This window comes from Streptomyces sp. NPDC005494 (assembly GCF_042872025.1).
In the GTDB taxonomy this organism is placed as follows: Bacteria; Actinomycetota; Actinomycetes; order Streptomycetales; family Streptomycetaceae; genus Streptomyces.
The window spans coordinates 283414-398756 of the sequence record NZ_JBIAJR010000003.1; the positions used below are offsets into that span (position 1 = coordinate 283414).

General features: G+C 70.7%; 99 protein-coding genes (2 of these 99 only partly in view). 58 read left to right on the forward strand and 41 right to left on the reverse strand.

Going from position 1 to position 115343, the window contains the following annotated elements:
- The 6 genes from ACFYQ6_RS11245 to ACFYQ6_RS11270 form a co-directional block, all read left to right on the forward strand.
- Positions 1-747 carry the 3' portion of a sensor histidine kinase gene (locus tag ACFYQ6_RS11245; protein WP_388762546.1) on the forward strand. 603 nt of this gene lie to the left of the window's left edge, so the window shows 747 of its 1350 coding nt (coding positions 604-1350); its start codon lies beyond the left edge, outside the window; its stop codon occupies positions 745-747.
- A gap of 236 nt (positions 748-983) precedes the next feature.
- Positions 984-2018: a response regulator transcription factor gene (locus ACFYQ6_RS11250; RefSeq protein WP_361579931.1), complete on the forward strand. Its 1035-nt coding sequence runs from the start codon at positions 984-986 to the stop codon at positions 2016-2018.
- A 339-nt stretch (positions 2019-2357) separates the two neighbouring features.
- Positions 2358-2588 (forward strand): hypothetical protein, encoded by a 231-nt coding sequence (locus ACFYQ6_RS11255; RefSeq protein ID WP_362666448.1) that lies wholly within the window; start codon positions 2358-2360, stop codon positions 2586-2588.
- The gene (locus ACFYQ6_RS11260) at positions 2588-3253 is read left to right on the forward strand and encodes a pilus assembly protein TadG-related protein (RefSeq protein ID WP_388762549.1); all 666 of its coding nucleotides are present in this window, start codon (positions 2588-2590) and stop codon (positions 3251-3253) included. The genes ACFYQ6_RS11255 and ACFYQ6_RS11260 overlap by 1 nt, the downstream gene beginning before the upstream one ends.
- A 31-nt stretch (positions 3254-3284) precedes the next feature.
- Complete coding sequence (locus tag ACFYQ6_RS11265; protein ID WP_388762552.1) at positions 3285-3887, forward strand: hypothetical protein; 603 nt, start codon at positions 3285-3287, stop codon at positions 3885-3887.
- Between the two features lie 71 nt (positions 3888-3958).
- Positions 3959-4543 (forward strand): OmpA family protein, encoded by a 585-nt coding sequence (locus tag ACFYQ6_RS11270; protein ID WP_388763016.1) that lies wholly within the window; start codon positions 3959-3961, stop codon positions 4541-4543.
- A 153-nt stretch (positions 4544-4696) separates the two neighbouring features.
- On the opposite strand, the gene ACFYQ6_RS11275 is transcribed toward ACFYQ6_RS11270, so the two are convergent.
- Positions 4697-5617, reverse strand: a complete 921-nt coding sequence (locus tag ACFYQ6_RS11275; protein ID WP_388762556.1) for an endonuclease domain-containing protein — start codon at positions 5615-5617, stop codon at positions 4697-4699.
- A gap of 352 nt (positions 5618-5969) precedes the next feature.
- Between ACFYQ6_RS11275 and ACFYQ6_RS11280 the strand changes: the two genes are divergently transcribed.
- The 3 genes from ACFYQ6_RS11280 (at position 5970) to ACFYQ6_RS11290 (ending at position 9727) form a co-directional block, all read left to right on the forward strand.
- Positions 5970-8339, forward strand: a complete 2370-nt coding sequence (locus tag ACFYQ6_RS11280) for a Tox-REase-5 domain-containing protein (protein ID WP_388762559.1) — start codon at positions 5970-5972, stop codon at positions 8337-8339.
- A 165-nt stretch (positions 8340-8504) separates the two neighbouring features.
- The gene (locus ACFYQ6_RS11285) at positions 8505-9224 is read left to right on the forward strand and encodes a hypothetical protein (RefSeq protein WP_388762561.1); all 720 of its coding nucleotides are present in this window, start codon (positions 8505-8507) and stop codon (positions 9222-9224) included.
- Complete coding sequence (locus ACFYQ6_RS11290; RefSeq protein ID WP_388762564.1) at positions 9221-9727, forward strand: hypothetical protein; 507 nt, start codon at positions 9221-9223, stop codon at positions 9725-9727. Before ACFYQ6_RS11285 ends, ACFYQ6_RS11290 begins: the two co-directional genes overlap by 4 nt.
- A gap of 84 nt (positions 9728-9811) precedes the next feature.
- On the opposite strand, the gene ACFYQ6_RS11295 is transcribed toward ACFYQ6_RS11290, so the two are convergent.
- The 3 genes from ACFYQ6_RS11295 to ACFYQ6_RS11305 are packed head-to-tail and all read right to left on the reverse strand — an operon-like array spanning position 9812 to position 12875.
- A complete protein-coding gene (locus ACFYQ6_RS11295) occupies positions 9812-10261 on the reverse strand; it encodes a DUF3592 domain-containing protein (protein WP_361579949.1) in 450 nt (149 codons plus the stop codon).
- A 20-nt stretch (positions 10262-10281) separates the two neighbouring features.
- Positions 10282-10863 (reverse strand): hypothetical protein, encoded by a 582-nt coding sequence (locus ACFYQ6_RS11300; protein ID WP_361580158.1) that lies wholly within the window; start codon positions 10861-10863, stop codon positions 10282-10284.
- A 20-nt stretch (positions 10864-10883) separates the two neighbouring features.
- Positions 10884-12875, reverse strand: a complete 1992-nt coding sequence (locus ACFYQ6_RS11305) for a hypothetical protein (RefSeq protein WP_361579951.1) — start codon at positions 12873-12875, stop codon at positions 10884-10886.
- Positions 12876-13244: 369 nt separating this feature from the next.
- On the opposite strand from ACFYQ6_RS11305, the gene ACFYQ6_RS11310 reads away from it, so the two are divergent.
- The 3 genes from ACFYQ6_RS11310 to ACFYQ6_RS11320 are packed head-to-tail and all read left to right on the forward strand — an operon-like array spanning position 13245 to position 16121.
- Positions 13245-14852 (forward strand): polymorphic toxin-type HINT domain-containing protein, encoded by a 1608-nt coding sequence (locus tag ACFYQ6_RS11310; protein ID WP_388762568.1) that lies wholly within the window; start codon positions 13245-13247, stop codon positions 14850-14852.
- A complete protein-coding gene (locus tag ACFYQ6_RS11315; RefSeq protein WP_388762570.1) occupies positions 14849-15733 on the forward strand; it encodes a hypothetical protein in 885 nt (294 codons plus the stop codon). The genes ACFYQ6_RS11310 and ACFYQ6_RS11315 overlap by 4 nt, the downstream gene beginning before the upstream one ends.
- Before the next feature lie 28 nt (positions 15734-15761).
- The gene (locus ACFYQ6_RS11320; RefSeq protein ID WP_361579956.1) at positions 15762-16121 is read left to right on the forward strand and encodes a hypothetical protein; all 360 of its coding nucleotides are present in this window, start codon (positions 15762-15764) and stop codon (positions 16119-16121) included.
- A 14-nt stretch (positions 16122-16135) separates the two neighbouring features.
- Here ACFYQ6_RS11320 and ACFYQ6_RS11325 read toward each other — a convergent pair whose 3' ends face one another.
- On the reverse strand, positions 16136-17419 hold the full coding sequence (locus ACFYQ6_RS11325; protein WP_361579958.1) for a benzoate/H(+) symporter BenE family transporter: 1284 nt from the start codon (positions 17417-17419) through the stop codon (positions 16136-16138).
- A gap of 310 nt (positions 17420-17729) precedes the next feature.
- On the opposite strand from ACFYQ6_RS11325, the gene ACFYQ6_RS11330 reads away from it, so the two are divergent.
- The 3 genes from ACFYQ6_RS11330 to ACFYQ6_RS11340 all read left to right on the forward strand — a co-directional run bounded on the left by ACFYQ6_RS11330 (position 17730) and on the right by ACFYQ6_RS11340 (position 20258).
- The gene (locus tag ACFYQ6_RS11330) at positions 17730-18173 is read left to right on the forward strand and encodes a hypothetical protein (RefSeq protein ID WP_361579960.1); all 444 of its coding nucleotides are present in this window, start codon (positions 17730-17732) and stop codon (positions 18171-18173) included.
- A gap of 31 nt (positions 18174-18204) precedes the next feature.
- Entirely contained in the window at positions 18205-19392 is a 1188-nt protein-coding gene (locus ACFYQ6_RS11335) for a hypothetical protein (RefSeq protein WP_361579962.1), read from the forward strand.
- An 89-nt stretch (positions 19393-19481) separates the two neighbouring features.
- Positions 19482-20258, forward strand: a complete 777-nt coding sequence (locus tag ACFYQ6_RS11340) for a hypothetical protein (protein WP_361579964.1) — start codon at positions 19482-19484, stop codon at positions 20256-20258.
- Here the strand turns inward: ACFYQ6_RS11340 and ACFYQ6_RS11345 are convergent.
- A complete protein-coding gene (locus ACFYQ6_RS11345; RefSeq protein ID WP_361579965.1) occupies positions 20230-20619 on the reverse strand; it encodes a DUF192 domain-containing protein in 390 nt (129 codons plus the stop codon). The two genes, ACFYQ6_RS11340 and ACFYQ6_RS11345, sit on opposite strands and share 29 nt — an antisense overlap.
- Before the next feature lie 105 nt (positions 20620-20724).
- Here ACFYQ6_RS11345 and ACFYQ6_RS11350 point away from each other — a divergent pair, with 105 nt between their 5' ends.
- The 3 genes from ACFYQ6_RS11350 (at position 20725) to ACFYQ6_RS11360 (ending at position 23066) form a co-directional block, all read left to right on the forward strand.
- Complete coding sequence (locus ACFYQ6_RS11350; protein WP_361579967.1) at positions 20725-21570, forward strand: A24 family peptidase; 846 nt, start codon at positions 20725-20727, stop codon at positions 21568-21570.
- Positions 21571-21649: 79 nt separating this feature from the next.
- The gene (locus ACFYQ6_RS11355; protein ID WP_388762576.1) at positions 21650-22507 is read left to right on the forward strand and encodes a class I SAM-dependent methyltransferase; all 858 of its coding nucleotides are present in this window, start codon (positions 21650-21652) and stop codon (positions 22505-22507) included.
- Between the two features lie 103 nt (positions 22508-22610).
- Positions 22611-23066, forward strand: coding sequence for a hypothetical protein (locus tag ACFYQ6_RS11360; RefSeq protein ID WP_388762579.1), 456 nt, complete (start codon positions 22611-22613; stop codon positions 23064-23066).
- Positions 23067-23513: 447 nt separating this feature from the next.
- On the opposite strand, the gene mgrA is transcribed toward ACFYQ6_RS11360, so the two are convergent.
- A complete protein-coding gene (mgrA, locus tag ACFYQ6_RS11365; protein WP_388762582.1) occupies positions 23514-24551 on the reverse strand; it encodes an L-glyceraldehyde 3-phosphate reductase in 1038 nt (345 codons plus the stop codon).
- Positions 24552-24758: 207 nt separating this feature from the next.
- On the opposite strand from mgrA, the gene ACFYQ6_RS11370 reads away from it, so the two are divergent.
- From ACFYQ6_RS11370 to ACFYQ6_RS11385, 4 genes are all read left to right on the forward strand, one after another.
- Positions 24759-25520: an isoprenyl transferase gene (locus ACFYQ6_RS11370; protein ID WP_356738758.1), complete on the forward strand. Its 762-nt coding sequence runs from the start codon at positions 24759-24761 to the stop codon at positions 25518-25520.
- Between the two features lie 347 nt (positions 25521-25867).
- Complete coding sequence (locus ACFYQ6_RS11375) at positions 25868-27190, forward strand: PhoH family protein (protein ID WP_361579975.1); 1323 nt, start codon at positions 25868-25870, stop codon at positions 27188-27190.
- A gap of 389 nt (positions 27191-27579) precedes the next feature.
- Positions 27580-28284 (forward strand): transglycosylase SLT domain-containing protein, encoded by a 705-nt coding sequence (locus tag ACFYQ6_RS11380; RefSeq protein ID WP_361579977.1) that lies wholly within the window; start codon positions 27580-27582, stop codon positions 28282-28284.
- 132 nt (positions 28285-28416) lie between these two features.
- A complete protein-coding gene (locus tag ACFYQ6_RS11385) occupies positions 28417-29850 on the forward strand; it encodes an AI-2E family transporter (RefSeq protein ID WP_388762586.1) in 1434 nt (477 codons plus the stop codon).
- A gap of 230 nt (positions 29851-30080) precedes the next feature.
- On the opposite strand, the gene ACFYQ6_RS11390 is transcribed toward ACFYQ6_RS11385, so the two are convergent.
- Together ACFYQ6_RS11390 and ACFYQ6_RS11395 are read right to left on the reverse strand one after the other, a co-directional pair.
- Positions 30081-30617, reverse strand: a complete 537-nt coding sequence (locus ACFYQ6_RS11390; RefSeq protein WP_388762589.1) for an alkyl hydroperoxide reductase — start codon at positions 30615-30617, stop codon at positions 30081-30083.
- 11 nt (positions 30618-30628) lie between these two features.
- Positions 30629-31183 carry a peroxiredoxin gene (locus ACFYQ6_RS11395; RefSeq protein ID WP_018100933.1) on the reverse strand — a complete coding sequence of 185 codons (555 nt, stop codon included), beginning with the start codon at positions 31181-31183 and terminating at the stop codon, positions 30629-30631.
- Between the two features lie 132 nt (positions 31184-31315).
- Here ACFYQ6_RS11395 and ACFYQ6_RS11400 point away from each other — a divergent pair, with 132 nt between their 5' ends.
- Positions 31316-32275 carry a LysR substrate-binding domain-containing protein gene (locus ACFYQ6_RS11400; protein ID WP_388762592.1) on the forward strand — a complete coding sequence of 320 codons (960 nt, stop codon included), beginning with the start codon at positions 31316-31318 and terminating at the stop codon, positions 32273-32275.
- 51 nt (positions 32276-32326) lie between these two features.
- Here ACFYQ6_RS11400 and ACFYQ6_RS11405 read toward each other — a convergent pair whose 3' ends face one another.
- The 5 genes from ACFYQ6_RS11405 to ACFYQ6_RS11425 form a co-directional block, all read right to left on the reverse strand.
- Entirely contained in the window at positions 32327-34663 is a 2337-nt protein-coding gene (locus ACFYQ6_RS11405; protein WP_388762595.1) for an ABC transporter permease, read from the reverse strand.
- Positions 34660-35346, reverse strand: coding sequence for an ABC transporter ATP-binding protein (locus tag ACFYQ6_RS11410; RefSeq protein ID WP_388762598.1), 687 nt, complete (start codon positions 35344-35346; stop codon positions 34660-34662). Before ACFYQ6_RS11410 ends, ACFYQ6_RS11405 begins: the two co-directional genes overlap by 4 nt.
- The gene (locus tag ACFYQ6_RS11415; protein ID WP_388762600.1) at positions 35343-35867 is read right to left on the reverse strand and encodes a PadR family transcriptional regulator; all 525 of its coding nucleotides are present in this window, start codon (positions 35865-35867) and stop codon (positions 35343-35345) included. Before ACFYQ6_RS11415 ends, ACFYQ6_RS11410 begins: the two co-directional genes overlap by 4 nt.
- 96 nt (positions 35868-35963) lie before the next feature.
- Positions 35964-36242, reverse strand: coding sequence for a hypothetical protein (locus ACFYQ6_RS11420; protein WP_388762603.1), 279 nt, complete (start codon positions 36240-36242; stop codon positions 35964-35966).
- A complete protein-coding gene (locus tag ACFYQ6_RS11425) occupies positions 36239-37210 on the reverse strand; it encodes an SPFH domain-containing protein (protein ID WP_361579991.1) in 972 nt (323 codons plus the stop codon). The genes ACFYQ6_RS11420 and ACFYQ6_RS11425 overlap by 4 nt, the downstream gene beginning before the upstream one ends.
- A 222-nt stretch (positions 37211-37432) precedes the next feature.
- Here ACFYQ6_RS11425 and ACFYQ6_RS11430 point away from each other — a divergent pair, with 222 nt between their 5' ends.
- Positions 37433-39640, forward strand: a complete 2208-nt coding sequence (locus ACFYQ6_RS11430) for a transglycosylase domain-containing protein (RefSeq protein ID WP_361579993.1) — start codon at positions 37433-37435, stop codon at positions 39638-39640.
- A 165-nt stretch (positions 39641-39805) separates the two neighbouring features.
- On the opposite strand, the gene ACFYQ6_RS11435 is transcribed toward ACFYQ6_RS11430, so the two are convergent.
- From ACFYQ6_RS11435 to ACFYQ6_RS11450, 4 genes are all read right to left on the reverse strand, one after another.
- Entirely contained in the window at positions 39806-41773 is a 1968-nt protein-coding gene (locus ACFYQ6_RS11435; protein ID WP_388762606.1) for a SpoIIE family protein phosphatase, read from the reverse strand.
- A 380-nt stretch (positions 41774-42153) separates the two neighbouring features.
- Entirely contained in the window at positions 42154-42870 is a 717-nt protein-coding gene (locus ACFYQ6_RS11440; RefSeq protein ID WP_361579997.1) for a DUF402 domain-containing protein, read from the reverse strand.
- 44 nt (positions 42871-42914) lie between these two features.
- A complete protein-coding gene (locus ACFYQ6_RS11445; RefSeq protein ID WP_361579999.1) occupies positions 42915-44318 on the reverse strand; it encodes a class II fumarate hydratase in 1404 nt (467 codons plus the stop codon).
- Positions 44319-44538: 220 nt separating this feature from the next.
- On the reverse strand, positions 44539-46206 hold the full coding sequence (locus ACFYQ6_RS11450) for a fumarate hydratase (protein WP_388762611.1): 1668 nt from the start codon (positions 46204-46206) through the stop codon (positions 44539-44541).
- Between the two features lie 194 nt (positions 46207-46400).
- Here ACFYQ6_RS11450 and ACFYQ6_RS11455 point away from each other — a divergent pair, with 194 nt between their 5' ends.
- Complete coding sequence (locus ACFYQ6_RS11455; RefSeq protein WP_361580003.1) at positions 46401-47072, forward strand: DUF1707 domain-containing protein; 672 nt, start codon at positions 46401-46403, stop codon at positions 47070-47072.
- A gap of 163 nt (positions 47073-47235) precedes the next feature.
- On the forward strand, positions 47236-47607 hold the full coding sequence (locus ACFYQ6_RS11460; RefSeq protein WP_361580005.1) for a WhiB family transcriptional regulator: 372 nt from the start codon (positions 47236-47238) through the stop codon (positions 47605-47607).
- Positions 47608-47810: 203 nt separating this feature from the next.
- Here ACFYQ6_RS11460 and glpX read toward each other — a convergent pair whose 3' ends face one another.
- Complete coding sequence (gene glpX, locus ACFYQ6_RS11465; protein WP_145803600.1) at positions 47811-48842, reverse strand: class II fructose-bisphosphatase; 1032 nt, start codon at positions 48840-48842, stop codon at positions 47811-47813.
- A 144-nt stretch (positions 48843-48986) separates the two neighbouring features.
- Here glpX and ACFYQ6_RS11470 point away from each other — a divergent pair, with 144 nt between their 5' ends.
- A complete protein-coding gene (locus tag ACFYQ6_RS11470; RefSeq protein WP_361580007.1) occupies positions 48987-49508 on the forward strand; it encodes a DUF4245 domain-containing protein in 522 nt (173 codons plus the stop codon).
- Between the two features lie 72 nt (positions 49509-49580).
- On the opposite strand, the gene ACFYQ6_RS11475 is transcribed toward ACFYQ6_RS11470, so the two are convergent.
- From ACFYQ6_RS11475 to ACFYQ6_RS11490, 4 genes are all read right to left on the reverse strand, one after another.
- Positions 49581-50171 (reverse strand): malonic semialdehyde reductase, encoded by a 591-nt coding sequence (locus ACFYQ6_RS11475; RefSeq protein WP_356737838.1) that lies wholly within the window; start codon positions 50169-50171, stop codon positions 49581-49583.
- A 370-nt stretch (positions 50172-50541) separates the two neighbouring features.
- Positions 50542-50799 (reverse strand): exodeoxyribonuclease VII small subunit, encoded by a 258-nt coding sequence (locus tag ACFYQ6_RS11480; RefSeq protein WP_361580010.1) that lies wholly within the window; start codon positions 50797-50799, stop codon positions 50542-50544.
- A 40-nt stretch (positions 50800-50839) separates the two neighbouring features.
- The gene (gene xseA, locus ACFYQ6_RS11485; protein WP_361580012.1) at positions 50840-52051 is read right to left on the reverse strand and encodes an exodeoxyribonuclease VII large subunit; all 1212 of its coding nucleotides are present in this window, start codon (positions 52049-52051) and stop codon (positions 50840-50842) included.
- 234 nt (positions 52052-52285) lie between these two features.
- Positions 52286-53629, reverse strand: a complete 1344-nt coding sequence (locus ACFYQ6_RS11490; protein ID WP_361580014.1) for an APC family permease — start codon at positions 53627-53629, stop codon at positions 52286-52288.
- Positions 53630-53707: 78 nt separating this feature from the next.
- On the opposite strand from ACFYQ6_RS11490, the gene ACFYQ6_RS11495 reads away from it, so the two are divergent.
- Both ACFYQ6_RS11495 and ppgK read left to right on the forward strand, forming a co-directional pair.
- Positions 53708-54748 carry a 4-hydroxy-3-methylbut-2-enyl diphosphate reductase gene (locus ACFYQ6_RS11495; RefSeq protein WP_388762617.1) on the forward strand — a complete coding sequence of 347 codons (1041 nt, stop codon included), beginning with the start codon at positions 53708-53710 and terminating at the stop codon, positions 54746-54748.
- A 131-nt stretch (positions 54749-54879) separates the two neighbouring features.
- Complete coding sequence (gene ppgK, locus ACFYQ6_RS11500; protein WP_361580016.1) at positions 54880-55617, forward strand: polyphosphate--glucose phosphotransferase; 738 nt, start codon at positions 54880-54882, stop codon at positions 55615-55617.
- 26 nt (positions 55618-55643) lie between these two features.
- Here ppgK and ACFYQ6_RS11505 read toward each other — a convergent pair whose 3' ends face one another.
- Positions 55644-56264, reverse strand: coding sequence for a DUF6542 domain-containing protein (locus tag ACFYQ6_RS11505; protein ID WP_361580018.1), 621 nt, complete (start codon positions 56262-56264; stop codon positions 55644-55646).
- 231 nt (positions 56265-56495) lie between these two features.
- Between ACFYQ6_RS11505 and ychF the strand changes: the two genes are divergently transcribed.
- Positions 56496-57584 (forward strand): redox-regulated ATPase YchF, encoded by a 1089-nt coding sequence (gene ychF / locus ACFYQ6_RS11510; RefSeq protein ID WP_145803583.1) that lies wholly within the window; start codon positions 56496-56498, stop codon positions 57582-57584.
- A 132-nt stretch (positions 57585-57716) separates the two neighbouring features.
- Here the strand turns inward: ychF and ACFYQ6_RS11515 are convergent, their stop codons facing one another.
- Both ACFYQ6_RS11515 and ACFYQ6_RS11520 read right to left on the reverse strand, forming a co-directional pair.
- The gene (locus ACFYQ6_RS11515; protein ID WP_388762622.1) at positions 57717-58109 is read right to left on the reverse strand and encodes a DNA-binding protein; all 393 of its coding nucleotides are present in this window, start codon (positions 58107-58109) and stop codon (positions 57717-57719) included.
- The gene (locus ACFYQ6_RS11520; protein ID WP_388762625.1) at positions 58109-58360 is read right to left on the reverse strand and encodes a hypothetical protein; all 252 of its coding nucleotides are present in this window, start codon (positions 58358-58360) and stop codon (positions 58109-58111) included. Before ACFYQ6_RS11520 ends, ACFYQ6_RS11515 begins: the two co-directional genes overlap by 1 nt.
- Before the next feature lie 447 nt (positions 58361-58807).
- Here ACFYQ6_RS11520 and ACFYQ6_RS11525 point away from each other — a divergent pair, with 447 nt between their 5' ends.
- Both ACFYQ6_RS11525 and ACFYQ6_RS11530 read left to right on the forward strand, forming a co-directional pair.
- A complete protein-coding gene (locus ACFYQ6_RS11525; RefSeq protein ID WP_361580022.1) occupies positions 58808-59092 on the forward strand; it encodes a hypothetical protein in 285 nt (94 codons plus the stop codon).
- Positions 59074-59487 carry a DNA-binding protein gene (locus tag ACFYQ6_RS11530; protein WP_361580024.1) on the forward strand — a complete coding sequence of 138 codons (414 nt, stop codon included), beginning with the start codon at positions 59074-59076 and terminating at the stop codon, positions 59485-59487. Before ACFYQ6_RS11525 ends, ACFYQ6_RS11530 begins: the two co-directional genes overlap by 19 nt.
- 930 nt (positions 59488-60417) lie before the next feature.
- Here the strand turns inward: ACFYQ6_RS11530 and ACFYQ6_RS11535 are convergent.
- The 4 genes from ACFYQ6_RS11535 to ACFYQ6_RS11550 all read right to left on the reverse strand — a co-directional run bounded on the left by ACFYQ6_RS11535 (position 60418) and on the right by ACFYQ6_RS11550 (position 64144).
- The gene (locus ACFYQ6_RS11535; protein ID WP_388762628.1) at positions 60418-61602 is read right to left on the reverse strand and encodes a 4-hydroxybenzoate 3-monooxygenase; all 1185 of its coding nucleotides are present in this window, start codon (positions 61600-61602) and stop codon (positions 60418-60420) included.
- Between the two features lie 213 nt (positions 61603-61815).
- Positions 61816-62571 (reverse strand): IclR family transcriptional regulator, encoded by a 756-nt coding sequence (locus ACFYQ6_RS11540; protein ID WP_361580028.1) that lies wholly within the window; start codon positions 62569-62571, stop codon positions 61816-61818.
- Between the two features lie 139 nt (positions 62572-62710).
- Positions 62711-63769 carry a sigma-70 family RNA polymerase sigma factor gene (locus ACFYQ6_RS11545; protein ID WP_388762631.1) on the reverse strand — a complete coding sequence of 353 codons (1059 nt, stop codon included), beginning with the start codon at positions 63767-63769 and terminating at the stop codon, positions 62711-62713.
- 180 nt (positions 63770-63949) lie between these two features.
- Positions 63950-64144, reverse strand: a complete 195-nt coding sequence (locus ACFYQ6_RS11550; RefSeq protein WP_361580032.1) for a hypothetical protein — start codon at positions 64142-64144, stop codon at positions 63950-63952.
- A gap of 606 nt (positions 64145-64750) precedes the next feature.
- Here ACFYQ6_RS11550 and ACFYQ6_RS11555 point away from each other — a divergent pair.
- Complete coding sequence (locus ACFYQ6_RS11555; protein ID WP_388762634.1) at positions 64751-66886, forward strand: tetratricopeptide repeat protein; 2136 nt, start codon at positions 64751-64753, stop codon at positions 66884-66886.
- A 20-nt stretch (positions 66887-66906) separates the two neighbouring features.
- Here the strand turns inward: ACFYQ6_RS11555 and ACFYQ6_RS11560 are convergent, their stop codons facing one another.
- Positions 66907-69528, reverse strand: a complete 2622-nt coding sequence (locus tag ACFYQ6_RS11560) for a glycosyl hydrolase family 65 protein (protein WP_388762637.1) — start codon at positions 69526-69528, stop codon at positions 66907-66909.
- A gap of 88 nt (positions 69529-69616) precedes the next feature.
- On the opposite strand from ACFYQ6_RS11560, the gene ACFYQ6_RS11565 reads away from it, so the two are divergent.
- Entirely contained in the window at positions 69617-70099 is a 483-nt protein-coding gene (locus tag ACFYQ6_RS11565) for a cupin domain-containing protein (RefSeq protein ID WP_388762641.1), read from the forward strand.
- Positions 70100-70135: 36 nt separating this feature from the next.
- Here the strand turns inward: ACFYQ6_RS11565 and ACFYQ6_RS11570 are convergent, their stop codons facing one another.
- Positions 70136-71251, reverse strand: coding sequence for a threonine synthase (locus ACFYQ6_RS11570; protein ID WP_388762644.1), 1116 nt, complete (start codon positions 71249-71251; stop codon positions 70136-70138).
- Between the two features lie 248 nt (positions 71252-71499).
- On the opposite strand from ACFYQ6_RS11570, the gene ACFYQ6_RS11575 reads away from it, so the two are divergent.
- The gene (locus tag ACFYQ6_RS11575) at positions 71500-73086 is read left to right on the forward strand and encodes a S8 family serine peptidase (protein ID WP_361580041.1); all 1587 of its coding nucleotides are present in this window, start codon (positions 71500-71502) and stop codon (positions 73084-73086) included.
- A 111-nt stretch (positions 73087-73197) separates the two neighbouring features.
- On the opposite strand, the gene ACFYQ6_RS11580 is transcribed toward ACFYQ6_RS11575, so the two are convergent.
- The gene (locus ACFYQ6_RS11580; protein ID WP_361580043.1) at positions 73198-74541 is read right to left on the reverse strand and encodes a glycoside hydrolase family 18 protein; all 1344 of its coding nucleotides are present in this window, start codon (positions 74539-74541) and stop codon (positions 73198-73200) included.
- Positions 74542-74818: 277 nt separating this feature from the next.
- On the opposite strand from ACFYQ6_RS11580, the gene ACFYQ6_RS11585 reads away from it, so the two are divergent.
- The 6 genes from ACFYQ6_RS11585 to ACFYQ6_RS11610 all read left to right on the forward strand — a co-directional run bounded on the left by ACFYQ6_RS11585 (position 74819) and on the right by ACFYQ6_RS11610 (position 82192).
- Positions 74819-75571: a GntR family transcriptional regulator gene (locus ACFYQ6_RS11585; protein ID WP_361580045.1), complete on the forward strand. Its 753-nt coding sequence runs from the start codon at positions 74819-74821 to the stop codon at positions 75569-75571.
- 213 nt (positions 75572-75784) lie between these two features.
- A complete protein-coding gene (locus ACFYQ6_RS11590; protein ID WP_361580047.1) occupies positions 75785-77524 on the forward strand; it encodes a hypothetical protein in 1740 nt (579 codons plus the stop codon).
- A 181-nt stretch (positions 77525-77705) separates the two neighbouring features.
- Complete coding sequence (locus ACFYQ6_RS11595; RefSeq protein WP_361580049.1) at positions 77706-77906, forward strand: SPOR domain-containing protein; 201 nt, start codon at positions 77706-77708, stop codon at positions 77904-77906.
- 30 nt (positions 77907-77936) lie between these two features.
- Positions 77937-78341, forward strand: coding sequence for a (deoxy)nucleoside triphosphate pyrophosphohydrolase (locus tag ACFYQ6_RS11600; protein ID WP_361580051.1), 405 nt, complete (start codon positions 77937-77939; stop codon positions 78339-78341).
- Between the two features lie 640 nt (positions 78342-78981).
- Positions 78982-79419 carry an ATP-binding protein gene (locus ACFYQ6_RS11605; protein ID WP_361580053.1) on the forward strand — a complete coding sequence of 146 codons (438 nt, stop codon included), beginning with the start codon at positions 78982-78984 and terminating at the stop codon, positions 79417-79419.
- A gap of 193 nt (positions 79420-79612) precedes the next feature.
- Positions 79613-82192, forward strand: coding sequence for a SpoIIE family protein phosphatase (locus ACFYQ6_RS11610; RefSeq protein WP_388763019.1), 2580 nt, complete (start codon positions 79613-79615; stop codon positions 82190-82192).
- Between the two features lie 25 nt (positions 82193-82217).
- Here the strand turns inward: ACFYQ6_RS11610 and ACFYQ6_RS11615 are convergent, their stop codons facing one another.
- The 6 genes from ACFYQ6_RS11615 to ACFYQ6_RS11640 all read right to left on the reverse strand — a co-directional run bounded on the left by ACFYQ6_RS11615 (position 82218) and on the right by ACFYQ6_RS11640 (position 89808).
- Positions 82218-82931: a PspA/IM30 family protein gene (locus ACFYQ6_RS11615; protein WP_356737908.1), complete on the reverse strand. Its 714-nt coding sequence runs from the start codon at positions 82929-82931 to the stop codon at positions 82218-82220.
- Positions 82932-83069: 138 nt separating this feature from the next.
- Positions 83070-85199, reverse strand: coding sequence for a TPM domain-containing protein (locus tag ACFYQ6_RS11620; protein ID WP_388762650.1), 2130 nt, complete (start codon positions 85197-85199; stop codon positions 83070-83072).
- 227 nt (positions 85200-85426) lie between these two features.
- Positions 85427-86629, reverse strand: a complete 1203-nt coding sequence (locus ACFYQ6_RS11625) for a glycoside hydrolase family 1 protein (RefSeq protein ID WP_388762653.1) — start codon at positions 86627-86629, stop codon at positions 85427-85429.
- Positions 86630-86708: 79 nt separating this feature from the next.
- Positions 86709-87584, reverse strand: coding sequence for a carbohydrate ABC transporter permease (locus ACFYQ6_RS11630; RefSeq protein ID WP_388762656.1), 876 nt, complete (start codon positions 87582-87584; stop codon positions 86709-86711).
- Entirely contained in the window at positions 87581-88558 is a 978-nt protein-coding gene (locus ACFYQ6_RS11635; RefSeq protein WP_388762659.1) for a carbohydrate ABC transporter permease, read from the reverse strand. The genes ACFYQ6_RS11630 and ACFYQ6_RS11635 overlap by 4 nt, the downstream gene beginning before the upstream one ends.
- Positions 88559-88563: 5 nt before the next feature.
- Entirely contained in the window at positions 88564-89808 is a 1245-nt protein-coding gene (locus ACFYQ6_RS11640) for a sugar ABC transporter substrate-binding protein (RefSeq protein WP_388762662.1), read from the reverse strand.
- Positions 89809-90050: 242 nt separating this feature from the next.
- Here ACFYQ6_RS11640 and ACFYQ6_RS11645 point away from each other — a divergent pair, with 242 nt between their 5' ends.
- Positions 90051-91025, forward strand: coding sequence for an acetylxylan esterase (locus tag ACFYQ6_RS11645; RefSeq protein ID WP_388762665.1), 975 nt, complete (start codon positions 90051-90053; stop codon positions 91023-91025).
- A gap of 207 nt (positions 91026-91232) precedes the next feature.
- Here the strand turns inward: ACFYQ6_RS11645 and ACFYQ6_RS11650 are convergent, their stop codons facing one another.
- Positions 91233-92288: a LacI family DNA-binding transcriptional regulator gene (locus ACFYQ6_RS11650; RefSeq protein ID WP_388762668.1), complete on the reverse strand. Its 1056-nt coding sequence runs from the start codon at positions 92286-92288 to the stop codon at positions 91233-91235.
- 219 nt (positions 92289-92507) lie between these two features.
- On the opposite strand from ACFYQ6_RS11650, the gene ACFYQ6_RS11655 reads away from it, so the two are divergent.
- The 16 genes from ACFYQ6_RS11655 to ACFYQ6_RS11730 all read left to right on the forward strand — a co-directional run bounded on the left by ACFYQ6_RS11655 (position 92508) and on the right by ACFYQ6_RS11730 (position 113503).
- On the forward strand, positions 92508-92987 hold the full coding sequence (locus ACFYQ6_RS11655) for a MarR family winged helix-turn-helix transcriptional regulator (protein WP_388762671.1): 480 nt from the start codon (positions 92508-92510) through the stop codon (positions 92985-92987).
- Positions 92984-94405 (forward strand): MFS transporter, encoded by a 1422-nt coding sequence (locus tag ACFYQ6_RS11660; RefSeq protein WP_388762674.1) that lies wholly within the window; start codon positions 92984-92986, stop codon positions 94403-94405. The genes ACFYQ6_RS11655 and ACFYQ6_RS11660 overlap by 4 nt, the downstream gene beginning before the upstream one ends.
- Before the next feature lie 106 nt (positions 94406-94511).
- Positions 94512-95063 carry an isochorismatase family protein gene (locus ACFYQ6_RS11665; RefSeq protein WP_361580061.1) on the forward strand — a complete coding sequence of 184 codons (552 nt, stop codon included), beginning with the start codon at positions 94512-94514 and terminating at the stop codon, positions 95061-95063.
- A gap of 246 nt (positions 95064-95309) precedes the next feature.
- Positions 95310-97586, forward strand: a complete 2277-nt coding sequence (locus tag ACFYQ6_RS11670; protein WP_388762677.1) for an ABC transporter substrate-binding protein — start codon at positions 95310-95312, stop codon at positions 97584-97586.
- A gap of 334 nt (positions 97587-97920) precedes the next feature.
- Positions 97921-99795, forward strand: a complete 1875-nt coding sequence (gene typA / locus ACFYQ6_RS11675) for a translational GTPase TypA (RefSeq protein ID WP_388762680.1) — start codon at positions 97921-97923, stop codon at positions 99793-99795.
- 435 nt (positions 99796-100230) lie between these two features.
- Positions 100231-101859: an ABC transporter substrate-binding protein gene (locus ACFYQ6_RS11680; protein WP_361580065.1), complete on the forward strand. Its 1629-nt coding sequence runs from the start codon at positions 100231-100233 to the stop codon at positions 101857-101859.
- 121 nt (positions 101860-101980) lie between these two features.
- Complete coding sequence (locus ACFYQ6_RS11685) at positions 101981-102910, forward strand: ABC transporter permease (RefSeq protein WP_361580067.1); 930 nt, start codon at positions 101981-101983, stop codon at positions 102908-102910.
- Positions 102903-103844, forward strand: coding sequence for an ABC transporter permease (locus tag ACFYQ6_RS11690; RefSeq protein WP_361580069.1), 942 nt, complete (start codon positions 102903-102905; stop codon positions 103842-103844). Before ACFYQ6_RS11685 ends, ACFYQ6_RS11690 begins: the two co-directional genes overlap by 8 nt.
- 11 nt (positions 103845-103855) lie before the next feature.
- The gene (locus tag ACFYQ6_RS11695; RefSeq protein ID WP_361580071.1) at positions 103856-104914 is read left to right on the forward strand and encodes an ABC transporter ATP-binding protein; all 1059 of its coding nucleotides are present in this window, start codon (positions 103856-103858) and stop codon (positions 104912-104914) included.
- A complete protein-coding gene (locus tag ACFYQ6_RS11700; protein ID WP_361580073.1) occupies positions 104907-106049 on the forward strand; it encodes a dipeptide ABC transporter ATP-binding protein in 1143 nt (380 codons plus the stop codon). The genes ACFYQ6_RS11695 and ACFYQ6_RS11700 overlap by 8 nt, the downstream gene beginning before the upstream one ends.
- A gap of 162 nt (positions 106050-106211) precedes the next feature.
- Positions 106212-107840, forward strand: coding sequence for an ABC transporter substrate-binding protein (locus ACFYQ6_RS11705; protein ID WP_361580075.1), 1629 nt, complete (start codon positions 106212-106214; stop codon positions 107838-107840).
- Positions 107841-107990: 150 nt separating this feature from the next.
- The gene (locus tag ACFYQ6_RS11710; RefSeq protein WP_361580077.1) at positions 107991-108914 is read left to right on the forward strand and encodes an ABC transporter permease; all 924 of its coding nucleotides are present in this window, start codon (positions 107991-107993) and stop codon (positions 108912-108914) included.
- Entirely contained in the window at positions 108907-109899 is a 993-nt protein-coding gene (locus ACFYQ6_RS11715; RefSeq protein ID WP_361580079.1) for an ABC transporter permease, read from the forward strand. The genes ACFYQ6_RS11710 and ACFYQ6_RS11715 overlap by 8 nt, the downstream gene beginning before the upstream one ends.
- A 13-nt stretch (positions 109900-109912) precedes the next feature.
- Positions 109913-110890, forward strand: coding sequence for an ABC transporter ATP-binding protein (locus ACFYQ6_RS11720; protein WP_388762687.1), 978 nt, complete (start codon positions 109913-109915; stop codon positions 110888-110890).
- On the forward strand, positions 110880-112145 hold the full coding sequence (locus ACFYQ6_RS11725) for a dipeptide ABC transporter ATP-binding protein (protein WP_361580083.1): 1266 nt from the start codon (positions 110880-110882) through the stop codon (positions 112143-112145). The genes ACFYQ6_RS11720 and ACFYQ6_RS11725 overlap by 11 nt, the downstream gene beginning before the upstream one ends.
- A gap of 206 nt (positions 112146-112351) precedes the next feature.
- Positions 112352-113503: a hypothetical protein gene (locus ACFYQ6_RS11730; RefSeq protein ID WP_388762691.1), complete on the forward strand. Its 1152-nt coding sequence runs from the start codon at positions 112352-112354 to the stop codon at positions 113501-113503.
- A gap of 9 nt (positions 113504-113512) precedes the next feature.
- Here the strand turns inward: ACFYQ6_RS11730 and ACFYQ6_RS11735 are convergent, their stop codons facing one another.
- Positions 113513-115343: the 3' portion of a prolyl oligopeptidase family serine peptidase gene (locus ACFYQ6_RS11735; protein ID WP_361580087.1), read on the reverse strand. It continues 296 nt past the right edge of the window; the window shows 1831 of its 2127 coding nt (coding positions 297-2127); its start codon lies off the right edge, out of view — the gene reads right to left on this strand; the stop codon is at positions 113513-113515.

Here is a 115343-nt window from a genome sequence, read left to right on the forward strand (position 1 = left end):
CTCACCGACACCCGGGCGCGGCTCGCCGTCAACGAGGCCGTGGAGAGCGAGCGCACCCGGCTCGCCCGGGAGATGCACGATTCGGTCGCGAAGACCCTGCACGGCCTGGCCCTGGCGGCCGACGGGCTGGCCGCCTCCTCGGACCGGATGGATCCGCTCACCGTCAAGCACCAGGCGGAGCTCGTCGCACGGTCCGCGCGCCGGGCCGCGGCGGAGTCACGCGAACTCCTCTCCGACCTGCGCCGGGACTCCGGGCTCGACGAAGGCATCGACGTGATCGCCGAACTCATGGCGAGGGCGGACGACTTCTCCCGCCGCCACGCCCTGACCGCCACGTTCCGCCGACTCAGCGACGCCCCCGTGCCGCCGGTGCCGGCCCCGGTCGCCCGGCAGCTCCTCACCGTGGCGTCCGAAGCGATGGAGAACGCGAACCGTCACGCAGAGCCCACCTACCTCGTCGTCCTCGCCGGGGTGAAGGGCGATGTCCTGCGCGTCACGGTCTACGACGACGGGAAGGGCCTGCCCGACGGGACCACGCTCGACGACCTGAAACGGGCCGGCCACTTCGGGCTCGTCGGGATGGTCGAGCGGGCGGCGTCGATCGGTGCCCGTATCCGCATCGGCAAAGGCAAGGCGGCGAAGGGAACCGAGGTACGCATGGAACTCCCCCTCGCGGCCCTCGGCGCCGCGGCCCAGCCACCCGCACTCCCCGACTCCTACGGCCTCCCCACGGCGGCCTCCCACTGAACGGCCACGGAACGCCCGCGGCACCGCCGTCCCCGTAGAACACGACAGATACAGATCCGGCTCCAGGTCCAGGTCCGTCCCCAGCTCCAGGTCCGTCCCCAGTTCCAGGTCCAGCCCTATCCGCCCATCCGCCCAGCCGCAGATCCAGCCCAGCCCCAGATCCAGCCCAGCCCCAGATCCATCCGCCTATCCGCAGATCCAGCTCCAGCCCCAGACACCTGAGAGGAGGTCGCAGAATGCCGGACGACGTCTCCCGCACGTCGGGCCAGAACTGGGCTTCGCAGAACCATGCCTCCCAGCACACGTCCGCACACGCGAACCCGCTTCCCTCCGAGCTCAGCTCCCCCGGGTTCCCGGCGCCCCAGAGGCCCGCGACATCCGAGCTGATGCCTCCCTTCCCCGCCACCCGCGACGTCCCCGCTCCGGGCCCGCTCCGGGTCGTCGTCGCCGACGACAACCCGGTGGTACGCGCCGGCCTGGGCGTCCTGCTGTCCGGCCGCGAGGACATCGAGGTCGTGGCCGAGGCGGCGGACGGCCGCCAGGCGTACGAGATGGCCGTGCAGCACCGCCCGGACGTCGTCCTGCTCGACGTCCGCATGCCGGGCGTGGACGGCATCTCCGCGCTGCCGCACCTCGTGCGGGTGGCGCCGGTGATGATGCTGACGTACAGCCGCGAGAGCGAGATCGTGCACGAGGCGCTGCGGCTGGGGGCCGGCGGCTATCTGGTGCACGGCGAGTTCACCGCGGACCAGCTCGTGCAGGCGGTACGCGACACGAAGGGCGGCCGGGCCCACTTCACCGCCACGGCCGCCAACGCGCTCCTCGCCCACATGCGCCAGGGCCCCGTCCCGCAGGGCGGCCCGCTCCCGGACGGCCTCGGGGCAGCCCTGGCCTCCGGTTCACCGCACGGTGCGCCTGCACACGGCCCCGTCCCGCAATCGCTCCCACCTGCGACGCGACCGAACCCTCCGGCGCAGGGTCTTTCGCAACTGCAACCGGTTGTGGCACAGTCTTCCAAGGCGAATGACCCCCCGGGGGCATCCAACTCGCCGCATCACGGCCTGAGTTCCAGGGAGGTGGAGGTCATGGAGCTGATCGCGTCCGGCATGAGCAATCAGCAGATCGCCGCCACCTGCTTCATCAGCGAGAAGACGGTCAAGAACCACATCAACCGCATCTTCACGAAGCTGCACAGCGGAAGCCGCAGCGAGGCCATCGCCCGATGGCTGGGCACGGCACCGGGCGGCCGGCCCGGCCTGGGGGGCAGGTAGCCATGACACAGCGGGGGAAGCGCCACACCACGTCCGGGGCCGTCTGCGAAGCCATCCACGGGGCCGTCTGCGAGGCCCTGTCCGGGGCCTGCGAGGCGGTTCGCGAGGCGCCGTCCGGGGCCTGCGAGACCGCCCGGGCCCAGAAGCAAGGCCGCAGGGCCCAACTCACGCATTGGGCCCGGCTTTGGGCCCTGGGGCCCTCTCTCGGGAAGGGTGTTCCGCCGTACGTTTCTCATGTCGCAAACGGCACCGGCCAGGAGGAAGCCGGTAACGGAGGCGACAACAGAGAAACGTATGAGTCGGCCGGCTGTCGGTCGGCCGGACCTGGAGGGGAACACCATGTCGAACATCACCCTGAAGACCGCCGTCCGCGTCAACGGCTGGGCGAACACCGCGGTCAGCGCGATCCAGAAGCGCTACGAGGCCAAGGACCGGGGCCAGACGGCGTTCGAGTACCTGGGCATCATCCTGGTGGTCGTGGCGATCATCGGCGGCATGGTGGCCTCGGGCATCGGCTCGGCGATCACGACCCGCATCACGGGTCTGGTGAGCTCCATCACCGCTGGCTAATGCGGCGGAGTCAACGCAGCGACGCAGGGCAGGCCTTCCCCATCTACATCGTGATGGTGGCGGGCCTGCTCTTCCTCGCGTTCGCATTCTTTGCGGTCGGCAAGGCTTCGGCCACGCGTAATGGTGCTCAGGGTGCTGCGGACGCAGCCGCCCTCGCCGCGGCCCAGCAAGCCCGTGACGAGATAGGGCCGGCGTTCCTGGGGGCGCTCCTGCTTCCCGGGGGCCTGAACGACTTCTTCGGCGACCACTACATCAGCGGAGCACCGTGCAATCAGGCTCAGCGCTTCGCAGCGGACAACCGCGCGGACGTGGTGGGCGGGTGTGAGTGGCGTTCCGGTTATCAGCGTGACGAGGTCACCGTCAGGGTCAAGACCCGCAACACGGTGGGCGACACGGTGATTCCCGGTACCGAGTCGAAACACGCCACAGCCGAGGCGACGGCCGTGATCGAGTTCCGGTGCAGCTGGAAGCCTGCGGAGAAGCCTGACGAGGGCACGAGCCCGCAGCCGGACGAGGAGAAGGACGAGGACGACAAGGAAGAGACTCCGGGTCCGGTCACCTTCGACTGTGACGGCCGGAATCGCTTCGAGATCGATCCTCTCCATCCCGATCCGTGGGCCGAGCTGGGCAAGGCGCTCTTTGCCGTGCACCTGATCAACGACTGACAGCGAACGACGAGTAAAGGAATCAGAACCCATGAGCATTCGGCGCACCACAAGGTCCCGGAGGGTAGCTGCGGCTGTCTCGATGACAGCGGTGTTGACCCTCGCAGTCACCGCCTGCGGTGGTGACAGTGGCGGTGAGACGAAGGACTCCGGTTCCTCGTCGTCTTCGAAGCCCGCTGAGGAGGACAAGGGGGCTGGGGAGGACACGTCCGCCGGGGACGACGTGGACCCGAATGTGAAGCTTGCCGAGGTGCAGGGACAGGGCGGCCTCAAGCTGGTCGTCAATCAGGTCAAGCGCGACTCGGGCGGCTTCCTCACCGTCCAGGGAGAGATCAAGAACGAGAGCGACCAGTCCCGGAACTCGGCCGGCTGGGCGGGGTCGGAGCTCTCCCTCGTCTCCAAGAACCCGAACTCGGTGGCCGGGGCCGCGCTCGTGGACAAGGTCGGCAAGAAGCGCTACTACATCCTCCGGGACACGGAGGGACGGTGCTTGTGCACGACCGGCATCCTGCCGCTGCAACCCGGCAAGTCCACGCCTGTCTTCATGCAGTTCCCCGCGCCGCCCGAGGGGACATCGGAGGTCGACTTCATTCTTCCGACCTTCGGCACTGCATCGCTGAAGATTTCTGGGTGATGGCAGAAATGATCAACACAATCACGCACCGCAAAGTGGTCCGCGGCACGGGGCACGCGATCGCGGTCACGATGTTCATGGCGAGCGTCACGATGCTCGGCGCGACCGGGGCTGTGGCGGACGACGGCCCCAGCGTCCCACCGGGTACCGAGGCCACTTCGGAGCCGCCCGTCAAGATCGATGGCAACGACCCCGACCTGAAGATGCCGGACGGCGGCACGCTCGCTCCCGGCAAGGTCCTCGACATCATCCAGGTGGTCGAGGACGAGGGCGGCGAGGAGCGTCGCGAGGACAGCAACGCGGACATCAAGTTCGCGCTCCAGGCCGAGGTGCTCTTCGGCAAGGACAGCGCCAAGCTGAGCTCCGAGGCGAACTCCCGCATCGTCGCCATCGCGGCCGAGATCGAGAAGCAGAACGCGACGAAGGTCCGCGTCTTCGGCTTCACCGACAACCTCGGCTCCTCGGCGCACGGTGACGTGCTGTCCAAGCAGCGTGCCGAGGCGGTGAACAGCGTGCTGTCCAAGGAGCTCGATCCGTCGATCACCTTCGAGATCCGTGGCTACGGCGAGCAGTACCCCATCGCCGACAACACCACGGAGGAAGGCCGCAAGAAGAACCGCCGCGTGGAGGTCTCCTTCCCGCGCACGACGGACTGACGTCCAGCAGAACGGGCCGGCCACACGGTGTGGCCGGCCCTTTCGCGCTCGACGGATCAGCGGGAGGCGTCGTTGGGAGATGGGGGACAGATAAGCGCCTGGGATGTCCGATCCTGGCGTCCGGGACTTCCCAACGACCAGCAGTCGACGGACTCACGCCCGCACCGAAGTCGCCAGTGCCGCGCGGATCTCGGCGAGCATGCGGTCGGGTGACCGGAAGACCGTCGCGGCGGGGAAGCGGAGGATCAGCCGCACTCCGGGGCAGGCGCTCAGCGCGTTGAAGCGGTCCAGGTCGCGCCGGTGGGCATCACGGCTGCCGTGGTACGCGTAACCCTCGATCTCGACCACCACGCCCTCCCGGACGAAGAGGAAGTCAGCCCGTATCCGGCGGCCGGCGGGGGCCACCAGGTCTGCCTGGCTGACCGGGTGCAGGCCGGCATCGTGCATGCGCAGGCGGGCCACCGTCTCGGCGGGTGAGCCGCTCTGGGGATCGGCCAGCGCGAGCCAACCGGCCGCCCTCGGCACGCGGTGGCGACGGGTGGGGTGTGTCGCGCAGGCGAGGGCCAGCAGGTCGGTGGTGACCAGGCGCGTCCGGCGCACTCCTCTCACCACACGCGTACCCAGAGCGGAGTCCACAGCGACCAGCGCCTCGTCCCTCGGGCCGCCCAGGAGCAGGTCGCGCAGGGTACGCAGCGGAGTGGTGGCCCGCAGTCCGTGGCGCACGCACACTTCGCCCGGGGCGAGGGGCACACGGTGCACCTGGAATCCGTGACGCCGGCCGGTGGGGCTGTCGGGGGCGGTGAACTCCACGGCCTCGCGCAGCAATTCGATTCTGTGGAGCGTAGCGGCGCCGCGGTGGCTGAGAGTGAGCTCCGGGTGCAGTATCTGGACTGCGCGCGCTTTCAGCCACGGCGTCAGCTCGGTGCCCGGCGCCGCCCAGGCACCGGTTACGACGCGCTGCCAGCCCTGCGCGTTCAAGGACCGGTGCAGCTGCCGTGGTCCCACACCGGTCGCGACGACCTCCCGGGTGAGCAGAATGCCCCGCAGGGCGAGGCGCTGCAGATTCGTCGTCATGCCGAGAGGATGCCGCGCGGACCGGAACGCCGTGCAGGCCTGTGGACAACGGGGCGCGGTGTGTGGCCTGGGCGATGTCCGGCGGCTGCTCGGCCGCTACCGGCGCCGTGGCGTCAGCAGATCAACCGGGTCGGGCCTTCGGAGCCCGGGGAGAGGGGGTGTCCGAAGGTCCGGATTTGGGCCCGTGGGCCCAGGCGCCCACACCGGGCGACGTCGTACGGTAATCGAACAATTGGGTTCGTGACGCGGCGAGTTGAGGTCGGACATGTCCACGGTGGGGTCCACTCCCGATTTCGGTGGTTCCTGGCGACCGCCCGTTGCCGAGCGCCAGGACATGCCTCAGTTGCTGAGGGTGTCCCGACTCCTCGTCCACATCCTCTTCGCCATCACGGTCTTCGGCGGTGTGGGTCTGCTCCTGACAGCGGCGAGCGTCGACGCCCTGGACGGCGCGGTACTGGCGCTGACGCTGTACGGAGCCGCGCCCGGCGTCGCCGGATGGGTGCTGGCGCGTAAGGCGTGGACCGGTGGGGTGTGGGTCTGGCGCGGACTGCTCGCCGTACAGATATGGCTGATCCTCGGCGGCATATCGAGCCTGCGGGACGGTTCCCTGCGCGGGCTGACCCAGATGTTCCTGCCGCTGATCATTCTCGTCTTCCTGAGCCGGGCGGAGAGCCGTCAGTGGTTCCGTCTGGACGGAGGGCACCGGGAGATCCACGAGGAACCCCGCTTCTCGCTGTCACGGATGATCACGTGGCGCAGGGACCGGGGCCAGTCGGCGATGGAGTACCTGGGGCTGGTCACGGTCGTCGCCGCGATCATCCTCGCTCTCGCGCTGGGTGGTGTGGGAGGGCAGATAACCAATGGTCTGCAGGCCGCCATCTGCTCACTGACGGGCAGCTCCTGCCCCGCTCCGGGGACCGGCTCGGAAACGGTGGAGGCCGGTGACGGGCCTGCCGACGGCGGCGTGGACACCGGCGGGGCGGACACCGGTGGGACGAGCGGCACCGGGGGCGCGGACACCGGTGGGACGAGCGGCACCGGCGGCGCGGACACCGGTGGGACGAGCGGCGGCACGGGCGGGGCCTCGGGCGGCACCGACGGGGCCTCGGGCGGTACGGACAGCACCGGGGGCTCAACGGGTGGAGACTCCGGCACCACGGGCGGCACTACCGGTGGAGACTCCGGTACCGCGAGGGGCGCCACCGGCGGCACAGGCGGTTCAACCGGCGGCGCAGGCGGTTCAACCGGCGGTGACTCAGGCGCCACCGGCGGCACAGGCGGTACGGAGACCCAGCCCGTCGGCGACGTCGAGGTCGAGACCGACGAGGACAAGACCGACGCTGCCGAGGACGAGCCCGGCTGGGAGGACGACGAGGACTCCTCGGGCGAGGGCGACAACGAGGACGACGAGGGCTGCTTCTCCGGGTTCGGCGCGTTCTTCTCCTGCGCCGGGGACAAGGTCAAACAGGTCGGCCAGGGCCTCTTCGTCGACGGCATCTGGGGCGACCTCACGGGGATCTGGGACACGGTCACGGACCTCCCCGGCACCTGGGAAGGGCTGAAGGACTACGGCAGCTCGCTCGGCGACGCGTGGTCCGAGGGCACCAAGGACGCCGGTGACAAGTGGCGCAAGGGTGACTACTGGGATGCCCTGACCGACTGGGGCGGCTCCTCGGTCGACACCGGCCTGACCGTGCTCGACGACATGTTCATCGGCGACGAGGTCAAGGACCAGTGGAACAACGGCCAGAAGACCCGGGCCGGAACCACCGTCGTATGGAACATCGGCTCGCTCTTCATTCCCGGATACGGCGAAGCCAAGATCGTCCAGAAGCTGGGCAAGATTGGCAAACTCGGGAAGCTGGGCAAGCTCGGCGAGGCGGCCCAGAAGGCGGGCAAGGCTGCCGAGCGGGCACGCAAGGCCGCGGGCAAGGGCGATGTCGACGAGGCGAAGAAGGCCGCCGACGAAGCCCAGGAGCACGCTGACGACGCTGCCGACGAACTGGCGGAGAAGGGCTGCCTGATCAGCTCGGGGCCGCTGGGCGGCGGTCGGCCGCAGCCCGCGTTGGCCGGCGGCGTGAACGCGGCTGCGCACACCCAGGTCGCTTACCGCGTCAACGGCGTCCCGGTCCTCCTCCTCACGGAGAAGGAGTGCGACGGGGTCAGCCAGGAGGAGATCGACGCCGCCGAGCAGGCGCAGAAGGACGCCGACGCGGCCAAGGAGGCGGCGAAGGAGGCCAGCCGCAAGCAGGTCGCCAAGTGGGCGAAGCCCTCTTGGTACGGCGACCTGAAGAACCCCCGCAAGGGGTCGAAGGACCTGGGCAACGGACAGTGGAAGGCCAAGAAGTCCGTGGCCTACTGGCCAGGCATGGAGCGCTGGATGCGCTACCAGGAGCAGGTCTCCGGGGTGAAGCGCGGCAAGGAGTACGCGGTCAAGGACCCGCAGACCGGCCGGGACGTCGACTTCGACGGCTGGGACTCCGCCTCCCAGACCTACAAGGAGGCGAAGTTCGGGTACGGCAAGAAGGTGCGGCCTGACGGGACCCTCGAACCGGCCCAGGCGGCCAAGTTCGTGGAACAGGCACAGCGTCAGCTGCGTGCGGCCGGGGGCAAACCGGTTGAATGGAACTTCTCCAACAAGAAGGTGGCCGACGCGGCGCAGAAGGCGTTCGACGACGCCGACGTGGACGTGGTCGTGAAGCACACTGAGGTGAAGAACTGACGTCGGTGCGAACCGATCCCGAGGGGGAGAGCAGGAGAGCACCAGCACGGGTGCGAACCGGTCCCGAGGGAACGCACCGGCACGGGTACGAGCCCGCCGCCGAGGGAACGCACCGTACGAGCACGAGCACGAGCACGAGCACGGGTACGAGCACGAGGGATTGCGATGTCGAGCGAAGTCGTGGTGAAGGTGTCCTGGGGTCCGCGGCCCGAGACCCCCGGGGAACTGGCGGTGCGCTGGCTGGAGGTGCTCGGCCGGCTGACGGAGCTGTCGGGCCCCGCGCCGGTGGAATGGCGCTGGGACGTGGAGGACGGGAAGGGTGCTCCCGTCCCTGCCGCCGTCGAGGACGTGGCCGAGGCGATCGAGGCCGGGGGGCCCGAGGAGGACGCCGACATCGTCGGCCGGCAGGCCGCGGTCGTCGGTACCTGGCCGGACGGCGGATACGCCTATCTGCGGGCCAAGGGGGGAGGCAGCGACGCGTACACGCCGTTCACCGCGACGCTCCAGCTCTTCCCGGCGGCCGGAGCAGGGGCCGGCTCGCGACCGCCGCTCACCGACCGGCTCCCCGAGGTGCTCGCCGCCCTCGCCGAGGCCTGGGAGGCCGACACCGGCCTGGCGTACGACCGCGAGCTGTTCAACGCGGTCAAGTCGGCCTTCGCCCTGCGTAACTCCCGGCCGCGCTGCGGCTGGGTCACGTACCTCTCCGCCAACCGCGCCGCCCTCGTGCCCGGCGACCTGCCCGGACAGCGTCGTGACACGGCGGGCGGAGGGCTGGTCCTGGACTCCGGACGCGACACCGAAGCCGTCATGGCCGCCCAGCGGGCGATCGCAGATGCGGGCGCCCTGGAGCCCCTGCCCATCTCGGAGCCCCGGCCGCTCTGGTGAGCGAGGCGCTGGAGCTCCGGGCCAGGGTGCGCGACGACATCGCCGCGATCGAGGCGCTACGGACAGGCCCGTACGCGCCTCCCTGGGCGGGCTGCGCCAACCCCGGCCGCTCGGCGTCCGGCGAGGACTTCGCGGTCGTCGCGCTCCGGGTCAGCGAGGACTTCTACGGCGCGGACGACGACGGCGAGCGGATGGCCGCGGCGCACGAGGCGTTCGAGACCGAGCGCTGGGGCGTGGTCCTCGCCCTCGACGAGCGCTGGGGGCGGCACGGCGAGCTCTCCACCGCGGCGTACGAGGAGCGCGAGGCGGAAGGGCGGGACGTACCGCCGTTCTTCGCCGCGCTCAGCGAACTCGGCCTCTCCGGCGAGCTGCAGACCTGGGACACGGACGGGCGCACGGACGGGCGCACGGACGGGCGCACGGTCGGGATCGGCGTCGGGCAGATGGACCGCGAGGAGCCCGTCGTGCTCTTCGCGGTGGCCCTGGCGACGTTGACCGGGTGACGCCCGCCCGGCGACGCCGACCGAGTGACGCCCCCCAAGACCGACGCCATGTCCCCGAACCCAGCCCTCCCGGACCCAGCCCTCTCAGACCCAGCCCCGCATCGCCGCGAAGGCGAACAGCAGGCCCAGCGAGAAGAGTCCGAGCACCACGGCGAAGACCGTCGGCATCAGGACCGGCCCCCACGCCCCCGGGCCGGCGACGGTGGCCCGCCGCTCGGGGGCCGCAGGGTCGAAGGAGATCCGCACGGGAGCCCCGACCTCGAATCCGAAGGGGCCTGGGGCATGGTCCGTGAACTCCACCTCGCGGCCGTCCGGGGTGCGGAAGGCGAAGACGTACTCCGTGCGGTAACGGTTCTCCGCCCCGGACCCCCGGTCCACCACGCGCCGATCCGAGCACCGGCCCTCGACGCGCTCGCCGTGCCGGACCAGCCGCAGCACACGGAAGAGGCGGAGACCGGAGCGGACCGCGAACGCGCCGAGGAACGCGCCGAACAGCAGGAGGAAGGTGGCCGTACCACCCGGCAGTACGTCCATGAACGAGGCTCCGGAGCGGTTTACTTGACGGTGATGGAGTCGACGAACGTGTCGAGGTCCTCCGGGCTCAGCGCACCCTTCACCGCGTTGACCCGGATGGCGAACGGTACGTCCTGCGAGTCGACCCCGGCCACCACGACCCCCGTCATCCGGGTCCCCTTCGCCGGTGTCGACTCCTCGCCCGTCGAGGTGAACTCGTAGTCGATGCGGCGTGCTTCGCGGGCGCTCTCCTCGCCGGCGAGCCGCACGTCCTCGGTCGCCTTGCGGGTCGCTCCGAGCCCGATCCCCGCGCCCGCCGCCGCGGCGGCCTCCCCGGCGTCGCTGACACCGGTGGCGAAGTCCAGCTGGACCGAGACCATGCCGGTGCGCAGCCCCTTCTCCTCCTTCAGCGCGACCGCCGCGTTGGCCTCGCTGCGCTCCGAGGCGGGCTGCGGGGCGTACCCCTGGCTCTTCGGGTAGCCGACGGACACGCTCTTCGTGTCGAGCGTGCCCCAGCCGTCGGGGACGGTTCCGGTGTCCGTGCCGCCGCAGCCACCGATCAGGGTCAGCCCGAGGACGGCGACAGCCGCCGCGCCGAACGCCTTCGACTTCTTCAACGTCATCGCCTCTTCGTCGCGTGTGTTCACTGGGCGCAGTAGCTGTACGGGAGGTACGAGCGCTTGTCGCCCTGCGGAGCTCCGAGGAACCGCGCGTCCGTCAGTGTCTCCTTCTTGTGCTCGTCGGAGATCGAGAATCCGAGACTCATGCCCAGGGAGACCTCGAAGCCGAACTCCTGGGCGTCCGTCTCACCGTGGTACTGCATGGTGCTGGACAGGCCGTCCTGGAACATCAGCTGCTCGAAGGGGTCCGTACCCTCCGGCTTCTTGTCCAGAGCGTGATCCCCGAACATGTACTCGAACGGCGCTGTGTTGTTGCCGGATCCGTCGAGCCAGTTCTCGGCGATGGACCGCTTGGCCTCGGTGGCCTCGTCGGTCTCCTTGCCGAAGATGATCGAATTCGTCTGCACCTCGATGCCCGTGTCGCCGGAGGAGTCGGTGACGCTCCCCTTGCCGCCCCGCTTGTCGCCGTCCTTCTTGCCGTTGTCGCCGCCGGCCTCGCCCTTGTCGGACGTCGAGGTCTTCTCCACCGTCTTCGTCATGTCGATCCGGACGATCTTGCCCGTCTTCTGGTCGCGGGTGACCGTGATCGCCCCGGTGTTCGTGTCCTTGGCGCCCGCGGTGCCCCCGAGCGGACCGGCGCTGCCGCTGACCTTGCCCTCGAGTTCGAGCTTGGCGGTGTAGGTGTACGACTCGTTGCCGTTGACGTCGTCCTTGGTGATCGTCACGTCGGGCGAGAACTTGGCCTTGCCGCCGAGCTTGGCGCCGAGCTTGTCCTCGTCACCCGCCTTGATGGAGAGGCCTCCGTCGGCGTACACGTTGAGGCCGATGGTCGAGTAGGAGATCTTCTTGTCGCCGATCTTCTTCTCGATGTCCTCCTTCTTCTCCGCCCACTTCATGCCGGAGTACCAGCCGCCGCCGTAGCCGCCGCTGTGCTTCATCGAGGTCTCCCACATCTTCATCTCCTCGATGTCGTCACGCATCTTCTGCGCGTCGGCCTCGCTCTTGAAGACCCAGGTGTCACCGTTGGTGATCTTGACGCCGCCGCCGATGTCGATGTCCGCCTTCCCCAGGCTGCCGAGCTTGACCCCCGGTGTACTGGCGTTGGCTCCCGCCGACGCGGCGTCGGTGAAGGTCATGTAGACGAGCTTGTCGTTCTCGTCGACCTTCCCGTCCTCGTTCACATCGGTCTTGGCCTGCGCGACCTTCTGCTGGAAGCCGTACTCCTCGCCCCACTCGAACCAGCCGATCTTGACCTTGCCGCCCGCCGTGTCCGAGATGCTGGAGACCTGGCAGAGCTTCGGCTCGTAGTCCGCGTCGGTCTTCGGCTTCGCCGTGCCGTCCCCGCCGGTCGCGCAGCCGCCGCCGTCCCCGGTGAGGGAGGTGATGGCGCAGCGGATACGGTCACCGATCCGGCCCCCGATCCCGGCCATGGCGAGCGCCGCGACGAGCGCGACGACCAGCACGACGACACCGAGGTACTCGGTGGCCGTGGCTCCGCCGTCACGCCAGTTGTACGAGCGTGTGTGTGCCGACGAGGGCCCGGGGCGATCGTCCCTGTCCTCCAGGAGCCGGTCGGCCGCCAGCCCCACGGCCGAGCCCGTGACCATCGCGACCGCGGGCATCACCACGCCCTCGGTGCCCACCACGTCCCAGGCCACGGCATAGCCGTAGACGAGTCCGGCGACGGGGACGGCGAGGGCGCCCAGCAGACGCAGGAAGCCGGATTCCCGCTGCCGGTCGGGAAGGGCGCGGGCGGCGGCGAGGACCGTCAGCACGGTGACGAGGACGCCGGGCAGGTGCAGCAGGACCAGGCGCCAGCCGAAGGTCTCCAGCCGTTCGTCGGTCGCGAGCGTCTCGACGAGCGCCCGCGTCATGAGGAAGCCGGCGACGACGTACACGAGCGCGCCGGCCGCCCAACTGCGGCTCAGCGGGAAGAACCAGCCATCCCCGCCACCGGCGGAACCCGGCGGCACATGGCCCGGGATGCCGCGTCCCCAGTCTCTGCCACCGCTCACGGTTTCACCCTTTCGACGACGCCGGCCCTGTTGCCTCTGGAGGGTGAATGTACGGTCGAGAAACGCCCGTGACCCGGGCCCTCGGCCCCAAACGCGGGCCCAACTCCGCCGTGCGGGAGCCCGGTTCGCCGAGCGTGGCCCTGACGCACCCGGCAGGCGGACGGCACACCGTCGTGGGCCCCCGGACCCAGAGCGGACCTCACGCCACCGCCGAGGGGCGTCCGCCCCGCTCGTCCCTCCAGGTCCGAAGCCGCTGCGGCAGTTGGGCCCAGAGGCCCAAGACACCGGGCAGGCGCGGTCGTTAGCGTGCTGTACATGTCTGGTCCGGGGGTTGTGCGTCGTCGGTTGCGTCGTCGGTTGCGGGGGAGAGTGCCGCGGACGGGGGTGCGGCTGGTCGGGCTGCGCCGGTCGCGTGGGGGTGAGCGCGGCCAGGGTGCGGTCGAGTATCTGGGTCTGGTGCTGGTGGTCGCGGCGATCGTCGGTGCCCTGGTGGCGACGGGGATCGGTGCGGAGCTCACCGAGAAGATCAGCGCCCAGGTGTGCCGGATCGGTGGCGGCGGCGAGTGCGGCGGTAGCGGCGGCGGGGACACGGACGTCCAGGCGGGCGATCCGGCCGGTGAAGGCGACCCGGCTTCGGACGACGGCGCGCCCAAGTCGCAGACCCAGATCGACTACGACGCCGCGTTGAAGGAACTCCAGGACGCGCAGAAGGCCGAGAAGGACAGCTCGGACAAGGCCGTCGAGGCGGCGAAGGAGCTCGCGAAGATCCTGGCCGAGGAGCTGGGGATCACCGACGCCCTGGACTGCATCACCAAGGGCGACATGGGCGCCTGCACCGAGACGCTGATCAACGTGCTGCTGAGCCTGGTCGGGGGTGCGGTCGGGAAGCTCGCGGCGAAGTACGGGGCGCCGTGGAAGTGGAAGAAGGCCGCCGAGCTGATCAAGAAGCTCAAGAAGCACGGTGGTGACCTGTACGACGGTCTGAAGAACCTGATCAAGAACCGTAAGAAGGTCAAGGACGCCGAGAAGAAGCTCGACGACGCCAAGGCGAAGCTCGACGCGGAGAAGAAGGACCCGCCCAAGAAGGACGACAAGCCGCAGACGTGCCCGGTCAGTCACAGCTTCCCGCCCGGTACCCCGGTGCTCGTCGCGGACGGCAGGAGGGTTCCCATCGAGTCCCTGCGGGCCGGGGACACGGTGATCGCCACCGATCCGGAGCGGGGAGTCTCCGCGGTGCGCCGGGTGACGGAGACGTTCACCACCTACGACGACAAGCACTTCACCCGGCTGACCACACCGGCCGGCGGGATCACGGCCACCGACACGCACCCCTTCTGGCTCAACAGCCGGCAGGACTGGGTGGACGCCGGTGACATCGTGACGGGCGAGCGGCTCCGGCTGCCCGACGGCAGGTCGCTCGTGGTGACCGGGGTCTCCCGGTACACGGAGCGGCAGACCACGCACGACCTCTCGGTCAACGGCATCCACGCGTACTACGTCGGCATCGGCTCCGCCGACGCGCTGGTGCACAACAACGACTGCGAGTTCGAGACCGACCCGGACGTCAAGGGACCCGCGGCGGGCAAGAAGCTCAAGCCGCCGCACCCCAGGCACACCGTGGCCGGCGCGAGGAACGGCATGGTCAAGGAGAAGAACACCGTCATCCTCAAGGGCAATGAGGCCGACATCACGAACGACATCAAGGGCATCGCGGAAGGCAAGGGCAAGCTCGTCGACAACGGCAGCGCCTACGAGATCAACGGGCGCAAGTACGGCGTGGAGGAGAACGGCCGGACCTTCCCGATCTCCGGCAAGGGGCTCGTCGAACTCGACAGGAACGAGTACGCGGCGCTCAAGGAGATCGCCAAGGCGGGCGGCAAGACGGATTCACCCGCTTTGACAAGGAACCCGCGCTTTGCCGACCATCCTGAGGTGGTGGAGAAGGCCAAGAAGGTTTACGACGGGACCTATTCATGACCGCGAGCTACACATTCCTGACCGTGCACCGGCCCGCGCCGCACCTCATGGCGCCGGCGCTGGCCGGAGCACTCGGCGTGAAGGCCGCCGACGTGGACGTCGCGGACGAGGACACCGGTCAGGCGGACGACAGGAACTGGGACGCCCCGGTCCTCTGCACGCACCACGCTGTCGCCGGCGACCTGGCGCTCGCCTGGGACGTCTCCGCGTCGCAGGCGGTGGCGGCGCCGCCGGCCGAGGAGGAGGCGGCCCTGCGGCTCGCGGACGCACTCGGTACGACGGTCCTGTACCCCGCGCGGGAGAAGGCCCCTTCGGCCTACTGGGCGGTGGGTCCGGACGGGACGGTCACCCGGGCGCGTCTGCTGGAGGGGGGCGGGGACGAGGAACCTCCGGCGCTCCTGGTGGACGCGGTCGAAGCTCTGATGGACCAGCTTCCGGCGGCCCGGGTCGAGGTGCTGGCCGAGATCCTGCGCGAACAGCGCGTGGAGACGCCGGTCACCGACGCCTACACGGCGGCGAGGGACCCGCACGGCCACGCGCCGGCCCCCGGCACCGTGAACCGGGCGCGCGAGGCACTCCTGCTCTGGGAACGCCTGGTGCGCCGGATCGACGCCGGATGGTCACCGGGCGGGCGCTACACCGCCGAGCTGTACATCGAGGACCTGCGCACCCGCGACCGGCTGGCCGACCTGGCCGCCGTCGCCGGCCCGGAACGGGAGCCGGTCGTCCGGGCCGTGGCCGAGCTCGACGAGGTGTTCCGGCGCGGCACCGAGGACGACTCCGGCGCGCTGCTGGGCCGTCTCACCCGCTCGGGCTCCGCCGTCGCCGAGCGGGGCTGGTGGTGGCACCGGCGCCCGGTGAAGCTGCCGTGGGACGACTGAGACGGGCCGCGCGGGTGGACGGGCGCTGATGACCGCGGACGTACAGCTGGTGAAGGACCTGGTGTCCCGGATCCCCGAGTTCGAGGATCTCTACGAGTCGCACGTGTTCGACGAGAACGGCACCGTGCTGCCGCACGTGTTCTTCTGGGACGTCACACAGGAGACCGTGCAGTCCTACCTCGGCGCCGATGCCGACGCACCCGACTGGCGCCGGACGCTCACGTTCCTGGAAGCACAGAGCGCGCGCGGCGTGCCCGGCATCGACGAGGTGATCGACACCTCGTTCCTGGAGTACCTGCCGTTCCCGGGCGAGCCCGGACACGCGATCGTCGAGGAGCTCGGACCGGTGCTGGCGGCGAAGTTCACCCGGGTCCGGCCCTCCGGGTGACCTGAGAAGGCCCGTTACCCCCGCACGGGCGGCACCGGTTCTGAGGGCGCGGGAGCGGTACGGCGGAAGCGGCCGTCGAGCACCAGGTGCGCCCCCACCCCGAACACCAGCCCCCAGAAAGCCGAGCCGATGCCGAACAGGGTGACGCCGGACGCCGTGGCGAGGAACGTGATCAGGGCCGCCTCCCGGTCCTTCTCCTCCCGCACCGCCCCCGTCAGTCCGCCCGACAGCGCGCCGAGGAGCGCGACCCCGGCCAGGGCGGCGACCAGTTCCTTCGGCAGGCCCGCGAAGAACGCCACCAGCGTCGAGCCGAACGCCCCCACCACCAGGTACACGGCACCGCAGGCGACTCCCGCGACGTAGCGGCGCCGGGGGTCGCGGTGCGCCTCGGGTCCCGTGCAGATCGCGGCGGTGATGGCCGCGAGGTTCACCGCGTGCGAGCCGAAGGGGGCGAGCACCGCCGAGACCAGACCGGTGGAGCCGACCAGCAACCTGTCGTCGGGGCGGTAGCCGGACGCCGTCAGCACGCCGATGCCGGGGGCGTTCTGCGAGGCCAGCGTCGCCAGCGTCAGAGGCACGGCGATCCCGACCAGTGAGGCCACCGAGAAGGCGGGCGTCGTGAACACCGGCTGCACCAGGCCGACATGGTCCAGCCGCACATGAAGCCTCGCGCTCGCCGCGCTGCACACCACACCGGCGGCCAGCGCCAGCAGGACGGCGTACCGGGGGAGCCACCGCTTGCCCAGCAGGTAGGCCAGCAGCACGGATCCGGCGATGACCGGGGTGTGCTCCAGCGAGGTGAACACGTCCGCGCCGAACGAGAAGAGGATGCCGGCGAGCATGGCGGAGACCACCGCGCCAGGCACGAGCCGCATCAGCCGTCCGAAGACCCCGGTCACCCCGATCAGGGCGATCACGACACCGGACACGACGAAGGCGCCGATGACCTCGCCGTACGCGTACGAGCCGATGCTGGTGACCAGGAGCGCGGCACCCGGCGTCGACCAGGCGGTGACGACCGGCATGCGGGTCCGCAGGCTGAGGCCGATGCAGGTCAGCCCGCTGCCGATGGAGATCGCCCAGATCCAGGAACCGGTCTGTCCGGCGTCCAGGTGCCCGGCTCGGGCGGCGGAGAGCACGATGACCAGCGGGCCGGAGTAGGAGACGACGACGGCGACGACACCCGCCAGCACGGCCGACAACGAGAGGTCGCGGACCAGCCGTGGCCGTGGGGCGGGCGCACCGGGCACAGCCCGCTCCGCGCTGTCCTCCGCCGTCGGTACCGATGAACCGGCCATCCGCTGTCGTCCTTCCTCCGCCGCTCACGTCGGCCGTACGCCTCGTACGGCCGCCCGAAACCCTCGCACGAGGTGCCGCACCCGCTCCGCGGGGTCCGGCACCCGAGACGGGACGGCGGCGGCCGTGACGCCCGGGCCGGAAACCGGGCCCGAGCCTGCCGCCCAGGCCGGGTACGGGCCCCGAGTTGGGTCCCTGGGCCCACGACGGGCAGCCGTCCGGAACTTAGCGTCTGCGCAGCAAGTGATCGACGCCCGTCCCGGCGCTCCCCCCACGGCGCCGGGCCGGGCCGCCAACGGAAGGTGGAGCCGCGTGCCCACGGCTGAGCAACTGTCGATGACCGACGAGGAGTCCCGGCTGCTCCAGCTGGGACTGATGGAGTGGTGCGGTCCGGCCCGGTGCACGGAGGAGTTCGCCGTGGCCATGGGCTTCGACAGCGCGCAGGACGTCAGCCGCCGTGGCATGTCGATCCGCAGCGCCCTCGCCGACAAGGAGTCCCTGGACCCCATGGACTGGGCGCGGGCCCTGCTGGCCACCGAGCTCGCCTTCGCCAGCGACGTGGTCGGCTCCGGGTACGAGTGGTCCACCACGACCGGCTGGGCCGACGACGTCACGTTACGGGTCCTGCGCTCGGCGCAGCTGAAACTGATCCGCACCGTCGCCCCGCTGGTGGGCCGGGAACTCGGTACCCGGCCGGCCCCGCAGGTGGAGGTACTGCGGGCGGGCGGAGCGCCGCCTCCCCGCCCGGCTTGGTGACCTGCGGCCCCTCGGGCACATAATCGGCCGCATGCCCGATCAGCACACGCGCTCCCGCCCGCAGGCGCCCGAACCCCGCAGCACCCGGCACCGCGCCGCGGCGCAGCTCGCCGCCGCCGGGCCCGCGCTGGGCGCCTACGCGGCGGTCCGGGCCGTCGGGCTCCTCGTCCTCTGGGTGGCCGCGTCAGCCGCGGGCAAGGACGCTGCGCACCTGCTGGGCGGGCGCTGGGACTCCGTCTGGTACCAGCGGATCGCCGCACACGGCTACGGCCACACCGTCACCCTCCCCGACGGCGGTGTCCATCCCGACCTGGCCTTCTTCCCGCTCCTGCCCGCTCTGGAACGCGGTATCGCCGAGCTCACCCCCCTCACCGTGGAGGGCGCGGGGATCGGCGTCGCCTGGCTCGCGGGGCTCCTCGCCGCCTGGGGGATCTTCGCCGTCGGAGCGAGGCTCCACGGGCGGCGCACCGGGGTGCTGCTGGCGGCGCTGTGGGGGGCGTACCCGACGGCGTTCGTGCAGTCGATGGCCTACACCGAGAGCCTCTTCACCGCACTGGCCGCCTGGTCCCTGTACGCGGTACTCCGGGGCCGCTGGATCGCCGCGGGGGCGCTGTGTGTGCTCGCGGGACTCACGCGTCCCTCGGCCGCGGCGCTCATCGCGGCGCTCGCGGTCACCGCCGCCGCCGTCCTCGCCCGCGAGTACCGGAAGGGCGGCGACAAGGGCCTGCTGCGCCGCCACGCGCGCATGCTGCTGGGTGTCTGCCTGGCACCGCTGGGCTGGCTGGCGTACGTGGTGTACGTCGGCGTGCGGCAGGGCAGTCCCCTCGCCTACTTCGAGGTGCAGGCGCAGTGGGGCAACAGCATCGACGGAGGCAGGGCGCTGGCCGCCTTCGTCATCGGTCTGCCCCTGCCGGCCGCGCTGGGACTGGGCGCGGCCCTGGTGCTCCTGGGGTGGCTGGTCGTCCTGTGTGTACGGCAGCGGCAGCCGCTCCCCGTGCTCGTGTACGGCATCGGGATCGTCGTCGTCTCGCTCATCGGCTCCGGTTACTTCGGCTCACGCCCGCGCCTGATGATGCCCGCCTTCCCGCTGCTCCTGCCGCCGGCCGTGGCGCTCGCGGGGCTGCGTACGACGGCGCGCACCGGCACGGTCGTCGCCGTATCGGCCCTGGCCTCCGCCGCGTACGGGGCATGGACACTGCTGGGGCCGGGACCGCCCTGAGCCGGGTTGGGCCCACGGGCCCACGCGCGCGGGGCATCCCGGTTGTTAGCGTGCGGATCCGGTGCACAGCGGGTCAGGAGCGGTGAGCGATGAAGGTACGGAGCACTGTCGTGGCGGCGAGCGCGCTCGTCCTGTGTCTGGCGGCCACCGGCTGCGGCCCGGACGACAGCGGCGACGACGGGAGCGGCAAGGGGGCCGGCACGTCGGCCGCCGCCTCCCGGACTCCGGATTCCGGCGCCCCCGCCACGACCGGCGCCGCCACCCCGGCGCCCACGCCCAGCAGCAGCGGCAAGACCCTCACCGAGGCCGAGCTCGCCGAGGTGGCCCTCACCACCGGCGAGGTGCCCGGCTACGAGATCGCCCCGCTGGAGGGCACCGACGAACGCGGCACCGAGGAGTCCCAGGACAAGGACTGCCGGCCGATCACCGCGATCATCAACGGTTCGCCCGAACCGGCCCCGGCCGCCACCGTCTTCCGTACGGCGATGGACACGACGGAGGAGGGCGAGGACGACCAGACCGTCGTCACCGAGATCCTCACCTCCCACCCGGCGGGCGGCGCCGAGGAACTGCTGCGCTCGGTCCGCGACGCGGTGCGGGACTGCGCCGACGGGTTCCGGACGACGAGTGCGGACGGGCCTTCGACCTACACGGGCGTCAAGACGCTGCCCGCGCCCGGGGCCGGCCAGGAATCCTTCGCCTACCAGGTGACGGGCAGCCTGGCGGGGGCGAAGGTGCCGCTCGTCTTCCACCTCGTGCGGACCGGCTCCACCGTCGTCACCTTCTACGCGGCCAACTTCCTGACGGCGGCCACCCCGGAGGTCCCGGCCGCGCTCGTCACGGCACAGGCGGCGAAACTTCCGTGACGGACGCGGAGACCCGCACCCGGGTCCCCGGCCGCAGACCCCACCGCTCCATCTCCCCGGCCCCGGACTCCACCACATGGCGGGCGCGGAGCCTGGGCAGCCCGAGGCGGCCCGGCTTCATCGTGCGGACCGCCAGCACGTTGAACTTCCGGTCCAGGTACGCCACATCGATGGTGAACCGCATCCGGAAGGTGTGCACGCTCCCGGCCGGCGTGAGCAGGAGCGCCCCCTCGACGCCGTCCACGCCGAGCAGCCCACGCGTCCGCGCCCGGTAGGAGGCGGCGATCCGCAGCGGCACCTCCCGCACGTCCGCATCCGTCCCGACCGTCAGTGTTCCGCTTCCGTCACGCCATTTCCCCATGGGAACCGACCGTAGACCCCCCGGCCCTCCTGTGGGTCCTGAACGGCCCTGAGTGGGCCCCAGGGCCCAAGACCGCGCCCCACGGGCCGGATTAGGGTCGGCGCCGTGGACGCCACCCTCATCGCGGCAGCCGTGCTCTGGGGCGCCGCCGCCGGACTGCTGCTCCCGCGCGCCGCCTACCGCTTCTCCGTGGAGACCGGCGAGCCCTGGAGGGACGCCTGTCCGGCCGGGCACACGTTCACCGGGCCCCTGCGTGGCTGGCTCGGCACGGCCCGGTGCGCGGCCTGCGCCGTGGCCGTCCCCGCGCTGCCGGGCGCCCCGGCACCGGACACCCCGGCGGGCGGCGCCTCGGCACCGGACACCCCGGCGGGCGGCGCCCCGGCGCTCCCGCCGCCTGCCCGGCGGCGCGGCTACGCCCCGGGCATCCTCGTCCCGGTCGTCACCGTGCTCGCCTGCGCGGCCCTCGCCGCCGCCACCGGTAGCCGTCCCGAGGTGGTCGTCTGGCTGCTGCTCGCGCCCGTCGCCGTACTCCTCGCCGTCGTCGACCGCCGGGTGCACCGGCTGCCCGACCCGCTGACGCTGCCCCTGGCGGGTGCGGCCACCGTCCTCCTGGGGTGCGCCGCGCTGCTGCCCGAACACGGCGGGTCCTGGAGCTCGGCGGTGCTCGGCGGGGCGGCGCTCGGAGGCTTCTACTTCCTGCTCTTCCTGATCAACCCCACCGGGATGGGCTTCGGTGACGTGAAGCTCGCCCTCGCGCTCGGCGTGGCACTCGGCTGGTACGGCTGGGCGGTGCTGTGCGCGGGCGGATTCGCGGGCTTCCTCTTCGGCGCGCTGTACGGGGCGGGGCTGATGCTGCTGCGCCGGGCCGGCCGCAAGACCGGTATCCCGTTCGGCCCCTTCATGATCGCCGGTGCGCTCGTCGGTCTGCTGTTCGGAGGCCTCGCCGCCTGAGCCTCACCGGGCGCACGGACGTACGGACGTACGGGATATGCGGTCGCGCGGGGTGACGGAAGGCTGACACCCTTCCCGTATGACTGGACCGTCCGGACCCCGCGTCCCCTCCTCGCAGGATTCCGCACTCGCCGCGCCCGCCGCACCCCGCTCCCAGGGCGACTGCTTCGACGCCCTCGTCGCGGAGGCCGGGGCCGTCTCCGTCGACGGCTGGGACTTCTCGTGGCTCGACGGCCGGGCAACCGAGGAGCGGCCGTCCTGGGGCTACGCACAGGCCATGGCGGGCCGTATGGCGCGGGCCCGCGCCGCCCTCGACATCGACACCGGCGGCGGCGAGGTCCTCGCCTCCGCGCCCGTGCTTCCCGCACTGACCGTGGCCACCGAGTCCTGGCCGCCGAACATCGCCCGCGCCACCGCGCTGCTCCACCCGCGCGGCGCAGCGGTCGTCGCGGTGGGGGAGGAGCCGCCCCTGCCCTTCGGGGACCGCGCCTTCGACCTGGTCGTCAGCCGCCATCCGGTGACGACCTGGTGGGAGGAGATCGCCCGGGTGCTGGCGCCGGGAGGCGTCTACTTCTCCCAGCAGGTCGGCCCTGCCAGCGTGTTCGAGCTCGTCGAGTACTTCCTGGGCCCCCGCACCGCGCAGGAGCGTGGGGCACGGGACCCGCGCCGGGCCCGGGAGGCGGCGGAGGCGGCCGGGCTGGAGGTGACGGATCTGCGCGCCGAGCGACTGCGTATGGAGTTCCGCGACATCGGCGCCGTCGTCTACTTCCTGCGCAAGGTCATCTGGATGGTGCCGGGATTCACGGTCGCCGGCTACCTGCCGCAACTGCGGTCCCTGCACCGCCGGATCGAGACGGAAGGTCCGTTCGTCGCGCACAGCTCGCGGTTCCTGATCGAGGCGCGCAAACCGGAGAAGGCCCCAACGCCCCTACCCTGAAGGCGGATTCACAGGAGCCGGATGCAACGGCATCCCCTGCCCCTCCGTCCTACCCATGAGTAGTGCGACCCTGGTGGTTGAGCGCACAACGAAGGAGCAGGTCATGTCGGTGGGAAGGGAAATGCCGGGCGACGAGATCAGCCCGCCGGTGGGCCGTCCGCGCCACGGGAAGGCCGACTGGCTCACGGGTGCGCGGATCATCGCCGTCCAGGGGCTGTTCTACCGGCCGGAGGGCCGTGCGGGGGAGCCGGAAGCCGTCGAATTCGTGCTGGACGGCGGGCAGTCGGTCCTGCTGACGTGTGCGTCCGACCACACGCTGAGCATCACCTCCGGAGCCTGGCCCGGCCTCCCCGACTGGTGCGTGCCGGCCGGCCAGTGGCAGTTCGAGCAGCTGGACCGCCTGCCCCCGCCGCCGTACGGCGGGGCGTGGACCGTCATCGGCACGCAGGAGCGGCGTGACGAGCACGGCGAGGTGCGCGAGGCGGTGATCCGCTGCGAGAACGGCGACTTCGTCGTCAACGGCGGGGACACCGTGGGGATCCGCTTCCTGCGCGGCTGAGTCGCAGGGGCCGGCACTCCCGCGCCCACCGCCGCCTTCACCACCGCCGTGCCCTCAGTGCCTCGGCCTGCTCCGGCGCCACCGGGGTTCTCGGGGAGCCTGCCCGCCATTCGGGCTCGTGTCCGAGGCGTCTTCGTGTCTTTCGGGCCCGGTCCGTCATGGAACCGGATCCAGGACACCTACAGGACGGAATCTGTCCTCCACGCGGGGTGGGGGTGTGCCCGCAGCGCATTCCGGCGAACTCGGAGAGTAGTTGTTTCGTGGCGTGGCACGCAGCATCACTTACGAAGGGTTATGGTGGAAACCCCCCCTCGGGCCGGTCCGTAACCCCCCCCACGGACCGGCCCGTTTTTTGTGCCCGGGGTGTGCGGCGGTTGTGCGGGCCATGTGCCGCCCGCCCCCGGTGACCCCGCGGCGTGGGGCCCCGGGCGGCCCGGCCCGCCCGCCTCAGCCCCGGTTGGCCCAGATGTTGGTGCTCGCGGTGTCCACGGCGAAGGTGTCGATCTCCTTCAGCTCGGCGGCGGTCAGCGCGGGGGCGGCCAGCGCCGCCACGTTCTCCTCCAGCTGCCGCACGCTCGACGCGCCGATCAGCGCGGACGTCATCCGGCTGTCCCGCAGGACCCAGTTGAGCGCCAGCTGGGCGAGTGACTGGCCCCGCCCCCGGGCGATGTCGTTCAGCCCGCGCAGCCGGCGCACCATCTCGTCGGACAGCAGCCCCGGGTCCAGCGACTTGCCCTGACTGGCGCGGGACCCCTCAGGAATGCCCGCCAGGTACTTGTCCGTGAGCAGGCCCTGGGCGAGGGGCGCGAAGGAGATGCAGCCCATGCCGGCGGACTCCAGCGCGTCGAGCAGCCCGTCGGACTCCACCCAGCGGTTGACCATCGAATAGGACGGCTGGTGGATGAGGGCGGGGACGCCCATCTCCCGGAGGATGCGGGCCGCCTCGGTGGTCTGCGCGGCGTTGTAGGAGGAGACGCCCGCGTAGAGCGCCTTGCCCTGGCTCACGGCGGAGGCGAGCGCCCCCATCGTCTCCTCGAGCGGGGTCGAGGGGTCGAAGCGGTGGGAGTAGAAGATGTCGACGTGGTCGAGGCCCATCCGCCGCAGCGAGGCGTCGAGGGAGGACAGCAGGTACTTGCGGGACCCCCACTCCCCGTACGGGCCGGGGTGCATCCGGTAGCCCGCCTTGGTCGAGACGACGATCTCGTCCCGGTAGGGGGCGAAGTCCTGGCGGAAGAGCTTGCCGAAGTTCAGCTCGGCCGAGCCGGGCGGCGGGCCGTAGTTGTTCGCCAGGTCGAAGTGGGTCACACCCAGGTCGAAGGCGCGACGCAGGATCGCCCGCTGGGAGCCGAGGGCGCGGTCGTCGCCGAAGTTGTGCCAGAGGCCCAGCGAGACGGCCGGCAGCTTGAGCCCGCTGCGGCCGGTGCGGCGGTACTCCATGGACTCGTAGCGCGACGCGTCGGGGAGGTAGGAGAGGGAATCAGTCACGTTTCACTCCTTATCACGGACTTGTGACAGGCCGGGTTGGGCCCCCGTGACCCGTCCGCAGTAATGTGGCCGCTTCGGGACCTGCCGGTCCGCGGCGCGTGAAAGCGGTGCGCGAACCGCGCGGCGGTCCCCCGGGGGGCGGCCCCGGACCCCCGGCGAGGGGGAGGGCGGGCCTTCGGCCCGTACGGAACCGAGAGGGTGAACTCAGTGAACTTGCGCGACCTGGTGTACGGGCTCTACGCACGCCGGGTGGAAGGCCGCCTGGATCACGCTCAGGTGCCCAAGCACATCGGAGTCATCCTCGACGGCAACCGGCGGTGGGCGAAGGCGTCCGGCGGCTCGGCCGTGGAGGGACACCAGGCCGGGGCCGACAAGATCTCCGAGCTGCTCGGCTGGTGCAGCGAGACGGACGTCGAGGTCGTCACCCTGTGGCTGCTGTCCACGGACAACTTCGACCGCCCGGAAGCCGAGCTCATCCCGCTGCTCGGCATCATCGAGAACACGGTGCGCCAGCTGGCCGCCGACGGGCGCTGGCGGGTCCACCACGTGGGCACGCTCGACCTGCTGCCCGCGCGGACCCAGACCGTCCTCAAGGAGGCGGAGGAGGCCACCGCCGGTGTCGACGGGATAATCGTCAACGTCGCCGTCGGCTACGGCGGACGCCAGGAGATCGCGGACGCGGTCCGCTCGCTGCTCCTGGAGCACTCGGCCAAGGGCACGACCTTCGAGGAGCTCGCGGAGGTCGTCTCCACGGACCTGATCTCCGAGCACCTCTACACCCGCGGGCAGCCCGATCCGGACCTGGTGATCCGTACCAGCGGCGAGCAGCGGCTGTCGGGCTTCATGCTCTGGCAGAGCGCCCATTCGGAGTACTACTTCTGCGAGGTCTTCTGGCCGGCCTTCCGTAAGGTCGACTTCCTTCGCGCCCTGCGCGACTACGCGGCGCGGCACCGGCGCTACGGGGCCTGACGGCACCGCCCCGCAGCCGTCCGGAACCGCAGGACGGAGGAGGACCGGGAGACCGGCCCGGCACACCTTGTCGCAGGCCGGGGCATGGCTTCGCGTGTTCGAGGGAATACAGCTCTCAGGTCGACGTCCGGTCAGTAACCAGGCGGACGTCGCAACCAAGTGAGCGGCACCCAGCCCGCTCGCCCGGGAGGCCCTTTGCACACGAAGGACCGCACGACACGCGGCCGACGCGGAGGGCCGGAGTTCGGCCCGCGCTCGGGGTCCGAACCCGGTCCGTCCTCTCCCTTCGGGAAGTTCCGCGACGTCCGTCGGACTCCCCGACCTCGTCCGAGGGGGTACGTCCTTCCGTGGTGACCAGCACCAAGCGCCGCATGCCCGACCGGCGCACCTATGTTCTCGACACCAGCGTCCTGCTGGCCGACCCCAACGCCATGGCCCGCTTCGACGAGCACGAAGTAGTGCTGCCGATCGTCGTGGTCACGGAGCTGGAGGCCAAGCGGCACCACCCGGAACTCGGATACTTCGCCCGTCAGGCCCTGCGCCTGCTGGACGACTTCCGCGTCCGGTACGGCCGGCTGGACGCCCCGATCCCGCTCGGGGACCTGGGCGGTTCGCTCCGTGTCGAGCTCAACCATTCCGACCCCGGCGTACTGCCCGCCGGCTACCGGTTGGGGGACAACGACTCACGGATTCTCGCGGTCGCGCGCAATCTCCAGGCCGAGGGGTACGACGTCACCGTCGTCTCCAAGGACCTGCCGCTCCGGATCAAGGCGTCCTCGGTCGGTCTCCTCGCCGAGGAGTACCGCGCCGAACTCGCCATCACCGACTCCGGCTGGACCGGGATGTCGGAGCTCTCCCTCGCGGCCGAACAGGTGGACCTCCTCTTCAGCGAGGAGACCCTGTACGTCCCCGAGGCCGCCGAGTTCCCCGTGCACACCGGACTGGTCCTCCAGTCCGAGCGCGGCAAGGCGCTCGGCAGGGTCACGGCCGAGGGCAACGTGCGTCTCGTGCGGGGCGACCGGGAGGCCTTCGGCATCCACGGCCGCAGCGCCGAGCAGCGCATCGCGCTCGATCTGCTCCTCGACCCGGATGTCGGGATCGTGTCCATGGGCGGCCGGGCGGGCACCGGGAAGTCGGCCCTCGCACTCTGCGCCGGACTGGAGGCCGTGCTGGAGCGCCGCCAGCACAAGAAGGTGATGGTCTTCCGGCCGTTGTACGCGGTCGGCGGGCAGGAGCTCGGCTATCTCCCCGGCAGCGAGGCCGAGAAGATGAGCCCCTGGGCGCAGGCGGTCTTCGACACGCTGTCGGCGGTCGCCGGACGCGAGGTCATCGAAGAGGTGCTGGGACGCGGGATGCTGGAGGTCCTGCCGCTCACCCACATCCGGGGCCGCTCGCTCCACGACGCGTTCGTGATCGTGGACGAGGCGCAGTCCCTGGAGCGGAACGTCCTGCTGACCGTGTTGTCCCGGATCGGGGCGAATTCGCGCGTCGTGCTCACCCATGACGTGGCGCAGCGGGACAACCTCAGGGTCGGCCGGTACGACGGAGTGGTCGCCGTGGTCGAGAAGCTGAAGGGGCATCCGCTCTTCGCGCACGTCACGCTCACCCGTTCGGAGCGTTCGCAGATCGCCGCACTCGTGACCGAAATGCTGGAGGACGGCCACATCTGACCCCGAACATCCCATAGATGCCGCCCGGCGAGCCAAGGAGCTTAGCCGGGCGGCATTGTGTTGCGCCGTCATTTCCGAAAAAGTTGTGCGCCAAACGGGGTGTGAGCTTTCACACGCAACACAGAATTGCAACAGGCCGTGTCCGTCCGGCAGAGTCTTGCTTCCGTCAGGCCCCGCATACGGCACTTGGGCACCTCCGAAGGCGCCCCGCACCACACAACTCAACAATCGCCGTCCGTATGCCGCCCGCGAGCACCACGCGGCGCTTCCGCAAGGAAGCCGCCCACCGGGCCCGTGCCTCCCGTGACCCATGCAGTAGGGAGGCCAGTGTCAGGGGCACGATTGCGCCCGCGAGGTCACCTAAGCGGGCGATGCTGGAAGGACACCGTGTGAGCCGGATCTCGGTCCGGGGGTTCGCCGTGGCATCAGCCACCGCGGTCACCACCGTAGGCGCCGTCGTAGGCGTTGCGTCGGGCAGCGCTCCCGCTGCCGACGACAACAACTTCGAGGCGGCCGCAGCCGACACCACGCTGCTCGCAGACATCCCCGCGGGCCAGCAGGCCCAGGTGCAGACCGCTTCGCTGACGCAGCAGGCCGATGCCCAGGCATCCGCGGCCGACGCGGCGGCGAAGAAGTCGGCCGAGGAGACGGCCCGCATCCAGGCCGCCAAGGACGCCAAGTCGAAGAAGCAGGCGGCCGAGGACAAGCTGGAGGCGCAGCGCGAGGCCAAGGAAGAGGCCGAGCGCGCGAGCCGGTCCTCCGTCCGCGACGCCTCCTCGTTCTCGGCGCAGAGCTCCTACAGCGTCGCCGAGGTCCAGGCCATGGCCCGTGCCATGATGCCGGCCGACCAGTTCCAGTGCTTCAGCAACATCGTGGAGCGCGAGTCGGGCTGGAACTACAAGGCGACCAACCCGTCCTCCGGTGCCTACGGCATCATGCAGGCGCTGCCCGGCTCCAAGATGGCGTCGGCGGGTGCGGACTGGCAGACCAACCCGGCCACCCAGATCAAGTGGGGCCTCAGCTACATGAACAGCGACCGCTACGGCAGCCCGTGCGCCGCCTGGTCGTTCTGGCAGGCCAACCACTGGTACTAGGACCCCGCGAGGTCCAGCTCTCAACTCCGGCAAGCCCCGCACCGTCTCGTACGGTGCGGGGTTTCCCGCGTGTACGGTCGAACCCGGAGCTCCGGGGGCGTGCGGGGAGCGGATGGGGGAAGGAAAAGATCCATGTCAAAACTTCCGGGGTGGCTCGGTCGGCTGGGCGCCGAACTCACCGAGATCGGGGCGCGCCTGGAAGAACGCCGCGCCGAGGACGAGCGCCGCGCCGACGCCGACGCGGCGAAGGACGCGTCCTCGTCGACGCTGTCCACCGTCGTCGCCGAGCGGGTGCCGGCCCCGCCCTCCTACGCCCCTGCCGTCGCCGCGCGGCCCGAACCGGTGGCCGCGATCCCCTGGGGGATGCGCGTCGCCGCAGAGGCCGGATGGCGGCTGCTGGTCCTGGCGGGCACGCTCTGGGTGCTGATGCGGATCATCAGCGCCGTACAGCTGGTCGTCCTCGCCTTCGCCGCCGCGATGCTGGTGACGGCGATGCTCCAGCCGACGGTCGTACGGCTGAAGCGACTCGGACTGCCGCGCGGTCTGGCGACCGCGGTCACGGCGGTGCTCGGATTCGTCGTCATGGGCCTGGTCGGCTGGTTCGTCGTATGGCAGGTGATGGACAACCTGGACACGCTCTCCGACCGGGTCCGTGACGGCATCGACGAGCTGAAGCGCTGGCTCCTGGACAGCCCGTTCCATGTCACCGAGTCGCAGATCAACGACATCGCGAAGAACCTCAGCGACACCATCGGCACGAACACCGAGGAGATCACCTCCGCCGGGCTCCAGGGCGTCACCGTCATGGTGGAGGTGCTCACCGGCCTGCTGCTGGCGATGTTCTCGACGCTCTTCCTGCTGTACGACGGGAAGCGGATCTGGCAGTGGGTGCTCAAGCTGGTGCCCTCGCAGGCCCGTCCCGGCGTCGCGGGCGCCGGACCGCGCGCCTGGCGGACGCTGACCGCCTATGTGCGGGGCACGGTGATCGTCGCCCTGATCGACGCGATCTTCATCGGGCTGGGGATCTACTTCCTCGACGTGCCGATGGCGGTCCCGCTCGCCGTGTTCATCTTCCTCTTCGCCTTCATCCCGCTGGTCGGCGCCGTGATCTCGGGCGCGCTCGCCGTGGTCGTCGCGCTCGTCACCCAGGGCGTGTTCACCGCGCTGATGGTGCTGATCGTCGTGCTCGCGGTGCAGCAGATCGAGGGCCACATCCTCCAGCCGTTCATCCTCGGCCGCGCGGTGCGCGTCCATCCGCTGGCCGTCGTGCTCTCCGTCGCCGCGGGCGGCATGGTGGCGGGCATCGGGGGCGCGGTGGTCGCCGTACCGCTGGTCGCGGTGACCAACACGGTGGTCGGCTATCTGCGTTCGTACGGGCAGGACCCGGCCGTGCTCGACGGGCCCGGGCCGCACGGGGCCACGGCGCTCTCGGCGATGCCGCCGAAGGAGCCGCCCGCCTCCCGGCCCCACCCCACGGGCGGTTCCGGTTCCGGTCCCGTCGCGGAGGACGAGGGCGGCGCCGACGGCGGTACCGGGGCGGCCTCGCAGGACGACGGGAAGCTGTAGGGCCCGGGGAGCAGGCGGGGCGGCCGGCCGTACCCGCAGCGGGCGGCTGAGCGATACGGCGTGCGATGACACAGCTCGGTGCGGCCCGGACCGTGCCCGCTTCCCGCCCGCGCACGGGCCGGACGCGTCCGGCCCCGCGCCCCGCTTCCCCTCACCGGGCGGACATGAAAGAAGGGCCCCGGGGACGGTCGGTCGTCCTCGGGGCCCTTCTCGTACAAAGGTACTGCGGGTCACTGCTCGGCGACCACGGCCTCTGCTTCGAGGGTCACGCCGACCGCCTGGATCACCGAAGCGATCTTGACGGCTTCCTGGATGGTCTCACGGTCGACGCCGGCCTTGCGCAGCACCTGCTCGTGCGAGTCCAGGCACTGGCCGCAGCCGTTGATCGCGGAGACGGCCAGCGACCACAGCTCGAAGTCGACCTTCTCCACGCCCGGCTTGCCGATGACGTTCATCCGCAGGCCGGCACGGAGGTTCCCGTACTCGGGGTCCGACAGCAGGTGCCGGGTGCGGTAGAAGACGTTGTTCATCGCCATGATCGCCGCGGCCGACTTCGCCGCGGTGTACGCCTCGGCGGAGAGGTTGGCCTTGGCCTCCGGCTCCAGCTCGCGCAGCACCTTCGGCGAGCGCGAGGCGATCGCACAGGCCAGGACGGTGCCCCACAGCTGCTGCTGGGGGAGTTCGCTGTTGCCGATGACCGAGCCGAGGTTCAGCTTCAGGTCCTTGGCGAAGTCCGGTATGGCGGACTTCAGTTCGTCGAGTGCCATGTCGTATCAGCTCACTCGCCGGAGAGGAGGGCGACCGGGTCGAGAGTGTTCTCGCCCTTGGTCCAGTTGCAGGGGCACAGCTCGTCGGTCTGCAGGGCGTCGAGGACCCGCAGGACCTCCTTGGGGTTACGGCCCACGGAACCGGCGGTCACCATCGTGAACTGGATCTCGTTGTTCTGGTCGACGATGAAGACGGCGCGCTGGGCGAAGCCGTCCTCGCCCTCGATGCCGAGGTCACGCATGAGCTCGTGCTTCGAGTCGGCCAGCATCGGGAAGGGCAGGTCGGTCAGGTCCGGGTGGTCCTTGCGCCAGGCGTGGTGCACGAACTCGGAGTCACCGGAGAAGCCGAGGATCTGCGCGTCGCGGTCGGCGAACTCGTCGTTCAGCTTGCCGAAGGCGGCGATCTCGGTGGGGCACACGAAGGTGAAGTCCTTCGGCCACGCGAAGACGATCTTCCACTGACCCTCGTAGGTCTTGTGGTTGATCTGCTCGAACTCCTTGCCGCTCTCCAGCGACACGCAAGCGGTCAGGTCGAACTCGGGGAACTTGTCACCGACAGTGAGCACGCGCACTCCTTGCTGCGTAGGAAATCCCCTTTTGAGGGCGTTCCTGGGGGTTGGACTGCCCCCACCTTGGCACACAGTGCATTGATCACGGAAATAGCTACACTTGGTCCGGATGATCGGAGGTGCCTATCAGTGGCGTATGTAAATCAGGCTATTAGGGTCAAGCAGCCCAGCCTCTCGCAGCTGCGCGCCTTCGCGGCCGTGGCGGAACATCTGCACTTCCGGGACGCGGCGGCGGCAATCGGGATGAGTCAGCCGGCGCTTTCGGGGGCGGTGTCCGCGCTGGAGGTGGCACTGGGTGTCCAGCTCATCGAGCGTACGACGCGCAAGGTGCTGCTCACACCCGCCGGGGAGCGGCTCGCGGTGCGGAGCCGGGCGGTGCTGGAGGCGCTCGGCGAGCTGATGGAGGAGGCCGAGGCGGTGCGCGCGCCGTTCACCGGGGTACTCAGGCTCGGCGTGATCCCGACGGTCGCGCCGTACCTGCTTCCGGCCGTGCTCAGGCTCGTCCACGAGCGCTATCCCGAGCTGGACCTCCAGGTCCACGAGGAGCAGACCTCCTCGCTGCTGGACGGGCTCGCGGCCGGGCGGCTCGATCTGCTGCTGCTCGCCGTGCCGCTCGGCGTGCCCGGGGTCACGGAACTTCCCCTGTTCGACGAGGACTTCGTGCTCGTCATGGAGAAGGAGCACCGCCTCGCCGGAGCCACCGGCCTGCCGCGCGAGACGCTGCGTGATCTGCCGCTGCTGCTGCTCGACGAAGGGCACTGCCTCCGCGACCAGGCGCTGGACATCTGCCGTGAGGCGGGACGCACCCAGGGCGCCCCGGTGACGACGACCGCCGCCGGGCTCTCGACGCTGGTGCAGCTGGTCGCGGGCGGGCTCGGGGTGACGCTCCTGCCGCGTACGGCGGTGACGGTGGAGACCGGGCGCAACGAGGCGCTGTCCACCGGGTACTTCACTGATCCCGCGCCCTCCCGGCGGGTGGCCCTGGCCGTGCGGACGGGCTCGGCGCGGCACGAGGAGTTCGAGGAGCTTGCGGCCGCACTGCGCGGTGCGATGGGGACACTGCCGGTACGGATCCCCGGCGAGGGGTGAATGCGCCCCCGGCGCACTCACCCCTCGGGTGTCACCCGGCCCCTCCGGGGGTCACTCCGTACGCAGACCGTCCGGACGCATCAGACGCCACAGCAGCGGCAGCGAGAGCAGGGTCACGAGCACGATGAGTGCCCCGCCCGCGCCCGCCATCGGCAGGAACAGCCACCACTGGGTCACCGTCTTGTCCAGCATCCAGGTCATGACGGCACCGAGTCCGAGACCGCCCGCGATCGCGACCAGGAGGCCGGCGGTCACCGGTACGGCGGTCTGCCAGAGCACCGACCAGCAGAGGGTGACGCGCCTCGTGCCGAAGGCGACCAGGACCGACAGAAGTCGCTTGCGCTCCCGCAGTTGTTCCAGCTGGGAGATCAGCATCGAGGAGGCGATGAGCAGCAGCGTGGCCACCGCGCCGAACCGCAGGCCCGTCTGCACGCTGGCGTACCGAAGGTCGCGCTCCGTCGAGGCCAAAGTGGTGACCCGCATCCCCGGGTCGATCCGGGCAGCCGTGTTCCGTACGTACTCGGAGACGTCCTCCACGCCCTCGTCGACCTTGATCTGCGCGATCGTCTGGGCGCTCGGCAGGGTGCGGGGGTCGATGGCGCCGACGGTCGCCATGATGCCCCAGTGCTCCTCGCCGATCGGGTCGCGGCTCGCCGTGACCGTCGGCGTGTCTGCCGGCAGGGTCCAGAGCACCGACTTCGCACCTGGCAGCCAGTCGAGGGAGGCGTTGAGTTCGATCTGCTCGCCCTTGCGCGCGGTCTCGTCGACCCAGTCGCTCATCTCCTTGTCGCCGCGGGGGTGGACGACAAAGCTGTCGCCCTCCGCGCAGGAGCGGATCTCGGCGAGCTCCTTCAGGGTGGCGCAGTCGCCGATGGTGAGGGAGGTGGTGGGCGTGACCTCGTCCTCCTTGTACGTCCCCGGCTTGGTCACGTACGTCTCGACCGTGCCGATGACGCGCTCCACTCCCTCGGTCGCCCGGAACTCCTCGATGGTCCGGGCGGCGGCGTCCCCGGTGACCTTCTCCGAGAAGGTGTGGAACTGGGCGCGCGAGGGGTCCTGGCCCGTCATCGACTCGAACTCGTCGCCGACCGCCGCGAACAGCATCTGGAGGGCCACCGCGCCGGCGACGGCGACGGTGATCCCGCTGACGGCCCGGGACGCCGCTCCACTGTTCAACTGGAGCCGGCGCACCGCCAGCTGCCAGGCCGGTGCACCACCGCGCAGTCGGCTGACACCGGCCTCGATCAGCCAGGGCAGCAGCAGTGCGAGCCCGAACAGGACGAGTACGGCGCCGGCCGCGATCGGGTACGGGTCGACAGATGCGTCCTCCTCGACCTTGCCGGTCAGCCCCAGGACGGCCAGGCCCAGGGCCGGTACCAGCAGTCGCCACCAGAGGCGGCGTCGGCGGCGGCCCGTGTGGCGCATGACGCCCAGCGGCTCGACGGCCACCGAGCGCATGGCGACCAGTGTGACGAGCACGGCGGACAGCGGCACCGCCACGGCGATGAGCGCCGCCTGCCAGAGGGCGGGCGTGAGGTCGGAGGGGAACGCGCTGTGGTTCCAGAGCTCGATGTGGCCGATGAACCTGCGGCCCACCAGGAAGAACACCAGCCCGGTCAGCAGGCCGAGCAGCGAGCCGAACAGCGCTTCGCCCGCCGCGATCCGACGGGTCGTCCGGATGTCGGTGCCGACCAGGCGCAGGGCGGCCAGCCGGCGGTCGCGGCGGTCGCCGCCGAACCGCACGGCGGTGGCGATGAAGATCGCGACCGGCGACAGCAGCACGACGCAGATCAGGATGACGAGGACGACCAGGACGGGCGTGAGCGGCTCGGCGGGAGTGTCGTCGCCGTAACCGGCCAGCCGGTGGCCGCCGGTGGCGGGGGTCAGCGAATCGCTGCCCACGTAGAAGTACAGCTCGTGCGGCGAGCGCAGGCCTGGGTCGGCGATCGTCGAGGTGACCCGGTACGGCAGCCGCTCCTTGAGCAGGGCGCCCTCGGGCGAGGCCAACAGCTCGCGGAGGGCGGGGGAGGCCGCCATCTCACCGGGTCCGGGGAAGGCGTCGACCCCGGGCGGGACGACCGGGTGCGCCCCCTCCGCGCGCATCAGGAAGCCTCCGATGCCGACGCCGCGGTACTCCGTCGCCGCGTTGATCCGCAGGACCGTGCTGTCCGTCTTCGGGACGTCGGCGTTGCGTGACGCCGAGACCTCCTCACGTGCCTGGTCACGCGCGGAGCGCTCGGTGAGCAGATGCGGCACGGACGCGGCGGCCAGCAGCAGGGCCACCCCCAGCCCCACCCCGACGGCGGTCAGCGCGGTCCGGGCCCAGCCCTCCCGCCCGCCCCCTGCGGCGAAGCGTATGCCGAGGCCGAGGTCACGCAGCCAGGTCATACGGCGTACTCCAGATCACGGCAGCGGCCGTCACGCACGACGACGTCGCGGTCCGAGTAGGCGGCGACGCGCGCCTCGTGGGTCACCAGGACGACGGCGGTCCCGGCCGTGCGGGCGGACTCGGTGAGCAGTTCCATGACCCGCTCGCCGTTGATGGAGTCCAGCGCTCCCGTCGGCTCGTCGGCGAAGACGACCTTGGGGGTGGCGACCAGGGCGCGGGCCACGGCGACGCGCTGGCCCTGGCCGCCGGACACCTCGCCGGGGCGCTTGGCGGCGACGTCGTCGACCTCCAGACGCGCCATCCACTCCAGGGCGGTGCTTTCGGCCTCCCTCCGCTTGGCGCCGTTGAGGCGGAGCGGCAGGGCGACGTTCTCGACACAGGTCAGCTCGGGCACGAGCTGACCGAACTGGAAGACGAAGCCGAAGTCCGTGCGCCGCAGGGCACTGCGCCCGGCGTCGGACATGGCGGACAGTTCGCGTCCGCCGTAGGTCACGGTGCCCGTGTCGGGGGTGACGATCCCCGCCAGGCAGTGCAGCAGGGTCGACTTGCCCGAACCGGACGGGCCCATGACGGCGACGACCTCGCCGGGGTGGACGGAGAACGAGGCGCCGTCGAGCGCAGGGGTCGAGCCGTAGGCCTTGTGCAGGTCCTGGGCGACGAGGAGGGAGCCGGCGGGAGTCACGGGGCGACCACCTCGGCGAGCTTGTCCAGCCGCGCGGCGGTCAGTTCCAGCCAGCGCAGGTCGGCTTCGAGGTGGAAGAGGGCGTGGTCGCAGATCAGCTGGTCGGCTAGGTCGCCCTTGCGCTTGCGGTCCGTGAGGATGCGCATCAGGCGCAGGTGCTCGGACCGCTGGGCGTCCAGCAGATCGGCGGCGCTGCGGCCGGTGAGCAGGGCCAGGACGACCTTCGTGTACAGGGTCGACTGGAGGTACGGCTCGGGCTTCTCCGGCTGTGCGAGCCAGCTGGAGACATCGGTGATGCCCGCGTCGGTGATGGCGTAGCGCTTGCGCTCCGGCCCGCCGTCGGTCTCGACCCCGTCGACCTCGACGAGCCCGTTCTTGAGCAGACGCGACATGGTCGCGTAGACCTGGCCGTAGTGCAGGGGCCGGTCCTGCCCGAACTTCTCGTCGAAGGCGCGCTTGAGGTCGTAACCGTGGCGGGGACCGGACTCCAGGAGTCCGAGGAGTGTGTGACCGATTGACATGAGGCGCACTGTACACGGTGTGTATACCTGGCATGTATACGAGTGCGTGAGCATGCCGGCCCCCGGGGTTCCCACCCGGGGGCCGGCGGTGCGCAGTCACCCGGTGGGCCCCGGCTGCTCCCCCGGAGGGGACTTCGGCGGCCGGCCCCGGCGGGGGATGGGTGCCGCGCCCCCCGGGAGCCGGCCCGCCTCCGCGAGGGCGCGCCGCAGCAGGAACTCGATCTGCGCGTTCGCGCTGCGCAGCTCGTCCGACGCCCACCGTGCCAGCGCGTCGTGCACCGCCGGATCCAGCCGCAGCAGCATCTGCTTGCGGGCGGGGCCGCGCCGGGCCGGCCGGCCCGCGCCGGCGTCGGGAGGAGTCGCTTCGTCCGTCACTGGTAGAGCGTGCCCGTGTTCAGGACCGGCTGCGCGGCGCGGTCACCGCACAGCACCACCATCAGGTTGCTGACCATCGCCGCCTTGCGCTCGGAGTCGAGCTCGACGATGTCCTGCTCGGCGATCCGGGTCAGCGCCATCTCGACCATGCCCACCGCACCCTCGACGATCTGCTGCCGGGCCGCGACGACCGCGCCCGCCTGCTGCCGCTGGAGCATCGCGGAGGCGATCTCGGGGGCGTACGCGAGGTGGCTGAAGCGGGACTCGATGATCCGTACGCCCGCCGCCTGCACCCGGGCGGTGAGCTCCGCCGCGAGCTTCTCGGTGATCTCCTCGGCATTGCCCCGCAGCGAGAGACCGTCCTCCTCGTGGGCGTCGTACGGGTACTCGATCGCGATGTGCCGGACGGCCGCCTCGGTCTGGGTGGCGACGAACTCCAGGAAGTCGTCGACCTCGAAGAGCGCCTGCGCCGTGTCCTCGACCTTCCAGACGACGATCGCGGCCAGTTCGATCGGGTTGCCGTACGCGTCGTTGACCTTCAGGACGGCCGTCTCGTGGTTGCGGACACGGGTGGAGATCTTGCGGCTGGAGGTCAGCGGGTTGATCCACCGCAGGCCGTCCGCGCGGATCGTGCCGACGTACCGGCCGAAGAGCTGGATGACCCGGGCCTCGCCCGGAGCGACCATCTTCACACCGCTCATGCAGAAGAAGGAGGCGACGGTCAGGAGCAGGCCCAGGACGAAGAGCGGGATGCCGACGCCGTTGTGCCCGTCGGAGCCGAGCACGCCGCCGACGATGGCCAGGGCCACGCCGAGGAACACCCCGAGGACGGTCAGCAGGAGCCCCAGACCGCCGGGGATGGAATGAGCGGTCGTCTCCCTGACCTGCGGGGCAGGCATCTCGGGCGCGTCCGGGGTCAGGTCGGCGCCGGGATCGGTGGTGCTGGGAAGGCCGTGCTGTGCGGACATGGGTCCCCCGTTTCGTGCGGCATAGCGCCGCGCTAGCAATGTGATTACACATTAACGGGTTTCGCAACCTTGCGCATCCCTCGCGAGTCGGTTCCTTCAGGACCGGGTGCTGATTCTCACGTCCGGAAAAGACCGGATCGCTTGTCATTTGTCCAGGCTTTCGGTGTTAGCTGGCAGGTCTGACCGGAGCGGTACGAGCAGAAGAACAGGAGCACCACAGCGATGGGCCGAGCGGATGCGCGACGGGCTGCCAGGAGCGGTGGCAAACGCCGGCTCTTCACGTGGCGGAAGATCCTGGGTACGTTCTTCGGACTCTGCCTGCTCGTCATGGGGGCCTTCGCGGCGCTCTACATGTACGTCGACGTGCCTGAGGCCAACGACCAGGCCCAGAAGCAGAGCAACGTCTACAAGTACAGCGACGGCACGCTGCTGGCCCGGAGCAACTCCGAGGTCAACCGGGAGATAGTCGACCTCGGCGTCGTACCCGAGAGCGTCCAGCACGCCTTCGTCGCCGCCGAGAACAAGTCCTTCTACCGGGACCAGGGCGTCGACCTCAAGGGCACCACGCGCGGTCTGCTCAACACCCTCTCCGGCAAGGGCAAGCAGGGTGGCTCCACGATCACCCAGCAGTACGTGAAGAACTACTACCTCACGCAGGACCAGACGGTCACCCGCAAGCTCAAGGAACTGGTGATCTCGCTCAAGGTCGACCAGCGGATGAAGAAGGACGACATCCTCGCCGGCTACCTCAACACCGTGTACTACGGGCGCGGTGCGAGCGGTATCCAGGCGGCCGCACAGGCCTACTACGGCGTCGACGCCAAGGACCTCGACACCTCCCAGGGCGCCTACCTCGCCGCGCTGCTCCAGGCCCCGAGCCAGTACGACTGGGCGGTCGCCTCCAAGACCGGCAAGAAGCTGGTCAAGGAGCGCTGGGCCTACACGCTGGACAACATGGTCGACGAGGGCTGGCTCGACCAGGCCGAGCGGGACAAGCTGACCTTCCCCGTCCCTGACTCGCCCAAGGCGGCCCCCGGCATGGACGGCCAGACCGGCTACCTCGTCGAGGCCGCGAACGACGAGATGGAGCGCCAGGGCGTCACCGAGGAGATGCTCGACGCCGGCGGCTGGACCATCACCCTCAACATCGACAAGAAGAAGCAGAAGCAGCTGGAGAAGTCGGTCGACGCCCAGCTGGAGGACCAGCTCGACCGCAAGGCCAGCAAGGTCGACGCGACCGTCCAGGCGGGTGCCACCTCCGTCGACCCCAGGACGGGCAAGGTCGTCGCCCTCTACGGCGGAGTCGGTGCCACCGAGCACTGGATATCCAACGCCACCCGGCAGGACTACCAGCCCGCGTCCACCTTCAAGCCGCTGGTGCTCGCCTCCGCGCTGGAGAACGGGTCGAGGACCCAGAACGGCGACCTGATCGGTCTGAACACCGTGTACGACGGCACCAGCAAGCGCCCCGTCGTCGGCAGCGACACCCCGTTCGCCCCGCAGAACGAGGACGACATCAGCTACGACAGCCCCACCGTCCAGACGGCGATGGACAAGTCGATCAACTCCGTCTTCGCGCAGATGGTCGTCGACGTCACCCCGAGCGCGGTGAAAAAGACCGCCCTCGCCCTCGGCGTACCGGACAAGAACTTCCCCGAGCGGCCCGCGATCACGCTCGGCACCATGAACGCCTCGACGTGGGACATGGCCGGGGTCTACGCCACCCTCGACAACCACGGCAAGAAGGTCACCCCGACCATCGTCAAGTCCGCCGAGCACCGTGACCGCACCATGGAGCCCGTCGACGGCACCGGCGGCCAGGTGATCAGCCGGGCGTCCGCCGACACCGTGACGAAGGCGCTGACCGAGGTGGTCGACATCGGCTCCGGCCGTGCGGCGAACACCTCCGCCTACGACGCGGCGGGCAAGACGGGTACGTCGGAGAACAACAAGGCGGCGTGGTTCGCCGGGTACACCCCGGAGCTCACGACGGTCGTCGCCCTGTTCGGCGAGTCCACCAGGGACGGCGGAGGCCAGGTCACGCTGACCGGCACGGCCAACTCGGGCCGCGCCAACGGTGGCGGCTTCCCCGCGAGGATCTGGGCGGACTACACCCTCGGCGCGCTCGGCGGCGGCTCCGACGCGGCCTTCGACCTGGAGGGCGTCGAGCGTGGCGAGACGGCGGTGACCGAGAGCCCCTCGGTGACCCCCTCCGAGTCCGAGGAGCCCTCCGAGACCCCGTCCGAGGAGCCCGAGACGCCCTCACAGACGCCGAGCGAGACCCCGAGCGAGGAGTCGCCGCCGGCGCAGACGCCGAGCGAGACCCCCTCCGGGACGCCCAGCACGACGCCCAGCACGACCAAGGACCCCGGTGACGGGGACCAGCCGCCCGGCGAGCGGCCGGGCGCGGAGAATCTGCTGGGTCAGTAGACACACGAGGGGCGGGTGCCGGCCGGCACCCGCCCCTCGTGTGTGTCCGGCGGCAGCGGCCGTCCACCTTCTTCGCCACAGCCGGTCAGGTCGCTCCGTCCACGCCCCAGGTCAGCTCCGCCGACAGGATGTCGGCAACACGTGGAGCCGGCGTCGGAAGGACGATCAGGGGGTGGCCATCTCGAACCAGACGACCTTGCCCGTCGAGAGCCGGGTCGCGCCCCACCGCCTTGCCAGCCGGTTCACCAGGAACAGCCCGCGCCCGCCCTCGTCGGTCTCCCGCGCGCGCCGCTGCCTGGGCAGCTGCGGCGAGTCGTCGCCGACCTCGCAGCGCAGGATCTCGGTGCGCAGCAGCCGCAGCGTCACCGGCCGCTCCGCGTAGCGCACCGCGTTGGTGACCACCTCGCTGACCAGCAGTTCCACCTCGTCCGACAGATCGTCCAGACCCCACCGGCTCAGCGCCCTGCGGGCCAGCCTGCGTGCCCGGCCCGGCGCCGCGTCCTCCGGCTCCAGGGACCAGTAGGCGACATCGCTGGGCGCGATCCCGTCGAAGCGCGCGGCCAGCAGGGCGATGTCGTCGTCACGGTCTCCCGGGCCGAGCATGTCCAGCACGTCGTCGCAGAGAGCCTCCAGCGGCGGCGAGTGGTCCGGCCCGGTCAGCTGCGCGGTGGCCGCGAGCCGCTCCCGGAGGATCTCGATGCCCGTCCAGACGTCCCGCATACGGGACTCCACCAGGCCGTCCGTGTAGAGCAGCAGCGTGGCCCCGGCCGGCGCGTCCAGCTCGACGGCCTCGAAGTCGACCCCGCCGACCCCGATGGGAGCCCCCGGCGGCACCCGCAGCACCTCGGCCCGGCCGCCCAGGTGCAGCAGCACGGGCGGCGGATGGCCCGCGTTGGCGACCGTGATCCGGTGCGCGACCGGGTCGTACACCGCGTACAGACAGGTCGCCATGCGGTCGCTGCCGAGCCGCTGCGCCTGCTCGTCCAGATGATGCAGGACCTCCTGCGGCGGCAGGTCGAGGCCGGCCAGCGTCTGCGCGGTGGTGCGCAGCTGGCCCATGATCGCCGCGGACGTCATGGAGTGACCCATCACGTCACCCACGACCAGGGCGACCCGGCTGCCGGGAAGCGGGATCGCGTCGTACCAGTCCCCGCCGACCCGGGCCGTCTCGGCGGCCGGGAGATAGCGCGAGGCCAGGCGTACGCCGGTGGGCTGCGGCAGGGAGTCGGGCAGCATCGTGCGCTGCAACTCGTCTGCGATGTAGGCCTCGCGGCCGTACAGCACGGCCTTGTCGATGCCGAGCGCGGTGTGCGTGGCCAGCTGGGCGGCGACCAGCAGGTCGTTGGCCTCGAAGGGCGGACGGTCCGTGCCCCGCAGGAAGACGGCGGCACCGATCACCCGCCGCCGGCCGCGCAGCGGTGCCAGGATCGCGCGGTGCCCGGTGGGTACGGTCCGGCCGGCCCCCAGCAGCTCGGGCAGGGCGACGCGGGCGGCGGCGGAGTCCCCGAAGACGGGCCGTACCCCGCGCAGCACCTCGGCGAGCGCGCCGCCCGCCCGGATCTCGCACAGGTCGGCGGCCGGCAGCAGCCCGGCCTGCGGGTCCGTGACCGGCAGCCGCAGCCGCTCGCCGTCCGAACCGCTCTCGCTCTCCTCGTCGGGCAGCCGCAGCCTGTCCGTACGCCGCAGCCGCAGCACGAACGGACTCACCGGCCGCTCGTCGCCCACCGGGAGCGGGTCGCGCAGATAGACGAGTATGGCGTCGGAGAACGTGGGCACGCTCGCCCTGCACAGGCCGAGCACGATCTCGTCCAGGTCTATGCCCCTGGCGATCCGGCGGGTCGCCGCGCCCACGAACCGCAGCCGGTCGCCCTCGCGGCGGCTGACCGCATGGGTGTCGGCGCCGGGCGCGGCGGAGTCCGCGGCCGCGCCCGGAGCGGGATTCGGGACCGCCGCGGTGTTCGCGGCAGGATTCACCGCGGCCTCGGCCGCGGCGCCGGGCACCCGGGAGGGGCCGGGGATCGCGGCGGTGGCCGCGGCGCTCGGCGGTGCCTCCTGCTGCCGGGGCCGGGCGCGTTCCTGAGGCCGGGCAGCGAGCGGCTGCCGGCCTTCGTGGGAGGTGGGATGCTCCGTCACGCGTGGGGTTCCGTCCGTCCGGGCCGGTTGTATGAGGCAATCACCTTGTGAGGCGCCACTGTGCCCCGGCAGGAGCGCCGAGAACAACGGCTGTCACCGGATGCCCTCGGGAAAGGGGCCGAAACCGTACGGCCGCCGTGCGGTCTCCTACGGCGTCTCCCGGCGGCGGGGCAGCGGAAAGCAAGCACGTCTCCACCCCTCGTAGTGGTTCGTGCGACCGCACGGCCCACCCGGCTTCGTGGCCCGTGTGACTCGTGCGGTGCGTGCGGTGACTGGTGGTCAGGTCCCCGGCCGTTCGGGCCGGTTGCGGTGAAGCGGTCCGGCGAAGCTGTCCATGGAGGCCGATCCTACGTTTGCCCCCCTGGGGTGCATCAAGGGTCTCACGACGGCGTGGGGGCGGGGGCGCGGTCCCAGTCATCCGGCAGCGCGGGCACCTGCCACCGCGGGTCGGGCCTCCAGTGTTCCCAGCCGTCGCTGAACGGCGGGCCCCAGCGCCGGATCACCTCGACGGCCGCCAGGCCCGCCTCACGCACGCGCCCGGCGGTGGCGGCGTCCATCAGCCCGACCCGCTGCGCCTGGGCGAACTCGTCCTCGTCGAGCCACTCCCAGCTGTGGTCGGGACGCACGGAGATGTCGAGGAAGTGGTCCTGCGAGTCAACCCCGCCGGACCAGCGTGACCTCGGCTCCTCCAGGTTGACGTACCAGTTACGGAAGAGCCAGCCGCGGTCCCAGAACAGCCAGACGGACCACGGGTCACCCGGCCGGGCGAGCTTGAGCACACCCGAGCCGAACCAGCGCGAGCGCACCGTCGTGCGCGGGCGGGTGTAGCGGGTGGCGAGCGGTTCGGCGTGGACCTGGGTGCCGTCGGCCAGGACCGGCCGCACACACTCGGTGCCGGACGCCATCCAGACGGCCAGCAGCTCGTCGGTGTCCTGGACGACGGTGACGGGGCGGCAGATGTGCACCGCGGGGCCACCGCCGCCCGGCCTGCCGTTGGCCCGGTAGCGCCAGAGGATCTGGTCCCCCGGTGCCCAGTGGCCGCCGTCACCCGCACCCGCCGGGGTGCCTGCTCCCGTACCCGCTTCCGTCGCTGTCATGAAGAGATCTTAGGGACGTCGCCCCCGGCGCGCCGCCCCGCGCGTCATGGCCGGGTCATACGCAACACGTCGAGGGCCGCGTCGAGCTGTTCCCGCGTCAGGTCACCGCGCTCCACGTAACCCCCGGCCAGCACGGTCTCCCGGATCGTCGTGCCGTCGGCCAGGGACTTCTTGGCGACCTTCGCCGCTTCCTCGTAGCCGATGTACTTGTTCAGCGGGGTCACCACCGAGGGCGAGGACTCCGCGTACTGCCGCGCCCGCTCCGCGTTGGCCGTGATGCCGTCGACCGTGCGGTCGGCGAGCAGCCGGGAGGCGTTGGCGAGCAGCCGCACCGACTCCAGGAGGTTCTTCGCGATCACCGGGAGCATCACGTTGAGCTCGAAGTTGCCCGCGGCCCCGGCGGCGGCGACCGTGGCGTCGTTGCCCGTCACCTGGGCCGCGACCATCAGCACGGCCTCCGGGACGACCGGGTTGACCTTGCCCGGCATGATCGAGGAGCCGGGCTGGAGATCGGGCAGATTGATCTCGGCCAGCCCCGTGCGCGGCCCCGACGCCATCCAGCGCAGGTCGTTGGAGATCTTGGTGAGCGACACGGCGACGGTACGGAGCTGGCCGGAGGTCTCCACGAGTCCGTCCCTGGCCCCCTGCGCCTCGAAGTGGTCGCGGGCCTCCGTGAGCGGGAGCCCCGTGGTGCGGGCGACCTCGGCGATCACGGCGGCCGAGAAGCCGGGCGGCGTGTTGATCCCGGTCCCCACCGCCGTGCCCCCCAGGGGGAGTTCGGCGAGGCGGGGGAGCGAGGAGCGCAGCCGCTCCACGCCGTGGCGGATCTGGGCCGCGTAGCCGCCGAACTCCTGGCCCAGGGTGACGGGAGTGGCGTCCATCAGATGCGTACGGCCCGATTTCACGACGTCCGCGAATTCGGCCGATTTCCGCTCCAGGGAGGCGGCCAGGTGTTCGAGCGCCGGGATCAGATCCGCGGTGACGGCCGCGGTCGCGGCGATGTGGATGGAGGAGGGGAACACGTCGTTGGACGACTGGGAGGCGTTCACGTGGTCGTTGGGGTGCACCTCGCGCCCCAGCCGCTCGGCGGCGAGCGTGGCCACGACCTCGTTGGTGTTCATGTTCGAGGACGTGCCGGAACCGGTCTGGAACACGTCGACGGGGAAGTGCTCGTCCCAGCGCCCCTCCGCCACCTCGGCGGCGGCCGCCTGGACGGCGTCGGCGATCTCGGGGTCCAGCACCTTCAGCTCTGCGTTGACCTTGGCCGCGGCGGCCTTGATCCGGGCCAGGGCCTCGATGTGGGCCCGCTCGAGCCGTTGCCCGGAGATGGGGAAGTTCTCCACCGCGCGCTGTGTCTGCGCCCGCCACTTGGCGTGCGCGGGCACCCTCACCTCGCCCATCGAGTCGTGCTCGACGCGGTACTTCGTTTCCTCGGCCGATCCGTCCATGGTGTGCAAACCTCCTGATGCTGATGAGCGCGTGGTCCGTTCCCCGTATTCCCCGGGTGTCCCGCCGGGCGCCTCCCGGGCGCCGTCCGCCAGAAAATATCCGCACGCGGGCCGCCGGCCGGACATACGCGGCGGGTCGGGCGCCGTCGGAGGGCCCCGGGAACACCCCAGGGGTGCCCCGCCGTGGCGGGGCACCCCTGGGGACACTGCGTCCGGGCGGTCAGCCGAGGCCGGGACCGCGGACCGGGATGCTGGTGAAGGTCGGCGCCGGGGCGGGCTCGGTGAAGAAGTCGTTGCCCTTGTCGTCGACGACGATGAACGCGGGGAAGTCCTCCACCTCGATCCGCCAGACCGCCTCCATGCCGAGCTCCTCGTACTCGACGACCTCGACCTTCTTGATGCAGTCCTGGGCCAGACGCGCGGCGGGGCCGCCGATCGAGCCGAGGTAGAAACCGCCGTGCGCGTCGCAGGCGTCGGTGACCTGCTGGGAGCGGTTGCCCTTCGCGAGCATGACCTTGGACCCGCCCGCGGCCTGGAACTGGGCGACGTAGCTGTCCATGCGGCCGGCCGTCGTCGGGCCGAAGGAGCCGGAGGCGTAGCCCTCGGGGGTCTTCGCCGGGCCCGCGTAGTACACCGGGTGGTCCTTGAGGTACTGCGGCATCCCCTCGCCCGCGTCGAGCCGCTCCTTGATCTTGGCGTGCGCGATGTCGCGCGCCACGACCAGCGGGCCGGTGAGCGAGAGCCGGGTCTTGACCGGGTACTTGGTCAGCTCGGCCAGGATGTCGTCCATCGGCTGGTTCAGGTCGATCTTCACCACGTCACCGGACTCGTCCAGGTGCTCGTCGGTGGTGTCCGGGAGGAAGCGCGCCGGGTCCTTCTCCAGCTGCTCCAGGAACACGCCCTCGGCGGTGATCTTGGCGGTCGCCTGGCGGTCGGCCGAGCAGGACACGGCGATCGCGACGGGAAGCGAGGCGCCGTGCCGGGGGAGGCGGACGACCCGGACGTCGTGGCAGAAGTACTTGCCGCCGAACTGCGCGCCGATGCCGATCTTCTGGGTCAGCTCGAAGACCTTCTGCTCCAGCTCGTGGTCCCGGAAGCCGTGGCCGGTCGGGGAACCCTCGCCGGGCAGCTCGTCGAGGTAGTGGGCGGAGGCGTACTTCGCGGTCTTCAGCGCGAACTCGGCCGACGTGCCGCCGACCACGATCGCCAGGTGGTAGGGCGGGCAGGCCGCCGTACCCAGCGAACGGATCTTCTCCTCCAGGAACTTCATCATGGAGGTCTCGTTCAGGACCGCCTTGGTCTCCTGGTAGAGGAACGACTTGTTCGCCGAGCCGCCGCCCTTCGCCATGAAGAGGAACTTGTACGCGCCGCCGTCGGTCGCGTACAGCTCGATCTGCGCCGGGAGGTTCGAGCCGGTGTTCTTCTCGTCCCACATGGTCAGCGGCGCCATCTGCGAATAGCGCAGGTTCAGCTCGGTGTAGGCGTCGAAGATGCCGTGCGACAGCGCCTCCTCGTCACCGCCCTCGGTGAGGACGTTCTGCCCGCGCTTGCCCATGACGATGGCCGTACCGGTGTCCTGGCACATGGGGAGGACGCCCGCGGCGGCGATGTTCGCGTTCTTCAGCAGGTCCAGCGCGACGAACTTGTCGTTGGACGAGGCCTCGGGGTCGTCCACGATGCGGCGCAGCTGCGCCAGGTGGGCGGGGCGCAGATAGTGCGAGATGTCGTGCATGGCCTCGGCCGCGAGGGTGCGCAGAGCCTCCGGAGCCACCTTGAGGAACGTACGGCCGTCGGCCTCGAAGGTCGAGACGCCCTCGGCGGTCACCAGCCGGTACGGCGTGGTGTCCTCTCCCAGGGGGAGCAGATCGGAGTACGCAAACTCTGGCATTACGGCCATTCCTCACTCGGCGACAGCGGCTGACCACCCTTGGGCAGCGCATCCACCAGGGTAGAACCCCCGGGGCCCGCCGGGTCTGTGAGGTAAGGCTCACCCGGAAGGCCGGCAGTTCCCGGCCGCAATCCGGGCCGGGGGACGCGCGCGGGTACTGGTCGCGATCTATCGCGTTTGAGTAAGCTGGTCCGGTGGACCTCGAGAAGCAGCCCCAGCAGCCCGTCGCTCCGGCCGGTCCCGCGCCTGCCGGAATCCGAGCGTCCGACGCGGACCGGGACCGGATCGCGGACATCCTGCGCGAGGCCATGGCCGAGGGCCGGCTGACCGCCGAGGAGCATGCCGAGCGGGTCGACCTCGTCTACCGGGCCAAGACCGTGGGCGAACTCGAGCCGCTGGTGCGGGACCTGCCGGTACAGCCCGGCCCCGCCCGCCCCTCCGCCCCGGCCTACGGGTACGACGCCGAGGCCCCGACCGGGCCCGCCGAGAATCTGGTGGCGGTGTTCAGCAGCTCCACCCGCAAGGGGCGCTGGCGGGTCAGTGGCCGTACGAACGCCTTCGCGGTCTTCGGCAGCGTCGAGATCGACCTGACCGAGGCGCTGTTCGGCCAGCGGCTCACGGTCATCAACGCCACCTCCGTCTTCGGCAGCGTCGAGATCAAGGTGCCCGAGAACATCTCGCTGCGCGGCAGCGGTACGGGCATTTTCGGCAATTTCGAAGTCGACACACTGGAATCCGCCGACCCGGAAGCACCGGTGGTCATCGTGAACGGCTACTCCGTTCTCGGCAGCGTCGAGGCAAAACCCAAGCGTGGCAAGCTCATTGCCAATCTGCACAAGCAGTTGCGCAAGCACCTCGGCCACTGACGGCGGTCGGCGGGGACGGCGCGATTTTCGGCCAGATTCCGATTCGGCGGCCTTGCGCGAGGCCGAAGGCGGCGCCACTCAGTGCATAGGCGTGCGTACAGCGGGTAGGGACAGCTGCATCGTCTCGCGCTCACGAAGCCCAAGCCGTCGTCAGGAGTGGACCGTGCTGCATTCGCCGCATCAGCCCCTGCAGGTCGCCGCCGTTCCTTCCCAGCGCACTCCCGCGCGGGAGGACCAGGCGGGGCCCTGGCACTCGGAGGCGGTGTGCCGCCGGGACGAAGCCGGGCTGTTCTTCGCTCCGTCGAAGGAGCCTACCGCTGCCCGGCTCTCCCGCGAAGAGGCCGCGAAGCAGGTCTGCGCGAGGTGCCCGGTGATGGTCGAGTGCCGGGAGCACGCCCTCATACAGCCCGAGCCCTACGGGGTCTGGGGCGGACTGACCGCCGCCGAACGCCGGGTGGTGCTCGCCCGGCGCCGCCGGCGGGACATGGAGCTCAAGGCCGCCGCCCCGGCGGAGCGGATAGCCGCGGCCGGCTGAGCCTCGCGCGCGAACGGATGTGGGGGCCGCCCGCGCGGGCGGCCCCCACATCCGTTCGGCCGGGTCTCCTGAGGCGGCGCGGTCACGCGACGCGGACACCCGGCCCCTTGCCCGGCTCTCCTGCCCGGCCGCCGTGCCCGGCCGTCGTGCCCGGCCCTTCGGCTCGGCTGGGTTGCCCGGCCGCTCAGCTGCTCAGTCGGCGGTTACTTGGCGCGGTCGAAGTCGATGGCGCTGTAGGCGCGCAGCTTCGAGAGCCGGTGTGTCGAGTCGATCTTCCGGATCGTGCCGGACTTGGACCGCATCACCAGGGACTCCGTGGTCGCCGTCTCCGCGCGGTACCGCACACCGCGCAGGAGTTCGCCGTCGGTGATCCCGGTGGCGACGAAGAACACGTTGTCCCCGCTGACGAGGTCGTCCGTCGAGAGCACCCGGTCGAGGTCGTGACCGGCGTCCAGCGCACGCTGCCGCTCCGCCTCGTCCTTGGGCCAGAGCTTGCCCTGGATGACACCGCCGAGGCACTTTATGGCGCAGGCCGAGATGATGCCCTCAGGGGTTCCGCCGATCCCCATGAGCAGGTCGACGCCGGTGCCCTCGCGTGCGGCCATGATCGAGCCGGCGACGTCGCCGTCGGAGATGAACTTGATCCGGGCGCCCGTCTCCCGGATCTCCTTGACGATGCCGTCGTGCCGCGGGCGGTCGAGGATGACGACGGTGACGTCCTCGGGGGTGGAGCTCTTGGCCTTGGCGACGCGCCGGATGTTCACGGACACGGGGGCGTTGATGTCGACGAAGTCGGCCGCCTCGGGCCCGGTGACCAGCTTGTCCATGTAGAAGACCGCGGACGGGTCGAACATCGCGCCGCGGTCGGCGGCGGCCAGGACGGCGATCGCGTTGGGCATGCCCTTGGCGTTGAGTGTGGTGCCGTCGATCGGGTCGACGGCGATGTCGACCTCGGCTCCGGTGCCGTCGCCGACCCGCTCGCCGTTGAACAGCATGGGGGCTTCGTCCTTCTCGCCCTCACCGATGACGACGATGCCGTTCATCGACACCGTGGAGACGAGGGTGCGCATGGCTTTCACGGCGGCGCCGTCGGCGCCGATCTTGTCGCCGCGGCCGACCCAGCGTCCGGCGGCCATGGCGGCGGCCTCGGTGACCCGGACCAGTTCCAGGGCCAGGTTGCGGTCTGGGGCCTCCGGGGAGACCTCGAGCTGGGACGGCAGATGATGCTCGGACATCGGAGCGCACCTTTCTGTACGACGACGACCGGAAAAGAGGGTGCTGTGACTCTATCGGTAGGTCGATAAAATGAGCAGAGCGGGTCACGAATGAGCGGATGCCCGCTGGAGGGGCGCCCGGGGGCTCATGCCACCATTGGGTCCGTGGCAAGCATGCGAGGCAAGCAGACCGTCCGGGACATGTTCCTGTCGATGCTCGTGATCACCGCAGTGGCGGGCGTCGTCTACATCTTCATCCCGCACGACGACAAGGCCGACCCGATCAAGGCGGTCGACTACCGGGTCGAGCTCGCGACGGCCCGTCGCGCCGCGCCGTATCCCGTCGCGGCCCCGGCCGGGCTGTCGAAGGACTGGAAGCCGACCTCCGTCTCGTACGAGAGCCAGGCGGGTGCGGGCTGGCACCTGGGTTTCCTCGACCCGGACGGCCGGTACGTCGCGGTGGAGCAGTCCACGACCCCCGCGAAGAAGTACGTCCCCGAGGTCAGTCACGACGCCGAGGACACCGGCCGCACCCAGGAAGTCGCCGGCGAGGAGTGGCAGCGCTGGGAGGGCCCGAAGTACGACGCCCTCGTGCTGCACGCCGAGGGTGTCACCACGGTCGTCACCGGCTCGGCCCCGATGGAGAGCCTGACGGAGATGGCCGCGGCACTGAAGACGGCCTCCTGAGGCCCCACGCGCATACGGAAGGGCCCCCGACGCTCGGCGTCGGGGGCCCTTCCGTATGCGCGGCCTGAGGGATCAGACGGTCGTGACGACCTCGTCGTAGGACAGGCGGGGCAGGCGCGGGAACCAGGCGTCCTCGCCGGGCTTGCCGATGTTGACGGCCATGAGCAGCTTGTGGTCGCCGTCCAGGAACTCCTTCTCGATGCCCGCGGCGTCGAAGCCGGTCATCGGGCCGGCGGCCAGGCCGGCGGCCCGGACGCCGATGATGAAGTAGGCGGCCTGGAGCGCGGCGTTCAGGGCGGCGGACTGCTCGCGGACCGGGCGCTCGGAGAAGAACGCGTCCTTGGCCTGCGGGAAGTGCGGCAGGAGCGCCGGGAGCTCCTCGTGGAACTCGTGGTCCGCGACCAGGAGGGCGACCAGCGGGGCGGCCGTGGTCTTCGGGCGGTTGCCCTCGGCCATGTGCTTGACCAGGCGCTCGCGGCCCTCGGCCGAGCGGACCAGGACGACGCGCAGCGGCGACTGGTTGAAGGCGGTGGGGCCGAACTTGACCAGGTCGTAGATCGCCTGGACCTGCTCGTCGGTCACCGGCTCGTCGGTGAACGTGTTGGCAGTGCGGGCCTCGCGGAAGAGGAGGTCCTGGGCGGCGGGGTCAAGAACGAGGGACATCTGGAGCAGTACCTTCCGAACGAATGCAGGGGGTCGAGCGATGTGATCACCGTAGCCGAGTAATAGATTAAATTTCAACTAAATCGACCCCGGAGTGATCCACCGCACAGCCTTCGCCGCATGAAGGACGCGATGAACGAGAACGCGGTGCCTGACCCACCGTCGGGACCGCTGCCTACGGGCCCGGGCGTACGGGGACGCTGCCTACGGGCCCGGGCGTACCGGGACGCTGCCTACGGGCCCGGGCGTACCGGGACGCTGCCTACGGGCCCGGGCGTACAGGGACGCTGCCTACGGGCCCTGGGCGTACAGGGACCGCTGCCTGCTCGCCCCGTTACGAGACCGCGTCCGGGACCGCCGGGCGCGCCCCTCAGTCCGTGCTGCCGCCGCCGTCCGGCGTGGGCTCCTCCGGGCGGGCCAGCGCCGCGTCCAGGCGGGCGCGCGCTCCCTCCAGCCAGTGCCGGCACACCTTCGCCAGCTCCTCGCCGCGCTCCCACAGGGCCAGCGACTCCTCCAGCGTCGTGCCGCCCGCCTCCAGGCGGCGTACGACCTCGATCAGCTCGTCCCGCGCCTGCTCGTATCCGAGCGTGCCCGTCGCGGCAGCCGTCGTCGTCCCGTCGTCCGTCATGCCGTCCACCCTATGCGCGGGGTCCGACAGACCCGGCCCCTCACTCCGCGACCCGTACGGTGAACTCGCCCTCGGAGACCCGCGCGCGCAGTTCGTCGCCCGGCGCCCCGGCCTCCTCGGGGGAGCGCACCACGTGGCCGTCCGGCCGCTGGAGCACCGCGTACCCGCGCTCCAGCGTGGCCGCGGGCGACAGCGCGACCACCCGGGCCCTGGTGTGCGCGAGCTCCGAATCCGCGCGGTCCAGCAGATGCCCCAGCACCCGGCGGCTGCGCCCCACCAGCGCGTCGACCTCCGCGGCCCGCTCGTCCACCATCCGGTGCGGGTGTTCCATCGAGGACCGGCCCAGCGCGTGCGCCAGCCCTCGCTCCTCCCGGTCGATCAGCCCCCGCACGGTCCGCAGCGCCCGGTCCCGCAGCTGCTGCACGCGGTCGAGCTCCTCGCCCACGTCAGGGACGACCTTCTTCGCCGCGTCCGTAGGCGTCGACGCCCGCACATCGGCCACCAGGTCGAGCAGGGGCGAGTCCGGCTCGTGCCCGATGGCGGAGACCACCGGGGTACGGCAGGCCGCCACCGCGCGGATCAGCTCCTCGTCCGAGAACGGCAGCAGATCCTCCACGCTGCCGCCGCCACGGGCGACGACGATCACGTCCACCTCGGGCAGCGCGTCCAGCTCCTTGACCGCCTGGACCACCTGATTCACCGCGTGCACACCCTGCACGGCCGTGTTGCGCACCTCGAAGCGCACGGCGGGCCAGCGCCGTCGTGCGTTCTCCAGCACATCGCGCTCCGCCGCCGACGCGCGCCCGGACACCAGGCCGATCAGCTGCGGCAGGAACGGCAGCGGCTTCTTGCGGTCCAGGGCGAAGAGGCCCTCGGCCGCCAGCGACTTCTTCAGCTGTTCCAGCCGCACCAGCAGCTCGCCGATGCCCACCGGCCGTATCTCGGTGGCCCGCAGGGACAGCTGCCCCCGGGGGGCGTACCACTCGGGCTTCGCGAGCACGACCACCCGCGCGCCCTCCGTCACCACATCGGCGATCCGGTCGAAGACCTGCCGGAAGCAGGTCACGCTCACCGAGATGTCGTGGGAGGGGTCGCGCAGCGTCAGGAACACCACCCCGGCGCCCGGCCTGCGCGACAGCTGGGTGATCTGCCCCTCCACCCAGACCGCGCCGAGCCGGTCGATCCAGCCGCCGATCAGGCGTGACACGTCGCCGACGGGCAGCGGGGCTTCCGGGGACGTAGTGAGAGCCATACGGGCGAGCGTATCGGCCGCGACCGACAAACAGGGCTCTTCGTCCGGGCCGTGCCGGACGCCCGCAGCGCCGGCCGCGCCGGCCGCCCGCGGTTCCGGGCCGCCCGCGCGATGGACGCCAGCCGCCCGGGCGGCGGACGCCAGGAGGCCCCACCGCACCGCCAGCCGCCCGGGCGGCGGACGCCAGGAGGCCCGGCGGCCCCACCGCACCGCCAGCCGCCCGGGCGGCGGACGCTAGGCGGACCGCCGCCCCCACTGCACCGCCAGCACCACCAGCCCGATCCCCAGCCAGCACAGCCCGACCAGCTGGGCGCTCGTCGTCGCCTCCAGGATCACCGCGATCAGGATGGCCGCACCCACCACCGGCATCAGCACGTGCCGCCACCAGCTCGGCGGGCCCTCCATCCGGCGTACGGCGAACCAGCCGACCACCGACGCGTGCAGCAGCACGAACGCCGTGAGCGCGCCGATGTCCACCACCGACACCAGATGGTCGAGCCCGTCGTCGCGCCGGGCCGCCCAGACCGCCGCCACCAGGGTCACCACCGCGGCCCCCGTGATCGCCACCCGCGGCACCCCGGACCTGGAATCGACCTGGGAGAGGAACGAGGGCAGCCGCCGCTCCCTGGCCATCGCGAACACGAGTCGCCCGGCAGCCGCCTGCCCGGCCAGCGCCGCGAACGCCGCGCCGATCGCCTTGCTCACGGCCACCAGGTCGTGCAGCCAGGTCCCGACCGAGGCGTCCACCGCGTCGTAGAAGGCCGATCCCTGCTTCTCCGGATCCGCCGCCAGCTCCGCCGAGGACACCGGCTCCAGCAGCGCCGCCAGATACGACTGGGCCACGAAGAGCACCCCGGCGAGCACCAGACAGAACAGGACGGCCCGCGCCACCTTCGCCGAGCCGCCCGTCACCTCCTCGGCGAAGGAGGCGATCGCGTCGAAGCCCAGATACGAGAGCACCGCGACGGACACCGCCCCCAGCACCGCGGTCATCGAGAACGCGGAGTCCCCGGTCAGCGGCGTCAGCCAGCCCCGCTGCGCCCCGTCCCTGGCCAGCACCACCACCGCCGACACCACGAACACCAGCAGCACCACGATCTCCATGGCGAGCACCGCGAAGCCGACCCGGGCGGCCGCCCGCACGCCCCAGAGGTTGAGGGCGGTCGTCACGACGACGGCGATCGCCGTCCACACCCACCGCGACACCTCGGGCACCAGCGCGTTCATCGCGATCCCCGAGAAGAGGTAGGCGACCGCGGGGATGAGCAGGTAGTCGAGCATCGCCATCCACCCGGCGATGAACCCGGGTCCTTCCCCCAGCCCTTTGCGGGCGTACGCGAAGACCGACCCGGCGAGCGGGGCGACGTGCACCATCTGCGCGTAACTGAACGCGGTGAAGGCCATCACGACCGTCGCCACGAGATACACCAGCGCCACAGCCCCTCCGGACTTGGCGTCCAGGGTGCCGAACACGCCGACCGGGGCCATCGGTGCGATGAACAGCAACCCGTAGACCACCAGGTCCCTGAACCCGAGTGTGCGGTGCAGCCTTCCCTCGTCCGTGCTGCTGCCGGCCATGAACCCTCCATCGCTTGATCGCGTACGCATCAGTCTCCCGACCATGCCGATCCGGCGCCTGTTCGGTACGGCCTTACGATGGGACGCATGACTGCTACGCCCAGCCCGTCACCCGCCGCCGCCCCGAGTGGAGGCGCTACGCGCCGCAGTAACACCCGCCGTGTCCTGCTCGCCGCGCCCCGTGGCTACTGCGCGGGCGTGGACCGCGCCGTGATCGCCGTCGAGAAGGCCCTGGAGCAGTACGGGGCCCCGATCTACGTCCGCCACGAGATCGTGCACAACAAGTACGTCGTGCAGACGCTCGAGAAGAAGGGCGCGATCTTCGTCGACGTGACCGCGGAGGTGCCCGAGGGCTCCATCGTGATGTTCTCCGCGCACGGAGTCGCCCCGACCGTCCACGCCGAGGCCGCCGAGCGCAAGCTCGCCACCATCGACGCGACCTGCCCGCTGGTCACCAAGGTCCACAAGGAAGCCGTCCGCTACGCCAAGGAGGACTACGACATCCTCCTGATCGGGCACGAGGGCCACGAGGAAGTCATCGGCACGAGCGGCGAGGCGCCCGACCACATCACGCTGGTCGACGGTCCCGAGGACGTCGCGAACGTCGAGGTCCGCGACGAGTCGAAGGTCGTCTGGCTCTCCCAGACCACGCTCTCCGTCGACGAGACGATGGAGACCGTCGGCGCGCTCAAGCAGAAGTTCCCGAACCTCCTCTCCCCGCCGAGCGACGACATCTGCTACGCCACGCAGAACCGTCAGATCGCGGTGAAGAAGCTGGCCGAGGACGCGGAGCTGGTCATCGTCGTGGGCTCCAAGAACTCCTCCAACTCGATCCGCATGGTCGAGGTCGCCCTCGACGCGGGCGCGCCCGCCGCCCACCTGGTCGACTTCGCCGACGAGATCGACGAGGCATGGCTGGAAGGCGTCACCACCGTCGGCCTCACCTCGGGAGCCTCGGTCCCCGACGTCCTGGTCGACGGCGTCCTGGAGTGGCTGGGCGAGCGAGGTTACGCCGACGTGGAGACGGTGAAGACCGCCGACGAGTCGATCACCTTCTCGCTGCCCAAGGAGCTCCGGCGCGACCTGCGTGCCGAGGCCGCCGCGCTCTCCGCCGGGTGACCCGGGCTCTCCGCCGAGCAACCCCGGCTCTCCGCCGGACAACCCAGCCTCCTCGCCGGACAACCCGGGCGCGCTCCCCGGATCGACCCTCCGGGGAGTGATACGCGCCACCTGCCCGTACCGTGGATCACATGGAGATTTTCGGTGTGGACATCGGCGGTTCGGGCATCAAGGGTGCGCCCGTGGACCTGGACCGCGGAGAGCTGGCGCAGGAGCGCCACAAAGTACTGACACCTCACCCGGCCACGCCCGACAGCGTGGCCGCAGGTGTGGCCGAGGTCGTCGGCCACTTCGACTGGCAGGGACCGGTCGGCATCACGTTCCCCGGGGTCGTCACCGGCGGCATCACGAGGACCGCGGCCAACGTGGACAAGGGGTGGATCGACACGGACGCCCGGGCGCTGCTCAGCGACCGCATCGGCCGGCCCGTCACGATCCTCAACGACGCCGACGCGGCGGGCATCGCCGAGATGACCTTCGGTGCGGGCCGCGACCGCAAGGGCACCGTGATCATGCTGACCCTCGGTACGGGCATCGGCAGCGCGGTCTTCACGGACGGGCACCTCGTCCCCAACACCGAGCTCGGCCACCTGGAGCTGCACGGTCACGACGCGGAGAAGCGCGCCTCCACGAAGGCCAAGGAGGACGAGGACCTCAGCTGGCAGCACTGGGCGCACCGGGTGCAGAAGTACCTGGTGCACGTGGAGATGCTGTTCTCGCCCGAACTCTTCATCATCGGCGGCGGCGTCAGCCGCAAGGCGGAGAAGTTCCTGCCGCTGATCGAACACGTACGGGCCGAGATGGTCCCGGCCGTACTCCAGAACAACGCCGGGATCGTCGGCGCGGCCATGGCGGCCGCCGGCAAGTGAGCCCGGCCTGACCCGGAGGGGAAGCCCTACGGGCGGGGGCGGCGTGCGGCGGCCCGGTCGGCCCTGACCAGGTGCCGCTGCCGCTCCCGCATCTGCCGGATCTTCCGTACGGAGGCGATGAGACCCGCCACGAGCGTGCCCCCGTACAGCCAGCCGGCATGGACGGCGAGCGCGGTCACGACGGCCATCGCCTGCCCGCCGAAGCCGCCGGTGCCCCCGGCGACGGGGATCACGCCCACCGCGAAGGCGATGGGCACGATGATCGGGGCGGTCACCAGGTCGGCGGGCCGGACCCAGTAGGCGGTGAGGGCGCTGACGAGCAGGAACAGCACCCCGTACACGGCCTCGGAACCGCCGAGGAGCAGTTGGTCCAGGCAGGCCAGCAGGAACATGGTCAGGGCCGCGAAGAGCCCGGCACCGATGCCGGTCAGCCTGGGGTTGGGAAACCTCCGCAGCGCGAGCACCCAGGGCGCCACGGAGCCCGAGCGGGGCCCTGCCGCCCCCTGGCCCGGCGCCGACGCGGGGGCGACCGCCACCGTCACCGGAAAGGCGGACGCCGCCGTGCCCTCACCGAGGCCACCGGGCGGGGGAGGCGCCACCTGCGAGGGCTGCCTGCGCTGCGGGGTACGTGTCCTGTGCTGCTCCACCCCGACAACCTAGGTCGCGGGACGGTCTCCCGCGGGTGCGGGACACGCCCTTTGGATGACCTTGGCTCTGCGTTCGAGGCCACACGGCCGAAACACAACCGTTCGGCCCCGGGAAGAGCCCGGCGTCCGCACCCGTGACGGGGCGCCCGGCCCCGCCCGTAAACTGGAGAATCGGGTCCACGCGCGGCCCGCCCGCACAGCCCCCTCTCCTCACTTCAGGAAGTCGCCAAAGTGTCGCTCACGATCGGAATCGTCGGCCTGCCGAATGTCGGCAAGTCGACCCTGTTCAACGCCCTGACCAAGAACGACGTGCTGGCGGCCAACTACCCGTTCGCCACCATCGAGCCGAACGTCGGCGTCGTGGGCGTCCCCGACCCGCGCCTGGACAAGCTCGCCGAGATCTTCAACTCGCAGAAGCTGCTCCCCGCGACCGTCGACTTCGTCGACATCGCCGGCATCGTGCGCGGCGCGAGCGAGGGCGAGGGCCTGGGCAACAAGTTCCTCGCGAACATCCGCGAGTCCGACGCCATCTGCCAGGTCATCCGGGCCTTCAAGGACGAGAACGTCGTCCACGTCGACGGCAAGGTCTCGCCCAAGGACGACATCGAGACGATCAACACCGAGCTGATCCTCGCCGACCTCCAGTCCGTCGAGAAGGCCGTCCCGCGCCTGACGAAGGAATCCCGCCTCCAGAAGGAGAAGGTCGCGGTCCTCGCCGCCGTCGAGGAGGCCCAGAAGATCCTCGAAGCGGGCGACACCCTCTTCTCCAAGGGCATCACCGCCGGCACCGAGAAGGGCCGCCTGCTCCACGAGCTGCACCTGCTCACGACGAAGCCGTTCCTCTACGTCTTCAACGTCGACGAGGACGAGCTGGTCGACGAGGACTTCAAGAACGAGCAGCGCGCCCTGGTCGCCCCGGCGGAGGCCATCTTCCTCAACGCCAAGATCGAGTCCGAGCTGATCGAACTCGACGACGACGAGGCCCTCGAACTCCTCCAGTCCATGGGCCAGGAAGAGCCCGGCCTGGCCACCCTCGGCCGCGTCGGCTTCGACACCCTGGGCCTCCAGACCTACCTCACGGCAGGCCCGAAGGAAGCCCGCGCCTGGACGATCAAGAAGGGCGCCACGGCCCCGGAGGCGGCCGGTGTGATCCACACCGACTTCCAGAAGGGCTTCATCAAGGCGGAGATCGTCTCCTTCGAGGACCTCGTCGAGACCGGCTCGGTCGCCGAGGCCCGCGCGAAGGGCAAGGCGCGCATGGAGGGCAAGGACTACGTGATGCAGGACGGCGATGTGGTGGAGTTCCGCTTCAACGTCTGACGGGCAGTCAAGACCTGCGCCCGGCCCGCTTGTTGGTGGGTCGGGCGCAGGTGTACGTCCGCGTGGAGTCCTTGTGCCGCGAAGCGCTGAGCTGTTGGTGACGGGTCTGGTTGGCGCGACTGCGGTCGGCGTTCAGACTTTGACGACATCTACGGCGGGGCCGCACAGGAGCGTCAGGTCCTCGGGATCGGAGGTCAGGGCGGTGACCGGCTGGGGTGCGGTGCGGGCGATGACGGCGAAGGCGGCGTCGATGGCGTACTTGTGGCCGTGGAGGCGGTGGCTGCGCAGGAGGGCTGCGGCCTGATCGGTGATCTCCTTGGTGACGTCGTGAACGTCGACGCGGGAGAGGACCCACTTGAGCCGGGCGGGGTGGATGCGCTCGTAGTCGGCCTCGAGGGTGGTCATGGCGCTTGTGGCCACACGGATGCCTTCCTCCGATGCCGCTTGGATCAGGGCTATGACGGTGCGGTCCTTGCGGTAGAGCTTGGAGAGGCCTTCGCTGTCGAGCAGCAGGGTGCCGGGCATCAGGCTGCGGCCCCGCCGACCTGCCGGTGGTCATGGCGCAGCAGCGCGCGGGCGGCTTCGACCTCCTCGCGGGTGAGCTCGTCATTGTCGGTCGCGAAGTCGGCGACGATCTCCCGGAGCTTGTCCATGGCGACCCGTTGTTCGAGGGCTTCGGCGACGTAGGAGGAGAAACCGCCGGGCCCGACGTGGGCGCGTGCGGCTTCGGCGAGTTCCTCGGGCAGGCTGATCGAGTACTTCTTGCTACTGCTCATGGTGCCCATGCTACCGGTGGTCGTAAGTCTCTGGGTGTAGATGGTCGTGGCCGCGCGGACTGTGTGGACGGGTATCCGTCCGGTCCGCAGAGAGTCCGCAGGACACCCGTAAGCGCCCGTCGCAGGCCAACGCGAGCCAACGGAGAAATGGCTGGTCAGGGCCCTAGGCAGGGCTCCGCCGCAGGTCAGGATCTGGCCGCATACGTTCCGCTTCAACGTGTAGTGGCTGACATGTCACCGCGTCGCTGACGTGGCAAACATGCAGGTCAGAGAGGGCCCGACTCTTCGGAGTCGGGCCCTTGGTTTTCCCGTGCTGGGATGGGGCCCAGATGGGATCGGGATGGGATCGGGATGGCCGTGCTGGGATTTGCGCGAGCGGGGCGATGGCCGAGTGTGAAGGTAGTGCGGGCGTGGCGCCTTTCCTACTCGTTTGACACAATCGGGGCCATGGCTGAGACGACGTACAGCATCGGGGAAGGCCCGGCGACGCGGGTGAGCCTGTCGCTGCCGGAGGGGACCGCGGAGGCGATCCGGGCGCGGGTGGGGAAGAGGGAGTTCTCCGCGTTCATCGCCGAGGCGGTCGAGCGTGAGCTGCGCGGGCAGGTGCTTGACGAGTATCTGGCGGACTACGAGAGCCGCAAGGGGCCGGTTTCCGAGCAGACTCGTCAGCGGGCGCGGCAGGTCTTCGACGAGGTGTTCGCCGAGGAGGGCGAGTGGCCCGCCGCAAGCTGAGTCACGAGGGGACGCTCGTCCTGGACAGCGAAGGGCTCTCGAAGCTGCTCACCGACGACGAGCACGTGGTGGCTCTGATCGCTGAGGCGCGCTCACGCGGCATGGAGGTCGTGAGCAGTGCGCTCACCATCATCGAAGCCGTCCACGCCCGTACGAACACGTCCCGCCTGAACTGGGTGCTTTCCGGGCTGCGGGTCGTCCCGGTCGGTGACGAGGAGGCGAGGGCTGCCTCGACGTTGCTGATGAACGCCGGGTTGCACGGACGCAAGTGCGCGATCGATGCGGCCGTCGCCGAGGCCGCGCTGCGACAGCACCGCCCCGTGGTCATGCTGACTTCCGCTATTGACGACATGGCCAAGCTGTGCGGCGAGCGGGTCCGGCTCGTGGCGGTGTGAATTCCCCTGGTCCGGCTTCTGCCTTTCGACGGTTGATCAGTGAGTGGCGGTGGAGCTACCAGTATTCGGCGGACCACCGGTTTCGGTAACCGGCGATCCGCCGCTATGTTGCAGCGGATTTGGAGGTACGCCTCCGCGAACGCGAGCCACGCCTCGATCTCGGTCCGCTCCTGCCCGGGCGGAAGCGATGTGGCGTGGTCGCGTACTGCTGCGATGTATTCGGTCAGGCGGCTGGCCTGGTACCAGGTGTCTGTCTGTTCCCCGAGGTGTTTGACGCGGTAGGCGTGGGCGTAGGCGGCGTGGGCTCCCTGCATGGCGGCTTCCCAGCGCTTTTGCTTGTACCTCTCTGGCTTTCTGGTCTGCAAGGGGTTTACGCTCCGCGGCTTCGCCACGGAGACCGACCTCCTGCATGATCTCGGCGAGTTGTTCTTCCAGAGGCCGGTCGGGGAGATCCGCCCATTCGCTTGCACGGTGCGGGCTGCCGCCGCGGAGCATGAAACGCAGACGGCTGGAGGGGTGTGGTCGAAGCGGGCGATGCGCATCCATGAGTACTTCTTGGCCTCGGCGAGCTCCTTGTCAGTGGGGACGTGTTCGCTGCGATCTTGTTCTTGAAGGACGAGGAATCCGACGCTTTCGCCTTGGGCGGTGATGGAGAAGTGCGGTGGGGCCTTGCGGCGCCGATGGGGTGGGGGAGCGCCTTGTGTGGTTCCGAGCGCTGCCTTGTGGCCCCTTGTGCTCCGGTGGGGTGATGAGGGTTTGGATGATGCGCAGGGCTCGGCCGTGGAGGGGTTTGGTCAGGCCCATGGGCTGCGGCCGCGGTATCGGTCTTCCCGTACTGCACAGTTCGCTCTGCGCGGCCTGGACTCCGGCCTTCCTCAGCGGCTCGTAGGCGGCCACGATCTCGGTGAGGCCGTCCGTGGCCGGCGGCTGTCAGCGAGGGCCGGTTCCCGGCAGGGGCCGGCCCGTGTACGCCTCCGCGAGATAGGTGCTGCCTGCCCGCGACTCGACGACGCTCCGCAGTTCGCCGATCTGGCGCATGCGGTCGAAGTCGCTTGCGCCAGGCTGCACATGGAGCATGTTCGTCAACCACCAGGAGAAGTGCTGCGCCTTCCAGATGCGCTGCCGGGCGGTTTCGGCGAAGGCGTCGAACAGGGTCTCGTCCCGGTCGAGCAGCAGGCTCCGCAGCGCGTCGGTGAGCAGGACCACGTCGGCTACGGCGAGGTTCATGCCCTTGGCGCCGGTGGGCGGGACGGTATGGGCCGCGTCGCCGACGAGGACGACGCGCCCGCGGCGCATCTCGTGCGCCACGAAACTGCGGAAGCGCAGCACGTCCCGCTGGAAGATCGGGCCCTCGTGGAGGGTGGTGCCGGGTACGCGGGCCTGGAGCATCTCCCACAGCTGTTCCTCGCTGTACGCCTCGGTGTCGGTGTCCGGGTCGCACTGGAAGTACATGCGCTGCACGTCGGGGCTGCGCTGGCTGATGAGCGCGAAGCCGTCCGGCGAGTTGCTGTAGATGAGTTCCTCGGCGCTGGGCGGCGCTTCGCACAGGATGCCGAACCAGGCGAACGGGTACTCCCGGAAGTAGCCGCCGTACGCGCCCGTCACGGCCTTGCGGGCGACGCCGCGCGAGCCGTCCGCACCGACCACGACGTCGGCCTCGATCTCGATCGCGTTGCCCTCGGCGTCCCGGGCGACGACGCGTGGCCGGCTGCTCTCCGCGTCCTCGACGCGCTCGGCGGTCACCCCGAAGCGCAGGTCCTGGTCGGCGGCGAGACGCGCTGCGACGAGATCCTTCAGGACCTCGTGCTGCGGGTACAGCCACACCGCGCGTCCGACGGTGTCGGTGAAGTCGATCCGGTGGCCCTCGCCGCCGAAGCGGAGCTCGATGCCCTCGTGCTTCTGGCCGACCGTCAGGACACGGTCCGACGCGCCCGTCTCGGAGAGGACCTCGACGGTGCCCTGCTCCAGGATCCCTGCCCGGATGGTGGTCTCGATCTGCTCGCGGGTGCGGGAGTCGATCACGACCGACTCGATGCCGCACCGGTCCAGCAGGTGGGAGAGCAGCAGGCCGGCGGGTCCTGCGCCTATGACGGCGACACGGGTGCGTACAGGCATGTCGTTTCCTTCGACGGGCCGACGGGGTTGGCAGGGAGTCTGGCCCAGCGGGACGCCGCCGACGACCAGTGGTCCCATTGAACGGGAATCGGATTTCCGGGCGGTACCCCCGGCGCGGCCCGGTTGCGCGGGTCGTTCCCCGAAGGCCACGCCGGCAGGACGCGCGTGGCCAGGTCCATGCCGGCCGGGTGCCGGGGTGTCCGGCGCGGGCGACTACGGGCGGAGCGTGCCCATGGTCGCCGAGATACGGGCCGCCGCCGCTCGGAGCTCCTCGACCGCGAGCCCGGTCGGCGCGTCCCGGGGCAGGACCACCGACAGGGCCGCGATCACCGGGCCGCGTCCCTCTCGTACGGGCACGGCGACCCCGGTCGAGACGGCCTCGACCGATCCCGGTGCCACCACGACGCCCTCACGGCGGATCCGGGCCAGGTCGCGGCGCAGCCGCGCCGGGTCGGTCTCGGTTCCCGCAGCCACCGCGTCGAGCGGCCCGGCGAGGATGCGTTCCCGCAGTTCCTCCGGGCTGTGGGCGAGCAGGACGAGTCCCGACGACGAGGCGTGCAGCGGCAGACGGCCGGCGATCCGGGTGATGTTCGCGCCGGCATGCGGGTGGGACAGGCGCTCGATGAAGAGCGTCTCGTCGTTCTCCAGCACCGCGAGCTGGGTGTGCTCCCGCAACCGGGCCTGGACGCGTTCCATGAGAGGCAGCGCCGCCTGCCGCAGGCGCAGGGCGTGCGAGCCGCGCAGGGCCAGTTCCCACAGGCGCATGCCCAGGCGTACCCGCTGGTCCTCGTCGCGCTCCAGCAGACCGCACTCCAGGAGGTCGGCCACCATCCGGTGCCCGGTGGAGGAGGGCAGGTGCGCGCGACGGCTGATCTCCGTCGCGGTCTGCACGGTGCGGTCGGCGTCGAACGTCTCGAGGACGCGAACGATCCGTTCGGTGACCGACTCCCCGGAAGGCGAGTTCGCCATCGTCCGCCTCCGCTCCCGCTCCACCCGGAGCATTACCGGCGAGAGTACATGTCCGGATTCACCGGATCGCCGTAGCACCCCTGGGCGTGGAAAGGAGCCCGGATGCGCCGCGAATGGGTCCCGCTCCCCGGCGCCGCCGTCATTCCCCGAGAATGTCCAGGCCGTTGGCCGATGGCGGATCAGAGTGTCCGCCCGATTCTCCGGTGGCGGTCGTGGGCAGCTCGACGGGGGCCTCGACGGAAACGGGGCCGGACGTGTTGACGGGCAGGGACGGAATCGACGTGGGTACGGCCGGCGGCGGGAGTTTCGTGGTCAGCGAGATCGACCCGACGCGAATTCCCAGGGCTGTTGGGTCCGTTGCCTCGTAGGTTGTCTGCGGCTCCCCGGCGACGGGGCGCGCGGTGTCCTGGCCCGTGCGCGGGTCGCTCCCCGGGGCCGGGGAGGTGGAGGGCGAGGGTGCGTGAGCGCGGTGCGGCGTTGTACGGGGAGAGGGCAAGCCCTCGGCCGTCGCGGCCGGCGGGGCACCCGCTCGCGGAGGCCGGGTGTCCGGCAGGCCGGGGGAGGGGGCGGGCAGGAACAGTCCCGCCACGGCGACCGTCGCAGCCGAGGTCGCCACTGCCGACCGGGTGGCGCCCGTGCCGGGGAACCTGCGTACACACATCCAGACGGTCACGGCCACCGCGAGGCTTCCGGCCAGGGCGTCCCGTAGCGACCGCCGGGCCCTGGCGAGCAAGGACTCGGTCGCCCGGTAGCTCAGCCCCAGGGTCCGGGCCACCTGTCCCACGTCGAGATCCCGGGACCTGAGCCGCAGCGCCTCCGCCTGGCGGGCAGGCAGCAGCTCCATGCCGCGGTCGGCCAGCCACTGGGCCTCCGCCCGGTCGCACGCGGCCTCCTCGACCTGGCAGGGCTCGACCGGGGCGGGAAGGCTCCTGGCCAGCTCCGAGTCGCGGGCGATCTGGCGGTGCCGTTCGGCGCACGCGCGTACGGTCGCGAGCCTGAGCCATGGGCCTATCCGGCCGTACTGCACATCCGGGTCCTCCACCGCGCGGAGCATCGCTTCGTGGACGGCGTCCTCGGCCTCTTCGTCGCTCGACGAACGACGGCGCGCGATCTCCAGCAGCTCCTCCCGGTGGCTCCAGACGAGCTCCCACCGGTTGCCGGGGCTGTGCCGGGGGCGAGCGGGGTACCGGTTCCTCACGTGCGAAGCCCTCCGGTCCGCCGTCCAGGCGCGGGTCGGTGCCGGTGTCCAGGTGTGCCGACGCCCTTGTGGTTCAACGCCCTTACGCCCCGATGTCGTCACGCGCCGATGCCCTGACGCGCCAACGCCCCTACGCCCCGCGGCCTGGTCGGCATCGGGGCATACGGGCTCGGCGTCGGATCAGACCGAGAGCGTGGCGGCGGAGCCGAGCCCGGCAACGCCCAGCACGTCCACGCCGACGGCGCCCGAGAAGTCGGCGGAGAGGGGCGACTCGACGGAGACGGCACCGGCCAGGCCGCCGAGGAGGCCGCCGGACACGTTGTCCAGGTCCGCGTCGGAGATTTCCTGGGTCTGGATCTGGGGAGCGGAGCTCATGAAGTGAATTCCCTTCGCATTGCTTTCGAATGGCAAGGGCCCACTCCGTCAGGAAAAAGGGCCCTCGCCGTTTTCGCGGGAGTCGACGCGTTCACATGTCCGAATGCGGTACATGCTTTTGCGGCTTCGCGATGTGAAGGATGAAAGCACGTGGGCGCGCCGTGGGGCCACCTGGAGTGCAGCCCTGCGTATTGCTTTTCGTCGTCGGGAAACCGGTGCGGTCACATCGCTCCATGGACCGGTACAACTTCTCCACGCGACCGCCCGACAGACGCTCCGCCGTCCCGGACTTTAATCCGCCGCGAACAGGACATTCTCTGACATGCCCGCCGTGGATGCGCCTCCGGCGTGGAGAGCCACCGAAGGTGCCACGGCATCTGCGCACGCGATGTGCAGATCCGCCGCAGACGGGCACGGCCGAGGTGCCTGACCCGCTCTCCGGCCGTCGGCCCGGGGCCGGTGGCCTCCCGGCCCCTCGACACCCCTCGACCCCTCGACCTGGCAGGTCCACGGGAACGGCGCCGGGACGGTGGGTCCTGGTGGTTGGGTGGGTAGGGCAGGGAGCGGTGGGCCGCCGGGTACGGGATCCGGCAAGGAGGGGGAGTCATGGAGCCGTTGGCGGCCGGGGATCCGGAGCGAGTGGGCGACTTCGTGCTGCGCGGCCGGCTGGGCGCGGGAGGAATGGGGGAGGTGTTCCTGGGCCGGTCGCCGGGAGGCAAGGCCGTGGCGGTGAAGGTCGTGCATCCGCACCTGGCCAGGCAGGCGGAGTTCCGGCGCCGTTTCCGGCTGGAGGTCACGGCTGCGCGGGCGGTCAGCGGCGCGTTCACCGCGCCGGTGATGGCGGCCGGCCCGGAGGACGACCCGCCGTGGATCGCGACGGCCTACGTCCCAGGGCCTTCCCTGGCCGAGGCCGTGGCCAGGTCCGGGCCCTTGGCGGAGGACTCGGTGTGGCAGCTTGCCGCGGGGTTGGCCGAGGCGTTGGGGGCCATCCACGCGGAGGGCCTGATCCATCGGGATCTCAAGCCGTCGAACGTGTTGCTGGCAGCGGACGGCCCTCGCGTGATCGACTTCGGGATCGCCAGAGCCATGGAGGCCACCGTGCTGACCGGAACCGGCACGACCATCGGCACGCCCGGCTACATGGCCCCGGAACAAGCCGAAGGCCGGCAGGTGGGGCCGCAGGCCGACGTCTTCTCGCTCGGTGCCGTCCTCGCCTTCGCCGCCAACGGCAGGGAGCCGTTCGGTCAGGGCTCGCCACTGGGCATCCTGCACCGCGTGGTCAACGGTGAGCCGCAACTGGACGGGCTGCCGGAACGTGTACGCGCGTTGGTGGCCACGTGCCTGGCCAAGAACCCCGCCGACCGTCCCACCCCCGCCCAGCTGCTCGTAGAGATCGCCGGGCACTGGGATCCGCCCGAGGAGTTCCCGCATGCCCCGCCGTGGTCCGAGGCTGTGACGGCCCTGATCCAGTACCGCGGTCCGTCGACCACCGCGCAGTACACCGCGTACGGAGCGACGCCGCCTTCCCACCACTCCGAGCCCACGCACACCCCACCCCCACGGAGCTCCCCGACGCCCGCGGGCCAGGGGGTCCCGGATACGGAGCCCCCGGCCGGCCCGGTCGGCGAATCCGCACGCGAGGCGGACCCTGAACACCTCCAGGCTCTGAACGCCCGTGCCGAGCGGGCGGGCAGTCTCGGAGAGGCCGGGGATCACATGGAGGCGGCGCGGCTCCATGCGGAGGTCGCGGCCGAGCGGGCGCGGGTCCTGGGGCCTGATCATTACGACACTTTGCTCTCCCGTCATCTTCAGGCGTGGGAGTTGGGTCGGGCTGGGGAGCACGGTGAGGCGGCGCGGTTGTATGGGGAGGTGGCTGTGGATTCGGCGCGGGTTCTGGGGCCTGATCACACCGACACGTTGAATGCCCGTTGTCTGCACGGTACGTATGTGGGTGAGGCGGGTGAGCATGCCGAGGCGGTGCGGTTGCTGGCCGGTGTGGTGGCTGATCGGGCGCGTGTTCTGGGTGCTGATCATCCGGATGCGTTGGCGGTGCGCTCGAAGCGTGCGGGGTTCGTCGGGGCTGCCGGTGATCATGTGGAGGCGGCGCGGTTGCATGCCGAGTTGGCCGCCGATCAGGCGAGGGCGCTCGGGGCTGATCATTACGACACGCTGTTGTCTCGTCATCTTCAGGCGTGGGAGTTGGGTCTGGCTGGGGAGTGTGCGGAGGCGGCGCGGTTGTATGGGGAGGTGGCTGTGGATTCGGCGCGGGTTCTGGGGCCTGATCACACCGACACGTTGAATGCCCGTTGTCTGCACGGTACGTATGTGGGTGAGGCGGGTGAGCATGCCGAGGCGGTGCGGTTGCTGGCCGGTGTGGTGGCTGATCGGGCGCGTGTTCTGGGTGCTGATCATCCGGATGCGTTGGCGGTGCGCTCGAAGCGTGCGGGGTTCGTCGGGGCTGCCGGTGATCATGTGGAGGCGGCGCGGTTGCATGCCGAGTTGGCCCTCGATCAGGCGAGGGCGCTCGGGGCTGATCATTACGACACGCTGTTGTCTCGTCATCTTCAGGCGTGGGAGCTCGGGCAGGCCGGGGAGCACGGTGAGGCCGCGCGTCTGTACGCCGAAGTGGCCACCGACTCGGCCCGCGTCCTGGGGCCCGACCACCCCGACTCCGTGAACGCCCGCTCCGGGCACGCCGTGCAGGCCGCGAAGCAGGCGGAGGCGACACGGTCGCAGGGCTGAGAGGGCACGTCCGGCAGGAGTTATCGGTCCTGCGCGGTCACGGTCAGCTCCGTCACCCCCGTCGGCTTCTCCGCGTCCGCGGAGCGGACCGTCAGGCGGATCCGGCGGGCCGTGTCGCCCGGGTGGAACGGACGCCAGGTGTGGCCGTCCAGGGAGGTCTCCAAGGTGTGCGAGGCCGGGGCCACGTCCGTCCAGCGGGGCGTGAGCGCGGCGATCCGGGTCGCGTTCCGCAGAGTGACCGTCAGGGTGCCGGCCGCGCCCTCGGGTGACCAGGACGTCGACGGGCTGCCGTCCACCGCCGCCTCCGCGTACAGGCCCGGGGCCTCGGAAGTGGCCGTAGCGGGCCGGCAGCGGGCCACGTCCGGCGTCGGGACGAGGTCGGGGCGGCGGGTGGGAATCGTGAGGGTGCCGGAAAGGCGGCGGGGGCCCGTGGGGGTGTGCACCGTGAAGGGGGCGCCGTCCGTCAGCCGGACCGTGGTCGTCCGCGGGCCGACGGCGACGTCGTACGTACGGCCGCGGTAGCGCAGCCCCGTCACCTGCACGCCGTCGCGCAGTTGCGGCGGCAGCAGCGGGTCGAGGCGTACGCCGTCCTCGCGCAGCCTGAGCCCGGTCAGACCGTGCGTGAAGACCTGGAGCAGACCGCCCTTGCCGGTGAGGAAGTCCTCGGCGGGGAAACCGGACAGCGGGTCCTGGGCGCCGGACTTCTCGCCCCTCGCCTCGGAGAAGAGGTTGTACGGGCCCCGGACGAACGGACGTACGGCGCGCCGGAGGTAGGTGTACGTGGCGCAGCCCGGCTCCCCGATCGCGGCGGCGTCGATCGCGTGCACCGAGTCCGTCATCGCGGGGCCGTCCGGATCGGTGCGGGCGGCGTAGTGGTCGAGGGTCGCCGCGGCGGCGCCCTCCTCCATCGGCCACTCCAGCGGGTAGACCAGCAGCACCGTGTCGGCCTGCTTGATGGTCGAGCCGTTGTAGCCGGCGTACTGGAGGAAGATCTTCCGCTCCGCGTCGTACGGGATGCGCAGCCCGTCGGCGACCCGGGCCCAGCCGGTGGGGGCGCGGTGGCCGAGGATTCCGGCGGCGCGGGTGGCGTTGCGCAGGGCGGTGGCGGCGACGGCGTTGGTGAAGACGCCGTCCGTGACCCCGTTGCTGTATTCGTCGGGACCCGCGACGTTCTTCACCGAGTAGCTGCCGTCCGCGTTCGCCGTGGCGCGCGACTGCCAGAAGTCGGCGACGCCCTTCAGCAGTGGCCAGCCCCGGTCAGCCAGCCAGGCCCGGTCGCCGGTGGCCAGGTAGTACTGCCAGACGGCGAGCGAGACGTCGCCCTGGAGGTGGTTCTGGGTGAGGCAGTGCGGCGGATCCCAGCTCTGGCACTCGGAGTCGAGGCGCCCCTCGCTCGCGCTGGTCCAGGGGTAGAACAGCCCGTCGTACCCCAGCTTCTCCGCGTTCGCGCGGGCGGCGGTCCGGGTCCGGTAGCGGTACTCGACGACGGAACGGGCGAGTTCGGGGCGGGTGACGAGCAGTCCCGGATACATCCACGTCTCGGCGTCCCAGAACACCATGCCCGCGTAGTTGTCGCTGGTCAGCCCGGCCGGGGCGATGCTGTCGGAGGAGCCGGGCCGGGTGTTGGCCAGCAGTCCGTACTGTGCGGCCCGCAGCCACGCCTGGAGGTCCGGGCTGCCGGGCACCCCGACGTCCGAGGCCCACGCCGTCCGCCAGGCCGCCGCGTTCCCCGCGAGGACCCCGGCCCAGCCGCGCCGGGCCGCGCGTCCGGCGGCGGCCCGCGCGGAGGCGAGCGGCGTGCGGGAGGTGAGGGTGGTGTCGACGCCGACGTACTTCTCGAAGGTGTACGAGCGGCCCGCGCTGACCCTGGTGGTGCGAGCCCCGTCGGTGCCCCGCTGGACGATCGCGCCCTCGGTGCCCGTGCCCAGCGTGCGGAAGGTGCCGTCCTCGCGGACCGTGACCCGTCGCGCTCCGCGCTCGTCCAGCCGGCCGGTCACCGTGGCCGTGCCGCTCCAGTGCGGGGTCATCCGCAGGCGTACGGCGCCGGTGTGCACGTCGGAGCGGTCGGTGAGCACCTCGTAGGTGAGATCGGTCGCGCGGCCGTCCGCCGTGGTCCACCGCAGGGAGGTGACCACGACGCCGCAGCGCAGATGCAGGGTCTGGCGGTAACGGGAGATCCGGCCGGCCGGGGTGGCGGAGCCGTACGTCTCGGAGCCGACGCGCACGTCGAGGGTGGTCCAGCTCGGCAGCGCGGCGATCACCTCGCGCCCCTCGGCCAGGTCGCCCTCGCGGCCGTACAGCCCGGAGACGAAGGCACCGTCGTACCGTGGGGTGTAGAGAGGCCAGCCGGTCTTCTCGCCCGTGGCGGCGTATCCGGCGCCGGTGGCGGGCACGCGGTGGCCCAGATAGCCGTTGCCGACGTAGGGGTCGTAGCCCCGGGCCTCGCCGAAGGTGGTGGACGCCGGTGCCCATGAGGCGTCGGAGCGGGATTCCGCCCCGCAGACGGGCGAGTGGGTGCGCCCCGTCACGTACGGGAGCGAAGGCGCCGGAGTGTGGCCCGCCGCGTACGAGAGCGGGGGCAGGGGGGCGACCAGGGCGCCCGCGACCAGTGGCGTGAGGAGACAGATGCGCTTGAGGCTCACCGTACGAAGGTAGGGAAGGCGGCGCTGCCCGTGCGGTAGCGGCGCGCGGGAGCAGCGACCCGGTTCTCGGCCGGGGAGGGAGAGTGGCATGTCGTACCCGGAACCCGTCTACCAGGGCGGTGAGGGCGAGATCACCGCGCAGTACCGCTCGGCCGGCACCGCCCCGAACCTGCTGACACGCAGCGGCGGGAACACGCACTACCTGGCCACGACCGAGTCGACCCACGGGGAGTTCGGGCTCTACCGGGTCACCCTGGGCCCGAAGGCCGGTGGCCCGGCCACGCACTTCCACCGGTCGATCTCCGAGTCGTTCTACATCCTCGACGGGACGGTGCGGATCTACGACGGCGAGCGGTGGACGGACACCGTCGCGGGTGACTTCCTCTACGTGCCGCAGGGCGGACTGCACGCCTTCCGCAACGACTCGGAGGAGCCCGCGTCGATGCTGCTGCTCTTCACTCCAGGGGCGCCCCGCGAGGAGTACTTCGAGAAGGTGCACCAGGTCTCCGACTGGCCGGAGAAGGACCGCGCGGAGTTCTTCATCAAGCACGACACCTACTGGACGGACTGACGGCCCACCACATACCCGCCCTGACCTCGTGCGGCCTCAGGGCGCGAGGCCCGTCTTGAGGCCCGCTCCGCAGAGTGGCACGACCACGCTCCGGTCCGTCACGTCTCCGACAGCCGCCCAGCAGACGACCCCCGTCGTCTCCACGAAGAAGCCCCGCGCGGCCAGATCCTTCTGCGCCTCCCGGATCCGGTCCTCCGGCACGGTGAGGAAGGTGCCCCCCGACTTCCGCACGGCCGCGAGGATCTGCCGGGCGCGCGGCGGGCGGGGGATGGCGATCCCCTCGGCAAGCGTCGGTGACGCCTCACCCGGGAGGTCCGGCAGATCCTCCACCCCCGCGTGGAACGCCCTGGCCAGCGGGGACACCGCCTCCGCCTGTACGGCGACCAGGGCCGGGCGGCGGTCGATCAGGCCGTGCGCGAGGAGTTCCTCCGTGGCCAGGGCGGCGCCCAGCAGCAGGGTGCCGTTGCCGACGGGTACGGCGATGGCGTCCGGCAAGGTGCCGCCCCGCTCCTCCCAGATCTCGTAGACGTACGTCTTCGTGCCGTGCAGGAAGTACGGGTTGAAGACGTGCGAGGCGTAGAAGGTGCCGGACGCCCCGGCGGCGCTCCGCGCGGCGGACGCCGTGGCCTCCCGTCCGCCGGGCACGACCTCCAGGCGGGCGCCGTGGGCCCGGATCTGCTCGGTCTTCTTGGGTGACGTCCCCTCCGGGACGTACACCGTGCACGGCAGCCCGGCGCGGGCGCAGTAGGCGGCGACGGCCGTGCCCGCGTTGCCGCTGCTGTCCGCGACGACCCGCTCGGGGGAGAGCCTGCGGGCGAGTTCGGCGAGCATGACGGCGCCACGGTCCTTGAAGGAGAGCGTGGGCATCAGGAAGTCGAGCTTGGCCGAGACATGGGAGGTGAGGGGGACGAGCGGGGTCCGTCCTTCGCCGAGGGAGACGGCCGGGGCCGAGAGGGGGAGCGCCTCTTCGTAACGCCAGAGTGAATTGACGCGTCCGCTCAGCGAGTCGGGACGGACCGCTGACAGGTCACCGGCGTCGAGATCCCAGGGGCCTCCGCAGACCGGACAGCACCAGGTCAGCGCCGTGCCGGCGGCACGAGAGCCGTCACGCGGGCAGACGTAGGAGGCCGTGATGGTCCGTGTGTCGGGCATGTGGCCAATGTATTGCCCGCCCGGTGACACCCTTGTGCGATTCCTATGGATCGGCCAATCTTTCGCTCAGCAGGGCGCGCCGCTCACGTGAAGCCACACGGAGCGCGGCTCCTCCTGTGTCTGGTTTGTCATGCTCATGACCTACCCTGCCGTGTCACCCACCTGACGCACCCCCAGGCGACGCGATGCGGGCCATGCACCCCCATGCATCCCCCACCCAGCGCACCGCAACCGAGGAGGACTCCCCCATGGCAGCGACACGTTCCGCACGCTACGCGCGAAGACTGGCCGCGACCAGCGTCATAACCGGCGCGGCCCTGGCGCTCGCGACCGCCGCCGCCTTCCCGGCCGCGGCGTCCGGCAGCGCGCCCGAAGGCCGGATCGAGAACGCCGGCGTCCCGGGCGCGATCAGCGGCAGCTACATCGTCACGCTCGACGAATCCGCGGCCGAGGCCGGTTCGAAGGCGGGCAAGGCGCTCGCCGCGGAGTACGGCGCCACGATCAAGCGGACCTACCGCGCCGCGGTCAACGGTTACTCGGTCGAACTCTCCGCCGCCCAGGCGAAGAAGTTCGCCGCCGACCCGGCCGTGAAGTCCGTCGTGCAGAACCGGACCTTCACCATCTCGGGCACCCAGCCCTCCCCGCCCTCGTGGGGCCTGGACCGGATCGACCAGACGGCCCTGCCGCTGAACAGCAGCTACACCTACCCCGACAAGGCGGGCGAGGGCGTCACCGCGTACATCATCGACACCGGTGTGCGCATCAGCCACAGTGACTTCGGCGGGCGCGCCTCGAACGGCTACGACGCGATCGACAACGACAACGTGGCGCAGGACGGCAACGGCCACGGCACCCACGTGGCGGGCACCGTCGCGGGGACGTCGTACGGAGTCGCCAAGAAGGCGAAGATCGTCGGCGTACGCGTCCTGGACAACAGCGGCTCCGGCACCACCGAGCAGGTCGTGGCGGGCATCGACTGGGTGACGGCGAACGCGGTCAAGCCGGCCGTCGCCAACATGAGCCTGGGCGGCGGCGCGGACTCCGTGCTCGACGCCGCCGTGCAGAGCGCCATCAACTCCGGCATCACCTTCGCCGTCGCGGCGGGCAACGAGTCGACCAACGCCTCCACCAAGTCCCCGGCGCGCGTGGCCGCCGCGATCACGGTCGGCTCCACGACCAGCACCGACGCCCGCTCCAGCTTCTCGAACTACGGCAGCGTCGTGGACATCTTCGCCCCGGGTTCCTCGATCAAGTCGACGTGGAACACCGGCGACAGCGCCACGAACACCATCTCCGGCACGTCGATGGCGAGCCCCCACGTCGCCGGCGCGGCGGCGCTGTACCTCGCCGACCACCCGGGCCAGACCCCGGCGCAGGTCTCCGCCGGACTGGTCGCCGCCGCGACCAGCGGTGTGGTGACGAGCCCGGGCACGGGCTCCCCGAACAAGCTCCTGAACGTCGGCGCGGGCGGCACCACTCCGCCGCCCACCGGCAGCAGGTTCGAGAGCACGACCGGCTACACCATCACCGACAACGCCACGGTGGAGTCCCCGATCACCGTCTCGGGTGTCAGCGGCAACGCGCCGTCCGCGCTCAGCGTGCCCGTCGACATCACGCACACCTACTCGGGTGACCTCAAGATCGACCTGGTCGCCCCCGACGGTTCGGTCTACAACCTGAAGGCCTACGGGACGGGTGGCAGCGCCGACAACGTGATCACCACGTACACGGTCAACGCCTCCTCCGAGACCGCCAACGGAACCTGGAAGCTCCGGGTCTCCGACAACGCCACGTACGACACCGGGCGGATCAACTCCTGGGCCCTGCAGTTCTGACACGGGCCGCACGATGAACCGGTGAACGCGAGGCGGGGCGACTGCCCCGCCTCGCATCCGTCCCGGACCGTGCCCCTCCCGGGGCGGTGCACGTGCCGGAGCGCCCTGGCGTCAGTGCCGGCGCAGACCCCGGTCGACCGCGGTCATCAGCTCGCCGTCGTCCGTGTCACCGTCCAGCGACCAGAACATCGCGCCGCCCAGACCCCGGTCACGGATGTACGAGGTCTTGGCGCGCAGCACCGACGGGTCGTCGTACGTCCACAGGGTGGAGCCGTCGAACAGCCAGGCGTGGCCGTTGCGGGCGTCCCGGTGCACCTCGAACTTCCCGGAGCCGGCCAGCTTCTTGAGCGCCTTGTAGTCCTCGTAACCGGCGGCGTACGTGGCCGGAGCGGGTGCCGCGGCCGGCTGCCCGAGCCCGTCCCCGCCTCCGGTGACGCCCGTCCACCCCTGGCCGTAGAACGGCATACCCATGACCAGCTTGCGGGCGGGGGCCCCGCGCCTGATCCAGTCACGGACCGTCTGGTCGACGCTGAAGTCGCCCTTGGCGTACAGGGCCGACTGCTGGGCGGTCGTCGCCTCGCCGGAGACGTGGAAGTCGTACCCCTGGAGGTTGACGAAGTCGAAGTCCCGCATGATGCGGGGCACGTCGAATCCCGCGTCGATCTTGGCGGGGGCGGTCGGGACGAAGGCCGAGAGCTCGTAGTGCTTCGGCTTCCCCTTCCGGCTGCTCCTGGCGTGCGCGTCGAGCTGCGTACGGAACTCGTGGACCAGGGCGGTGAAGTTGCGCTTGTCCTCGGGGCGGTGGACCGTGTCGGTGTCACCGGCGGAGCCGGGCCACTCCCAGTCGAGGTCGATGCCGTCGAAGAGCCCGGCGGCCGCCCCCTCGCCCCCACGGGCGCCGTCGACGGGCAGGTTGCCCTTGATGTACAGATCGATGCAGGACTTGACGAGCGCCTTGCGGGAGGCGGCCGTGCGGGCGGCGTCCGAGAAGTGGGTGGACCAGCTCCATCCGCCCAGGGAGATCATCACCTTGAGGCCGGGGTGCTTGGCCTTGAGCTCGCGCAGCTGGTTGAAGTTGCCCGCGAGGGGCTGCGTCCCGGTGTCGGCGACACCGTCGACCGATCCGGCGGCGTCCAGCGGACGGGCGTAGTCCGCCCAGGCGTCGGCCTCCCCGGGCACGTTGCCTGTGAAGCACTCGCCTTCGGGACTGACGTTGCCGAAGGCGTAGTTGATGTGGGTCAGCTTGGCCGCGGTGCCGCTGGTGTCCAGGTCCTTGACCTGGAAGTCGCGCCCGTAGACCCCCCATTGGGTGAAGTAGCCGACGGTTCGGTACGCGCGGTCGTGGTGGCCGGAGGCACGGTCGGTGCCGTCCGCCGTCGCCGCGGGGGCGAGTCCGGCGAGCAGGGTGAGGGCTGCGGCGGCGGTGATCGTTCCGGTGAAGGTTCTTCGGCGCATGGGGCTCGTTCCTGTGCGTGATCCGGGATGAGGGCCGGGTGCGTGTCGGAGAGGTGTTCCGTGGCCTGAAGGGCGACGGGAGCCGTGCTGTGCACAGGAACGTATTGGTCTGGACCAAAAGTGGTCAAGGCTCTGTCGACATCCGTCGGACATGCGCGGCAGATATGCGCTGGTAGCCGGGGAATCATCACTTCGGGTGAAACTCTGGCCCGTGCTTGCGGTCTTCAACCCACGGTTGCGACGCTGTTGCTGTCTGTCAACCTGTTGGGAGTGGCCTGTGGCTTTCGGTGAGCAGCCCGCCTATCTGCGCGTGGCGAGCGATCTCAGGGAGAAGATCGTCAACGGTGCGCTGCCGCCCCATACGCGTCTGCCCTCGCAAGCCCGTATCCGCGAGGAGTACGGGGTCTCGGACACCGTGGCCCTGGAGGCGCGCAAGGTGCTGATGGCGGAGGGGCTCGTGGAGGGGCGTTCCGGTTCGGGCACGTACGTGCGGGAGCGCCCGGTGCCGCGCAGGATCGCCCGCTCCGGCTACCGGCCGGGAGGCGGCTCCACCCCGTTCCGTCAGGAGCAGACGGCGGACGGGGTGCGGGGGACCTGGGAGTCCCGCAGCGAGCAGGAGGGGGCGAGCCCCGAGATCGCCGAGCGCCTGGGGATCGAGCCGGGTGACCGCGTGATGCGCACGAGATACGTCTTCCGGGAGGCCGGCGAGCCGGTGATGCTCTCCACCTCCTGGGAGCCCCTGGCCGTCACGGGGCGTACACCGGTGATGCTGCCCGAGGAGGGGCCGCTGGGCGGCTGCGGCGTCGTCGAGCGGATGGCGGCCATCGACGTCGTCGTGGACAACGTCGCCGAGGAGGTCGGCGCGCGCCCGGGGCTGGCGGAGGAGCTCCTGGCGCTCGGCGGGGTCCCGGGCCACGTGGTGATGGTGATCGGGCGGACGTACTACGCCTCGGGGCGCGCGGTGGAGACGGCCGACGTCGTGGTGCCCGCCGACCGGTACAGGATCGCCTACCATCTGCCGGTCAAATAGCGGGCGGGGCGGTCCTGGTGACGGGTAATGGCGGGCGGGGCGGCCGCGGTGACCGGTGGGAGGGGTCAGGTGTCCGCCCCGCGTGATGCCGAGTTAACGCCTGCGGCCGTTACGTAACCGGCGGGCAACGCCCCGTCGTGACGGCTTGTCATGTCCGCCTCCTAACTTCCCGTTCGTCACCCGCACACCGGACCGACGAACGGGAAGTCACCGATGACGGACATCGCAACGCCCACACCGGGCGAGGCGCCACTCCAGGAACCTCAGGAAGACCCACGGGTGCCGAGGCGGAGCTACGCCCGGCTCGCGGCCGACGAGAGCCGTGAGGACTACTCCCTGCGCTACGCACCGCACTCCTTCCGGCGCTGGTCGCCGTCGACGGTCGCGGGGACGGCGCTCGGCGGCATCGCGTATCTGGCCGACTTCGCGATCGGCGCGTCGATCGTCTTCACGTACGGCTTCACCAGCGGGCTGGCCTCGATCCTGGCCGCGGCGGTGATCATCTTCCTCACCGGCATACCGATCGCCCGGGCCTGTGCGAAGTACGGCCTGGACATGGACCTGGTCACGCGCGGCGCGGGCTTCGGCTACTTCGGGTCGACCCTGACCTCGCTGATCTACGCGTCCTTCACCTTCATCTTCTTCGCGCTCGAAGGCTCGATCATGGCGCAGGCCATGCACCAGGCGATCGGGCTGCCCGTGGAGATCGGCTATCTGGTCACCACGCTGATCGTCATCCCGATCGTGTTCCGGGGCATGGGCGCGCTGGCCAAGGTGCAGGCCTGGACGCAGCCGGTCTGGATCATCGGCATGGTGCTGCCCTTCGCCGTCCTCGCCTTCGAAGCCCCGGACTCCTGGGGCGCGTTCAGTTCCTTCGGCGGTACCGAGGGGGCCGGGTCCGGTTTCTCCTGGATCGCCTTCGGGCTCGGCACGGGTGTCGCGCTCTCGCTCATCGCCCAGATCGGTGAGCAGGCCGACTACCTGCGCTTCATGCCCGCCAGGACGGAGGCCAACAAGCGGCGCTGGAACCTCGCCGTTCTCGCCGCCGGCCCCGGCTGGGTGATCATCGGTGCCGCCAAGCAGCTGGGAGGCGCCTTCCTCGCCTTCGTCGCGCTGGAGGCGGTCGGCAAGACACACGCCCTGGAGCCGATCGCGCCGCAGATCGAAGCCCTCAAACCGTGGCTCGGCTCCTTCGCGCTGCCCGCCGCGGCGCTGTTCGTGATCGTCTCGCAGATCAAGATCAATGTGACCAACGCCTACAGCGGCTCGCTGTCCTGGTCCAACTTCTTCTCCCGGATCACGCACAGGCACCCGGGCCGCGTCTGGTACATCTTCCTCAACCTCGCCATCGCGCTCACGCTGATGGAGATGAACATGTTCGCCGCCCTCAACAAGCTGCTGGGCTTCTACTCCAACGTGGGCATCGCCTGGATCGCGGCGGTCGCGGCGGACCTCGTCATCAACAAGCGGATCGGGCTGAGTCCCCCTTACATCGAGTTCAAGCGCGCCTACCTCCACGCGGTCAATCCGGCCGGCTTCGGGGCGATGGTCATCGCCTCCACCGTCTCGATCCTCGCCTTCTTCGGGCTCTTCGGCAGGTATGCCGAGGCGTTCTCCACCTTCATCGCCGCCGGACTCGCGCTGGCCCTCTGTCCGTTGATCGCCTGGCTGACGAAGGGGAAGTACTACCTGGCCCGGCCGAATCCGGTCAACGGCCCGGGCGTCGAGATCGCCGACATCACGGCCACGCACACCTGCGCGGTGTGCGAGACCGGCTACGAGCTGCCGGACATCGCCGACTGCCCGGTCCAGGCGGGGCCGATCTGCTCGCTCTGCTGCTCCCTGGACGCGGAGTGCGGTGACGTCTGCCGCAAGGCGCCAGGCGCCGGCCCGGTACTGATGCCGATGCCGGTGCTTCCGGCCCGGACAGGGGCCGCCGGCTCCGTCGTCTGACTGCGGGGAACCGAAAGGGGCGCATTCGAGAGAGTGCGCCCCTTTCGATGTGGCCGGATGCGTGCCTCTTTGTGTAAATCCGCATCCGCTGAGTAAAGGTCAGGCGTACGCTCGGGCATATGCGTACTGCGGTTTCCTGGGGATCCTTAGAGACGTGCACGCCGGTGGGGAGAGGGGCGAGATGCTGGGGAGAAATGTCATGACCGACAGCGGCGCCGTGCTCCCGTGGCTGGTGATCAGACAGGACGACAACGGCAACAGGTACCGCGTCGGGCGTTATGCGACGCAGGACGAGGCGCAGAAGATCGCGGACGGCCTGGACCGGAACGGACACAAGCAGCTCTACTGGGTGGAACGTACGACCCGGGGCGCACACCCGTAACGGGAGACGTCACCGGTTACGCTCCGGCGCATGAGTGATTCCGTGGTGGTGGCCGGGGCCGTCTGTGAAGGTGGACGGCTCCTGGCCGCCCGCCGTAGCGCCCCGCCGGAGCTGAAGGGGCGCTGGGAGCTGCCGGGCGGCAAGCAGGAGGCCGGCGAGAGCGGCGAGCAGGCACTCGTGCGCGAGCTCCGGGAGGAGCTCGGCGTGGAGGCGGAGCCGCTGGAGCGCATCGCGGGGGAGTGGCCGCTGAAGCCCGGCCTCGTGCTCCGGGTGTGGACGGTCCGGCTCGTGTCGGGCGAGCCCAGCCCGCTGGAGGACCACGACGAGCTGCGCTGGCTCGCGCCGGATGAGGCGGACTCCGTCGACTGGCTGGACCAGGACCGGCCCGCCGTGGCGGAGGCCGTGCGCCGCCTGCGCGAGGGGCCGCGCGTCTGACACGGGCAGGGCGCATGTCCGAGGGGCCGCGCGTCTGACGCGGGCAGGGCGCGCGTCCGACGTGCCGCGTGAGGGGGGCGGGCGCGCGCAGACCGTGCGCCCGTCCGATGTCCGCAGGCCGTGCGCCCGTCCGGAGGGGCACCGGGCTCGGATGCCGACGCGGGTCACGTGCCCGTCCCAGGTGCCGCGCCGAAGGCCGGGTGTGCGCCGGAGTCGAGCGGCGCGACGACTCCGCCGTCCGCGCCCCGGCCGCCCGCCCGTCGGCGCCAGTGCGTCGCCCGGCGCCGTTCCCCGGTCCGTGGCCCTCCCCGTCCGCCCCGGTCGGGGCGCCCCCGCCCGTCTGCCGTGGTGCCCGCCCGTCTGCCGTGTCCGCCCGCTTGCCCGCGTTCCGCCCGCCAGCCGCCATCCCCCGGTCCGCGGCCCTCCCCGGCCGCCCCGGTTCGCGCCCCCGCCCTTCTGCCGTGGCCGCCCGCCCGCCCATGTCCCGCCGCCCGACGGGCCGTCCGGCGTACGGTCCGGAGGCCTCGGCGCATACACCCGTACGACCCATCCCTCCCCATCAGCGATAAGTTGTTCCGGATATCGGGTATGTGCCGATTATCCCCTTGATGAGGGATACGCCTGCTGCCGACCCTGGGAAGTGATCGGCGTGACCGATACCGAAGGCGATTGCGCCGAATGGAGCTTTCCGGCGGTGCCGGGCTCCGTGCGCAGCGCCAGGCATGCGGTCCGGGACGCCTTGCACTACTGGGGATTCGACGCGGCGGTGGGGGATCTCGCCGTGCTCCTCGTCAGCGAGCTGGTGACCAATTCCCTGCGCTACGCGTCCGGCCCCATCGGGGTCCGGCTGGTGCGTCCGCACCCGGACGGAGAGCGGCCGGGCGAGGGGGGTCACGAGCCGGGTCTGCTCGTGGAAGTTTCCGATCCGGTTCCGGATCCGCCCACCGAACGCAGTGCCGGACCCGAGGACGAGGGGGGCCGCGGACTGCAGCTGGTGGCTTGTTCCGCGCGCCGCTGGGGGACCCGGCGCGGAAAGACCGGCAAGACCGTGTGGTTCGAGCTCCCTCTCCCTGGTTAGGAGTGCAAGGGGACGCACAGCGATCACCGGAGGTCGGGCAGAACCTGGCTGAAAGGGACTGAGACCGTGCTGTGATCGTGAACGCCGTGCCGGTGAGGCCCGTAGTGCTGAATACTGCGGGCAGGACCGGTCCGGTGTGTGAGCTGGAGGGGACGGTCGCGTGAGCGAGATACCTGGGACAGCGGGCGACGTCATGTGGCAGAGCAGCCCGCCTGGCTCGATCTATGACTACATCAGGGTCGCGTCGTTCTCGATCGGGCCCGACGGGCTGATCGAGCAGTGGAGCCGGAGGGCCGCCGGTCTGTTCGGCATGGCCTCCGACGAGGTGGTGGGCAAGGACCCCGTCGAGGCGTTCATGCCCGCCGAGCTGCGCCCGGATGCCCACAGACGAGTCGGCGAGATCCTCGACGGCAAGGAGTGGACGGGTCTCGTCCCGTTCCGGATCCCGGGCGAGAACTCCGTACGCGGACTCGCCGAGGTCTACGTCATGCCGAGCGAGACGGGGACGGGTGAACGCGCCGCGCTCTGTATCGTCGTCGATGTGAGGGCGCTGCGGCGCATCGAGACGGACCTCGCGGCCTCACAGGCTATTTTCGGCCAATCTCCCTTCGGGTTCGTCCTCTTCGGTACCGACTTCGCCGTCGTACGGGCCAACCAGCGGTTCGCCACCGTCTTCGGGGGCGAGGCCGACGACCACCGTGGCCGCACCGTGGAGGACTACCTGCCGCGCCCGGAGGCCGATCGCCTCTCCGCCACGCTCCGGCGTGTCCTGGAGACGGGTGAGGCGGTCACCGACCTCCAGCTCGTGGGGACCCCGCCCGGCGCCCCAGGACGGCGCCACTGGTCCATGAACCTCTACCGCGTGCACAGCGGTTCGGGCCGCCCCGTCGGCATCGCCGGTCTGGCCACCGATGTCACGCAGCGGCACATCGCCGCCCGCGAGGCGGCCAGCGCCCGCCGTAACCTCGCGCTGCTCAACGAGGCCAGTGCGCGCATCGGCAACTCCCTCGACCTGGAGACCACCGCCAGGGAACTGCTGGACGTCGCGGTGCCCGGATTCTGCGACCTGGCCTCCGTCGACCTGTACCAAGGCCTGCTCACCGGCGAGGAGGCGTCCCCCGCCAGCTGGGGCCGTCATCACCAGGAGTCGGGCACCGGCTCGGCCGAGCTGCGCAGGGTGGCCCACGCCAGCGCCGTGTCCGACGCGCTCCCCGGGGTCATCCCTGGCGCCCGTGCCGGCGAGGGGGCACCCCACGGGAACACAGGACCGCCCGCGCTCGGCTCGGTCCACCGCTACCCGTTCCACTCGCCCTGCGCCGTCGCCCTGCGCAGTGGACGCGTCGCGGACGTCCCCGGGGACGAGCGCGGCTTCGTCCACTCCACCCTCGCTGTGCCGATGGTCGCCCACGACGTCGTCGTCGGCCTCGTCCAGTTCTCCCGTACGAAGGGCAGCGAACCCTTCGGCGAGCGGGACAGGGCCCTGGCCACCGAGCTCGCCGCCCGCGCCGCGGTCTGTATCGACAACGCCCGCCTCTACCGGCGCGAGCACGAGCGCGCGCTGATACTCCAGCGCAGCCTGCTCCCACCGGGCGACCCGGAGGCGGCGGGGCTCGACATCGCCTGCCGCTACCTTCCGGGCAACACGGCCACCGAGGTCGGCGGCGACTGGTTCGACGTGATCGAACTCCCCGGCCACCGCACCGCGCTGGTGGTCGGAGACGTGATGGGCCGGGGGCTGCGGGCAGCCGTCGCCATGGGCGAGCTGCGCACCGCCGTACGCACCCTGGCGCTCCTGGACCTGGAGCCCGCCGAGGTGCTCTCCGCCCTGGACGAGGTCGCCCGGGGGCTCGGCACCCCGGGCGGTGGCGAGCGGAGCGACGGCTTCGGCGCGGGCGGCGGGGCCCAGTGGCCCTCCCGGGCTGCACAGAAGTCACGCGAGGCCGACCTCTCCGAGGTCTATCTGGCGACCTGCGTGTACGCGGTCTACGACCCGGTCACCCGGCGGTGCACCTTCGCCAACGCTGGCCATCTCCCCCCGGTGGTGGCCGAGCCCGGTGAGCCCGCGATGCTGCTCGACGTACCGCCGGGCATGCCGCTCGGTGTGGGGGGCGAGCCCTTCGAGGAGGTCGAGGTCGAGCTGAAGGAGGGCTCGCTGCTCGCCCTCTACACCGACGGGCTCGTCGAGTCCCGCGACCATCCGCTCGACGAGGGACTGGACGCGTTCAGGTCGGCCCTGGCCGAGCCCTCGCAGCCACTCGAGGACGTCTGCGACCACGTGCTGTCCTCGCTGGACACCCGGCACGGCGAGGACGACATCGCCCTGCTGATGGCCCGCATCCAAGGGCTCGCCCCGGACGCGGTCGGTGACTGGCGGCTGCCGCGGGAGCTCCGCTCGGTGGCCCGCGCCCGGGAACTGGCCCGCGGACAGCTCACCGCCTGGGGCCTGGACGACCTGGTGGACACCACCGAACTGCTCGTCAGCGAACTGGTCACCAACGCGCTGCGCTACGGCGAGGGCGAGATCAGGCTGAGGCTGCTCCGCGACCGCACGCTCGTCTGCGAGGTCTGGGACGCGGGCCTCGTCCAGCCGCGGCGCCGGCGCGCCCGCGACACCGACGAGGGCGGGCGCGGGCTGCAACTGGTCGGGCTCCTCAGCGCCGCCTGGGGATCACGGCGCACCCCACGCGGCAAGACGGTCTGGTTCGAGCTGGCGCTGCCCGACGGAGAGCCCGCCGCGGAACTCTCCGTGGAGCAGTTGCTCAGCATGTACTGACCGCGCGCGGGGAAGGGGCGCGCGGTCACGAAGCGGACTTCAGGGCGGCGAGCCTGGCCTCGATCTCCGCGCTGTCCCCGAGGCTGTCCAACTGCTCGAACTGGGCGTCCAGGGACGAGGCGGCGAGTTCCTGCTTGCCGACCGCCTTCGCCTCCTCGCGCCGCACCTTGTCCTCGAAGCGCCCGAGTTCGCTCGTCGGGTCCATCACGTCGATGCTCTTCACGGCGTCCATCATCCGGTTCTGCGCCTGCGCGGACGCGGCCCGCGCCACCAGTTCGTCGCGCTTGGACTTCAGCTGGGTCAGCTTGTTCTTCATCTGGTCCAGACCCGACTTCAGCTTGTCCACCACCACGGTCTGCGAAGCGATGGCGGGCTCCGCCGTCTTCGCCTCCTGCTCCGCCTGGAGCTGCCGCCCGAGGGCTACCTTGGCGAGATTGTCGAACTTGTCGGCTTCCGCCCCCGCCGCCCCGGCCCGCAGCTCGTCGGCCTTCCTGCTGGCGGCGAGCGCTTTCTGGCCCCACTCCCTGGCCGCGTCGACGTCCTCCCGGTGGTCCTCCTCCATCAGCCGGAGGTTGCCGATGGTGGCCGCCACCGCCTGCTCGGCCTCCGCGATGTTGTTCGTGTAGTCGCGGATCAGCTGGTCCAGCATCTTCTGCGGGTCCTCCGCCTGGTCGATCAGGGCGTTGATGTTGGCCCGCGCGAGCTGGGTGACTCGGCCGAGGATGGTCTGCTTGCTCATGGCACCTCTCCTTGTGACGACAACTGGTGCTGCTCCTGGTGACGGCAACTGGTGCTGCTCCTCGTTACGGCAACTGGTGCTGCGGAACGTGGGGCCCGCGGCCGGGGGTCCATGGCCGGAAAGGGCCGGGGGCAGCCGTCAGAAACGACCCCCGCCGCCGCGTCGGCCCCGGGTCCCGCCGCCGCCGAAACTGCCCGGCCCACCGCCGAACCCGCCGCCGAACCCGCCTCTCGACCCGCCGAATCCGCCGCCGGGACCTCCCCCCAGCCCTCCTCGGCGACCACCCCCGCCGAGCAGACCGCCGAGGATGATGCCGCCCAGCACGGCGCCGCCCGCCCCGCCCCCGCCGCGCGGGCCGCCGAAACCGCTCTGGTTCCTGTACTCCCGTACGTCCTGCTCGGCCAGGCTCCGCGCCTGCGCGGCCAGGGCGTCCGCCTGCTGGGCCTCGGCCAGGGCGCCCTGCGGATCGTTCGACCCCGACAGTTCCCCGGCCCGCTCCCAGCGCCGCTGGGCCTCCGCGAGCCGGGTACGCGCCTGGCTGCCCACCGCGCCGCGGTTGGTGGTGATGTAGTCGGCGGCGGCGCCGATCGCCGCCCGCGCGGTCAGCATCGCCTGGTCGAGGAGCGAGCGGGCCCGCTGGTTGCCGTGCTCCTGCTCGCGGGCTCCGGCCAGGGCCTCGTCCAGCGCCGCGTCCGCCTCCTCCACCCTGCGCAGCGCGTCGATCGGGTCGTACGGACCCGAGGCCGTCTCGCCCTTCACGTCGGCGACCACGGCGTCGGCCCGGGCGACCCTGCCCCGCAGGTCCGCGGTGGACACGCCTTCCTGGGTGCCGTCGAGCAGGCCCCTGGCGTCGGCGAGGTCGGTCTCCGTCTCGGTGAGCGCGCCGGGCAGCTTCTCCGCCGCCTCGGCCAGCTCCCCGGCCCGCCGGTCGACGGCGTCCACCAGTGTGGAGATCTGCTTGATCGCCCCTTCGGCGGCGCGGACGTAGACGGCGGCCTCGGCGTTGTTCCCGCTGTCCACGGCCTGGCGGGCCTGGTTGAGGCTGGAGGTGGTGAAGACCAGCCGGTCCTTGGCCTGTTCGATGTCCTCGGCCGAGGGGGCGGTGGCCGAGGACGCGTACCGCTCGCGCATCGCGGCGAGAGCCGTCTCCGTGGTGGAGACCCGGGCGATCAGCTCGCGGAACGTGGTCTCCGCCGTCCCCACCGCCTGCGGGGCGTTCTGTTCGAGGGCGCGCAGCCGGTCGAAGTCCTCGGACACGGCGTCCAGGCGCTCGTTGGCGTCCGTGCAGCGGCTGATGATCTCTTCCATCATGCGGCGACGGGTCGCGTCGTCCTCGGGGAAGGCGTCGTCCAGCTGCTGCCGCAGCCGGAAGGCCGTGGTCAGTTCGGCCTTGGCGTGTGTCACGGCCGCGGCGAACGGAGCAGCGGCCTCCTCGCCGAACTGGGCGGTCGCGAAGCCGAGTTCCTCCTCGCTGGTGCGCACGGAGTCGTCCGTGTCGACCAGGTCGGCCTTCGCCCGCGCGTCCAGTTCCGGCAGGGGAACCTGTGGCTCCGCCCCGCTGCCCCAGCCGCCCGCCGCAGGAGTCGTCCGGGTCGCCGTACGCCGTCTGCGGCGGACGAAGGCGAAGACGGCGACCGCGGCCACCACGACGACGACGGCCAGCGGCACGAGCAGACCGGCCGACGCGCCGCTGCCCGATCCGCCGCCGGGATCCGCGGCACCCGGGGTGATGGCGGGGGTGGGCACCGGGTCGCCGGCCAGGACCGCCGCGTACCCGTCGGCGGCGCCGATCGCGGCACCGGCCCAGTCGTCCTGCCGGAGCGCCGGCTCGATCGCGGTGTTCGCCACGTCCTGGAGCTGGGCGTCGGTGAGCCGCGACCCCTGGTCCACGGAGTAGGCGTACTGCCGGTCGTGGGTGGCCACGGCCAGCAGCAGGTCCTCCTGCCCGAGACCGTTGCGGTTCGCGGTCTCGTCGGCCCAGGTCCGGGCGTCGCGGCCGGAGAAGTCACGGACGTACACCACGAACAGCTGGACCCGGCGCTCTTCGAACAACCGGTCGAGTGCGGCCTCGACCTCCGGCTCCCGGTCGCCGAGCGCGTCCACCTTGTCGGTGATCTGCCCGTCGCGGGACAGCTCCACGGGGTCCTCCGCCCGGGCGCCCGGGGCGCCCGGCAGGGCGATCCAGAGCACCGCTGCCAGCACGGCGACGAGGACCCTGCCGGATGTCGAAGGCCGGGGTATCCCGGTACGGCTCGCAGGCGGCGTCACATTTGGGAGGCTATGTCCGCCCCCTGCCGCCCGCGACCCGACGCGTGCCCGACGCGTGCCCGACGGTGCCGGGGGCCGGCCTGCGGGGGCTGGGGACGGCCTCGTGGGCGGCGGCCGGGGAGCCGCGGCCGGACGTGGTGGTGCGGTGCGGGAGCCGTCGCCCGTCAGGTGGCGACGGCTCCCGCACCGGAGGAGCCTGTCAGGCGGCCCCGGTCGAGGGGCCGGTCTCAGCCGGCGGTGCGGGGCAGCTCGCGGGAGCGGCCGAGGGATCCCAGCCACTTCGCCGAGGGCCGCGCGGTCCGCTCGAACGTCTCCCAGTTCACGCCGATCAGACCGAAGGTCGGCGTGAACGAGCCCCACTCGTAGTTGTCCAGGGCGCTCCACGCCAGGTAGCCCTGGACGTTCAGCCCGTCCTCGATCGCGCAGGCCACCTCGTTCAGGGCGCCCGCGTAGTAGTCGACGCGGCGGGTGTCGTCGGCGGTGGCGATGCCGTTCTCCGTGACGATCAGCGGCATGTCCGGGCCGATGACCTCGGCGGTGTGGCGCAGGGCGTGCCCCACGGCGGCCGGGTAGTACTCCCACTGGGTCAGCGTCCGCTCGACGTCGGCCGACGTGGGGATCGGGCCGTCGGGGCCGATCTCGGTACGGGTGTAGGACTGCACGCCGATCCAGTCGTCGCCGCGGGCCGCCTCGATGAAGACGTCCTCGCGCGGGTGACGGTAGGCAGCCGTGACGTCCTCCGCGCCGGGGCGCGCCTGGTAGACCTGGTTGGCGACGGTCCAGCCGACCTGGATGCCCGCGTCGAGCGCCCGCACCTCCTTCACGGCGGCGTGGTGCGCGGCGATGACCGCCTCGGTGGTCTCGTCGTCCGGGGTGGGGAGCCCGGCGGGCGGGAAGCCGATGTCGCCGCGCTTCGCCTGGCCCGCCATGACGGCGATCATGTTCGGCTCGTTGATCGTGCAGACATGGCTCACGCCCTCGGAGATCACGGGCGCGCAGGCCGCGACGTACCGGGCGAACAGCTCGACGGCGCCCTCCGCCGTCCAGCCGCCGCGTGCCTCGAACCACTGCGGCACGGTGAAGTGGTGGAGGGTCACCATCGGGCGCAGCCCGCGGGCGATCGCACCCTCGACCATGCGCCGGTAGTGGGCCAGCTCCGCCCGCGAGAAATGCCCCTCCAGGGGCTCGATGCGCGCCCACTCGACGGAGAAGCGGTAGTCGGTGAAGCCGAGGGACGCCAGCAGGTCCATGTCCTCGGGCCAGCGGTGGTAGCTGTCGCAGGCGTCCAGGCTGGGCTCCTGGATGTGGGTACCGGTGGAGTGCTCCTTGACCCACCAGTCGCTGTCGGTGTTGTTGCCCTCGATCTGGTGGGCGGCCGTGGAGGCCCCCCACAGGAAGCCTTCGGGGAACGGGACAGGGGCGTGCGTCATCGCGGAGTGTCTTTCTGTGCGTGAAGGGGTGCGGCCGCGAGGTGGGGTGCGGCCTCGTGTGCGTCGGTGGGCGGGCGGGCTACTTCATGCCCGCCGTGGCGATGCCCTGGGTGAAGTGCCGCTGCAGGGCGATGAAGAGGATCAGTACCGGCAGCACGACCAGGAACGCTCCGGCCATCAGCATGCCGTTGGAGCCGCCGGCCTTGTTGGGGTCGGTGGCGAACGTGGCCAGCGCGACCGGCAGCGTGTACTTGTCCGGGTCGTTGGTCGCGATCAGCGGCCAGACGAAGTTGTTCCAGGAACCGAGGAAGGTGAAGATCGAGAGCGTCGCGAGAGCGGGCTTCACCAGCGGCATGACGATCCGCCAGAAGATGTACCACTCTCCCGCGCCGTCCATCCGGGCCGCTTCCAGCAGCTCGTCGGGGATCGACTGCATGAACTGCCGCATCAGGAACACACCGAACGCGCCGGCCGCGAAGGGCAGCACCAGTCCGGCGTACGAGTCGATCAGCTTCAGCTTGCTCATCAGCACGAACAGCGGCAGCAGCATGAGGTTCCCGGGCACCATCAGGGCACCGAGGACCACACCGAAGATCTTGTTCCGGCCGACGAACCTCAGCTTGGCCAGGGCGTACCCGAGCATGGAGCAGAAGACCAGGTTCGAGACGGTGACCAGCACCGCCACGATCACGGAGTTCATGAAGTAGAGCGGCAGGTCCAGCTTGTCCAGCAGCTGCCGGAAGTTCTCCAGCGTCCACTCGGTGGGGATCCACACCGGGGGACTGGCCGAGAGCTCGCTGGTCGTCTTGAACGACGAGACGGCCATCCAGAGGAACGGCGCCGACATGACCAGCAGGCCCAGCGAGAGCAGGACGTAGACCAGGAGGCGCTTCGCGTGCCGGGGCCTGGCCCCGGGCGCCGTCCGCGGGACGGCGGTCGCGTTCGGGGCGGTCATTTCGTGTTGTCCTTCAGCAGTCGGAGCTGCAGCACCGTGATGCCCATGATCACCACGAAGAGGACGTACGCCATGGCGCTCGCGTAGCCCATGTGGAAGAAGTTGAAGCCCTCGCGGTACATGTTCAGCGAGACGGTGAGCGTCGAGTCGGAGGGGCCGCCCTGCGTCATCACGAACGGCTCCTCGAAGACGTTGAGGTAGCCGATGGTGGTGATCACCGTGGCGTAGAGCAGCGTGGGCCTCAGCAGCGGCACCGTGATCGCCCGGAACTCCTGCCACACCCCGGCGCCGTCGAGCTTCGCGGCCTCCCGGACCTCGGTGGGGACGGCCTGCAGGCCCGCGATGAAGAGCACCATGACCGTACCGACGTTGCGCCAGACCGCCATCGCGATCATCGACGGCATCGCCAGCGCCTCGGAACCGAGGAAGTCCGGGGCGGTGAGGCCCACTTCGGAGAAGAGGCCCGCGATCAGCCCGTCGCCCGGGTCCAGCACGAACCGCCACACGACCGCGACGGCCACGATCGTCGTGACCACCGGAGCGTAGAAACCGACCCGGAAGAAGGTCCTAGCCCGGTCGATGCCGTTGTTCAGCAGTACGGCCACGACCAGTCCGAGGGCGATCGTGAGGGGAACGCCCACCACGACGAAGTACGCCGTGTTGAACAGCGACGTGAGGAACTTCTCGTCGCCGAACAGCTCGGTGTAGTTCTCGAAGCCGATGAAGTTCGCTTCCCAGGGGCGCGTGACGTTGCGCAGCCCGAAGTCGGTGAAGCTCATCAGCAGCGTGGCGAGGATCGGGAACGCCATGAAGACGGTGAACAGGACGAGGAAGGGCATGGAGAACAGCCAGCCCGCCGCGTTCTGTACGCCCATCGAGCGCTTGCGGCGCCCCGATCCGTCCCGGGGCGGGATCGCCCCGGGACCGTCCTTCACCTTGGCCGGCTGTGCGGCCGTCGAGGTCGTGGTGCCCATGGCTCCTACTTCACGAGGCCTTCGATCTCGGACTGCGCGGTCTTCAGCGCGTCCTCGGCGGAAGCCTTGCCCTGCGTCACCTTCGCTATGGCCTGGTCGACCTTGTCGGTGATCTCCGTCAGCTTCGCCGTGGAGGGGGAGGACTTGGCGGTGTCCATCTGCTTCTTGAACACCTGGAGGTTCGCGTCGCCGGCGAGTGTGCCGGACTCCCAGGCCGCGGTGTTCGCGGGGAGGTCCTTGGTGCGCTCGTACCAGTCGGCCTGGCCGTCGGCTCCGGTCAGGTACTCGATGAACTCCGTGGCCGCGGCCTTGTGCTCGCTGTCCTTGGAGACCACCAGGGAGGAGCCGCCCGCCATCGAGACGGAGGACTTGTCCGCGGGTACGGGGGCCACGGCCCACTTGCCCTTGATCTGCGGCTGGCCCTCGTCCAGCAGGGTCACGTGCCAGGGGCCGCCGAAGAACATGGGGACCCGGCCGTTGCCGAAGTCCTTCACGACGTCGTAGCCCGGCTGCACCGACTTGTCGGACAGGCCCTTGTCGAAGTACGTGCCGTACTCCTCCAGTGCCTTGACGGCCTCCGGGCTGTCGATGACCGCCTCGCCCTTGTCGTCGAGGATCGCGCCGCCGGCGGAGTAGAGGAAGGGGTAGAAGTTCTGCACCGTGTCCAGGCCGCTGGGCTGGATGGACAGGCCCCACCGGGTGCCGGCCTTCTTCTGGTACGCGGCGGCCAGGGACTGCATCTCCTGCCAGTCGGCGGGCGCCTTGTCGACGCCGGCCTCCTTCGCGAGGTCGGTGCGGTAGTAGAGGACCCGGGTGTCGACGTACCAGGGCACGCCGTACGCGGTGCCGTCCACCTCGCCCTGGTTCCACCCGGCGGGGAAGAAGTCCGCCTTGTCGAAGGTCTTGGTGTCGACCGGCTCCAGGACACCGAGCTCGGCGAACTCTCCCATGTAGCTGCCGCCCATCTGCGCCACGTCCGGCATGGTGCCGGCCGCGGCGGCGGAGACGAGCTTCTGATGGGCGACGTCCCAGCCGACCGGGGTCACCTTGACGGTGATGTTGGGGTTGGCCTTCTCGTACACCTCGGCCACCTCGGCGAGCTTCTCCCCCTCGGCGCCCATGGCCCACACGGTGAGCGTCTGCTTCGCGTCCGCGGCGACGTCTGCGCCACCGGAGCTGCCGCAGGCGGAGACGCCGAGGGCGAGCGCGACGGTGATGGCCGCGGAGGTGGTTCTGGCGGTGCGGGACATGGAGGGCTCCTCCTCGAGCAATCCGGATGTATGCGCTGCCTGTAAGCGCATACATCACTCTGCTGCAGTCATTCGGAAAACCGCAAGAGGGTGCTGGGTCACACTCGTGCAACGTGCCGGACACCGGGAGGGCTGTTCGTGGGCACCGTATGCGCACTGTTTGCGAATTTGAAGTGGATGTGACCGATTCCGCTTGATTGGCAGGATTCCTGGCCCGCAAGCAGCCCGTTACTGTCCTGCTCATGACTTCGTTCGCCCATGACTTCCCCTTCGACCCGGCCTACGGGCGGACGCTCGACGAACTGCTGCGCATCGAGGCCCCGCCCGCTCCCGGTGACTTCGAGGCGTTCTGGACGGCCCGTCACCGCGAGGCCCGCGCCGTCGTCACCGCCCCCGAACTCGGGCCGGTGGAGGAGGAGCGCGACGGGGTCGCGCTGCACGGGGTGACCTTCACCTCCGTCGGGGGTGTGCGCCTCGGAGGCTGGGTCGCGCTGCCGTCGGACGGTCCGGCGGAACGCGGCTTCGTCATCGGCCACGGATACGGCGGACGGCAGCAGGCCGGGTCCGACGTGCCGCTGCCGTTGCCCCGGTCGGCCGCGATCCTGCCCTGCGTACGGGGCATGGGCGGCCGGGGCCTGGTGCCCGGGATCCCGGCCGAGGCCGCGGAGCACGTCCTGCACGGCATCGGATCGCGCGACACCTACGTCATCGGGGACTGCGTGGCGGACCTGTGGTGCGCGGCATCGGCGCTCCAGGAACTGCTGCCGCAGCTCGCCGGCCCCGCGCGGCTCGGCTATCTCGGGGAGAGCTTCGGCGGCGGGCTCGGGGCGCTCGCGCTGCCCTGGGACGACCGGTTCGGCGCTGCGCAGCTCACCGTCCCCACCTTCGGCAACCACCCGCTGCGGCTCACCCTGCCCTGCGCCGGCAGCGGGGAGTCGGTGCGCGACCACCACCGGCGGCACCCCGCGGTCACGGAGGTGCTGCGGTACTTCGACGCGGCGACGGCCGCGGCGCGGCTGAAGCTGCCGACGCTGGTCGCGGCGGCCCTGTTCGACCCCGCGGTCCCGCCGCCCGGTCAGTTCGCCGTCCACAACGCGCTGCCCGGCCTCCGGGAACTGCTCGTGCTGCGGGCGGGTCACTTCGCGTACAGGGGGATCGTGGCGGAGACGGCCGGACTGACCGCGCGGCGCGCCCGCTTCTTCGGTGAGCACCTCTGAGGGGCGTCTTCGGGGAGCACCTCCGAGGGGGGCTTCGGGAGCACTTCTGAGGGGCGCCTCCCGCCGACGGGCCCCTCCGGACCTCGCGTCCGGAGGGCCGGGCCGCAGCCGGACCGGCTGACCGGGCCGCAGCCGCCTCTCGTCCGGCAGGCTTAGCCGCAGCCGCCCCTCGTCCGACCGGGCGCAGCCGCAGCTCGACCGGCGCGCCTAGCCGCAGCCGCAGCTGGAGCGGCGGGCCAGGGAGACCGGCAGCTCCAGCGAGACCGGGTCACGGCTCGGGTCCGCCAGGCGTTGCACCAGCAACTCCACGGCCTGTTCGCCCAGCTGCCGGATCGGCTGGCGCACGGTCGTCAGCGACGGACGGACGATCCGGCTCAGCGGAATTCCGTCGAAGCCGGTCACGGCGATGTCCTCGGGAACCCGCACCCCGCGCCGCTCCAGGGCGCGCAGGGCGCCCACGGCCATCTGGTCGTTGGCGAAGAGCACCGCGTCCGGGCGTTCGGTGCCCCGGTCGAGCAAGGTCTCGGCCGCCCGCGCCCCCTCGGCCCGCGTCATCATCCCGGTCCGCAGGTCGGGTGCGTCGGGGACCGGCAGCCCGGCGTCCCGGCAGGCGTCCCGGAAGCCCTGGAAGCGGGCCTCGGCGTCCGGGGAGTCGGTGCCGCCCCCGACGAAGGCGAGCCGGCGCAGCCCGTGGTCCTCGATCAGGTGGCGGGCCAGCTCACGCTCCCCGGCGGCGTTCGCGACGACGAGGTGGTCCAGGTGGTCGATCTCCCGCGGACCGGCGAGCATCACCACCGGCAGCCGGCGCGATATGACGTCGAGGTCCTCGGTCGGCACGGTCTGCGCCAGTACGGCGAAGCCGTCGACCCGGCCCGCGACCTTGGCGACGAGGCTCTCGGGCCCGCCCTCCAGCGAGGCCGCGATCAGCAGGGCGTAGCCGTGCCGCCGGGCGGCCCGCTCCATGCCCCGGATGATCTGGTCGGAGTACAGCATCGCCGCGTCCTCGGCCTCGCTGTCGCTCTCCGCGTCGGCCTCGGCGTCTGGATCGGCGTAGTCGGGGAAGCACAGGCCCAGCACTCCCGTGGTGCGGCTGGCCAGCCCGCGGGCGTTGCCGCTCGGTACGTAGCCGAGCTCTCGGGCCGCCTCCAGGACCCGCTCCCGGGTCTGGGCGCGCACGGAGCCGGGGTTGCGGTAGACCCGGGAGACCGTGGCGATCGACACGCCCGACCGCTCGGCGACGTCGTACACCGTGGGGGCACTCACTCGACCGACCGTCCGCTTCTTCTTCCCTGCGACACCCGCTGCTGCGGATGGCGGGCCCTCTTCTGAAAGCGCATTCACCCTAGATCGCGTGCCCGGCGGCGGGCAACAGTGAGCCCTCCGTGCGCTCCCTGCGGAGGAGCGCGTACGGCCGCCCAGGGTTTGCCCAAAAATAGACAGGTTGCCTTGCAAGGTGTCCTGTCCATCTTTACGGTGGGAGACATGTCCGAAAGCTCCGGCGGCGCCCAGGCGCGGCCCACCGCCGACCCTGCGGCCGACCCCACCGCCGAGCGCGTCGCGGCCGATCTCGCCGCCGTGGTCGGACGGCTGCTCCGGCGGCTGCGGAGCTCCTCGGCGGACAGCCTGCTCACGCCCTCCCAGCGATCGGTCCTGGCCAGGCTCCAGGACGGCGGGCCGGCCACCACGGCCGCGCTCGCCCGCGCCGAGCTCGTCAGGCCGCAGTCGATGAGGCTGACGCTGGGCGCGCTGGAGAGCCAGGGTTTCGTCACCCGGGCTCCCGACCCGGCGGACGGCCGCAAGTCGGTCGTGTCCGTCACCGAGCAGGGCAGCGCCACCCTGGCGGGAGTGCGAGCGGCCAAGCGGAGCTGGCTGGCCGAGGCGATCGCGGGGGAGCTGGACGGCGCGGAGCGCCGCGCGCTCGCCGAGGCCACCGAGCTCATCGCCCGTCTGGTCGACGAGTGAGCCGGCCGGGCGCGCCGGCGGTGCGGCGGGCGGGGCCACCGGCGGCCCCGGCCCCCTCCGACGCCCCGGGCTTCGGCGCCCGGCTCACCGCGCCCCTGCTGATGGGCTCCCTGCTCAACCCGCTCAACACCACGATGATCTCCACCGCCCTGGTGTCCATCGGGCACTCCTTCGGCATCGGGGCGGCCGACACCGCGTGGCTCATCTCCGTCCTCTATCTCGCCAGTGCCGTCGCCCAGCCCGTCCTCGGCAAACTCGCGGACACCCTCGGTCCGCGCCGGGTCTTCCTGGCCGGCCTCGTCGTCGTGGTCGCGTCGGGCCTGGTCGGCGCCCTCGCACCCGGCTTCGGCGCGCTGATCGTCTCCCGGCTGCTGCTGGGCATCGGCACCTCCGCCGCCTACCCGGCGGCCATGGCCGTCCTGCGTGACGAGTCGCGGCGGCTCGGCCGCCCCACCCCGCGCCCCGTGCTTGCCCGGCTCTCGTTCGCCGCCCTGGGCAGCGCGGCCGTCGGGCCCGCGCTCGGCGGACTGCTCGTGACCGTCGTCGGCTGGCGCGGCATCTTCGCCGTCAACGTGCCGGTCGCGCTGCTCGCCCTCGGTGCCGCGCTGCTCTGGGTCCCGGCCGACCCGCCGCGCGAGCGGGCCGCCGACGGGAGCGGGGCGAAGGTCTCGCTGGACCCGCTCGGGATCGGCCTGTTCGCCGCCGCGCTGACGGTCCTGGTCTTCTTCCTGCTGGACCTGGCCCACCCCCGGTGGTGGCTGCTCGCCCCCTTCGTCGCGCTGACCGCCGTACTCACCCGGTGGCAGCTGCGCGCCCCGCAGCCGTTCATAGACATCCGGATGCTCGCGGGCAACGGGGCGCTGCTGCGGACGTACGCACGCCACGGGCTCAGCTACCTGCTGATCTACTGCATGATGTACGGCTTCACGCAGTGGCTGGAGGAGGCCCGGGGCTTCTCCTCGGGCCATGCCGGGCTGCTGATGCTGCCGATGTCCGTCACCGCGCTCGCCTGCTCGCTGCTCGGTGCCCGCACCAAGGGGCTGCGTGGCCCGCTGACCCTGGCCTGCGTCCTGCTCACCGCCGGTGCGGGAATCCTGCTGCTCCTCTCCGGCGACACCCCGCTCGGCGTCCTGCTGATCGCCGGAGCGTGCTTCGGTGCCCCCCAGGGGCTCGTGGGCACGAGCAACCAGGCGGCCGTCCAGGCCTACGCCCCACCGGAGAACATCGGGGCCGCGGCCGGGCTCCAGCGCACCGCCCAGTACATCGGCGCGATCACCGCGTCCAGCCTGATCGCCCTCGCCTACGCCGACGCGGCGAGCGACGCGGGGCTGCACCTCATGGCGGCGGTCGCCGTCGTCCTGGGCGTCCTGCTGACCGTGCTCACCCTCACCGACCGCGCCCTGCGCGCACGCACCTGACCGTGCTCACCCTCACCGACCGCGCCCTGCGCGCACGCACCTGACCGGGCCCGCCCGGCTGCCCCGCGCGCACGCACCGAACAGCACCACGCCTAGGAGTACGCACATGACCGCCACCGTCCTCGACCCCCGTACCGCGCTCGTCGTCGTCGACCTCCAGAAGGGCATCGTCGCCCTTCCCACAGCGCACCCGGCCGAAGAGGTCGTCGCCCGTTCGGCCACCCTGGCGGAGGCCTTCCGGGCCAAGGGTCTTCCGGTCTTCCTGGTCCGCGTGACCGGCGGAGCCCCCGGCCGCACGGAGAGCGGTGCACCGGCCCGCGAGCCCGCCCCGGACTGGGCCGACATCGTGCCCGAGCTCGGCCCGCGTGACGAGGACGTCCTCGTCACCAAGCAGCAGTGGGGCGCCTTCCACGGCACCGCGCTCGACCTGGAACTTCGCCGCCGGGGCATCACCCAGGTCGTGCTCTGCGGAATCGCCACCAGCATCGGCGTCGAGTCCACCGCACGCGCCGCCCACGAGCACGGCTACCACGTCACCGTCGCGACGGACGCCGTCACCGACATGGACGCCGACGCCCACCGCAACAGCGTCGAGAAGATCTTCCCGAGGCTCGGCGAGACCGGCACCACCGACGCGATCACCGAGCTGCTGGGCTGACCCGACGGGTTCGGACCCGGGGCCCGGGCTCCGGCCCCGGGCTCCGGCCCCGGGCTCCGGGTCTCGAAACCGGGGCCGCACGGGTGAGATCCGCGGTCCCAGCGGCCGTGTCTGCCCCCGCCCGCGCGTGAAAGTGCGTTCAGTGGATCAGCGAATCAGTCTGATCAACTGCAAATGCCACCAGAACGCATTTATCCGGTCCATTCCGGTACAGGGTGGGCCGGGCCGGCCCCGGAGGTATCAGCCATGGCCCACGTCGGCGTCCCGCGCGGGACGGCCCGAAAGCGCCGCTCGGTCGCGCTCCTGGCGACAGGTGTGCTCACGATCCCGGTTCTGGCGGGCTGCACCTCGGACAGCGAGGGCCCCACTCCGGTGGCCGTCCCCCAAGACATCGCCCCGGCCGCCCGGGACCGGGTCGCCGAGGGCTCCACCCTCACCTGGGCGATCGACGCGGTGCCCGCGACCCTCAACGCCTTCCAGGCCGACGCCGACGGCGCGACCGCGCGTATCACCGGCGCCCTGCTGCCCTCGCTGTTCCCCATGGACGCCAAGGGTGAGCCCAAGCGCAACCCCGACTACCTGGAATCCGCGAAGGTCATCGAGCAGGAGCCCAAGCAGGTCGTCCTCTACAAGCTCAACCAGCAGGCGGTGTGGAGCGACGGCCGTGAGATCGGCGCCCCCGACTTCGTCGCCCAGTGGCGGGCGCTGAGCGGCAAGGACTCCGCGTTCTGGACCGCGCGCAACGCGGGGTACGAGCGGATCGAGAAGATCGAACGCGGCAAGGACGACCTCCAGGTCCGGGTCACCTTCTCGAAGCCGTACGCGGACTGGCGCTCGCTGTTCTCGCCGCTCTACCCCAAGGAGGTGACCGGTTCACCCGGCACCTTCAACGACGGCGCCCGGACCACCCTCAAGAACACCGCCGGGCCCTTCCGGCTGCGTGGGGTGGACAAGAAGAAGGGGACCGTCGTCCTCGACCGGAACCCGCGCTGGTGGGGGAACGAGGCCAAGCTCGAGTCCCTGGTCTTCCGCGCCGTGAAGGCCGGTGACCGGGCCGCCGCACTCACCGACGGCACGGTGGACGTCGCCGACATCGAGCCGGCGACGGCGAACCGCATCGCCCTGGCCGCCCGCGAACGCGCCGGGAACGCCGGGGCGCCCGCCCACGGCCCCGGAGCCGGCATCACCCCGGCCGCGGCCCTGCGGTCCTGGGCGCTGGCCCACGGATCGGACGAGGAGGCCGCCGAGACGGCGCGGGCCGCCCGTAAGAAGAACCAGGAGGCCGTCGCCGTGTACGCCGCCGAGCAGAAGGCGCTGCGCGGATTCGACGTGCGCAAGTCGCTGGAGCCCGCCTACACGCAGCTCGCGCTGAACGGGGAGTCCGGGCCCCTCTCGGACGACCGGGTGCGGCGCGCCATCGCCCGCACCCTGGACCGCCAGGAGCTGGCCGACAGCGTGCTGAAGCCGCTCGGTCTCTCGGCCGAGCCGCCCGGGAGCCACCTGGCCCTGGCCGGTCAGCCCGCGTACAAGGACAGCAGCGGGGCGCTCGGCGAGCAGGACACCAAGGAGGCGCGGGCGCTGCTGGCCGACGCGGGCTGGACCCCGGGCGGAGCCGTCCGCAGGACCGAGGACACCAAGGCGGGCAGCCAGGCCGAGAAGGAGAAGGCCGGGGACGGAAAGAAGGCCGAGGAGACCGAGGAGAAGGCGGGCAAGGCCGAGAAGGACGAGAAGGCCGAGGGGAAGGCCGGCAAGGACGAAGCGGCGGACAAGGCCGGCAAGGACGACGCGGCCTCGCGGGAGGAAGGGTCGTACATCGTCGGCGACGACAAGCCCGGCGACCGTGCGGCCGCCGGGGACGCCGAGATCGCGGCGCAGGACAGGACCCCCGGCGGCGCCGCCGGCGCCTACGCCCCCGCGGGCACCGCCGCCCCCGCCCCCGGCTCGGTCAAGAACCGGGTGGGCAAGGCGGGCAAGCCGCTGACCCTGCGCTTCGTCCTCCCCTCGGGCCCCGGATCGCAGTCGCTGCGCAGGGTCGGCGAGAAGATCGTCGAGATGCTGGACACCATCGGCATCGGCACCCAGATCACCAAGGTCTCCGACGAGAGCTACTTCAAGGACCACATCGCCTCGGGCGACTACGACATGGCGCTGTACTCCTGGCCCGCCACCGCCTACCCGGCGACCGACGGCCGTCCGATCTTCGCCAAGCCGGAACCCGCCACCGACGGCTCGCTGCTCGTCGAGCAGAACTACACCCGGGTCGGTTCGGACCACATCGACCAGCTGTTCGACCGGGCGGTGTCCGAACTCGACGCCAACGCGTCCAGGGAACTGCTGAAGCAGGCGGACGCCCGGATCTGGGCCGCCGCAGGATCGATTCCGCTGTATCAGAGGCCACAGCTCGTCGCCGTCGACAAGAAGCTCGTGAACATCGGCGCCTTCGGCTTCGCCGCGCCCCGGTACGAGGACATCGGATTCACCGCGCGACAAGCGGCAGGTTCCCCCGCGAATCGTAAGAAGTAGCAGGTCAAAGCCGTATTCGAAGCTCAGATACAGCTCAACTCCCTTGCCCGCCGGAACCTCCGGCGGGCAAGGTGGTGTCCGCCCCGACCCGGGCCGCCCCCTCTTTCACACCCCTTGCCGTCCGTCCGCCCACCGGCCGGACGATGACGTGATACCACCTGAATATCGGCTGAATTATGGCCGAACCCCGGCTCCGGCGATCGGCCCGGGAAGCCCCGGACTCGACGGGCCCGTACCATTGGACTAGCCGTGGCGTGCCGCCCGGCGGGCGTACGAGGACTCGAGACCGACTGAGACGCCTGATCCCACGATCCGAGAGAAGCGCAAGCCACCCATGCCCACGCGCCACGACATCCGTAACGTAGCCATCGTCGCCCACGTCGACCACGGCAAGACCACGCTGGTCGACGCCATGCTCAAGCAGGCGGGCGCCTTCGCCGCCCACGCCGCCGAGAACCTCGACGAACGCATGATGGACTCGAACGACCTGGAGCGTGAGAAGGGCATCACGATCCTCGCCAAGAACACGGCGGTGAAGTATCACCCCAAGGACGGCGGGGACCCGATCACGATCAACATCATCGACACCCCCGGCCACGCCGACTTCGGCGGCGAGGTCGAGCGCGGTCTGTCGATGGTGGACGCGGTCGTCCTGCTCGTCGACGCCTCCGAGGGCCCGCTGCCCCAGACCCGCTTCGTGCTGCGCAAGGCGCTGTCCGCGAAGATGCCGGTCATCCTGTGCATCAACAAGACCGACCGCCCCGACTCCCGGATCGCCGAGGTCGTCGATGAGACGTACGACCTGTTCCTGGACCTGGACGCGGACGAGGACCAGATCGAGTTCCCGATCGTCTACGCCTGCGCCCGTGACGGCGTCGCGTCGCTGACCAAGCCCGAGGACGGCACCGTCCCGCAGGACAGCGACAACCTGGAGCCGTTCTTCTCCACGATCCTGTCGCACGTCCCGGCCCCCGAGTACGACGAGGCCGCGCCGCTGCAGGCCCACGTCACCAACCTGGACGCCGACAACTTCCTCGGCCGCATCGCGCTCTGCCGCGTCGAGCAGGGCGAGCTGCGCAAGGGCCAGACCGTCACGTGGATCAAGCGCGACGGCACCATGTCCAACGTCCGCGTGACCGAGCTCCTGATGACCGAGGCGCTCACCCGCAAGCCCGCCGAGGTCGCCGGCCCCGGTGACATCTGCGCCGTCGCCGGTTTCCCGGACATCATGATCGGCGAGACCCTGGCCAACCCCGAGAACCCGATCGCGCTCCCGCTGATCACGGTCGACGAGCCCGCCATCTCGATGACCATCGGTACGAACACCTCGCCGCTCGTCGGCAAGGGCGGCAAGGGCCACAAGGTCACCGCCCGTCAGGTGAAGGACCGCCTGGACCGTGAGCTGATCGGTAACGTCTCGCTCCGCGTCCTCGACACCGAGCGCCCGGACGCCTGGGAGGTCCAGGGCCGTGGTGAGCTCGCGCTGGCGATCCTCGTCGAGCAGATGCGCCGTGAGGGCTTCGAGCTGACGGTCGGCAAGCCGGAGGTCGTCACCAAGCAGATCGACGGCAAGACGCACGAGCCGATCGAGCGCATGACCATCGACTCCCCCGAGGAGCACCTCGGCGCCATCACGCAGCTGATGGCGACCCGCAAGGGCCGCATGGAGACGATGACGAACCACGGTTCGGGCTGGGTCCGCATGGAGTGGATCGTGCCCTCCCGCGGCCTCATCGGCTTCCGTACGGAGTTCCTGACGCAGACCCGCGGTACGGGCATCGCGCACTCCATCTTCGAGGGCCACGAGCCCTGGTTCGGCGAGCTGCGTACCCGTCACAACGGCTCGCTGGTCGCCGACCGCGCCGGCTCGGTCACGCCGTTCGCGATGGTCAACCTCCAGGAGCGCGGTGTCATCTTCACCGAGGCCGGCACCGAGGTCTACGAGGGCATGATCATCGGCGAGAACTCCCGCGCCGACGACATGGACGTGAACATCACCAAGGAGAAGAAGCTCACCAACATGCGTGCGGCGTCCGCGGACACCACGGAGAACGTGGTCCCCGCCCGCAAGCTGTCGCTGGAGCAGTCCCTGGAGTTCTGCCGCGAGGACGAGTGCATCGAGGTCACCCCGGAGACCGTGCGTATCCGCAAGGTCGTCCTGGACGCCAAGCAGCGTGGCCGTACCGCCTCGCGCGCCAAGAACGGCTGACCTGACGTAGTCGCACGGCCGGCGAACCGCCGGTTCGGGTCATTGACATGAGGCCCGGGCCCCCGCAGACACTGTGGGGGCCCGGGCCTTTCGTCAACCCGTTTTTCTGACCGACGTGTCCGCATATCGTGCGTCGCTCTCCGGAACATGTGTTAACGGTCCGTTTCGGGGGTGTCTGTCTGGGATCACTTTGTCCGGATTTCGGTCAACCATGCCTTCTCGATGTTGTCAAACCGAGACCCTTTAAGTGTGGTTTACAGCCCGGTGTTCCTTAATAGTTGGCTCCATTGAGCTCGGGTCAATGGGTCGTCGCACTGTGGGGAGTGCGGACTCACGAGCACACTCGGGGCACTGGAACGATCGCCGTCAGGGGTGTCGGTGGATCTCTGCAGTGCCCCTCTTGTAGTCAAAAGTGGACTCATGAGGAGGAAACCCATGCGCGGTGCCAAGAGCGCCAAGTGGGTCGCGGGAGCGGCAATCATCGCCCTGGCCGCGACTGCCTGTGGCGGGGGCAACGATGACGACAGCAGTAACTCTGCTTCGAAGGAGAAGGGCAAGCCTGAGGGCTACGTCTCCATCGACGTCGGCGAGCCGCAGAAGCCGCTGATCCCGGCCGACACGAACGAGTCGCTCGGCAGCTACGTCATCCAGTCGGTGTTCACCCAGCTCCTCGACTTCGACGCCGAGGGCAACATCGTCTACACGAACGCCGAGTCCGTGAAGTCGGACGACAACAAGACGTGGACGGTGAAGCTCAAGGCTGGCTGGAAGTTCCACGACGGCACCCCGGTCACGTCCGAGTCCTACATCAAGGCGTGGAACTGGTACGCGAACGTCAAGAACGCCCAGCAGAACGCGTTCTGGTTCGAGGACATCAAGGGCTACGCGGACGTCCACCCCGAGAAGGGTGACCCGAAGGCCACGGAGATGTCCGGCCTGAAGGCCGTCGACGACACGACCTTCACCATCGAGCTCAACAAGCCCGTGCCGTACTACGAGTACAAGCTCGGCTACACGACCTTCGCCCCGCTGCCGGAGGTGTTCTACAAGGACACCAAGGCGTTCGGCCAGGCGCCGGTCGGCAACGGTCCCTACATCTTCGAGAAGTGGGACCACAAGAAGCTCATCCAGGTCAAGGCCAACCCTGACTACCAGGGCCCGAACAAGGCCAAGAACAAGGGTGTCCTCTTCAAGAACTACGCGACCGTCGAGGCCGCGTACCAGGACCTGATCTCCGGCAACCTGGACATGATCCGCCAGGTCGGCCCGAAGGACCTGCCGAAGTACAAGCAGGACCTCGGCGACCGCGCGATCGACGAGCCGTACGCGGCCATCCAGTCGCTGGTCCCGACCTTCTACTCGAAGACCTTCAAGGACATCGACCCGAAGGTCCTCCAGGGTCTGTCGATGGCGATCGACCGTGACACGATCACCAAGACCGTGCTCAACGGCACCCGCAAGCCCGCCACCAGCTTCACGCCTCCGGGCGTCGCCGGTAACCAGGACCTGGGCACCGACGTGTTCAAGTTCGACGCGGCCAAGGCGAAGGCGCTCGTCACCGAGGGCGGCGGCGTTCCGGGCAACAAGATCTGGATCCAGTACAACGCCGACGGTGGTCACAAGGAGTGGGTGACCGCGGTCTGCGAGTCCATCCGCAACTCGACCGGGGTCGACTGCGTCCCGGACGCCAAGCCGGACTTCCAGACCGACCTGGAAGCGCGTGACAACGACGAGGTCAAGTCGATGTACCGCGGTGGCTGGGTCGCCGACTACCCGCTGAACGTCAACTTCATGCGGGAGCTGTACGGCACCACCGCCGAGGCCAACAACGGCCGGTTCTCCGACAAGGAGGTCGACGCGGCCTTCAAGAAGGGCGACAACGCGGCTTCCCTGGACGAGTCGATCAAGGCTTACCAGGACGCCGAGAAGCTCGTCCTCGAGAAGATGCCGGCGATCCCGCTCTGGGAGTACAAGACCAACGGTGGCTACTCGAAGTCGGTCGACAACGTGACCATCGACTTCCACGGTGACTACAACATCACCGAAGTCACGGTCGTCAAGTAACACACGCCTGAGGGCCCCCACTCGGCCATCAGCCGCCCACACCAGGCAGTAGGTCCCGGGGGCCGCTCTTCCTATCGGGAGAGCGGCCCCTGGGCTGCTTCATCCCCTATCGGAGGCAAACATGGGGCGTTACGTCGCGCGGCGACTGCTCCAGATGATCCCGGTCTTCCTCGGCTCGACCGCGCTGGTCTTCGCCATGATGTACGCGCTGCCCGGCGATCCCGTGCGCGCGCTCGCAGGCGAACAGGCCGTCGACCCCACGCAGATCGCGGAAATGAAGAAGGAGCTCGGGCTCGACCTGCCGCTCTGGCACCAGTACTGGAACTACCTGGTCAATCTGTTCCAGGGTGACTTCGGTACGCAGATAGCCAGCGGCCGGCCGGTCGCCGACATCATCTCCGAATCGTTCCCGATCACCGTCAGACTGGCCCTGTTTGCCTTCATCTTCACGGTTGTCGTCGGCATCTCCATGGGCATCTTCGCGGGTCTGAAGGCCGACACCCTGCGTGACCGCGGGCTGCTGGTCCTGACGCTCCTGCTCATCTCGGTGCCGTCGTTCGTACTCGGCTTCCTCGGCCAGTACTTCTTCGCCTTCCAGCTCGACTGGGTCGAGCCGAATGTGAGTCTGGAAGCGAGCTCCAGCGAGCTGATCCTGCCCGCCGTCGTGCTCGGGTCCCTGTCGCTCGCCTACGTGGCACGACTGACCCGTACCTCGGTCGCCGAGAACCTGCGCTCCGACTACATGCGCACCGCCGTGGCCAAGGGGCTGCCGCGCCGCCGCATCGTCGGAATCCACCTGATGCGCAACTCGATGATCCCCGTGGTCACGTTCCTCGGCACCGACCTCGGTGCCCTGCTCGGAGGAGCGGTCGTCACCGAGGGCATCTTCAACGTCAAGGGTGTCGGCTCCGCCGTCTTCGGCGCGCTCCGGCAGCGCGAAGGCGCCACCGTCGTCGGCATCGTGACGCTGATCGTCATCGTCTATCTCGTCGCCAGCCTGGTCGTCGACCTGCTCTACGCGGTCCTGGACCCGAGGATCCGTTATGCCTGAGACACTGAAGGAAGCCACCGCGGAGACCCCCGGGGCCGTGGCCGCACCCGTCGTCGCCACAGCCGTCGGCAAGCCCCGCAGCCTGTGGTCGGACGCCTGGCACGACCTGCGGCGCAGCCCGCTGTTCGTCGTCTCGGCCGTCCTGATCGTCTTCCTGCTGGTGATGGCCATATTCCCCGGCCTGTTCACCGGCGCCGACCCGCGCTACGCGGACCTGGCCCACCACTACCTGCAGAAGCCCAAGTGGGGGAACTTCTTCCAGGAAGACTGGTTCGGTTACGACATCCAGGGGCGTTCGATCTACGCGCGTGTCGTCTACGGCGCACGGGCCTCGATCACCGTCGCCGTCGTCGTCACCGCCCTGGTCACGATCCTCGGCACCGTCGTCGGCATGCTCGCCGGTTACTTCGGCGGCTGGATCGACACGATCCTGTCCCGGGTCACCGACATCTTCTTCGGCGTGCCCTTCATCCTCGGCGCGATGGTTGTCCTGACCTCGTTCGAGGAGCGGAAGATCTGGGTCGTCATCCTGGCTCTGGCCTTCCTCGGCTGGACCCAGATCGCCCGTGTCGCGCGCGGCTCCGTCCTGACGATCAAGCAGGCGGACTACGTGATGGCGGCCAAGGCGCTGGGCGCCTCGACCACCCGCATCCTGCTCCGGCACATCCTGCCCAACGCGATCGCCCCGGTGATCGTCGTCGCGACCATCGCGCTCGGCGGCTACATCTCGGCGGAGGCCACCCTGTCCTTCCTGGGCATCGGTCTCGCCGAGCCGACCGTGTCGTGGGGTGTCGACATCTCCTCCGGCCAGGAGCAGCTGCGTAACGCCGCGTTCGTGCTGATCATCCCGTCGGTCATGGTGTCGATCACCGTCCTGGCGTTCATCATGCTCGGCGATGCGGTACGCAACGCCCTCGACCCCAAGCTGCGCTGAGGGAGGCGTACATGACCATCATCGACAAGACGGCGGATGTTCCTGCTCCGCGTGGTTCGAACGACGAGAGCGGCCCGCTGCTCGAAGTCCGCGACCTGCACGTGGAGTTCCACACCCGCGACGGCATCGCCAAGGCCGTCAACGGAGTCAACTACAGCGTCAGCGCCGGCGAGACCCTCGCCGTGCTCGGCGAGTCCGGCTCCGGCAAGTCCGTGACCGCGCAGGCGATCATGGGCATCCTGGACATGCCCCCGGGCCGCATCCCGAAGGGGGAGATCCTCTTCCGCGGCCAGGACATGCTCAAGATGTCGGGCGAGGAGCGCCGGCAGATCCGCGGCCGGAAGATCGCGATGATCTTCCAGGACGCGCTGTCCTCGCTGAACCCGGTGCTCTCCGTGGGCTACCAGCTCGGCGAGATGTTCCGTGTCCACCAGGGCCTGTCCAAGAAGGACGCCAAGGCCAAGGCGATCGCACTGATGGACCGCGTGCGCATCCCGGCGGCGAAGGAGCGGGTCAACGACTACCCGCACCAGTTCTCCGGTGGTATGCGCCAGCGCATCATGATCGCCATGGCGCTGGCCCTGGAGCCCGACCTGATCATCGCGGACGAGCCCACCACGGCGCTCGACGTGACCGTCCAGGCACAGGTCATGGACCTCCTCGCGGAGCTCCAGCGCGACTTCAACATGGGCCTGATCCTGATCACGCACGACCTCGGCGTCGTCGCCGACGTCGCCGACAAGATCGCCGTGATGTACGCGGGCCGGATCGTCGAGACCGCCCCGGTCCACGAGATCTACAAGCGCCCCGCGCACCCGTACACCAAGGGTCTGCTGGAGTCGATCCCGCGCCTGGACCAGAAGGGCCAGGAGCTCTACGCGATCAAGGGCCTGCCGCCCAACCTGCTGCACGTGCCGTCCGGCTGCGCCTTCAACCCGCGCTGCACGATGGCGCAGGACATCTGCCGTACGGAGATCCCGGCCCTGCGCCCGGTGACCGAGCAGGACGGTACCGAGCTGGTCGGCCGCGGCAGCGCCTGCCACTTCTGGAAGGAGACGATCCATGGCTGAGCTCGACAAGGAGTCCGTGGACGCCACCCCGAACGTCACCGAAGTGGCGACGGTCAACGCGGCCACCGAGACGGAGGCCGTCGCGGCCCTCGACGCGCCGGTGTCGCAGGGGGAGCCGATCCTCCAGGTGCGCAACCTGGTCAAGCACTTCCCGCTGACCCAGGGCATCCTGTTCAAGAAGCAGGTCGGCGCGGTCAAGGCCGTCGACGGGATCTCGTTCGACCTGTACCAGGGCGAGACCCTCGGCATCGTGGGCGAGTCCGGCTGTGGCAAGTCCACGGTCGCCAAGCTCCTGATGACGCTGGAGCGGGCCACCGCGGGTGAGGTCTTCTACAAGGGCCAGGACATCACCAAGCTGTCCGGCCGTGCGCTGAAGGCCGTACGCCGCAACATCCAGATGGTGTTCCAGGACCCGTACACCTCGCTCAACCCGCGTATGACGGTCGGCGACATCATCGGGGAGACCTTCGAGATCCACCCCGAGGTGGCCCCGAAGGGCGAGCGTCGCCGCAAGGTGCAGGACCTCCTGGACGTCGTCGGTCTGAACCCGGAGTACATCAACCGCTATCCGCACCAGTTCTCCGGCGGTCAGCGCCAGCGCATCGGCATCGCCCGCGGCCTCGCGCTCAACCCGGAGATCATCATCTGCGACGAGCCGGTCTCCGCGCTCGACGTGTCGGTGCAGGCGCAGGTCATCAACCTGATGGAGAAGCTCCAGGACGAGTTCAACCTCTCCTACCTCTTCATCGCGCACGACCTGTCGATCGTCCGGCACATCTCGGACCGGGTCGGCGTCATGTACCTCGGCAAGATGGCCGAGATCGGTACGGACACGCAGATCTACGACCACCCGACGCACCCCTACACCCAGGCGCTGCTGTCGGCGGTCCCCGTCCCGGACCCGGATGCCCGTGAGGGCCGCGAGCGGATCATCCTCTCCGGTGACGTCCCGTCGCCGGCGAACCCGCCGTCGGGCTGCCGCTTCCGCACGCGGTGCTGGAAGGCGCAGGACAAGTGCGCCACCGAGGTGCCGCTGCTGGCGATCCCCGAGCGCTTCAAGGCCACGGACACGCCGGCCGCGCACGAGTCGGCGTGCCACTTCGCCGAGGAGAAGGACGTCGTGCACGCGGCCTAGTGCCGCCGAGAGCGACAAGGACGCCCGGTCCCCGTTGGGGGGCCGGGCGTCCTCGCGTTCCCGCGCCCTGTAGGGCGTACGGCGTAGGCCGACATGCGACGAAGTGTCATATGAGGTGATATGAGGCATTGAGCTACTCATGTGAACCCTAGGAGGCACTTCATGCGCGGAGCCACACAGGCCAGGTGGGCCGCATGCGCCGTCGCTGTCGCCCTGACGGCCACGGCCTGCGGCGGTGGGGACGACAGTGGCGGAGGTGGCGCCGACGGGATCGTGAGCTCGTCCTGGGGTGACCCGCAGAACCCCTTGGAGCCCGCGAACACCAACGAGGTGCAGGGCGGCAAGGTGCTCGACATGGTCTTCAGGGGCCTGGTGCGCTACAACCCCAAGACCGGCGAGGCCGAGAACGAGATCGCCGAGAAGATCGACAGCACGGACTCGCAGAACTTCACCATCACGATCAAGGACAACTGGACCTTCAGCAACGGCGAGAAGATCACGGCGAAGTCGTTCGTGGACGCGTGGAACTACGGCGCCGCCCTGAAGAACAACCAGAAGAACGCCTACTTCTTCCAGTACATCGACGGCTACGACAAGGTCCACCCCGAGTCGGGCTCGGCCAGTGCCGCCACCCTCTCCGGCCTCAAGGTGGTCGACGACACGACCTTCACGGTCAAGCTGTCGCAGAAGTTCTCGCTCTGGCCCGACACCCTCGGCTACGCGGCCTTCGTGCCGCTGCCCCAGGCCTTCTACGACGACCACGAGGCCTGGCTCTCCAAGCCGATCGGCAACGGGCCCTACACCATCGACCAGTACGCCAAGGGCTCGTCGATGAACCTGCGCAGGTGGGACGGCTACCCCGGCGCCGACAAGGCGCAGAACGGCGGCATCGACCTCAAGGTGTACACCGACAACAACACCGCCTACACCGACCTGACCGCGGGCAACCTGGACCTGGTCGACGACGTGCCCGCCTCGCAGCTCAAGAACGTCGCGGCGGACCTGGGCGACCGGTACATCAACACCCCGGCCGGCATCATCCAGACGCTCGCCTTCCCCTTCTACGAGAAGGCGTGGAACACCCCCGGCGCGGTCAAGGTCCGCCAGGGCCTGTCGATGGCGATCAACCGCCAGCAGATCACCGATCAGATCTTCCAGAAGACCCGCACCCCCGCCTCCGACTGGACCTCGCCGGTCCTCGGCGAGGAGGGCGGCTTCAAAAAAGGGCTCTGCGGCTCCCCGTGCGAGTACGACAAGGCGGCGGCCAAGAAGATGATCGAGGAGGGCGGCGGCATCCCCGGCGGCCAGCTCAAGATCTCGTACAACGCCGACACCGGCTCCCACAAGGAGTGGGTCGACGCGGTCTGCAACAGCATCAACAACGTCATGGGCGACAACAAGGCCTGCGTCGGCGGGCCCGTCGGCACCTTCGCCGACTTCCGCAGCCAGGTCTCCACCCAGAAGCTGACCGGTGCCTGGCGCGCGGGCTGGCAGATGGACTACCCGCTCATCCAGAACTTCCTCCAGCCGCTCTACTACACCAACGCCCCGTCCAACGACGGCAAGTGGAGCGACAAGAAGTTCGACGACCTGATCGACAAGGCCAACGCGGAGAGCGACAAGGCCAAGGCCGTCACCACCTTCCAGGACTCGGAGAAGGTCCTCGTCGAGCAGATGCCCGTCATCCCGCTCTGGTACCAGAACGGCAGCGCGGGCTACTCGGACCGGGTCGAGAACGTGTCACTGAACCCCTTCAGCGTCCCGGTGTACGACCAGATCAAGGTCAAGTGACCCCCTGAAGCCGGGGGCCGGTGCGGCACACCGCACCGGCCACCCGGCTTTCCGGTCCCCACGCCTGCTCGCCCAGGGGGCGTCCAGCCGGTCACGCAGGGCTCGCGGGGCCCGACCGGCCGGACACCTCCCCAACCCCCGGAGCCCTTCATGGGACGTTATGTGATCCGGCGGCTGCTGCAGATGATCCCCGTCTTCTTCGGCACCACGCTGTTGATCTTCCTCATGGTGAACGTGATGGGTGACCCCATCGCGGGCCTCTGCGGCGACCGCCAGTGCGACCCCGCGACCGCCGCCCAGCTGCGCACGGAGTTCGGCCTCGACAAGCCCGTGTGGCAGCAGTACCTGACCTACATGGGCAACATCTTCACCGGTGACTTCGGTACCGCGTTCAACGGTCAGCAGGTCACGGAGCTGATGGCCACGGCCTTCCCCATCACCATCCGGCTCACCATCGTGGCGATCGTGTTCGAGATCGTCATCGGCATCAGCCTCGGTGTCGTCACCGGGCTGCGGCGCGGCCGGCCCGTCGACACCGTCGTACTCATCCTGACCCTGGTCGTCATCGCCGTGCCGACCTTCGTCACCGGACTGCTGCTCCAGCTGCTCCTGGGAGTCGAGTGGGGCATCATCAAGCCCTCCGTCTCCCCGGAGGCACCGGTCGACGAACTCATCGTCCCGGGCCTCGTCCTGGCCTCCGTGTCGCTGGCCTACGTCACCCGGCTCACCCGCACCTCGATCGCGGAGAACGCCCGCGCCGACTACGTCCGGACCGCCGTGGCCAAAGGCCTTCCCCGCCGGCGGGTGGTCGTACGGCATCTGCTGCGCAACTCCCTGATCCCCGTCATCACCTTCATCGGCACGGACGTGGGCGCCCTGATGGGCGGGGCGATCGTCACCGAGCGCATCTTCAACATCCACGGAGTCGGCTACCAGCTCTACCAGGGCATCCTGCGCCAGAACTCCCAGACCGTCGTCGGGTTCGTCACCGTCCTGGTCCTCGTCTTCCTGGCGGCGAACCTGATCGTCGACCTCCTGTACGCCGTACTCGACCCGAGGATCCGCTATGCCTGAGCAGAAGCCGTGGGACGAGACGACGGGCAGCGGGGCCATCTCGGGAGCGGGTGCGGGCGGGGGCATGGACCTCGCGATGGACGAGGGCGTCACGCTGGAGAAGACGCCCGGAGGTCCCGAGGGCACCGGTCCCGCCGGCAAGCCGCGCAGTCTCTGGTCCGACGCCTGGCGGGACCTGCGCCGCAACCCCGTCTTCATCATCTCCGGGCTGGTCATCCTGTTCCTGGTGATCATCTCGATCTGGCCCTCGCTCATCACGGACCAGGACCCGCTCAACTGCGACCTGGCCAAGGCCCAGGAGGGTTCCCAGCCGGGGCACCCCTTCGGCTTCGACGGCCAGGGCTGCGACGTCTACACCCGCACCGTCTACGGCGCCCGCACCTCCGTGACCGTCGGCGTCCTCTCCACCGTCGGGGTGTCGCTGCTCGGCGGGGTGCTGGGCGGACTCGCGGGCTTCTTCGGCGGGGCGTGGGACGCCGTCCTCTCCCGCATCACGGACGTCTTCTTCGGCATCCCCGTGGTCCTCGGCGGGCTCGTCTTCCTGTCCGTCGTCACCAGCTCCACCGTCTGGCCCGTCATCGGCTTCATCGTGCTGCTGGGGTGGCCGCAGATCGCCCGTATCGCGCGCGGTTCCGTCATCACCGCCAAACAGAACGACTACGTCCAGGCGGCCAGGGCGCTGGGCGCCTCCAACCCGCGGATGATGCTGCGCCACATCATGCCCAACGCCATCGCGCCCGTCATCGTCGTCGCGACCATCGCCCTCGGGACCTACATCTCGCTGGAGGCGACCCTCTCGTACCTCGGCGTCGGCCTGAAGCCCCCGGCCGTCTCCTGGGGCATCGACATCTCCGCCGCCTCCCAGTACGTCCGCAACGCGCCGCACATGCTGCTCTGGCCCGCCGGAGCGCTGGCCGTCACCGTGCTCGCCTTCATCATGCTCGGCGACGCGGTGCGCGACGCCCTCGATCCCAAGCTGCGCTGAGGAGTCCGCTGCCATGTTGCTCGAAGTGCGCGATCTGCACGTGGAGTTCCACACCCGGGACGGGGTGGCCAAGGCCGTCAACGGGGTCAACTACTCGGTGGCCGAGGGCGAGACACTCGCCGTGCTCGGCGAGTCCGGCTCGGGCAAGTCCGTCACCGCCCAGGCGATCATGGGCATCCTCGACACCCCGCCCGGGAAGATCAGCGGGGGCGAGATCCTCTTCCAGGGCCGCGACCTGCTGGAGCTCAAGCCCGAGGAACGGCGCAGGGTCCGCGGCCAGGAGATGGCCATGATCTTCCAGGACGCGCTGTCCTCGCTGAACCCGGTGCTCAGCGTGGGAGAGCAGCTCGGCGAGATGTTCGTCGTGCACCGGGGGATGTCCCGGGGGGACGCCAAGGCCAAGGCCATCGAGCTGATGGACCGGGTGCGCATCCCGGCCGCCCGGGAACGGGTCGGCAACTTCCCGCACCAGTTCTCCGGCGGCATGCGCCAGCGCATCATGATCGCCATGGCGCTGGCGCTGGAGCCCGACCTGATCATCGCGGACGAGCCCACCACGGCGCTCGACGTGACCGTCCAGGCCCAGGTGATGGAGCTGCTCGCCGAGCTCCAGCGTGAGCTCAACATGGGGCTCATCCTCATCACCCACGACCTCGGCGTGGTGGCCGACGTCGCCGACAAGATCGCGGTCATGTACGCCGGCCGGATCGTCGAGACCTCGCCGGTCCACGACATCTACGAGGCGCCCGCACACCCGTACACCAAGGGCCTGCTGAGGTCGATCCCGCGCCTGGACCAGAAGGGCCGGGAGCTGTACGCGATCAAGGGGCTGCCGCCCAACCTGCTGCACATCCCGCCCGGCTGCGCCTTCCACCCCCGCTGCCCGATGGCCCAGGCCGTGTGCCGCACGGACGTGCCGCCGCTCTACACCGTGGACGAGGAACGCCGGAGCGCCTGCCACTTCTGGAAGGAGACGCTCGATGCACGCTGACGGAGCGGGACGCGGGGACGGCACAGGAGCGGTGGGCTCCACGCTGCTCTCCGAGGCGCGGGAGACGGGCCGCACGCGGCCGTACGCCGAGGGCGACCCGATCCTGGAGGTGCGCGGCCTGGTCAAGCACTACCCGCTCACCCGGGGCATCCTGTTCAAGAAGCAGATCGGTGCCGTCAAGGCCGTCGACGGCGTGGACTTCGACCTGGCGGCGGGCGAGACGCTCGGCATCGTGGGGGAGTCCGGCTGCGGCAAGTCGACCGTCGCCAAGATGCTGGTGCATCTGGAGCCGCCGACCGGGGGCTCGATCCGCTACAAGGGCGAGGACGTCACCCAGCTGTCCGGCCGCGCGCTGAAGGCCGTACGCCGCAACATCCAGATGGTGTTCCAGGACCCGTACACCTCGCTGAACCCGCGCATGACGGTCGGCGACATCATCGGGGAACCGTACGAGATCCACCCCGAGGTGGCCCCCAAGGGCAACCGCCGGCAGAAGGTGCAGGATCTGCTCGACGTCGTCGGGCTCAACCCGGAGTACATCAACCGTTATCCGCACCAGTTCTCCGGCGGTCAGCGCCAGCGCATCGGCATCGCCCGCGGCCTCGCGCTCAACCCCGAGATCATCGTCGCCGACGAGCCGGTCTCGGCCCTCGACGTGTCGGTCCAGGCCCAGGTGGTCAACCTGCTGGACCGGCTGCAGGCCGAGTTCAGCCTGAGCTTCCTCTTCATCGCGCACGACCTGTCGATCGTCCGGCACATCTCCGACCGGGTGGGCGTCATGTACCTCGGGCGGATCGTCGAGATCGGCACGGACGAGGAGATCTACGACCACCCCACGCACCCCTACACCCAGGCGCTGCTGTCCGCCGTGCCCGTGCCCGACCCGACGGCCCGGGACCACCGCGAGCGGATCATCCTGCACGGAGACGTCCCCTCGCCGGCGAACATCCCCTCCGGCTGCCGCTTCCGCACCCGCTGCTGGAAGGCGCAGGAGCGGTGCGAGCTGGAGGTGCCGCTGCTGGCGGTGCCGGCCGTCCTGAGGGACGTGGACTCACCGGCCCGGCACGACTCCGCATGCCACTTCGCCGAGGAGAAGCAGGTGGTGCCGCAGGAAGCGCCAGGGTGGGAGGCCACGCCGGGTCAGGAGGAGGCACCCGGGCCGGAGCAGGGGCAGGGGCTCCGGCGGGAGGACGGGTCCGGGCAGGGTGACGCGCCGGCCTCGCCGCCCACGGGTGAAACGGGCGACAAGGAATGATAAATGAGCCTCATTTTCGTTAACACGGAGGCAACTTGACCGTCGCGTCTCCGATATACGAACGCACCACCATGGACAAGGTACGGCCGTGCGGGTGCCGTGAACCGGCCGGGGCGTTCATCACGTCGCCCCGGCCGGTTACCCGTTCCCCCTGATTCCCAGAGGTCCCCTTGTCCAACGGCGGACCGCGGTGGAGTATCGCTGGGGTGATACTCACACGGGGAGCCAGAATCACCGGAGCGGTGCTGTGCGCCGTGCTCGCGGCCGTGGCCGCCGCCTGGATCGTGCGTGACCTGCGCGCCGTCGGCGATCCCACGGATCTGCTGCGCTACTGGGCCGGCTACAGCGACGCCCGGCCGGACCGGCTCCCCGCCACCACGCAGACCGACGTGGTGCTGCTCGTGGTGAGCGTCCTCGTCCTTGTCGCCGCGCTCCGCTCATCGATCGCGGCCTCCGCGCTGGTCGTCACCGGTGTGGTCACCCTCGTCCTGCGGCTGCCCGGTGTCCGGACCGTCGGAGCGTCCTGGATGGACGGACGCTTCAGCGACGAGCTGCGCACCCGCGCCCTCGTGGGCACCTTCGCCGTCCTGGCGGCGGGTCTCGCGCTCGTCATCACCGGCGCGGCCGGGCGCAGGCAGCCCGAGGACTCCTACGAGCCGCTGCCGACCCGGCCCGGGCAGGCGGCGGGCGTCACGGCCTTCCTGCTGCTCGGCGCCTCGGGGGCCGTCCTGCTCGCCTGGGAGGTCCGGCAGTTCTTCACGCTGCCCGACGCGCTCTACCCGGACTGGTTCATCGGCGGACGCGCCATCCCGATGGGGCTCACCGACGCGCCGCCCGGCTGGGGGAACGTGGCCCTGGCCACGGTCTGCCTCGTGGTGGCCTGGACCGCGCTCTTCCGGGCCGTCCACGCACGACCGCTGGGCATGATCGCCGCGGCCTTCCTGCTGGTCTCGGGAGGCTCCGGGATCGCGCGCGCCTTCCACCACCGGCTGCTGGACCGCTTCGGCGACCTCGGGGCGGAGTACCAGCTCATCGTGCTCACCTCGTTCCTGCTCGCCTTCACCGGGGCCGTCGTCCTGCTCGTCCTGGCCCGCCGGGGCTTCGAGAGCACTGGCGCGGGGGACCAGGGGTACGGCGGCTACGGCTACCCGCAGACCGGTGCGCAGGGTTACGGCTACCCGCACACCGATGCGCAGGGTTACGGCTACCCGCCGGGCGGGACCCCCGGCTACGGCTACCCGCAGACGGGCGCACCCGGACACGGCCACCCCTCGGGCCCGGCCCCCGGCTACGGCTACCCGCAGGGCGGCGGCCAGGGGTCGTCCCCGCCGCCCTCCTCGCCGCCGCCCAGCTGGTGAGCGCCCCGCCTACGCCCGGACCAGGCCCAGGGACCGCTTGAGGAAGTCGACCTGGAGCAGCAGCAGGTTCTCGGCGACCTGCTCCTGCGGCGTCATGTGCGTCACCCCGCTCAGCGGCAGCACCTCGTGCGGGCGGCCGGCGGACAGCAGCGCGGAGGAGAGCCGCAACGCGTGCGCCACCACCACGTTGTCGTCGGCCAGGCCGTGGACGATCATCATCGGCCGCGCCTCGCCGGCCGGGGCGGAGAGCCCTTCGTCGGTGACGAGCGAGTTGCGGGCGTACACCTCGGGCTGCTCGGAGGGATCGCCGAGATAGCGCTCGGTGTAGTGGGTGTCGTACAGCCGCCAGTCCGTGACCGGTGCGCCGACCACCGCCGCGTGGAAGACGTCCGGGCGCCGCAGCACCGCGAGTGCCGAGAGGTAGCCGCCGTACGACCAGCCCCGCATCGCCACCTTGGAGAGGTCCAGGGGGAAGCTGCCGGCCAGCCCGTGCAGCGCCTCGACCTGGTCGTCGAGACTGAGGGTCAGATCGTCCCTGACCGCCTTCTCCCAGGCCGGGGAGCGGCCCGGAGCACCCCGGCCGTCCGCGACGATCACGGCGAAACCGTGGTCCGCGAACCACTGGGACGTGAGGTGCGCATTGTGCGCGGCCACCACCCGGCGGCCGTGCGGGCCGCCGTACGGATCCATCAGGACGGGAAGCGGACCGTCCGACTCCTCATAGCCGGTGGGGAGCAACACGGCGCACGGGATGCGCCGTGCGCCCCCCTCCGTCAGCCGGACCCGGGCCCGCAGCGACGGCTCCTGGGCGAGACTCGCCACGGTGGCGATCCGCTTGCCGTCCCGCAGGACCTGTACGTCCGCTCCGGGCCTCTCCGGGGACGCCGAGACCAGCACGGTCACCCCGCCCGCGCGCACCGCGGAGTGCACCCCCGGGCCCTCGCTGACGCGCTCCACGCCCAGCTCGTTGACCCGGTACACATGGCTCTGTCCCGTCTCCGGATCCGCCGCGTCCTCGCCCGCCGTGGCCTGGACCAGGATGTCCGACCCTCCGATGTCCAGCACCGCCTGGACGTGCAGCCGGCCGCCGGTCAGCAGCCGGTCGCCCACCGAGAGCACGCGCGCCCCGCCCTCGTCGGCGACCCGGACGAGCTGCCCGTCAGGAGCCCACGCCGGGACTCCGGCGAAAAGATCGAGCCAGATCCCGTCCTCGTCCACATGTACGGTCCGCGTCGCGCCGCTCTCCGTGTCGACGGCCAGATAGAGCTGACTGCGCTGGTCACGGGCCTGCACCAGGAGCAGCGGTGCGCCGTGCGAGGACCAGTGGACCCGAGCCAGATAGGGAAAGCGCGACCGGTCCCAGACAACCTCCGTGCGTGCCCCCTCCAGATCCGTCAGGAAGAGACGCACCTCGGCGTTGGCCGTCCCCGCCGCCGGATACGCCATCTCGGAGGGCTTGCTGCCCGGGTGCGCGGGATCGGCGATCCACCACCGCTGCACGGCGCTGTCGTCGGCCCGGGCGACGAGCAGGCGCTCCGAGTCCGGCGACCACCAGAAGCCCCGGTAGCGGCTCATCTCCTCGGCGGCGACGAACTCCGCCAGGCCGTAGGAGACATGCGCCTCCTCCGGCTCGGCGAGCGCACGGTCCCCCTCGCCCTCGGCGCCCACCACGCGCAGCGCGCCGCGGGAGACGTAGGCGATGTGCCGGCCGTCGGGGGAGGGGCGCGGATCGATCACCGGGCCGGGTACGGGCAGGGCGCGCGCCGTGCCCGCCCTCAACTCGGCGACGTACACCTTGCCGGAGAGCGCGAAGGCCGCCAACTCGGCCGCCTCGTCGACC

Coding starts and splice junctions, on each gene's coding strand:
- ACFYQ6_RS11685 (WP_361580067.1), top strand. CDS start 101,981: ATGGGGCGTTACGTCGCGCGGCGACTGCTCCAGATGATCCCGGTCTTC.
- ACFYQ6_RS11540 (WP_361580028.1), bottom strand. CDS start 62,571: ATGGCGAACTCGCCTTCCGGGGAGTCGGTCACCGAACGGATCGTTCGC.
- ACFYQ6_RS11260 (WP_388762549.1), top strand. CDS start 2,588: ATGCGGCGGAGTCAACGCAGCGACGCAGGGCAGGCCTTCCCCATCTAC.
- ACFYQ6_RS11345 (WP_361579965.1), bottom strand. CDS start 20,619: ATGGGGAAATGGCGTGACGGAAGCGGAACACTGACGGTCGGGACGGAT.
- ACFYQ6_RS11475 (WP_356737838.1), bottom strand. CDS start 50,171: ATGTCCCTCGTTCTTGACCCCGCCGCCCAGGACCTCCTCTTCCGCGAG.
- ACFYQ6_RS11340 (WP_361579964.1), top strand. CDS start 19,482: ATGAAGGTACGGAGCACTGTCGTGGCGGCGAGCGCGCTCGTCCTGTGT.
- ACFYQ6_RS11335 (WP_361579962.1), top strand. CDS start 18,205: ATGCCCGATCAGCACACGCGCTCCCGCCCGCAGGCGCCCGAACCCCGC.
- ACFYQ6_RS11535 (WP_388762628.1), bottom strand. CDS start 61,602: ATGCCTGTACGCACCCGTGTCGCCGTCATAGGCGCAGGACCCGCCGGC.
- ACFYQ6_RS11725 (WP_361580083.1), top strand. CDS start 110,880: ATGCACGCTGACGGAGCGGGACGCGGGGACGGCACAGGAGCGGTGGGC.
- ACFYQ6_RS11295 (WP_361579949.1), bottom strand. CDS start 10,261: ATGGACGTACTGCCGGGTGGTACGGCCACCTTCCTCCTGCTGTTCGGC.
- ACFYQ6_RS11565 (WP_388762641.1), top strand. CDS start 69,617: ATGTCGTACCCGGAACCCGTCTACCAGGGCGGTGAGGGCGAGATCACC.
- ACFYQ6_RS11480 (WP_361580010.1), bottom strand. CDS start 50,799: ATGACGGACGACGGGACGACGACGGCTGCCGCGACGGGCACGCTCGGA.
- ACFYQ6_RS11640 (WP_388762662.1), bottom strand. CDS start 89,808: ATGTCCCGCACCGCCAGAACCACCTCCGCGGCCATCACCGTCGCGCTC.
- ACFYQ6_RS11265 (WP_388762552.1), top strand. CDS start 3,285: ATGAGCATTCGGCGCACCACAAGGTCCCGGAGGGTAGCTGCGGCTGTC.
- ACFYQ6_RS11445 (WP_361579999.1), bottom strand. CDS start 44,318: ATGGACGGATCGGCCGAGGAAACGAAGTACCGCGTCGAGCACGACTCG.
- ACFYQ6_RS11355 (WP_388762576.1), top strand. CDS start 21,650: ATGACTGGACCGTCCGGACCCCGCGTCCCCTCCTCGCAGGATTCCGCA.
- ACFYQ6_RS11385 (WP_388762586.1), top strand. CDS start 28,417: ATGTCAAAACTTCCGGGGTGGCTCGGTCGGCTGGGCGCCGAACTCACC.
- ACFYQ6_RS11665 (WP_361580061.1), top strand. CDS start 94,512: ATGACCGCCACCGTCCTCGACCCCCGTACCGCGCTCGTCGTCGTCGAC.
- ACFYQ6_RS11520 (WP_388762625.1), bottom strand. CDS start 58,360: ATGAGCAGTAGCAAGAAGTACTCGATCAGCCTGCCCGAGGAACTCGCC.
- ACFYQ6_RS11715 (WP_361580079.1), top strand. CDS start 108,907: ATGCCTGAGCAGAAGCCGTGGGACGAGACGACGGGCAGCGGGGCCATC.
- ACFYQ6_RS11415 (WP_388762600.1), bottom strand. CDS start 35,867: ATGTCAATCGGTCACACACTCCTCGGACTCCTGGAGTCCGGTCCCCGC.
- ACFYQ6_RS11670 (WP_388762677.1), top strand. CDS start 95,310: ATGGCCCACGTCGGCGTCCCGCGCGGGACGGCCCGAAAGCGCCGCTCG.
- ACFYQ6_RS11300 (WP_361580158.1), bottom strand. CDS start 10,863: ATGACGTTGAAGAAGTCGAAGGCGTTCGGCGCGGCGGCTGTCGCCGTC.
- ACFYQ6_RS11440 (WP_361579997.1), bottom strand. CDS start 42,870: ATGACAGCGACGGAAGCGGGTACGGGAGCAGGCACCCCGGCGGGTGCG.
- ACFYQ6_RS11525 (WP_361580022.1), top strand. CDS start 58,808: ATGGCTGAGACGACGTACAGCATCGGGGAAGGCCCGGCGACGCGGGTG.
- ACFYQ6_RS11630 (WP_388762656.1), bottom strand. CDS start 87,584: ATGACCGCCCCGAACGCGACCGCCGTCCCGCGGACGGCGCCCGGGGCC.
- ACFYQ6_RS11710 (WP_361580077.1), top strand. CDS start 107,991: ATGGGACGTTATGTGATCCGGCGGCTGCTGCAGATGATCCCCGTCTTC.
- ACFYQ6_RS11580 (WP_361580043.1), bottom strand. CDS start 74,541: ATGCGCCGAAGAACCTTCACCGGAACGATCACCGCCGCCGCAGCCCTC.
- ACFYQ6_RS11495 (WP_388762617.1), top strand. CDS start 53,708: ATGGGACGCATGACTGCTACGCCCAGCCCGTCACCCGCCGCCGCCCCG.
- ACFYQ6_RS11425 (WP_361579991.1), bottom strand. CDS start 37,210: ATGTCCGCACAGCACGGCCTTCCCAGCACCACCGATCCCGGCGCCGAC.
- xseA (WP_361580012.1), bottom strand. CDS start 52,051: ATGGCTCTCACTACGTCCCCGGAAGCCCCGCTGCCCGTCGGCGACGTG.
- ACFYQ6_RS11555 (WP_388762634.1), top strand. CDS start 64,751: ATGGAGCCGTTGGCGGCCGGGGATCCGGAGCGAGTGGGCGACTTCGTG.
- ACFYQ6_RS11515 (WP_388762622.1), bottom strand. CDS start 58,109: ATGCCCGGCACCCTGCTGCTCGACAGCGAAGGCCTCTCCAAGCTCTAC.
- ACFYQ6_RS11590 (WP_361580047.1), top strand. CDS start 75,785: ATGACGGACATCGCAACGCCCACACCGGGCGAGGCGCCACTCCAGGAA.
- ACFYQ6_RS11270 (WP_388763016.1), top strand. CDS start 3,959: ATGTTCATGGCGAGCGTCACGATGCTCGGCGCGACCGGGGCTGTGGCG.
- ACFYQ6_RS11250 (WP_361579931.1), top strand. CDS start 984: ATGCCGGACGACGTCTCCCGCACGTCGGGCCAGAACTGGGCTTCGCAG.
- ACFYQ6_RS11275 (WP_388762556.1), bottom strand. CDS start 5,617: ATGACGACGAATCTGCAGCGCCTCGCCCTGCGGGGCATTCTGCTCACC.
- ACFYQ6_RS11325 (WP_361579958.1), bottom strand. CDS start 17,419: ATGGCCGGTTCATCGGTACCGACGGCGGAGGACAGCGCGGAGCGGGCT.
- ACFYQ6_RS11645 (WP_388762665.1), top strand. CDS start 90,051: ATGACTTCGTTCGCCCATGACTTCCCCTTCGACCCGGCCTACGGGCGG.
- ACFYQ6_RS11700 (WP_361580073.1), top strand. CDS start 104,907: ATGGCTGAGCTCGACAAGGAGTCCGTGGACGCCACCCCGAACGTCACC.
- ACFYQ6_RS11615 (WP_356737908.1), bottom strand. CDS start 82,931: ATGAGCAAGCAGACCATCCTCGGCCGAGTCACCCAGCTCGCGCGGGCC.
- ACFYQ6_RS11680 (WP_361580065.1), top strand. CDS start 100,231: ATGCGCGGTGCCAAGAGCGCCAAGTGGGTCGCGGGAGCGGCAATCATC.
- ACFYQ6_RS11320 (WP_361579956.1), top strand. CDS start 15,762: ATGACCGCGGACGTACAGCTGGTGAAGGACCTGGTGTCCCGGATCCCC.
- ACFYQ6_RS11635 (WP_388762659.1), bottom strand. CDS start 88,558: ATGGGCACCACGACCTCGACGGCCGCACAGCCGGCCAAGGTGAAGGAC.
- ACFYQ6_RS11255 (WP_362666448.1), top strand. CDS start 2,358: ATGTCGAACATCACCCTGAAGACCGCCGTCCGCGTCAACGGCTGGGCG.
- ACFYQ6_RS11690 (WP_361580069.1), top strand. CDS start 102,903: ATGCCTGAGACACTGAAGGAAGCCACCGCGGAGACCCCCGGGGCCGTG.
- ACFYQ6_RS11360 (WP_388762579.1), top strand. CDS start 22,611: ATGTCGGTGGGAAGGGAAATGCCGGGCGACGAGATCAGCCCGCCGGTG.
- ACFYQ6_RS11705 (WP_361580075.1), top strand. CDS start 106,212: ATGCGCGGAGCCACACAGGCCAGGTGGGCCGCATGCGCCGTCGCTGTC.
- ACFYQ6_RS11450 (WP_388762611.1), bottom strand. CDS start 46,206: ATGCCAGAGTTTGCGTACTCCGATCTGCTCCCCCTGGGAGAGGACACC.
- ppgK (WP_361580016.1), top strand. CDS start 54,880: ATGGAGATTTTCGGTGTGGACATCGGCGGTTCGGGCATCAAGGGTGCG.
- ACFYQ6_RS11720 (WP_388762687.1), top strand. CDS start 109,913: ATGTTGCTCGAAGTGCGCGATCTGCACGTGGAGTTCCACACCCGGGAC.
- ACFYQ6_RS11285 (WP_388762561.1), top strand. CDS start 8,505: ATGTCGAGCGAAGTCGTGGTGAAGGTGTCCTGGGGTCCGCGGCCCGAG.
- ACFYQ6_RS11610 (WP_388763019.1), top strand. CDS start 79,613: ATGTGGCAGAGCAGCCCGCCTGGCTCGATCTATGACTACATCAGGGTC.
- ACFYQ6_RS11405 (WP_388762595.1), bottom strand. CDS start 34,663: ATGACCTGGCTGCGTGACCTCGGCCTCGGCATACGCTTCGCCGCAGGG.
- glpX (WP_145803600.1), bottom strand. CDS start 48,842: ATGTCCGAGCATCATCTGCCGTCCCAGCTCGAGGTCTCCCCGGAGGCC.
- ACFYQ6_RS11430 (WP_361579993.1), top strand. CDS start 37,433: ATGGGCCGAGCGGATGCGCGACGGGCTGCCAGGAGCGGTGGCAAACGC.
- ACFYQ6_RS11315 (WP_388762570.1), top strand. CDS start 14,849: ATGACCGCGAGCTACACATTCCTGACCGTGCACCGGCCCGCGCCGCAC.
- ACFYQ6_RS11490 (WP_361580014.1), bottom strand. CDS start 53,629: ATGGCCGGCAGCAGCACGGACGAGGGAAGGCTGCACCGCACACTCGGG.
- ACFYQ6_RS11570 (WP_388762644.1), bottom strand. CDS start 71,251: ATGCCCGACACACGGACCATCACGGCCTCCTACGTCTGCCCGCGTGAC.
- ACFYQ6_RS11695 (WP_361580071.1), top strand. CDS start 103,856: ATGACCATCATCGACAAGACGGCGGATGTTCCTGCTCCGCGTGGTTCG.
- ACFYQ6_RS11575 (WP_361580041.1), top strand. CDS start 71,500: ATGGCAGCGACACGTTCCGCACGCTACGCGCGAAGACTGGCCGCGACC.
- ACFYQ6_RS11655 (WP_388762671.1), top strand. CDS start 92,508: ATGTCCGAAAGCTCCGGCGGCGCCCAGGCGCGGCCCACCGCCGACCCT.
- ACFYQ6_RS11600 (WP_361580051.1), top strand. CDS start 77,937: ATGAGTGATTCCGTGGTGGTGGCCGGGGCCGTCTGTGAAGGTGGACGG.
- ACFYQ6_RS11595 (WP_361580049.1), top strand. CDS start 77,706: ATGCTGGGGAGAAATGTCATGACCGACAGCGGCGCCGTGCTCCCGTGG.
- ACFYQ6_RS11550 (WP_361580032.1), bottom strand. CDS start 64,144: ATGAGCTCCGCTCCCCAGATCCAGACCCAGGAAATCTCCGACGCGGAC.
- typA (WP_388762680.1), top strand. CDS start 97,921: ATGCCCACGCGCCACGACATCCGTAACGTAGCCATCGTCGCCCACGTC.
- ACFYQ6_RS11390 (WP_388762589.1), bottom strand. CDS start 30,617: ATGGCACTCGACGAACTGAAGTCCGCCATACCGGACTTCGCCAAGGAC.
- ACFYQ6_RS11625 (WP_388762653.1), bottom strand. CDS start 86,629: ATGACGCACGCCCCTGTCCCGTTCCCCGAAGGCTTCCTGTGGGGGGCC.